Origin of the sequence: Rhizobium fabae (genome assembly GCF_003985135.1) — a bacterium.
GTDB classification, from domain to species: domain Bacteria; phylum Pseudomonadota; class Alphaproteobacteria; order Rhizobiales; family Rhizobiaceae; genus Rhizobium; species Rhizobium pisi.
This window is the reverse complement of sequence record NZ_ML133645.1, coordinates 1-88,534: the sequence shown is the minus strand read 5'-3', so window position 1 is coordinate 88,534 and position 88,534 is coordinate 1. Positions and strand designations below refer to the sequence as shown.

General features: G+C 61.6%; 85 protein-coding genes, 3 pseudogenes and 1 riboswitch. Of the genes and pseudogenes, 46 read left to right on the top strand and 42 right to left on the bottom strand.

Going from position 1 to position 88,534, the window contains the following annotated elements; genetic code table 11:
• Positions 1 to 532, bottom strand: a pseudogene (locus EFB14_RS33300) (hypothetical protein); the annotation flags it as partial.
• A gap of 323 nt (positions 533 to 855) precedes the next feature.
• Between EFB14_RS33300 and EFB14_RS00470 the strand changes: the two are divergent.
• From EFB14_RS00470 to EFB14_RS00455, 4 genes are all read left to right on the top strand, one after another.
• Positions 856 to 1,431, top strand: coding sequence for a transglutaminase-like cysteine peptidase (locus EFB14_RS00470; RefSeq protein ID WP_126821803.1), 576 nt, complete (start codon positions 856 to 858; stop codon positions 1,429 to 1,431).
• Positions 1,432 to 1,519: 88 nt separating this feature from the next.
• A complete protein-coding gene (locus tag EFB14_RS00465; RefSeq protein WP_126821801.1) occupies positions 1,520 to 1,918 on the top strand; it encodes an ester cyclase in 399 nt (132 codons plus the stop codon).
• A 218-nt stretch (positions 1,919 to 2,136) separates the two neighbouring features.
• Positions 2,137 to 2,538 (top strand): hypothetical protein, encoded by a 402-nt coding sequence (locus tag EFB14_RS00460; RefSeq protein ID WP_126821799.1) that lies wholly within the window; start codon positions 2,137 to 2,139, stop codon positions 2,536 to 2,538.
• A gap of 192 nt (positions 2,539 to 2,730) precedes the next feature.
• Positions 2,731 to 3,438, top strand: coding sequence for a methyltransferase family protein (locus EFB14_RS00455; RefSeq protein WP_126821797.1), 708 nt, complete (start codon positions 2,731 to 2,733; stop codon positions 3,436 to 3,438).
• A 325-nt stretch (positions 3,439 to 3,763) separates the two neighbouring features.
• Here EFB14_RS00455 and EFB14_RS00445 read toward each other — a convergent pair whose 3' ends face one another.
• Complete coding sequence (locus EFB14_RS00445) at positions 3,764 to 4,294, bottom strand: gamma carbonic anhydrase family protein (protein WP_126821795.1); 531 nt, start codon at positions 4,292 to 4,294, stop codon at positions 3,764 to 3,766.
• A 10-nt stretch (positions 4,295 to 4,304) separates the two neighbouring features.
• Positions 4,305 to 5,000, bottom strand: coding sequence for a fumarylacetoacetate hydrolase family protein (locus EFB14_RS00440; protein WP_126821793.1), 696 nt, complete (start codon positions 4,998 to 5,000; stop codon positions 4,305 to 4,307).
• Positions 5,001 to 5,276: 276 nt separating this feature from the next.
• Between EFB14_RS00440 and EFB14_RS00435 the strand changes: the two genes are divergently transcribed.
• Complete coding sequence (locus tag EFB14_RS00435; RefSeq protein ID WP_126821791.1) at positions 5,277 to 6,029, top strand: nucleotidyltransferase domain-containing protein; 753 nt, start codon at positions 5,277 to 5,279, stop codon at positions 6,027 to 6,029.
• 211 nt (positions 6,030 to 6,240) lie between these two features.
• Here EFB14_RS00435 and EFB14_RS00430 read toward each other — a convergent pair whose 3' ends face one another.
• From EFB14_RS00430 to EFB14_RS00415, 4 genes are all read right to left on the bottom strand, one after another.
• Positions 6,241 to 7,149 (bottom strand): RNA polymerase sigma factor, encoded by a 909-nt coding sequence (locus EFB14_RS00430; protein ID WP_126821789.1) that lies wholly within the window; start codon positions 7,147 to 7,149, stop codon positions 6,241 to 6,243.
• A complete protein-coding gene (locus tag EFB14_RS00425; RefSeq protein ID WP_126821787.1) occupies positions 7,146 to 7,889 on the bottom strand; it encodes an SDR family NAD(P)-dependent oxidoreductase in 744 nt (247 codons plus the stop codon). Before EFB14_RS00425 ends, EFB14_RS00430 begins: the two co-directional genes overlap by 4 nt.
• A gap of 229 nt (positions 7,890 to 8,118) precedes the next feature.
• Positions 8,119 to 9,090 carry a DMT family transporter gene (locus EFB14_RS00420; protein ID WP_126821785.1) on the bottom strand — a complete coding sequence of 324 codons (972 nt, stop codon included), beginning with the start codon at positions 9,088 to 9,090 and terminating at the stop codon, positions 8,119 to 8,121.
• A gap of 373 nt (positions 9,091 to 9,463) precedes the next feature.
• Positions 9,464 to 10,123: a TetR/AcrR family transcriptional regulator gene (locus tag EFB14_RS00415; RefSeq protein ID WP_126821784.1), complete on the bottom strand. Its 660-nt coding sequence runs from the start codon at positions 10,121 to 10,123 to the stop codon at positions 9,464 to 9,466.
• Between the two features lie 149 nt (positions 10,124 to 10,272).
• Here EFB14_RS00415 and EFB14_RS00410 point away from each other — a divergent pair, with 149 nt between their 5' ends.
• Both EFB14_RS00410 and EFB14_RS00405 read left to right on the top strand, forming a co-directional pair.
• A complete protein-coding gene (locus EFB14_RS00410; RefSeq protein ID WP_125843750.1) occupies positions 10,273 to 11,211 on the top strand; it encodes an alpha/beta fold hydrolase in 939 nt (312 codons plus the stop codon).
• Between the two features lie 201 nt (positions 11,212 to 11,412).
• Positions 11,413 to 12,024, top strand: coding sequence for a hydrolase (locus EFB14_RS00405; RefSeq protein WP_125843751.1), 612 nt, complete (start codon positions 11,413 to 11,415; stop codon positions 12,022 to 12,024).
• 692 nt (positions 12,025 to 12,716) lie between these two features.
• On the opposite strand, the gene EFB14_RS00395 is transcribed toward EFB14_RS00405, so the two are convergent.
• Together EFB14_RS00395 and EFB14_RS00390 are read right to left on the bottom strand one after the other, a co-directional pair.
• Positions 12,717 to 13,697 (bottom strand): SDR family oxidoreductase, encoded by a 981-nt coding sequence (locus tag EFB14_RS00395; RefSeq protein WP_126821781.1) that lies wholly within the window; start codon positions 13,695 to 13,697, stop codon positions 12,717 to 12,719.
• Between the two features lie 161 nt (positions 13,698 to 13,858).
• Entirely contained in the window at positions 13,859 to 14,413 is a 555-nt protein-coding gene (locus tag EFB14_RS00390; RefSeq protein WP_126821779.1) for a DUF308 domain-containing protein, read from the bottom strand.
• Positions 14,414 to 14,553: 140 nt separating this feature from the next.
• On the opposite strand from EFB14_RS00390, the gene EFB14_RS00385 reads away from it, so the two are divergent.
• Together EFB14_RS00385 and EFB14_RS00380 are read left to right on the top strand one after the other, a co-directional pair.
• Positions 14,554 to 15,141, top strand: coding sequence for a TetR/AcrR family transcriptional regulator (locus tag EFB14_RS00385; RefSeq protein WP_126821777.1), 588 nt, complete (start codon positions 14,554 to 14,556; stop codon positions 15,139 to 15,141).
• Positions 15,142 to 15,228: 87 nt separating this feature from the next.
• Complete coding sequence (locus tag EFB14_RS00380; RefSeq protein WP_126821775.1) at positions 15,229 to 16,041, top strand: class I SAM-dependent methyltransferase; 813 nt, start codon at positions 15,229 to 15,231, stop codon at positions 16,039 to 16,041.
• Between the two features lie 566 nt (positions 16,042 to 16,607).
• Here the strand turns inward: EFB14_RS00380 and EFB14_RS00375 are convergent.
• The 3 genes from EFB14_RS00375 to EFB14_RS00365 form a co-directional block, all read right to left on the bottom strand.
• Positions 16,608 to 17,138 carry a dihydrofolate reductase family protein gene (locus EFB14_RS00375; RefSeq protein ID WP_126821773.1) on the bottom strand — a complete coding sequence of 177 codons (531 nt, stop codon included), beginning with the start codon at positions 17,136 to 17,138 and terminating at the stop codon, positions 16,608 to 16,610.
• Between the two features lie 144 nt (positions 17,139 to 17,282).
• Positions 17,283 to 19,265: a CHASE2 domain-containing protein gene (locus EFB14_RS00370; protein ID WP_126821771.1), complete on the bottom strand. Its 1,983-nt coding sequence runs from the start codon at positions 19,263 to 19,265 to the stop codon at positions 17,283 to 17,285.
• Positions 19,265 to 23,032 (bottom strand): FecR domain-containing protein, encoded by a 3,768-nt coding sequence (locus EFB14_RS00365; RefSeq protein ID WP_126821769.1) that lies wholly within the window; start codon positions 23,030 to 23,032, stop codon positions 19,265 to 19,267. The genes EFB14_RS00370 and EFB14_RS00365 overlap by 1 nt, the downstream gene beginning before the upstream one ends.
• Before the next feature lie 128 nt (positions 23,033 to 23,160).
• On the opposite strand from EFB14_RS00365, the gene EFB14_RS00360 reads away from it, so the two are divergent.
• The gene (locus tag EFB14_RS00360; RefSeq protein WP_125843759.1) at positions 23,161 to 23,700 is read left to right on the top strand and encodes a Pycsar system effector family protein; all 540 of its coding nucleotides are present in this window, start codon (positions 23,161 to 23,163) and stop codon (positions 23,698 to 23,700) included.
• 153 nt (positions 23,701 to 23,853) lie between these two features.
• Positions 23,854 to 23,949, top strand: a pseudogene (locus EFB14_RS33850) (endonuclease domain-containing protein); the annotation flags it as partial.
• Here the strand turns inward: EFB14_RS33850 and EFB14_RS00355 are convergent.
• Positions 23,915 to 24,403: a RidA family protein gene (locus EFB14_RS00355; protein ID WP_126821767.1), complete on the bottom strand. Its 489-nt coding sequence runs from the start codon at positions 24,401 to 24,403 to the stop codon at positions 23,915 to 23,917. The pseudogene EFB14_RS33850 and the gene EFB14_RS00355 sit on opposite strands and share 35 nt — an antisense overlap.
• The gene (locus EFB14_RS00350; protein WP_126821765.1) at positions 24,397 to 25,122 is read right to left on the bottom strand and encodes an SDR family NAD(P)-dependent oxidoreductase; all 726 of its coding nucleotides are present in this window, start codon (positions 25,120 to 25,122) and stop codon (positions 24,397 to 24,399) included. The genes EFB14_RS00355 and EFB14_RS00350 overlap by 7 nt, the downstream gene beginning before the upstream one ends.
• A gap of 186 nt (positions 25,123 to 25,308) precedes the next feature.
• On the opposite strand from EFB14_RS00350, the gene EFB14_RS00345 reads away from it, so the two are divergent.
• Together EFB14_RS00345 and EFB14_RS00340 are read left to right on the top strand one after the other, a co-directional pair.
• Positions 25,309 to 26,211, top strand: a complete 903-nt coding sequence (locus EFB14_RS00345) for a LysR family transcriptional regulator (protein WP_126821763.1) — start codon at positions 25,309 to 25,311, stop codon at positions 26,209 to 26,211.
• 142 nt (positions 26,212 to 26,353) lie between these two features.
• Positions 26,354 to 27,130: a DUF1194 domain-containing protein gene (locus EFB14_RS00340; protein ID WP_126821761.1), complete on the top strand. Its 777-nt coding sequence runs from the start codon at positions 26,354 to 26,356 to the stop codon at positions 27,128 to 27,130.
• A gap of 298 nt (positions 27,131 to 27,428) precedes the next feature.
• Here the strand turns inward: EFB14_RS00340 and EFB14_RS00330 are convergent, their stop codons facing one another.
• Both EFB14_RS00330 and EFB14_RS00325 read right to left on the bottom strand, forming a co-directional pair.
• Complete coding sequence (locus EFB14_RS00330; RefSeq protein ID WP_126821759.1) at positions 27,429 to 28,118, bottom strand: VOC family protein; 690 nt, start codon at positions 28,116 to 28,118, stop codon at positions 27,429 to 27,431.
• 169 nt (positions 28,119 to 28,287) lie between these two features.
• Positions 28,288 to 28,722: a 6,7-dimethyl-8-ribityllumazine synthase gene (locus EFB14_RS00325; protein ID WP_126821757.1), complete on the bottom strand. Its 435-nt coding sequence runs from the start codon at positions 28,720 to 28,722 to the stop codon at positions 28,288 to 28,290.
• An 80-nt stretch (positions 28,723 to 28,802) separates the two neighbouring features.
• A riboswitch (FMN riboswitch) is annotated at positions 28,803 to 28,945 on the bottom strand.
• A 374-nt stretch (positions 28,946 to 29,319) separates the two neighbouring features.
• Between EFB14_RS00325 and EFB14_RS00320 the strand changes: the two genes are divergently transcribed.
• Together EFB14_RS00320 and EFB14_RS00315 are read left to right on the top strand one after the other, a co-directional pair.
• Complete coding sequence (locus EFB14_RS00320) at positions 29,320 to 29,766, top strand: SRPBCC family protein (protein ID WP_126821755.1); 447 nt, start codon at positions 29,320 to 29,322, stop codon at positions 29,764 to 29,766.
• Positions 29,767 to 29,951: 185 nt separating this feature from the next.
• Positions 29,952 to 30,275, top strand: coding sequence for a GCG_CRPN prefix-to-repeats domain-containing protein (locus EFB14_RS00315; protein ID WP_126821753.1), 324 nt, complete (start codon positions 29,952 to 29,954; stop codon positions 30,273 to 30,275).
• 74 nt (positions 30,276 to 30,349) lie between these two features.
• Here EFB14_RS00315 and EFB14_RS00310 read toward each other — a convergent pair whose 3' ends face one another.
• On the bottom strand, positions 30,350 to 30,574 hold the full coding sequence (locus EFB14_RS00310; RefSeq protein ID WP_125850460.1) for a hypothetical protein: 225 nt from the start codon (positions 30,572 to 30,574) through the stop codon (positions 30,350 to 30,352).
• Positions 30,575 to 30,989: 415 nt separating this feature from the next.
• Here EFB14_RS00310 and EFB14_RS00305 point away from each other — a divergent pair, with 415 nt between their 5' ends.
• The 6 genes from EFB14_RS00305 to EFB14_RS00280 all read left to right on the top strand — a co-directional run bounded on the left by EFB14_RS00305 (position 30,990) and on the right by EFB14_RS00280 (position 36,962).
• Positions 30,990 to 31,547: a dihydrofolate reductase family protein gene (locus EFB14_RS00305; RefSeq protein ID WP_183605226.1), complete on the top strand. Its 558-nt coding sequence runs from the start codon at positions 30,990 to 30,992 to the stop codon at positions 31,545 to 31,547.
• Between the two features lie 337 nt (positions 31,548 to 31,884).
• Positions 31,885 to 33,009, top strand: a complete 1,125-nt coding sequence (locus tag EFB14_RS00300) for an adenylate/guanylate cyclase domain-containing protein (RefSeq protein ID WP_126821749.1) — start codon at positions 31,885 to 31,887, stop codon at positions 33,007 to 33,009.
• Between the two features lie 102 nt (positions 33,010 to 33,111).
• Positions 33,112 to 34,077: an ABC transporter substrate-binding protein gene (locus EFB14_RS00295; protein WP_126821747.1), complete on the top strand. Its 966-nt coding sequence runs from the start codon at positions 33,112 to 33,114 to the stop codon at positions 34,075 to 34,077.
• A gap of 20 nt (positions 34,078 to 34,097) precedes the next feature.
• Positions 34,098 to 35,102: a FecCD family ABC transporter permease gene (locus EFB14_RS00290; RefSeq protein WP_126821745.1), complete on the top strand. Its 1,005-nt coding sequence runs from the start codon at positions 34,098 to 34,100 to the stop codon at positions 35,100 to 35,102.
• Complete coding sequence (locus EFB14_RS00285; protein ID WP_126821742.1) at positions 35,099 to 36,136, top strand: FecCD family ABC transporter permease; 1,038 nt, start codon at positions 35,099 to 35,101, stop codon at positions 36,134 to 36,136. Before EFB14_RS00290 ends, EFB14_RS00285 begins: the two co-directional genes overlap by 4 nt.
• A gap of 7 nt (positions 36,137 to 36,143) precedes the next feature.
• Positions 36,144 to 36,962, top strand: coding sequence for an ABC transporter ATP-binding protein (locus tag EFB14_RS00280; protein WP_126821740.1), 819 nt, complete (start codon positions 36,144 to 36,146; stop codon positions 36,960 to 36,962).
• Here EFB14_RS00280 and EFB14_RS00275 read toward each other — a convergent pair.
• Complete coding sequence (locus EFB14_RS00275; RefSeq protein WP_126821738.1) at positions 36,943 to 37,626, bottom strand: class I SAM-dependent methyltransferase; 684 nt, start codon at positions 37,624 to 37,626, stop codon at positions 36,943 to 36,945. The genes EFB14_RS00280 and EFB14_RS00275 overlap by 20 nt on opposite strands.
• 149 nt (positions 37,627 to 37,775) lie before the next feature.
• Here EFB14_RS00275 and EFB14_RS00270 point away from each other — a divergent pair, with 149 nt between their 5' ends.
• Both EFB14_RS00270 and EFB14_RS00265 read left to right on the top strand, forming a co-directional pair.
• Positions 37,776 to 38,426 (top strand): winged helix-turn-helix domain-containing protein, encoded by a 651-nt coding sequence (locus tag EFB14_RS00270; protein ID WP_126821736.1) that lies wholly within the window; start codon positions 37,776 to 37,778, stop codon positions 38,424 to 38,426.
• Positions 38,423 to 39,652 carry an MFS transporter gene (locus EFB14_RS00265; RefSeq protein ID WP_126821734.1) on the top strand — a complete coding sequence of 410 codons (1,230 nt, stop codon included), beginning with the start codon at positions 38,423 to 38,425 and terminating at the stop codon, positions 39,650 to 39,652. The genes EFB14_RS00270 and EFB14_RS00265 overlap by 4 nt, the downstream gene beginning before the upstream one ends.
• Before the next feature lie 8 nt (positions 39,653 to 39,660).
• On the opposite strand, the gene EFB14_RS00260 is transcribed toward EFB14_RS00265, so the two are convergent.
• The 3 genes from EFB14_RS00260 to EFB14_RS00245 all read right to left on the bottom strand — a co-directional run bounded on the left by EFB14_RS00260 (position 39,661) and on the right by EFB14_RS00245 (position 43,782).
• The gene (locus tag EFB14_RS00260) at positions 39,661 to 40,569 is read right to left on the bottom strand and encodes a LysR family transcriptional regulator (RefSeq protein WP_126821732.1); all 909 of its coding nucleotides are present in this window, start codon (positions 40,567 to 40,569) and stop codon (positions 39,661 to 39,663) included.
• A gap of 401 nt (positions 40,570 to 40,970) precedes the next feature.
• Positions 40,971 to 41,993: an LLM class flavin-dependent oxidoreductase gene (locus tag EFB14_RS00250; RefSeq protein WP_126821730.1), complete on the bottom strand. Its 1,023-nt coding sequence runs from the start codon at positions 41,991 to 41,993 to the stop codon at positions 40,971 to 40,973.
• A 223-nt stretch (positions 41,994 to 42,216) separates the two neighbouring features.
• On the bottom strand, positions 42,217 to 43,782 hold the full coding sequence (locus EFB14_RS00245) for an alginate lyase family protein (RefSeq protein WP_245438188.1): 1,566 nt from the start codon (positions 43,780 to 43,782) through the stop codon (positions 42,217 to 42,219).
• Between the two features lie 502 nt (positions 43,783 to 44,284).
• Between EFB14_RS00245 and EFB14_RS00240 the strand changes: the two genes are divergently transcribed.
• The gene (locus tag EFB14_RS00240) at positions 44,285 to 45,283 is read left to right on the top strand and encodes a hypothetical protein (protein WP_126821728.1); all 999 of its coding nucleotides are present in this window, start codon (positions 44,285 to 44,287) and stop codon (positions 45,281 to 45,283) included.
• A 172-nt stretch (positions 45,284 to 45,455) separates the two neighbouring features.
• Here EFB14_RS00240 and EFB14_RS00235 read toward each other — a convergent pair whose 3' ends face one another.
• Positions 45,456 to 45,791 carry a hypothetical protein gene (locus EFB14_RS00235; protein WP_126822583.1) on the bottom strand — a complete coding sequence of 112 codons (336 nt, stop codon included), beginning with the start codon at positions 45,789 to 45,791 and terminating at the stop codon, positions 45,456 to 45,458.
• Between the two features lie 134 nt (positions 45,792 to 45,925).
• On the bottom strand, positions 45,926 to 46,723 hold the full coding sequence (locus EFB14_RS00230; RefSeq protein ID WP_126821726.1) for a DUF899 domain-containing protein: 798 nt from the start codon (positions 46,721 to 46,723) through the stop codon (positions 45,926 to 45,928).
• A gap of 115 nt (positions 46,724 to 46,838) precedes the next feature.
• On the opposite strand from EFB14_RS00230, the gene EFB14_RS00225 reads away from it, so the two are divergent.
• From EFB14_RS00225 to EFB14_RS00205, 5 genes and pseudogenes are all read left to right on the top strand, one after another.
• Positions 46,839 to 48,056, top strand: coding sequence for a helix-turn-helix domain-containing protein (locus EFB14_RS00225; RefSeq protein WP_126821724.1), 1,218 nt, complete (start codon positions 46,839 to 46,841; stop codon positions 48,054 to 48,056).
• Between the two features lie 27 nt (positions 48,057 to 48,083).
• On the top strand, positions 48,084 to 48,713 hold the full coding sequence (locus tag EFB14_RS00220) for a Vgb family protein (protein WP_126821722.1): 630 nt from the start codon (positions 48,084 to 48,086) through the stop codon (positions 48,711 to 48,713).
• Positions 48,714 to 49,084: 371 nt separating this feature from the next.
• A complete protein-coding gene (locus EFB14_RS00215) occupies positions 49,085 to 49,999 on the top strand; it encodes a phosphotriesterase family protein (protein WP_126821720.1) in 915 nt (304 codons plus the stop codon).
• A gap of 144 nt (positions 50,000 to 50,143) precedes the next feature.
• On the top strand, positions 50,144 to 50,758 hold the full coding sequence (locus EFB14_RS00210; protein WP_126821718.1) for a hypothetical protein: 615 nt from the start codon (positions 50,144 to 50,146) through the stop codon (positions 50,756 to 50,758).
• Between the two features lie 30 nt (positions 50,759 to 50,788).
• Positions 50,789 to 50,911 (top strand): annotated as a pseudogene (locus EFB14_RS00205) (response regulator); the annotation flags it as partial.
• 259 nt (positions 50,912 to 51,170) lie between these two features.
• Here EFB14_RS00205 and EFB14_RS00195 read toward each other — a convergent pair.
• Positions 51,171 to 52,592, bottom strand: coding sequence for an aminotransferase-like domain-containing protein (locus tag EFB14_RS00195; RefSeq protein ID WP_126821716.1), 1,422 nt, complete (start codon positions 52,590 to 52,592; stop codon positions 51,171 to 51,173).
• 203 nt (positions 52,593 to 52,795) lie between these two features.
• Between EFB14_RS00195 and EFB14_RS00190 the strand changes: the two genes are divergently transcribed.
• A complete protein-coding gene (locus EFB14_RS00190; RefSeq protein WP_126821715.1) occupies positions 52,796 to 53,659 on the top strand; it encodes a DMT family transporter in 864 nt (287 codons plus the stop codon).
• A 178-nt stretch (positions 53,660 to 53,837) separates the two neighbouring features.
• Entirely contained in the window at positions 53,838 to 54,275 is a 438-nt protein-coding gene (locus EFB14_RS00185; RefSeq protein WP_126822581.1) for a DUF4168 domain-containing protein, read from the top strand.
• A gap of 217 nt (positions 54,276 to 54,492) precedes the next feature.
• Here EFB14_RS00185 and EFB14_RS00180 read toward each other — a convergent pair whose 3' ends face one another.
• The 3 genes from EFB14_RS00180 to EFB14_RS00170 all read right to left on the bottom strand — a co-directional run bounded on the left by EFB14_RS00180 (position 54,493) and on the right by EFB14_RS00170 (position 56,789).
• Positions 54,493 to 54,834 carry an antibiotic biosynthesis monooxygenase family protein gene (locus EFB14_RS00180; RefSeq protein ID WP_126821713.1) on the bottom strand — a complete coding sequence of 114 codons (342 nt, stop codon included), beginning with the start codon at positions 54,832 to 54,834 and terminating at the stop codon, positions 54,493 to 54,495.
• 68 nt (positions 54,835 to 54,902) lie between these two features.
• On the bottom strand, positions 54,903 to 55,280 hold the full coding sequence (locus EFB14_RS00175; RefSeq protein ID WP_126821711.1) for a VOC family protein: 378 nt from the start codon (positions 55,278 to 55,280) through the stop codon (positions 54,903 to 54,905).
• 75 nt (positions 55,281 to 55,355) lie between these two features.
• Positions 55,356 to 56,789, bottom strand: a complete 1,434-nt coding sequence (locus EFB14_RS00170) for a hypothetical protein (protein ID WP_126821709.1) — start codon at positions 56,787 to 56,789, stop codon at positions 55,356 to 55,358.
• A gap of 100 nt (positions 56,790 to 56,889) precedes the next feature.
• On the opposite strand from EFB14_RS00170, the gene EFB14_RS00165 reads away from it, so the two are divergent.
• The 3 genes from EFB14_RS00165 (at position 56,890) to EFB14_RS00155 (ending at position 60,722) form a co-directional block, all read left to right on the top strand.
• A complete protein-coding gene (locus tag EFB14_RS00165) occupies positions 56,890 to 57,711 on the top strand; it encodes a hypothetical protein (RefSeq protein WP_126821707.1) in 822 nt (273 codons plus the stop codon).
• A 67-nt stretch (positions 57,712 to 57,778) separates the two neighbouring features.
• Complete coding sequence (locus EFB14_RS00160) at positions 57,779 to 58,498, top strand: phosphotransferase family protein (RefSeq protein WP_126821705.1); 720 nt, start codon at positions 57,779 to 57,781, stop codon at positions 58,496 to 58,498.
• 553 nt (positions 58,499 to 59,051) lie between these two features.
• Positions 59,052 to 60,722: a globin-coupled sensor protein gene (locus EFB14_RS00155; RefSeq protein ID WP_126821703.1), complete on the top strand. Its 1,671-nt coding sequence runs from the start codon at positions 59,052 to 59,054 to the stop codon at positions 60,720 to 60,722.
• Between the two features lie 319 nt (positions 60,723 to 61,041).
• On the opposite strand, the gene EFB14_RS00145 is transcribed toward EFB14_RS00155, so the two are convergent.
• The 3 genes from EFB14_RS00145 to EFB14_RS00135 all read right to left on the bottom strand — a co-directional run bounded on the left by EFB14_RS00145 (position 61,042) and on the right by EFB14_RS00135 (position 63,353).
• Positions 61,042 to 61,428: a cupin domain-containing protein gene (locus tag EFB14_RS00145; RefSeq protein ID WP_126821701.1), complete on the bottom strand. Its 387-nt coding sequence runs from the start codon at positions 61,426 to 61,428 to the stop codon at positions 61,042 to 61,044.
• Positions 61,429 to 61,574: 146 nt separating this feature from the next.
• A complete protein-coding gene (locus EFB14_RS00140; protein WP_126821699.1) occupies positions 61,575 to 61,841 on the bottom strand; it encodes a DUF2277 domain-containing protein in 267 nt (88 codons plus the stop codon).
• 300 nt (positions 61,842 to 62,141) lie between these two features.
• Positions 62,142 to 63,353 (bottom strand): ROK family protein, encoded by a 1,212-nt coding sequence (locus EFB14_RS00135; protein WP_126821697.1) that lies wholly within the window; start codon positions 63,351 to 63,353, stop codon positions 62,142 to 62,144.
• Positions 63,354 to 63,550: 197 nt separating this feature from the next.
• Between EFB14_RS00135 and EFB14_RS00130 the strand changes: the two genes are divergently transcribed.
• From EFB14_RS00130 to EFB14_RS00110, 5 genes are all read left to right on the top strand, one after another.
• Positions 63,551 to 64,834: an ABC transporter substrate-binding protein gene (locus EFB14_RS00130; RefSeq protein WP_126821695.1), complete on the top strand. Its 1,284-nt coding sequence runs from the start codon at positions 63,551 to 63,553 to the stop codon at positions 64,832 to 64,834.
• Between the two features lie 131 nt (positions 64,835 to 64,965).
• Positions 64,966 to 65,850 (top strand): carbohydrate ABC transporter permease, encoded by an 885-nt coding sequence (locus tag EFB14_RS00125; RefSeq protein ID WP_126821693.1) that lies wholly within the window; start codon positions 64,966 to 64,968, stop codon positions 65,848 to 65,850.
• Positions 65,850 to 66,701, top strand: a complete 852-nt coding sequence (locus EFB14_RS00120; protein ID WP_126821691.1) for a carbohydrate ABC transporter permease — start codon at positions 65,850 to 65,852, stop codon at positions 66,699 to 66,701. Before EFB14_RS00125 ends, EFB14_RS00120 begins: the two co-directional genes overlap by 1 nt.
• A gap of 37 nt (positions 66,702 to 66,738) precedes the next feature.
• Positions 66,739 to 67,884, top strand: a complete 1,146-nt coding sequence (locus tag EFB14_RS00115; protein WP_126821688.1) for an ABC transporter ATP-binding protein — start codon at positions 66,739 to 66,741, stop codon at positions 67,882 to 67,884.
• A 13-nt stretch (positions 67,885 to 67,897) separates the two neighbouring features.
• Positions 67,898 to 70,030 (top strand): beta-galactosidase, encoded by a 2,133-nt coding sequence (locus EFB14_RS00110; protein WP_126821686.1) that lies wholly within the window; start codon positions 67,898 to 67,900, stop codon positions 70,028 to 70,030.
• A 124-nt stretch (positions 70,031 to 70,154) separates the two neighbouring features.
• Here the strand turns inward: EFB14_RS00110 and EFB14_RS00105 are convergent, their stop codons facing one another.
• Positions 70,155 to 71,306: a YaaC family protein gene (locus EFB14_RS00105; protein ID WP_126821684.1), complete on the bottom strand. Its 1,152-nt coding sequence runs from the start codon at positions 71,304 to 71,306 to the stop codon at positions 70,155 to 70,157.
• A gap of 10 nt (positions 71,307 to 71,316) precedes the next feature.
• Positions 71,317 to 72,099 (bottom strand): hypothetical protein, encoded by a 783-nt coding sequence (locus tag EFB14_RS00100; RefSeq protein ID WP_126821682.1) that lies wholly within the window; start codon positions 72,097 to 72,099, stop codon positions 71,317 to 71,319.
• A 205-nt stretch (positions 72,100 to 72,304) separates the two neighbouring features.
• Here EFB14_RS00100 and EFB14_RS00095 point away from each other — a divergent pair, with 205 nt between their 5' ends.
• Positions 72,305 to 72,925: a hypothetical protein gene (locus EFB14_RS00095; protein WP_126821680.1), complete on the top strand. Its 621-nt coding sequence runs from the start codon at positions 72,305 to 72,307 to the stop codon at positions 72,923 to 72,925.
• Here the strand turns inward: EFB14_RS00095 and EFB14_RS00090 are convergent.
• The 3 genes from EFB14_RS00090 to EFB14_RS00080 form a co-directional block, all read right to left on the bottom strand.
• Entirely contained in the window at positions 72,918 to 73,742 is an 825-nt protein-coding gene (locus EFB14_RS00090) for a reverse transcriptase domain-containing protein (protein WP_126821678.1), read from the bottom strand. The genes EFB14_RS00095 and EFB14_RS00090 overlap by 8 nt on opposite strands.
• Before the next feature lie 348 nt (positions 73,743 to 74,090).
• Complete coding sequence (locus EFB14_RS00085) at positions 74,091 to 74,387, bottom strand: hypothetical protein (protein ID WP_126821676.1); 297 nt, start codon at positions 74,385 to 74,387, stop codon at positions 74,091 to 74,093.
• A gap of 1,170 nt (positions 74,388 to 75,557) precedes the next feature.
• Positions 75,558 to 76,160, bottom strand: coding sequence for a hypothetical protein (locus EFB14_RS00080; protein ID WP_126821674.1), 603 nt, complete (start codon positions 76,158 to 76,160; stop codon positions 75,558 to 75,560).
• A 37-nt stretch (positions 76,161 to 76,197) separates the two neighbouring features.
• On the opposite strand from EFB14_RS00080, the gene EFB14_RS33930 reads away from it, so the two are divergent.
• The gene (locus EFB14_RS33930; protein ID WP_126821672.1) at positions 76,198 to 76,437 is read left to right on the top strand and encodes a hypothetical protein; all 240 of its coding nucleotides are present in this window, start codon (positions 76,198 to 76,200) and stop codon (positions 76,435 to 76,437) included.
• 642 nt (positions 76,438 to 77,079) lie between these two features.
• On the top strand, positions 77,080 to 77,610 hold the full coding sequence (locus EFB14_RS00065; protein ID WP_126821668.1) for a dihydrofolate reductase family protein: 531 nt from the start codon (positions 77,080 to 77,082) through the stop codon (positions 77,608 to 77,610).
• Positions 77,611 to 77,969: 359 nt separating this feature from the next.
• On the opposite strand, the gene EFB14_RS00055 is transcribed toward EFB14_RS00065, so the two are convergent.
• Positions 77,970 to 79,760, bottom strand: a complete 1,791-nt coding sequence (locus tag EFB14_RS00055) for an ABC transporter ATP-binding protein (RefSeq protein ID WP_126821666.1) — start codon at positions 79,758 to 79,760, stop codon at positions 77,970 to 77,972.
• A gap of 534 nt (positions 79,761 to 80,294) precedes the next feature.
• On the opposite strand from EFB14_RS00055, the gene EFB14_RS00050 reads away from it, so the two are divergent.
• Entirely contained in the window at positions 80,295 to 80,780 is a 486-nt protein-coding gene (locus tag EFB14_RS00050) for a P-loop NTPase family protein (RefSeq protein ID WP_126821664.1), read from the top strand.
• Positions 80,781 to 80,934: 154 nt separating this feature from the next.
• Here EFB14_RS00050 and EFB14_RS00045 read toward each other — a convergent pair whose 3' ends face one another.
• From EFB14_RS00045 to EFB14_RS00035, 3 genes are all read right to left on the bottom strand, one after another.
• Entirely contained in the window at positions 80,935 to 81,378 is a 444-nt protein-coding gene (locus EFB14_RS00045; RefSeq protein ID WP_126821662.1) for a carboxymuconolactone decarboxylase family protein, read from the bottom strand.
• On the bottom strand, positions 81,314 to 81,742 hold the full coding sequence (locus tag EFB14_RS00040) for a MerR family transcriptional regulator (protein ID WP_126821660.1): 429 nt from the start codon (positions 81,740 to 81,742) through the stop codon (positions 81,314 to 81,316). Before EFB14_RS00040 ends, EFB14_RS00045 begins: the two co-directional genes overlap by 65 nt.
• Positions 81,743 to 81,897: 155 nt before the next feature.
• The gene (locus tag EFB14_RS00035; RefSeq protein ID WP_208661835.1) at positions 81,898 to 82,293 is read right to left on the bottom strand and encodes a nuclear transport factor 2 family protein; all 396 of its coding nucleotides are present in this window, start codon (positions 82,291 to 82,293) and stop codon (positions 81,898 to 81,900) included.
• A 112-nt stretch (positions 82,294 to 82,405) separates the two neighbouring features.
• On the opposite strand from EFB14_RS00035, the gene EFB14_RS00030 reads away from it, so the two are divergent.
• Positions 82,406 to 83,344 carry a LysR family transcriptional regulator gene (locus tag EFB14_RS00030; RefSeq protein WP_126821658.1) on the top strand — a complete coding sequence of 313 codons (939 nt, stop codon included), beginning with the start codon at positions 82,406 to 82,408 and terminating at the stop codon, positions 83,342 to 83,344.
• Between the two features lie 25 nt (positions 83,345 to 83,369).
• On the opposite strand, the gene EFB14_RS00025 is transcribed toward EFB14_RS00030, so the two are convergent.
• From EFB14_RS00025 to EFB14_RS00015, 3 genes are all read right to left on the bottom strand, one after another.
• Positions 83,370 to 84,050, bottom strand: coding sequence for a redoxin domain-containing protein (locus EFB14_RS00025; protein WP_126821656.1), 681 nt, complete (start codon positions 84,048 to 84,050; stop codon positions 83,370 to 83,372).
• A gap of 202 nt (positions 84,051 to 84,252) precedes the next feature.
• Positions 84,253 to 85,314 (bottom strand): DMT family transporter, encoded by a 1,062-nt coding sequence (locus EFB14_RS00020; protein ID WP_126821654.1) that lies wholly within the window; start codon positions 85,312 to 85,314, stop codon positions 84,253 to 84,255.
• Positions 85,315 to 85,376: 62 nt separating this feature from the next.
• Positions 85,377 to 86,009, bottom strand: a complete 633-nt coding sequence (locus tag EFB14_RS00015) for a TetR/AcrR family transcriptional regulator (RefSeq protein ID WP_126821652.1) — start codon at positions 86,007 to 86,009, stop codon at positions 85,377 to 85,379.
• A gap of 123 nt (positions 86,010 to 86,132) precedes the next feature.
• On the opposite strand from EFB14_RS00015, the gene EFB14_RS00010 reads away from it, so the two are divergent.
• Positions 86,133 to 87,125, top strand: a complete 993-nt coding sequence (locus EFB14_RS00010) for an NADPH:quinone oxidoreductase family protein (protein ID WP_126821650.1) — start codon at positions 86,133 to 86,135, stop codon at positions 87,123 to 87,125.
• Between the two features lie 230 nt (positions 87,126 to 87,355).
• The gene (locus EFB14_RS00005) at positions 87,356 to 88,351 is read left to right on the top strand and encodes a hypothetical protein (RefSeq protein WP_126821648.1); all 996 of its coding nucleotides are present in this window, start codon (positions 87,356 to 87,358) and stop codon (positions 88,349 to 88,351) included.
• Positions 88,352 to 88,534 lie beyond the last annotated feature (183 nt).

Below are 88,534 nucleotides of genomic sequence, written 5' to 3'. Positions count from 1 at the left end.
CGTTGTCGCCCTTGCCGTGGCCGTCGTTGTCGCCCTTGCCGTGGCCGTCGTTGTCGCCCTTGCCGTGGCCGTCGTTGTCGCCCTTGCCGTGGCCGTCGTTGTCGCCCTTGCCGTGGCCGTCGTTGTCGCCCTTGCCGTGACCGTCGTTGTCGCCCTTGCCGTGACCGTCGTTGTCGCCCTTGCCGTGACCGTCGTTGTCGCCCTTGCCGTGACCGTCGTTGTCGCCCTTGCCGTGACCGTCGTTGTCGCCCTTGCCGTGGCCATCGTTGTCGCCCTTACCGGGGTCGTCATTGTCGCCCTTACCGGGGCCGTCGTTGCCCCCTTTGCCGGGGCCGTCATTGCCACCCTTGCCGGGGCCGTCATTGCCGCCGTTGTCTCCAGCACCGCTGCCATTACCGTTGCCGCCACTGGTCCCGTTGCTGGCGACCGAGCCGGTGCTGGAGGTCTTCTTGCCGCTGCCAACGTCGTCGCTGCTGCGATCCTTATCGTTCGGGCTGAACTTGCTGTCGGCCTGAATTGATCTGGTCGGCATGCACAGTCTGTATTCGAGTGTGCCGCGAACTGCGGCCTTGCAATTAACGACTGCCGGGGCCGCCGTTGCCAAGCTGCTGCTTGCCAGAAGGGAAGCAACTGCGAGGCTGAATTTCGCTGCTCTGCTGATCATTTCAATCATCTCCCAAGGTTAACTAACCCTTAATGAGGAGATCTTTTATACTAATGATCTATTAACACGAAGGATAGACTATGGTTAATCTGTCTCATTTATATATTACAGTTAAATTCGCAAGTATAAAATTTTAATAAATTTTTATTCTGTCTGTGCTATCGTCCCATACCAAATAAAGGGAATCGGCTATGAAGCGTCTGGTTTCGCTCGCTGCCTTTTTATTCATTCTCCTGCATTTTCAAGCTGTTGCGGGATCGTCGCTGCCGGTGACGCGCAGCATCGGCGCGCCCGTGGGATTCGCCGCGGCCTGCGCCAAGTACAAGTGGCTGTGCGGCAGGATGGCGGCGCAACAGTTGAGCGATCAGGCAGGAATAGCGCTTCTTCAAAAGGTCAATCGCGCCGTAAATGGACGTATCATCCCTGCGGAAGATGGCCCATCTTCCGGGAATAGGGATGTCTGGTCTCTGCCGGTTGCCGGTCATGGCGACTGTGAGGACTATGCTCTCCAGAAAATGAAGGACCTGATCGAAGCCGGTTTTCCGTCAAACAGGCTGGCGCTTTCCGTCGTGATCGGACCGCACGATCAGAACCATGTCGTTCTGATTGCCCGCACGGACGGCGGCGATTATGTGCTCGACAATCTGACCAATGCCGTGCGGCTTTGGCGCATGACGGGTTATACGTTTCTGGCCACTCAAGATTTCCAATCGCGAACGGGCTGGCGCGTCACGCTTGCCGGTCCCCGTGCAGGCGAGTTCTCCTGAACCGAACGCCCCAAGGCGGCCACTCGCCGCTGGCAAGTGCAGATCCAAGCGCTATCTTTCCCCGGGAGTCCGAACCAGGGGCGATCGCGTGACGAAAACCGACCTCTCCCATCTCTACCGGGATTACATTGCCTGCCTGAACGGGCAGGACTGGTCCAGTCTTGGGCAGTTCGTCGATGACGGTGTGATCCACAATGGCCGGCGGGTCGGGCTGTCTGGTTATGTCGAGATGCTGGAGCGGGATTTCGATGAGATTCCGGACCTTTATTTCGATGTTATGATGTTGATTTCCGATCCGCCTTACGTTGCGTCCCGTCTCGGCTTCGATTGCAGGCCGAGGGGAAAATTCCTTGGCCTCGAGGTCAACGGCAGAGGCGTCTTCTTCACCGAGAACGTGATCTACGAATTTCGCGACGGCAAGATCGTCGAGGTCTGGTCGGTCATCGACAAGGCGGCGATCGAAGCCCAGCTTGCAAGCCCGAACTGATCGTGCGGCCGATGCCGAGACATATCGAGCCCGAGCTGAAAACGGGTGCAGGCCGCGGTAAATTCGACGAAGAATTGTGTATCCGAGGAGCAGCCTGATGCGTGCACCTTGTAAGAATCGGAAATACTTTGTGACTAAGTGTCTATAAAATATGCATTTTTCGACTTGCCGCGCAAGAAGAGATGACGGATATTCCTCAAACGTTGAGGGAAGCCGTCATGATCAGAATGATAGAAGACCCTGCCGAACTCGCCGGCGAGGACATCACTGGCAAATATATTCTCCGGAAGCTGAACTATCATTGGTTCGCCTACGGCAAGGCAGCCATCGTGACGGCCTGCAAGGGGACGATCCTCCACCTCGATCGGGAAGAGACTGTTCATTCCGAGCGTTGGGGCCGTCGCGCCTATACCGGAGCCGGCAAGCGTTATCCCGGCGGCATCTGTCCCATTTCGGCGGTCGCCTGCGTTTGCGATACGCCCGACGAGGTCAATGCCGTCATTCAGCTGGATGTCGAAGCGCAGGACGAGTTCTATCAGCTGATCGCCAAGACGGAAGCCAGGGTGCAGGCTCTTGCTTCCTCCTCACGGAACAGCCAGTTTCTGGAAGCGGCAGAGTAAAGCGGTTTTCAACGAGATCCGTCCGCGGCAACAGCTGTCTCCGGCAATATATGCGGAACGCTGTCGCGACGATTGAGAGGCGGTTTTCATTTGCTGCGTCGCTATCGGGACGTTGCGCGTTTCACCTCCTAAATTCCGCGCAGGGCTACTAGACTTGGGTGGCCGCTGCGGGCAGCAGAGCGGAGAACGGTCATGACGCCAGAGGATAGCCGGCACGGTCGCTCATTGGCGGCGGCGCCATCGCTCGTATCACTTGCCATCACCCTCATCATCATGTTTGCCGCGCTGTTCTGGCCGGCGGGCACGCTCGACTGGCCGCGCGGCTGGCGCTTTCTCGTTTTCTTCCTGGCGCTGACGGTAGTCGCGATCATCTGGATCCGGCGGACGAATCCGGAGCTGTTTGCGGCGCGCAGCAAGTATCAGAAAGGCACCAAGCCGTGGGACGTCGTGGTGGCCACGCTGACGATCATCCTCTTTGCCGCCATTCTTCCCATCGCTGCCTTCGACGACGGGCGTTTCCACTGGGCGCCGCAGCCCGGCTGGGTCGTCTTCATCGGCTATATCCTGTTGACCGCGGGCTATCTCGGCCTCACCTGGGCGCAATCGGTCAACCGGCATTTCGAGCCGACGGTGCGCATCCAGACCGACCGCGACCACAAGGTGATCGACACCGGCCCCTACGCCACCATCCGCCATCCCGGATACGCCACCGCCATCCTGCTCGGCTTCGGCATGGCGCTGTCGCTCGGCTCACTCTACGCGCTGATCCCCGCCGGCTTGCTAGTGGTCGTGCTCTTTGGCCGGACGCTGGGAGAGGAGGCGGAATTGCGCAAGGGGCTGGAGGGCTATGCGGAGTATATGGCTCGGGTGCGGTGGCGCTGGATTCCGGGGATTTGGTAAGGGGGCGAGGTGCGCCTGATCATTTGCCCTTCGCTAACGCTCTGTGCATTCGCTCCTGTCGTCGCTCACCCCCTCATCTGCCTGCCGGCATCTTCTCCCCGCTGGGGAGAAGCGGAATCGTAGCGGCGTCTCGCCCTTTTCAAAGGCATCGTTTCGGAAATAAGGACGCGTGGCTTGCTCCACCCTCTTCTCCCCAGCGGGGAGAAGGTGGCCCGAAGGGTCGGATGAGGGGGCTGAGCGGCAAAGCCGCGAATGCACGGAGCGCAGACGAAGGGCAAATAACGGCCTATGCCAGCTTCAGCCCTTGGTTCCCCCGAAGGGCAAGCTAGCCAATCACCCTCAGATCCCGCGCAAACCGCTGCCAATTGCGCACGTAGTTCTCCGCCGAGCGGCGAATGCCCTCGATGGCCTTCTCATCCAACGTCCGCACGACACGGGCCGGCGCGCCGACGATCAGGGAATTGTCGGGGAATTCCTTGCCCTCCGTCACCAGCGCATTGGCGCCGACCAGGCAGTTGTTGCCGATCTTGGCACCGTTGAGGATGGTGGCGCCCATGCCGATCAGCGCGTTGTCGCCGATGGTGCAGCCGTGGAGGATGGCGTGGTGGCCGATGGTGCAGCCTTTTCCCGTCGTCAGCGGAAAGCCCATATCGGTATGGGCCATGACGCCTTCCTGGATATTCGTGCCTTCGCCGATGGTGATCCTCTCATTGTCGCCGCGCAGCACCGAGCCGAACCAGATGCCGACATTCTCGCCGAGTTCGACATCGCCGATTACATGGGCATCCGGCGCGATCCAGTGCAGGCCGGCGGTGGGCAGTTTCGGCGTCAGTCCGCCAAGCGCGTAGATGGGCATGGGTCTCTCCTCAGACGACGTCGAGCGACAGCGTGGCGATGCCGTCGATGCCGCAGGTGATGCGATCGCGCCTGGCGACCGCGCCGACGCCGGCCGGCGTGCCGGTCATGATGATATCGCCCGGCGCCAGCGTGAAGAGCTTTGACAGCTCGGCGATGATCTCCGGCACCTTCCAGATCATCTGGTTGAGATCGCCGTCCTGGACGCGCTTACCGTTCTGCTCCAGCCAGATCCGGCCTTCGGCTGGATGGCCGAGGCGGCTTGCCGGGACGATCGCCGAGACGGGGGCGGAATGTTCGAAGGCCTTGGCGAGTTCCCAGGGGCGGCCGAGCTTCTTGGCCTCGCTTTGCAGGTCGCGGCGGGTGAAATCGATGCCGACGGCATAGCCATAGACGCAGTCGAGCGCATCTGCAGCCTGAATGTTCGTGCCGCCCGATTTCAGCGCCAGCACGCATTCGACCTCGTAATGCACGTCTGATGACAGCGGCGGATAGGGAAAAGCGTTGCCTGCCGGCAGCAGGTTGTCGGCGTTTTTCTGAAAGAAGAAGGGCGGCTCGCGGCTGGGGTCATGGCCCATCTCGATCGCGTGGTCGGCATAATTGCGCCCGACGCAATAGACGCGGCGCACCGGAAAGCGCCCGTCGCTGTCTTCGACCGGCAGCAGAACCGGTGCGGGACGCGGAATGACGGTGGCGGGATGGGGCATGGCGGGCCTTCCTGTGCTTATCGAGTCTTGGCACTCATCTTAGACGGAAAACGCCACGCCGGGGAAGCATGCTTGGCACGTTGACGTTGTCGCCGCCGAGCGATAACGTCATCGTCGTGAGCCGGATTTTCGCAGTTTCCACGACGTCTACGACCACCGCCTGGCGGTGGGTGGCAGACGCGTGAACTGAATTCCGTTCATTGCAGAAAACACCAACCCGCCGGAAACGAGCGGGTTTTTTGTTGCCGCTCGCCTCCCGCATTCGAGGACGAGATCGTGGACGATATCCAGAAGCATCATCTTGCCGAGCGGGCGCTCGCCGCTGCCCGCCGCTGCATCGCCAGCCGCTATGACGGAGCGGCTTTCGCTTATGTCGCCGGCTCCTTCATGCGCGGCGAGGGCACCGAATTTTCGGATATCGATCTGGTCGTCGTGTTCCCGTCGCTTGAAAGGGCCTGGCGGGAGTCGTTCACGCTGGAGGGTTTTCCCGTCGAGGCCTTCGTTCACGATGAACAGACCCTGGCGCATTACCTGCATGCGGATGCAGACAGCGGCTATCCGATCATGGCCAATATGGTCGCGACAGGCAGCATAGTAGGGCCGGACATCGAGCGCGCCCGCGCCGTCCAGGCAAAGGCAGCAGGAATGCTGGCGGCAGGGCCGAAACCTCTTGCAGGTCCTGCCTATGATGCGTTGCGCTATCAGGTGACCGATCTGGCCGACGACCTGCGCGGCGTCCGCCCGCCCGAAGAGATCGCTGCCATCGCCGCACTTCTCTACCAGAAGCTCGCCGACCTGATCCTGCTCGGACGCGGCGCATGGAGCGGTCGGGGCAAATGGGCGCCGCGCCTGATGAAGACCCTCGATGCGCAATTGGCGACCGAATTCGACGCGGCGTTCGGACTGGCGGCAGCGGGCGACGGTGCGCGGTTCCTGGCTTTGGCCGATCGGGAACTTGCCCTGCATGGCGGCCGCTATTTCGACGAATTCCGGCAGGAGGCTCCGCTGGAGGCGCGACGGCTGGGGTAAAGGCGGGAGTAAAAAGAGAGCCTCACCCTGAGGTGCCCCGCAAGGGCCTCGAAGGGCGGGGCGGGTGTGTTGACGGTTGAGGAATGCAGGGAGCAGTGCTGCGGCATGTCCTTCGAGGCTTCGGCCTTTGGCCTACGCACCTCAGGATGAGGGGCATTAGAGGATGCCGCGCCCCAACGACCTCGAGAAAGCGCGTCTTAATCAATATCGGTCACCGCGATGCGGCCAGCGTTACATCAGCACCGTCCATGACATAGGTCGCATAGCGATGGTCGCGGATCAGGCTTATCTTTTGCCCCAGCCATTCGAGCAGCATGAAATAGGAAGGACCGCCCGACGGTTCGGCTGATACCAGCAATATTTCCCGGCCTTCCAGCCAAGCCGGTTCGATCCTGACTGGCGGATACTCGGCATAATAGGTGAAAAATCGACCGACGTCGGCGGCACCGGAGATTTCCGGCCGTCGCGCCTGACGAAGCCGAACATCCTGCGCCAGCATGCGACGCAAAGCGTCCCAGTCTCGGGCGTTGAAGAGCGCTGCAAAGTTCAGGACCTCGGGACTCGGCGGTGGTGGAACCTCGGAGCGCACGTCGGAGATGGCGCGCAATCTTGCCCGACCGCGCGACAGATGGGCCTTGACGGCATCGACACTCAGTTCCAGCAGTGCTGCGATGTCCCCAAGTGACTCTCCCAACACATCCTTGAGGATCACCGCGCTGCGTTGCGGTACCGGCAATTCTGCAAAGTGGCCGAGGGCGATCCGCACCGCGTCCTGCCGGATCAGCGCGTCCTCCGGACCGACGGCGCTGATATCGGCCAGATCGAAAGCCATCTCAAGTGGCTCCGATCGGCGCGTACTGCGCTGGCGCAGGGCATCTATGGCTCTGTTATGGACAATGCGAAATAGCCAGGGTCGCAGCGGCGTGCCCGGCGGGATCGAGCCAGCCGTCGCAAATACCCTGGCAAACGCATCCTGAATCACATCCTCGCCGTCGATCACCGAACCCACCAGACGAGCAGCATAGCGGTGCAGTTCGGGGCGAAGCGCGTCCGCTTCGCTCGCGAGCGCTGCGAGCAGAGTTTTCCTCTCTTCGTCTTCGAGAGCAGCGTCTTCTGTCATTCGATGACCGTCACACCCGTATCCCCGCGTACTGCGTAGACCATGGCCTCGGCGAGGCCCGTTCTGCCGATCAGGTCGGCGACCATATCGCCAAAAGCCCGCGGCGTCATCTCCGGCCAGGTGGCGGCCTGTTCGGCAAATGTCCGACCCGCCGCCGCGGCATAGGCCGCGATGCCGGTATCGCCCACACCGGTTCCGGTAAACATCTGCCGGGGAACGATGACCCGGAAGCGCAGACCCAGGCCGAGCTCCGCCGACAGGCCCTCGGCATATTTTGCAATGAACCACTGCGCGCGCTTGGCTCCCGCATAACCGCCCGATAGCGGCGACCCCTGCACGGCGGCCCCGCTGGAGACCAGGACGACAAGCCCGCCCGGCGTCATCGGCAACGTCAGAGCCGCCTGTACCCAGTGCAGCGCGGCCTTGACGTCCACATTCCAGTTGGTGGTGAATGCCTCCCAGCCAATCCGGTCGATCCGTTCCGTGGGCGGTTCTGCGCCGGCATTCATGATGACGAGATCGGGTCGCGTCTGGTCCATGATCCGCCATGCCGCGTCGACATCGGTTGCATCAGCCGATATCGCGGTGACGGCCGGTTGCTCGCCTGGCCCCTGCACGGCCGTCGCGTTTCGGGCGACCACGGTGACTTCCGCCGCGCGAACCACAAATGCCTCGGCGAGCCCCCTGCCCAAGCCGCGACTCCCGCCAACGACCACGATTCGCTTTCCTTCCAGATCCATTTCTCAGTCCTCATTTGGGTCGGGTCCGACCGCTCGACGACGGTCACAACAACGACGTTCCAACAAGGTGAAAAGAGTCATCGCCATCTGCGATTTGTGGGGACCAGCGTCTAAAAGTATGACTCGACCGAAATTCGGCGGTGAAGCCTCGCGAACCAGCCCGATAAGCAACGAGGCCGATGTCTGCTTGGCGCCTGAAGCGGTCACTGGGAAAGCATTGCGCTCGTCCTCAGGCTTTGGTCGCCTCCGCTCTGGCCGCTGGCTTCAGCAGGATGATGAGAAGCAAGCCGGCGACTATGAGCGCCGCGCCTTCGAGATGATAGCGTTGCAACTGTTCGCCGAGGAAAAGGTAGGCGAGCACGGCGATAAAGATCGTCTGGATGTAAAGCAGCACGCCCGCCCGCGCCGCCCCCAGGGCCTCGATGCTGCGATTGAAGAGATAATACATAACCGCGCCGCCCGGGATCGCGACGTAGCCGAGCGCGATAAGGCCGCTGGCATTCAGCGTCGAGCGCTCGTCGGAGACAAGCTCAAACAGGTAGAAGGGCAGCGCCGTCAGCACCGCCGCACCGAGGAGGAGTACCAGGAGCGCAAGGCGATTCACGTCGAATTTCGCCCGGCGGAGCAGGACGGTATAGAGGCTGAAACAGAACGCGCCAGCGACGATCCACAGCTCTCCGGGATTGAGGTCGAGACGCAAGAGCGCAGCCGGGCTGCCCTTGACGATGATGACCACGATCCCAAGAAAGGCGAGGATCGATCCGATCACCTGCCAGCGTCCCATCGGCTCAGCCAGAATGAAACGGGCAAGAATCATGGTGATGATCGGGATCAGGGCGATGATGATGCCGGCAGTCGTGGCATCGGCATGTTCGAGGCCGACAAAAATCAGGCCCTGGCAGATCGCGAGCCCCATACCGCCGATGGCGAGCAGCTCGAGGCCGCGAGCCCGCACGAGCGCGACCATGGCGCCGAAATGCCGGTACACGATCGGCATCAGGATCGCCCAGGCGATCAGCACGCGCCAGAAGCAAAGCGCCCAGGGCGGCATCTCCGAAGAAACCCATTTCGCGGCGATATAGACGCCGGCCGACAGCAGCCAGCAGAAAACCCCCACGGAATAGGCGGCTGCAAGCGAACCGCCCGCCGCCTGTTCCGTCCCGACCGTGTCACGATGGACCGCCAAGACATGTATCGCCATGGCCCGGTTATGCCACAATTCCCGAGCGCTGCACAGATGAAGGCGGCGGCACTTCGCCTATTGCGCAAGGCCGACCTCCGGCGTCGGCGGGCCGGGCGGAAGAACGCCTTGGCCGGGTAGCGCCAACACCGGGAATTGGGCTGCGCGTTGACCGATGAATGGTGGCTTTCGACCGGGGTCGTATGAAAAGGGACATTGCGAGCGGGGCCGCGGGATCGGCGGAAACTAGCCGTGAGCCGGCCGGCATCCGAATACACCAGCCTCGGGAAGCGTGCGCTCGGTGCAGCGATGCGCTCCCGCGGTGATGCGTGCCGTGACAGGCGGGTGAGGCGAGTTCGGCAGCAATGCGGTCGCGGGAAGTTTCAGCCGATGATCAGAACTCGGGGCCGCGCATCCCGTGCAGGAGCAGGGGCAGGATCAGCCGCATCGTCCCTTCGACATCCTCCGGATCGCAGACGCCACCGCTCAGATGCTTCGCGCGGCCGCCATCGGCCATGATGTAGAGCATAGTGCCGATCATCATCTGGAAGGCCCAGACGATTTCGGCCTCGCTGCGGCCGGGCAGTGCGCCCTTGAGCGCCTTGATCGTTGCAGTGGCGGCGGGGTCGAACATCTCCTTGATGATCCCGCGCTCCGCGGAGCGCGGATCGGTGGCCTCCCGCGCAAGCAGCACGCCGAAATTCGCACTGCCTTCGATCTTGCGCAGCGACAACATCGGCATCAGCGCCGCCTTGATGATCATCTCGAGCCGGCGCTCGCGATTGTCCTCCATTTCGGCGAGAGCAAGGCCCGCCAGGCGCTGCGCGTTTGTGTTGGGATCACGCGCCCTGAACACTTCGCGATAGAGCCCGAGCTTGTTCTTGAAGTGGTAGCTGACGAGCGCGACCGGGACGTCCGAATTGACGGCGACCTGCCGCAGCGAGGTTCCCTCGAACCCCATTTCGGCGAAGATCTGCTCGGCGGTCTTGAGGATGCGCTCTCGGGCGCTGCTGTCGCCGGTCGCTTCGGCATGGCGTTGGGTCTTGGGCTTCATCGAATGCTTGCTGCCTTTCCTGAGTCGTCTGGAGCATATTACACGACAAAAAAAACTGATCAAGTTTTCAAAAAAGATGTTTACATGAACAAATTTCCTGTCATGCTAATCGTCACCGGCCGAGTTACCGGCTGCTGAGGAGTGCCACCATGAGAAAGTTCGCTTCACGTGCCCTGACCTCAATCGGCGCATTGATGCTTGCTGCGGCGACGCCCGCGTCGGCCCAGGTACTGCCCTATCCGACGTCGTTCAAGACCGAGACCGTCGCCACAGACGGCACCTCGAGACTCTTCGTCCGCATCGGCGGACATGGCCCCGCAGTGGTGCTGCTCCACGGCTTCGGCGAGACCGGCGACATGTGGTCGCCACTCGCGAGGGCGTTGATGGTCGATCACACCGTCATCGTGCCCGATCTGCGCGGCATGGGCCTCTCGGACCATCCCGCCGGTGGCTATGACAAGGCGACGCAAGCGCGTGACGTCGCCGCCATTCTCGACAAGCTGCATATCGATCACTTCGCGCTGGTGACGCACGATATCGGCAACATGGTGGGTTTCGCGCTCGCGACGCAGCAGCCGGATCGCGTGATCCGGTTCGTGCTGATGGATGCGCCCATTCCTGGCATCGGGCCGTGGGACGACATCCTCAAGAGCCCGCTGCTCTGGCATTTCCGCTTCGGCGGGCCGGACATGGAGCGGCTGGTCGCGGGCCGCGAGCGCATCTATCTCGATCGCTTCTGGAACGAATTCTCCGCCGATCCCGCGCGGTTCGACGAGGCTTCGCGCGAGCACTATGCGGCGCTCTATGCGCGCCCCGGGGGCATGCATTCGGGCTTCGCCCAATTCGCTGCCTTCGATCAGGACGTGATCGACAACCGCGCCTGGCGGGCGAAGGGCACGAAGCTGCCGATGCCAGTCCTCGCGATCGGCGGCGACAAGTCGTTTGGTCCGATGATGGCGGTCGTCATGCGCGACGCCGCTTCGAACGTGACCGAAGCCGTGGTGCCGGGATCGGGCCATTGGCTGATGGAAGAGCAGCCCGAGGCAACCATCACGCTCATCACAGCCTTTTTGGAGCCGGGCACGTAAGCGTCCGAACCACGATCCTGATCCCGCCGGTGGCGTTGCTGCCAGTGGCCACTAATACGGACTATGCGAACGCGGGCGCCGCCCCGTATCGCTGACCGCTTGCTGCTCAAACATTGCTTTCGATTTCAAGCCGGCGGGCGCCCGGCAATGCCTCCCTGCGTCCAAAGCACTTCAACCTCGAACTCTAGGAAAGGAACTACCATGACGTCTCCTGCCACCATCCGCGATCCACTCGCCGACCATATGCTGACGCCACAGAATGCGGCGCTTGTCATCATCGACTTCCAGCCCGTCCAGGTCGGCTCGATCGCCACCATGAACAAGCGCCTGCTGATCGAAAACGTCACGGCGCTCGCCCGCACCGCCAGGCTTTACGATCTTCCGGTCGTGCTCTCGACCGTCAATGTCGCGACAGGGCGCAACGCACCGACGATCCATCAGATCACCGATGCGCTACCCGGGGTGGTCCCGATCGACAGGACCTCGATCAATGCCTGGGAGGACGAGGATTTCGCCAACGCGGTCAAGGCCACCGGCCGCAAGAAGTTGATCATGGTCGCTCTGTGGACTGAGGTCTGCCTGGTCTTCCCCGCGCTCGATGCGCTGCGCGAAGGCTTCGAAGTCTATGCCGTGGTCGATGCCGTCGGCGGCACCTCGGAGGCGGCGCATCGCGCCGGGCTCGACCGGATCGTTCAGGCGGGCGGAGTGCCGGTCAGCTGGATCCAGCTTGCCTGCGAGCTGCAGCGGGACTGGAACCGCGACGCCACCGTCCCGGGCTTTGCCGAAATCGTCTTCGCCGAAGTCGGCCATTGAGCCGGCGCGGCACAGATGAAGGCGGCGGTACTTCGCCTATTGGGAAAGGACGACCTCCAGCGTCGGCGGGCCGGCTACGATTAAAAAGCAGCATTTCCCGATGACCAGGCGCTGGTTGCTTGGGACCGATCGCCGACGAACCTTGGCCGCTTTGCGCCAGAAGCGGCCATTAATAAATCGTTGAGCAAATCGATTGGAACGACTGTTTACACCGTGATGCGATGGTGGACTACCATACATTGAGGATGTCTGACCTTGGCAATTGAGCCGCGAGTGCAAATCAGAGAAAACGGCCGCCTTTCGGCATTGCTCCCTGCGGTCCTGCTGTCATCTCTGCTCACATCATCGTGCTCTGATGAGCTGGGCGGCTAGAACACTGTCGAGAAAATTTCGAAAGGTTTCTATTGGCGGGCGGACAGGGAAAATTCATTGCTGCGTCCGCAGGCCATGCCTTGCTATTCAAGCCAGCTTTGTGGACGAACCATGTCGACCAATACATTGCTGCCTTGCCAAAGGGGTAAGTCCACCAGGTTTGCGACGTGGCGATCGCAAGGGTCTTTCCTCCGACTTTGCCATGTCGCTCAGGTGAGCGAATTTTAGGACACATATTTGTCCGCTAGGGCCAATAGTGGTCGAAGCGTCACGGCAATTTTGTACCAACCGCGGACACCAAGCCCCCGCAACGAACCAACCTAGCCAAGAGCACTTTGCTCCGCGCAAATCCTGTCGATCAGGGCATCAAGCTCACCTCTCAGCGGCCGGCTCTTCGCCAGTCGTTGCTTGAGGTGCATGATCGGCTCGGTCAGGATGTCTTCGAGGCTCTCGGCGCAGGTGAAGTCGCCCGCCACGCGCTTGACCTTCGAGTTGTCGAAAATAGCCGTCCAGGCCTTGTCGCCGAGGAGCGGGCCTATCCAATCCGGATTGTACTTGATCAGGGTGTCGGTCGGGACGTGGACGATTTTTGCTTCCACGCCCAGCAATCGTGCGATCGTCTTCTGGATATCGTCCCAGATGTGGGCGCGATCGGAGGTGATGTGGAAAATCTCGCGGAGTGCTGCCGCCTTGCCGAAAAGGCCGACGAAAGGCACGGCGAAATCGACCGAGCGGGTCAGCGTCCAGGGCGTGTGGCCGTCGCCTGCGACGATGGTGGGCTCGCCGTCCAGCATGCGTCTTGCCATGACGTCGCTGTCGCCCATCATGATCGGCAGGCCGGTGCGGACGGTGTGGCTGGGGCGGACGATCGTCCAGGCGAGATTGCCGGACGATTTGAGCCGTTCCTCGCAGGCGATCTTGGCCTGGCTGTAGGGCCAGTAGGGGTTGATCGCCGGCGTCTCCTCGGTGATCACGTAATGACGCGGCGGCTTTTCATAGACAGAGGCCGAGGAGATGAAAACATACTGGCCGCAATTGCCCGAGAAGATCTCGATGTCGCGCGCCATCTGATCGGGCGTGAAGGCGATGAATTGGCATACGACATCATAATTGGCCCTGGCGAGATCCGCGTAGGCGGCCGATCCCAGCTCGCCGATGATCGAGGTCACCCCCGCAGGCAAGGGGGCGCTTCTCAGGCCTCGGTTATAGACGCTGACGTGATGGCCCTCGGCAACAGCGCGCTCGACGCATGGATAGGAAATCTGGCCTGTGCCGCCGATGAAAAGGACTTTCAAAGCCATGGAGTGACCTCAGTGTCTGATGGGCGGGATCTGTGGTCACTCTTCATAGCGCGAAAGAACTGGACCGTCTCCCGCAAATCTCGTGCGCCGCAAGCGGAGAATGAGCGATGCCCGGCCTTTCGGCGGCGGTTCAAGCCCGCCGCCGCAGGACTGGGCAGCGCCTATGCTTGTGCTTTGCGATAGGCTGCGACGACGAGCCAGATTGCCGACAGCAGGAAGTAGAATGCGCCGAAGCCTGCATAAGGGACGATATCAAGGATCGTCGGTACCGCGGTGCCAAGCGATTGGCTGATCATGAAGCCGCCGGCAAGGGCCGATTGCGCGCCGCTCAGGATCATCACCCATTGGGCGCCGTAGGTGCGCCAGCGCCTGACGCCCGTATAGAGCTGCAACACGCCGGAGAGGATCGCCCAGACCCCAAACACGGCCAGGACGGCGTAGGTGCTGTTGCTGACGGCAATGACGACGGCGAGCGCCGTGATCAGGCTCACCACCACGTTCAATGCCTGGGACGGATTGGCTTTGAGGCCGCCGTTTACCCGTGCGTCGACGAGATTCGCGAGTGCATCCCACACAGGGTAGATGACCAGCAGAAAGGCGGCGGGGCCGGGCTGCCCGCCGAGGAGAACGGCGGCGGAAATCCAGATCGACGAGAACGCGGCGCGCGTGAAATAATAGGATCGCAGCCAGTTGGACTGAGAGGAATGGCTTTGCATAGGTAGGTCCTTGTTGATTAGCCTACCTACTAGTAGGAAGTTAAAAGGAGCAAGTCAACACGGCGCCCGAACACCTCATTGTGAGTGCAGGGAATGTGGAGCAGGCTTGACAATCTGCCTACCAAAAGGTAGGCGACGCTATGAAATCAACGGCTTCGACTTCCGACAAAATCCTCGACATTGCCCAGTCTCTCATCGTGGCGGGAGGCTATAACGGCTTCAGCTATGCCGATATCTCGGCGGCGATCGGCATCCGGAAGGCAAGCATCCACCATCATTTTCCGACCAAGGCCGAGCTGGTCTCAGTGCTGGTGGATCGCTACAGGAAGCAGGCGGAGGCGGGTTTGCAGTCCCTGCGCGAGCAGGCCGCAAGCCCCGCCGATCAGTTGCAGTTCTACGTCAACTATTGGCAATCATGCATTGAGAACGCCTCGCAACCCTTCTGCGTCTGCGCGATGCTCGCGAGCGAAATGCAGATGCTGCCGGAAGAAGTCGCATCCCGCGTCCGTGCGCATTTCCAGAGTCTCTCCGGGTGGCTTACCTCGGTACTGCAGGCCGGAGTGGAGCAGGGGCTGTTCCGCCTGAACAAGCTGCCGGAAGAGCAGGCCCAGATGCTGATGGCCTCGGTTCACGGGGCTATGCTCTCTGCAAGGGCCTTCGGCGAGCCCGGACTGTTCATCGCAATCGTTGCCCCTGAGATCGCGAGGCTGGGGGTAGCGGATCGCTAGCGGAACTGTCGGCCCGCTCGAAAACGATCCCTGACACGCAATTCCATGCTAGTCTCGCGTGCCGCCGGCAGATGGAGAGCGATGGCAATGTTGGAGACGGACAAAGTGTTTTCCGGCTCGGTTCCGGAAAATTACGACCGCTATATGGTGCCGTTGATTTTCGAGCCCTACGCCGCGGATCTCGCAGGGCGGGCCGCGTCCTTTTCGCCGGGCGCCGTTCTGGAAACCGCGGCGGGCACCGGGGTCGTCACCCGTGCTTTGGCGCCAAGGCTGCCCTCCGGCGCAAGCTATGTCGTCACAGATCTCAACCAGCCGATGCTCGACCACGCCGCTTTGAGACAGGCGCCCGACAGCCGCATCCAATGGCGCCAGGCGGATGCTCTGGCGCTGCCGTTTGAAAACGCGGCCTTCGATCTCGTTTGCTGCCAGTTCGGCGCGATGTTCTTTCCAGACCGCCCGGCTGCCTATCGCGAAGCAAGGCGGGTCCTGAAATCGGGAGGATGTTTCTTGCTGAGCGTATGGGATCGCATCGAGGAGAACGTCTTTGCCGATGACGTGACGAATGCTCTCGCCAAGATTTTCCCCGACGATCCGCCGCGCTTTCTGGCTCGCACGCCGCATGGCTACCACGACAAGGACCTGATCCGCTCGGAGCTTATGGGAGCTGGCTTCTCCCATGTGTTGATCGAAACGAGGGCCGAACAAAGCCGCGCATCTTCACCCCGCATTCCGGCCGTTGCCTATTGTCAGGGAACGCTTCTTCGCAACGAAATCGAGGCGCGGGACGCGACGAAACTCGATGCTGCGACCGACTATGTCGCGTCCTGGATTGCGGAAAGACACGGCAGTGGCGAGGTTGCCGCCAAAATTCAGGCGCATGTCATCGTGGCCGTGGTCTAGCTATTGGAGCCAAAGAAAATTGACAGCGATGGCGCGTTCGCTTCGGGCCGACCGGAGCCGTTCATCGGAGACGAGCAGCAATGTTCCTTTCTGCAGGAGAAACCACCGCGATTATTTATTGCGGGTTGACGAGATCATCGGGATCAAACCTGTAGATCGGACTGAGACTTGCTTTCGCACATCCAGAATGAGCCCAAAACGTCTGAGTCGGCTGATTTTCTCCGACAAACCAGAGGTTTGATACTTCGATATGCACGGCTTTGACGTCTTCTTCTTCTATGGATTTAGCGCAAAACCAACAGCTGAATTCGGGCAAACGTAGCTTCCTATGATTAAGTCGGCTTGAGACCTGATAGCGGACAATGCGGCGCCAGAAGCGGCCACTACACACACCGGCCGCACTGACCGATCTGGGCCATCCGTCGACCGACAGCTTCCGGAGGGGAGCAGTTGGCCCTATGCACACGCCACGTCGCCGGGGCTTCCGCTACAGCGGGTCGTTTTCGTCGCGTTGCCCCCCACCAATATCAAACTTCAATGTGGTTTCCATCCCGCGGATCGCGAGATCAGGCAGGAACGTAGGTCAGCCTGATCACGTGCTCGTCGATCCGTTCGCTGCCTGTCAGGCGCAGCGGCGGGCGGGGGCCGGCGAAGAATGGCTTGCCGCGACCACGCACGACGGGGCAGAGGTAGAGCCGATACTCATCGACGAGACCAAGTTCGGTCAGGCTTCGCGCCAGGTCGGGGCCGGCAACTTCGATCTCGCCGTCGCGCTTGGCCTTCAACGCGCGGATCGCGCGCTCAAGGTCGCCCTGCACGAGCGTGGCGTTGGGGCCGACGGATTCCAACGTGCGCGAGACGACCCATTTCGGCTGGCGTTGCCACGCCGCCGCGAAGGCCCGCTCATCCGCATCCCATTCGGGATGATCGTCGTCCCAGTAACGCATAACCTCATACATGCGGCGGCCATAGACGCTACCGGCTAGGCCGCGCACTTCCTCGATGAAGTGGCGGAAGAGCGTGGGGCCTGGCGCAAAATCCATATGGTCGACGTAGCCGTCCAGGGACTGCATCATTCCGAAGACGAGCTTTGCCATGCCCTCTTTCCCCCAGGCGCCGAGCCACGCCAGTTCTGACTGGGTTAAAGGATAGCCGCACTGGTTTTATATTACAACTCGCTTTGGGAATGTGTGCGAAAGCGCTTGGCCTGTCCGATCAATCGGACGCTCGAGGGATGATCGTCATTCCTTGCCGTCGGCGGCCAGTGAATCCCGGACGATGGCGTAATAGGCGGCGAGTTCGGGAATGTCAGCGGCGAGCGTCTCGAAGGCGGGGTCGGATGGCGCAAGCGAGCCGGCATATTTCGTCTCGATGAAGGCCTGATGGGCGGTCAGCGCTTCCGCGTCGGCCTTGTGCACGACGGTAAAGACGGGCGAGGGCACGGTGCGGCCCTTGACGATAATGCGGTCGAGTTCGACGACGATGTAGGTCTCAGAGACCAGCCTTGCGGTCTCCTCGCCGAGCAGCAGGGCCACGCCGTAATTCTTCGAGGCGCCTTCGAGGCGGGAGGCGAGGTTGACGCTGTCGCCGAGGCAGGAATAGTCGAAGCGGCGGGTCGAGCCCATGTTGCCGACGATGCATTCGCCGGTGTTGATGCCGACGCCCATCTTCAGCACGTGCGGCTTGCCGCCGCGTGCCGCCGCTTCCCGCTCCAGCCGGCTGTTCAACCTTGATATCGCCGCCTGCATGGCGAGCGAGGCGCGCACCGCGTGGAGCGCGTGGTCGGGATCGTCGAGCGGCGCATTCCAGAAGGCCATGATGCAATCGCCCATATATTTGTCGATCGTGCCGCCGTGATCCATCACCACGTCGGATAGCGGCGTCAGCAGCTGGTTGATCAGGCCGGTCAGCTGCTCCGGATCGTCCTTCATGGTTTCGGCGATGGTGGTGAAGCCGCGAACATCGGAAAACAGTACCGAGAGCGTGCGCCGCTCGCCGCCGAGTTTCAGCTGCGACGGGTCGTTCGCCAGGCGGCGGACGAGGTCGGGCGAGATGTACTGGGCGAAGGCGCGGATGATCTGCCGCTTGTTGCGGCGCTCCTCGGCATAATCAAAGGCGGCCTGGCCGAAGGCGACCGAGATATAGGCGACGACAGGCCCGAGCGGCGAGACGAAGACATGGGCAAGCCGGATGCCGGCGAAGCTGACTGCCGCGAAGGCGAGGAGGGCGGCCGCGCTGGTGACAATCGTCAGCCATCCCGTCGAGCGCCAGACGGTGGCGGCGGCAAGCAGCACCGATATCAGGATGCAGGCGGCAACCGTGGGCAGGCGGGCTTCGGCGATCGACAGGCCACGGCGGATATTGTCGTAGATCGTCGCCTGGACCTCGACGCCGGAGACGAGCTTGCCGGTGTGAACCGTATAGGGTGTCGCGAAGGCGTCGACGCCGCCCTTGTCGATTTCAGGCGCGTTCTGCAGGCTGAGGCCGACGAGCACGACGCGGTCCTTGAAATAGCCAGGCGGCAGCAAATTCTCGGGGTCGAGGGCCTGGTAATAGGAAACTGTGGGATAGCTGCGGGCCGGGCCGAAGGATTGGATCAGCCGGCCGGCGGGCAGGGATGCCTGTGCCGCACCCGACGCGTTTGCCAGCATGGCGGCGAAGCCGTCTTCATAGCCCGGAATGCGGCGGAAAATGCCGTCGCCGCTGAGATCGATCGAGGCGATGCCGGTCACGGCGCCTGCTTGCGTCAGCTGCGGCAGCGGTGTCGCGCGGATCAGCTGCGAGGCCTGCGGCGTCTCGATCAGCGTTTCGTCGCCGGCGAGCACGATATCGGGGCCGACGGCCTTGGTGATCGCCGCGTCGTTACCGGGGTTCGAGGGCTCGGCCATGATGATGTCGAGGCCGATGACGCGGGCGCCGGCCGCGCGAAGCTGGGTGACGAGTTCGGCATGAAGGCTGCGCGGCCAGGGCCATTGCGCGTTGATATCGGCAAGCGAGGGCTCGTCGATCGCAACGATGACGGGCCCGCCCGGCGGCGGGCGCGGGTCGTCGACGGTCGAGAGATAGTCGAAGCTTCTGAGCTCCAGCAGCGACCAGGCGGGCAGCCGCGACAGGAGCGAGATGGCGATCAACACCGCGAGCGACAGCACCAGCAGCCTCAGGCGGCGGCCCCCCGTCTGCCCGCCGCTCAGCCCGGCCTGCTGAGGGTTGCCCTCTGTGCGCATCAGAAGCGGACTTTGAGCGTGCCCTTGAAAGCGCGGCCCCAGCCGGGCACGCCGGGCGTGATCTCGAACTCCTCGTCGAGCAGGTTATAGGCAGCGGCTTCGAGCGCGATGCGCTTGTCGAAGGGTTCCCAGATCAGGTGTGCGTCGAGGCTCCAGTAATCGTCGAGCTTGGTGCCGAGATCGTCGCCGTCGCGCTCGCCGATATAATTTGCCGCCACCGTCGCCTTGACCTTGGCCTCGTTGACCCAGGTCAGCGCGATCTGGCCCGAGTTTTTCGGGATATAGGGCAGGGAACCGCCGTAATTCGGCTCCAGCGGATCCTTGTTCTCCGATTCCATATACGCATAGGTGGCGGAAAGGCCGAAACCATAGCCGAGCGCCACGTTGCCGGTCACGGCGGCGCGGTCGATGCTGCCGCGCGACAGCGGCAGGCTGTCGGCCGCCGGCAGCGCGATCAGTGGCAGATCGATCGAGAAATCATGCAGTTCCTGGTGCTGGTACTCGACCGAGGTGAAGAGGCGGTCGGTCCATTCGGCATCCCATTGCAGCGCCACGGTGTCGGTATAACCTTCGGTGCCGACCGAGAACTGGTTCGGCTGCAGGCCGAGGATACCGATAGGGGCCAGTGTCGGCACACCTGTGTCGACGCTCTGGCGCATGAAGGCGGCGCGCAGCCAATGGTTCTGGACGGGCGACCAGGCAAGGCCGAAGCGCGGCTCGAACCGGCTGACATCGACGCCGTCGCCCGACATGCGCGTGCCGAACAGCGCATATTCGCCCTTCAGATCGGGCGTGATCTCGTGCAGCACGTCGATGTAGGCGCGGGCGATGTTGACGCGGCTGCTTGCTTCGAATGGGCCGAAGGTTGCTTCATCGACAAAGCCCGGTATGAGCGTATCGAGATGCCGGAAAGAGTTGCTGTTCGCGTCGGTCCAGCCGCCCTCGACGCCATATCGCCATGTCAGCGTGTCATCGCCGATGCTGTGACTGATCGCAGCGATATAAGTCTTCGATGCGGTTTTCTGTCGTGTTTCAGCATAGGGAACCAAATCCGGCGCGGGAGCCCCGGTAAGAGCCGAAGCATCGAAGGTGAAATCGTAGTTCGTCTTCACCTTGGTGTCGGAATAGAGAAGCGCGGTATTGAGCACATTCCTGTATGCGAAAGTATGGCTCCAGCCTAATCCCGCATTGGTTCTTTCCGCCTCGTCATATCTGTTGCGATAGAGCGGCAGGTCCATTGTCGGCAGAAGAAGGCCCAATGGTATGAAGAGCTCGTCATTGAGGCGATCGGTCAAAGCGGTGTTGGTCGTCAGCGCGTTCAGCGGCCCGTAAGTCTTGCCATAATTGACGAAACTTACGATGCGATCGTCAGGTGTCAGCGTTGCGGTCAAATAGCCGTTGCCGCCGAGGATCTTGTTGTTGTTGGAGAAGCCGCCGAAGTCGCGGTAGTCGCCGTCAAGGGCAATTTCTTCCCAGTTCAAATTGCCAAAGAAGCTGATCGGGATGGTCGAATTCGAATAGCCCTGGATTTCCGCTTCACCGATGCGGCGCGTGTGGCCGTCGACGCTGTTGATGCCGCCGCCGAGCGAGCCTTCGATGAAGGGCACATCGAACAGCGTTGCGGAGCGTGAACGGCCGGACAGCATGTGCGGAGAGAGCAGCAGGCCCTGGATGAAGGACGAGTAGCTCGACGCGTTGCCACGGTTCTGGATGACGTTGTCTTCGCTGAAGCTCGTCGCATTCACGAAAGGAAAGATGCTGCCCTTGATCGATTGGTCGATGTAACCGCTGCCTTCGAAAGGATCGAAAACCGCGTCGCCGTAATAGCGGCCCCAGGCATCCAGACCCTGCAGGCGGAAGGCGTCGTTCAGGGTCGAGCCGGCGCTTGCATTGGCACCGAGCCCACTGTAATCGCCGCCGCGGGCGCGCGAACGGCGCAGGAAGTCCTGCGCGTTGCGGATCGCGCCATCGGCATCGTAATCGTCGATATCGACAGCCGTGCGGAAGGCGGAGATGACCGGATCGTCATCATCGATGCGGTTGGCGTTGTCGAGCGCCTGCTCTGACGGAATCCGGTCGCCCTTTTCGTAGTGGGCCGCGGCAAGCATCAGCTGCGATTGCGAATGGGCGGGATTGGCGGTGCTGGCGGCGAGCAGATCTTCCAGCGCCTTGTCCTTCTCGCCGCTTTGCAGGTAGTAGCGGCCGCGGGCAAGCAGAGCGATATCGAAGGAGGGGTCGAGCGCGATAGCCGTGTCGATCTCGCGCTTGGCCTCTTTCATACGCGCCTGGTCGAGATAGAGGATCGCGAGGTTCGCGTGCGGCACCGGGTCCTGCGGATCGAGTTCGATCGCCTTCTTGAAGGCTTTTTCCGCTTCGTCATTGGCATCGCGCGAACCCTGCAGCAGGCCGAGCGAATTCAGCGTGCCTGACGCGCCGGGGGCAAGCTCGATGGCGCGGTTCAGATCCGCAAGCGCGCCGTTGATGTCGCTCTCATAGACTGCCCTGTAACTGGCGCGGGCGGAGAGCGCCATCGGATGATCGGGGTCGAGCGCCAGCGAGCGTTCTATCGCTTCCTTCATCTGCTCACGGTCATCGATGAGCTGCGCCAGCTGGGCGCGGATCGCCGGCAGCGTCGGGTCATCGGGATAGCGCTGTTCCGCCTTCCTGATGATTTCGAGTGCTGCGCGCGGGTTTTCCAGGAAGCCCGCTGTATAGGCCTGCATGATCGCGCCATAGGGGCCGGCGGTATTTGCCGGCGGATGTTCGGCATGGGCGGGATCGGCCAGCGACCGGGCGAAATAGCCGCCATACTGCGCCATGTTGCGGCGTGTCGGGTCGAGATGCGGCAGCGCCTTCTGGAAGAGCTTCGCGGCATCTCCATAGCGCTTTTCCGAACCGGCGATGGTGGCGTCGAGCAGGTCGACGCGGGCCTGCTGGGCCACCGTCAGCTTGCGGCCGCGGATATTCTGCAATGTTGCGGCGGCAGTCTGGCGGCCATCGAAGGCGCTCTGCACTTCGGCAAGTTCCAGCCAGTCTTCGGTCGTGCGGCGTTCGGGCGGCAGGGCCAGCAGACGGCGGCGTTCGGTCGCCATGCGGTCGGCCCGCAGCGGCGAAGTCGGCATCAGGCCGAAGCCGTCGCGCAGGTCCAGATAGAAGAGCATCTGCTCGCGATCGTCGGGATTGACGTCGATGAGCTTGTGCGGCGCCTGGCCGATGGTGGCAACGGCCCCTTCGCCCTGGTTCACCTCGACGCTGCCCTGCGGGTTGCTGAGCGCGACGCGGCCTTCCAGCACGATCATCGAGGTCTGGTCGCCCTTGACGGTCATCGTCCAGTCCGTGCCGCGGATAGCCGCCGCCGCCGCGGGGGTCTCGACCGTCAAGCCCTGGCCGCCGCGCTCGGCGCGCGCCCAGATGGTGCCGGATTGGAGATTGAGGATCGTGTCGCCGCTCACCGCCATCTTCTTGACCTGCAGCGAGGAGTTGCGGCCGAGGCGGACCTGCGTGTGGTCGGAAAAGACGATGGCGAGCTGGCCGTTGGCATTGGTGCGCAGCACGTCGCCGGTCAAAAGATCCTGGTGCAGATCGACGACGCGCCAGTTGGACACGTCGATGAAGCGGACCTCCTCGCCGGTCTTGCGGGCGATGACGGAGCCGGCGACCGGCGTTGCACGCTGCACGGGATCGGCCATCGCCGACGATGCGAAACAAGGCAAAGCAAACGCCAACGCCAAGCCGGCGCGGCCGATGTTATTGGAATAACCCCGCATGATCTCACCCCTAACCCCACCTCCCCTTTGTCCATGTAGAGTGAAAAAGTCAAGCGCTGTGCACACGTGTTCTTGATTTCGTTTCAAAGTGTACTATCAGGGAAACACTTCTGGGGTGGAGTATTCATGTGAGCGATTTCGAAAATGCAACTGATGTTATGCTGAGCGAGCCGTCGAGCGGCGATATCGGCGTCGAGTATTTCGACCACATCAAGAAAATCAACGACATATTCTACGATCAGATCAAGATATCCGATCAGAAGGCCGCCTATATCTTTACTTTTATGCTCGCCTTTTTGGTAAGCTCCAGCGAGGTGAGGGCGGTCTTCAGCCCGGCGCGCTACATCGCAGGCTCTCCGGGGGGCGTGCTGTTCTCCGGCCTGCTTGCCGCGGCCTCGGTCTTTTCCATCCTGTCGGCGATCCTCGTCGTGCTGCCGCGGCGTTTGGGCGCCTCGACCTCGCTCTTCTGGGGCGCCTGGCCCGATCATCGCGACCTGTTCTTCGACGCGGCGCTGAGGCGCGACGAGCGCTACCTTTTCGACCAGTATCTCGAAAACGCCAACATCCTCTCGACCATCGCCCGCAACAAATACCGCTGCGTCACCTTTGCGTTTCGCGGGTTGATGGTGAGCGTGATTGCTTATGTGCTCTTGCTGGCGGCGGTGTGAGGGGTGGGTTGCTCAACGACAACGACGGAGCATGGCGTTGCCACGAGTCTCTTCTACCCAGCGGGGAGAAGATGCCGGCAGGCAGATGAGGGGGTTAGCGGCAAAGTCGCGAATGCGCTGAGTGTAAAGTGAAGGGCAGTGAGGGTGTGCCCTATGGCCCCCTCATCCGACCCTTCGGGCCACCTTCTCCCCGCTGGGGAGAAGGGAGTCGCGATCAATCCTCGACCTCGAGCACAAGCTCAACCTCGACCGGCATGCCGAGCGGCAGGCTGGCGACGCCGAGGACGACGCGGCCGGAGAGTTTTTCCTCGCCGAAGACCTGGAGCAGCATTTCCGATGCTCCGTCGGCGACTTTCGGGTGGTCGCGGAAATCGCCTTCGGTGGCGATGTAGACGCCGAGCTTGACGACCTTCACCACCTTATCAAGCGAGCCGAGATAGTCCTTGGCGGCGGCAAGGCCGCTCAAGGTTGCCGTTTCGGCGGCCTTCCTGCCGTCCTCTGATGTCAGCGTGCCGCCGACGCGGCCGATATAGCGAGGCTCGTGGCCGACGACCGGCAGCATGCCGCTGAAGAAGACGAGCTTCCCTGATCTGACCGCCTCGACATAGGCCCCGAAGGGTGTCGGCGGCGGGGGAAGGGTGATGCCGAGTTCCTGCAGCCGCTGTTCCGCACCGGCTGCCTGCGCGTTTCCATGGTTTACCATCTGCCCAGATGTGCGCCGCCGTCGACGTGCAGCACCTCCCCGGTGACACGCGGAGCTTCCGTCAGGAAGAGGACCGCATCAACGATTTCGCCGACATTCGATATACCTGCCATCGGCGACAGCGTGCTCAGGAAATCCTTCGGATTGTCCTTGTGCAGCGGTGTGTCCACCACACCGGGAGCGACGATATTGAAGCGAATTTTCTCGTTCGCATATTCCATCGCCAGGTTCTTGGAGATGGCGTTGATGCCGCCCTTTGTCATCATCGACACCGAAGCGGAGAAGCCGGCGATCGGATGATCGGTCAATGGCGTGGTGATGCTGACGACGCTGCCGCCTGACTTCTGCGCGACCATCTGCCGGACGACCAGCTGGGTCAGATGGATGAAGCCTTCGAGATTAGTCGAGGACAACGTCGCAAAGTCGGTCATCGTGAAATCGACAAACGGCTTGGCCAGGAAAATGCCGGCATTGTTGACGAGGCCGTCGATCGAGCCGAAGCGGTCGATCGCGGTCTTGGCGACCCGTGCCGCGGTTTCGGCGTCGCCGATGTCGCCGTCGACGAGGGCCAGCCGGTCGGAGGCCTGAAAGGCGTCCGAGGCGCTGACTTGGCGTGACGTGGCGACGACATTGTAGCCGCGTGCGATGAAGGCGTTGACGAGGCCTGCGCCGATACCCTGGGAGGCGCCCGTAACGATGACAGTCTTTCCGGTAGTCATGTTGAACTCCATGATCTGGTTCGGGCAACGTCGAGCCTGATCGGCCGAGTCGCTCGAGATGGGGCGCCGCGATCGCGCCCCATCGGGTTGTGATTTGTTTTCGCAAGGTGAATATGGCGAAAACTCCATTCCCCGATTAGATGGAAATATCTGGATTCTCTTTTGCATCAGTGCAAAAGTGATGGCATGCCCGATTTGAACGACATCGCCGTTTTCGTGAAGGTGGCGCAGTATGGCAGCTTCAGCCGGGCGGCCCATTCCCTCGGCATGCCGGTCTCCACAGTCAGCCGGAAGGTGACCTCGCTCGAAGAGCAGCTCGGCGTGACGCTGCTGCAGAGGACGACGCGCAAGCTCAGCCTCACCGCGCAGGGGCGGGCCTATTATGACAGGTGCAGCGAGCCGCTCGCCCATCTCATCGACGCCGAGCAGGCGCTGACGGAAACCCAGAGAAAGCCGGAAGGCCTGTTGAAGATCTCCGTGCCCGTCATTTTCGGACAGGAGGTGTTTTACGAATTCGTCTCGTCCTTTCTAAAGGCCTATCCCGAGATTCAGGTCGATCTCTTTGTCACCAACCTGTTTCTCGATCTGATCGCCGAGAATATCGATCTCGGCATCCGTTTCGGCGAACTCAAGGATTCCTCCATCGTCGCGCAGCGGCTCGGCAAGAGCGTGCGCTATCTGGTTGCCGCGCCCGACTATCTCAGGGGCAGGATGCTTCCCGCAAAGCCCGAGGACCTGAAGGACCACCAATGCGTCCTCCTGAACGGCCGCAACGGCGAGGCCGAATGGCATCTCGTCAGCGGCCGCAAATCGATCGACATGCGTGTCTCGGGGCCGGTGTCGAGCCGGGATTTCGAGGCGGTCAGCGCCTTCACCTATCGCGGCCACGGCATCGGGCTGCTGCCTTCCACCTATTGCGAAGAAGAGATCAAAAGAGGCGAGCTCATCCGCCTGCTGCCCGACTGGTCGTCACCGGAGATTTTCGTGCACGCCGTCTATCCCACCCGCCGATTCCTGCCGTTGCGCCTGCAGGTTTTTCTGGACGCGCTGAAGGCGTGGAAGAACCCTTTGTGGCTGCCTTTGCATTGAGGGCGTCCGGATTGGCGCTAAGGGGCGCAGGCACTCCCGACTTCACCGAAAATTGAAGCCCGGCAGGCGGCCCAGCGTCCCGTGCCGGTCAAGCTGTGTTACAGTTTCCTCGCCTGGGAATGGCGTAAGGATTGGATAGCCAATGCTGACGACACTTGCGGTGCTGATGGGTCTTTCCGGCGTCGTCCCGGTCGCTGAGATCGGGAGAAGCGAGGTCGATGTGGCGTTGGTGCTTGCCGTCGATACCTCGCGGTCGATGGATTTCGAGGAGATCGGCATCCAGCGCCAGGGTTATGTCGAGGCGCTCAAGCACAAGGAATTCATCGATGCGGTCAAAGGCGGGCTCACCGGCCGCATCGCCATCAGCTATTTCGAATGGGCGGGCTACGTCGTCCAGGATTCGGTGATCGACTGGCAGGTGATCGAGACGGAAGCGGATGCGCTCGCCTTTGCCGACAAGCTGGAGGCCCGGCCGGTCGCCACGCAGCGACGCACCTCGATCTCCACCGCCATCGCTCAGGGCGCCAGCATGATCATCGCCGGTCCCTTTCAGGGAAGGCGGGAGGTGATCGACGTTTCCGGCGACGGCCCGAACAATTCAGGCAATCCCGTGACGCCTGCCCGCGACAGGGCGGTGGAAGCCGGCATGGTCATCAACGGCCTCGCCATCATGCTGCGGCCTTCCGATGCGCCCGATGGTCTCGACAAATATTACGCCGATTGCGTCATCGGCGGCCCCGGCGCCTTCGTGCTGCCGGTCCACAAGATCGAGGATTTCGCGATCGCCGTGCGCCGCAAGCTGGTGCTTGAAATCAGCGGCCTTTCGCCGCCGGCGACGGTGCAGGAGACGGCGGGGGCCGCGCCCGCGGCCGATTGTCTGGTTGGCGAGAAGCAATGGCGGGATTTTTTCGAACGGTGAGCTGGTGGTTTGCAGGTGGGCCTGCGCGTCTTGGGACGAGAGGAGAGGGTATGCCGTGGGACACCCCCCTCTGCCCTGCCGGGCATCTCCCCCACAGGTGGGGAGATCGGCAGGAGGCAATGCCTCGCCCTGAATTTACGGTTCATGTGACGGCCAGTTGTTTGGGGAAGCCAGCGCGCCCAGCCAATCTCCCCACCTGTGGGGGAGATGCCCGGCAGGGCAGAGGGGGGTGGCCACGGCACACGACGGCCTCACCCTGAGGAAGGGTGAGGCGAGTGCTCTCTACGTCTGCCGTCACCTACAATGGCAACTCCCGGCCCGCGCGTTCGCTGACCATGTATTCGGCGTACCAGTCCGGCCAGTTGTCGTCGTGTTTGCCGCCGTTTCGTTTCTCGTGTTCGCCGTGGGCGGTGGCGGCGCGGCGCAGGGCGGCGGCCAGGTCGCTTGAGGTCGAGAAGGCCGTCTCGTCGGCGTCGATGCGGCCGGGCAGGCGGGTGGTGACTTCCTGGAACAGCCAGCCATTGCCGTCAGGGTCCTTGAACGAGGCGAAGGAACGGTAGCTGCGGTGGTCGGGATCGCGGCCGACGATGCGCAGCCGTCCGAAGAGATAGGGCTCGTCCTTGCCGGCATAGACGCCTGCGGCGTCGTGGAAGACGTCGCTTACCTCGACACCGCGGGCGATGAGATCGCGGCGGGCGGCCTCGATGTCGGAGACGACGAGGTAAAGGCCCTGGGCGGAGCCGGGGGCGGCGGCGGTGATGTTTTTCCCGAAGATGATCGCACAGCCGGAGCCGGGCGGCGTAAACTGGATCACCCGGAAATCGGCATCATTGGCGAAATCGGCGTCGAGCCGCCAGCCCAGGCCGTCGTAAAAACGTTTGGCACGGTCGACGTCGGAAACGGGGATGACGACCACTTCGAGCTTGGTGTCGACCGGTCGCGTTCTCGGGGTTTCAATGGGGGTTTCACTGCGCATAGCATTGCTCATCTTCAGCTCCCTTGAGGGTTGGACGCATTAAGAATGGCGATACATGTCGAGGGTGAGTGGACCACAGCGCGGCGGGGGCGTCGAATCAATTATTCTGTCCGATGCGGCCGGCAGGGCGAGGGATCGAGACGGCGGGAACTGTTCCCGCCGCCTTCCCGTCGCGTCGCCATCAAGCGGCAAGAGCGGCGCGCGTCTTTCCGATCATCAGGGCCGCGCGGGCGGCCTCGCGGCCCTTCTCGACGAAGTGGGCGCGGTAGATCTGCTGATGGTGCTCGGTTTCCTGATAGTGATGCGGCGTCAGCGAGACCGACAGCACCGGCACGCCCGTATCCATGCCGGCGCGCATCAGCCCGTCGACGACGGCCTGGGCGACGAAGTCGTGGCGATAGATTCCGCCGTCGACGACCAAGGCGGCGGCGATGACGGCGCCGTAGCGGCCGCTCGCCGCAAGATCGCGCGACAGCAGCGGCATTTCGAAAGCGCCGGGAACGTCGAACACATCGATCTGTTCAGCGGGAACAAGCTGTTGGAAACCTTCGAGCGCACGGTCGACGATATCGGCGTGCCAGCCGGCTTTGACGAAGGCATAGCGGGTGGGTGTCATGGTCATCTCCTTTGGCGTACAGACACGTCACCCAAGGCGATCACGAGCGTTCACCGGCTGCCGGTAAGGGCAGCAGGAACGCGCGTTCTCTTTCATCCGGACTATGACCGTCGGCTCAGGCATCTCACCTGATCTGCTGACCCTTCCAAGGAAGGCGCTCGCGGGCTCGCAATCGAAATCGCATACCGCCGGTAGGGACTTTCACCCCGCCCTGAGAACGGCGCGAACATAGGGGCAGGGCGGCGGGCTGGCAAGAGGTGGGAAATGCCTTGTGGGCGGCGAGAGGAGATGGTGTTGAGGGATGCAAGAAGTGATGTTGGCGCGCGTCCTTCGAGGCTCCGGCCTTCGGCCTACGCACCTCAGGATGAGGAGCGTTGGAGGGTGCCGCGCCCAGGTGAGGTCGGTTGGAGGATGCTGCGCCGACGCTCACGAGAGCCTCATCCTGAGGTGCCCCGCAGGGGCCTCGAAGGGCGAGGCGGGTGCACGCCCTTGCTGAGCGTCTCCTTGCGCCTAAATGCTTCCCGTGGGGAGATCCATGTCGAAAAAGCATGTCGTGCCGCGTCATAGTAGGCAGAGCAGCAACCACGGGAGAATGTGATGCAAGACCCCTTTGTCGTGCGCCGCGAGGCGCATATCGCGGCGCCGCCTGCTGCGGTGTTTGCGCTGATGACCGATCCGGAGAAAATCCTGCGCTGGATGGGAACGGAGGCGCAGATCGAGCCTGAGCCGGGCGGGCTCTATCTTGTCAACGTCACCGGCGCCCGCTTCGCGCGCGGCTCGTTTCGCGAGGTGGTGCCGGTTCATCGCCTGGCCTACAGCTTCGGCTGGGACGGCAGCGAGGTGGTGCCGCCGGGCTCGAGCCTGGTCGAAATCGACCTGATCGAGCAGCCGGACGGAACGCTGCTGCGGCTCACCCATAGCGGCCTGCCGAGTGCTGAGCAATGCGCCGGCCATACAGAAGGCTGGGTGCATTATCTCGGGCGGCTTTCCGAGGTCGCCGCCGGGCGCGATCCCGGTCCGGATGTCTTTGGCGGCAGGAAATGAACGGTTTTCCGAGGGTGTCACCGCGTCCGCAACCGACTGTTATTGCGCAAAAAAGCAGCCGGGCGGCGTGCCGCCCGGCGGTCCGGACAGGCGCTTTTTCGCCCGCAAACATGAACATGCAATTCATCCCCGGTTCAATTTGGCAGCCCTAAGGTGCGCCTGGCTGGATTGAATTGGAGTTCGTTATGAAGGCACTTTCTATCGCGGCTGCCTTGCTCGCTGGCAGCCTCTCGATTGGCACAGCTGAAGCGATGCCGGTCGGGTCAATCAACGTTCAGAGCAATATCGTCAAGGCCGACTATGAGTGCGGCCGCGGCTGGCACATGACGGGCTGGGGTGAGTGCAGGCCGAACTGGCGCCGCCCGCCGGCGGTGGTCTTCTACGGCGGTCCGCCGCGCTGGGGCTGGGGCGGGGGCTGGGAACGGCATCATCGCCGCGACTGGGATGGTCCAGGCTGGCGCGAGGGGCGGCGTTGGGATCGCGAACGCCGTTGGCGGGATGACGACTAAAGGTCTCGTTCAGAGACAGATCGATGAAGCCGGCGCCATGGTTCGCCGGCTTTTTCATGAGCGCCTGCGGGCGTTCAGATCTGGCTGACCAGCCAGTACTTGCCGTCGATCAGCTCTTCGAGCTCGACCGGATCCTTGACGCCGAACTCGAACCATTCGACGAGTTCCCTGGCTTTCCGCTTGCTCTCTTCGGCAGTGAATTCGATCCCGTAACGCGTGCACCATCGCCGAAGGATCGACGTCAGCAGCGTCATGTCATTTCCATCAAGCGGATCTTTCGGCCAGTATGTCGTGCCCATCGCAACCCCTCAATCACACGAGACAACAGGCGCATAATGGAATCAAATCCGCGCAAGTTTAAAGTGTTTTTTTCTTTGTTTTCCACCGTGATGAACGGTTTTCCACAGGGTTGTTTGGCGGTGGGGTTGACAGGAGCTGCGGGGGATGGCGGCGGGCGCAAGAGCCGAAAGGAAGCAGGGATCGCCACGAACTAAACGAGCTCGCGCCTCGTCGGCTCGAGCATGGTTCGGCCCCTTGTGAGATAGGGCAGTACCCAAAATCCGTATTCGGGATGTCGGCGTCAGCGTCGCTCGAGCGTCCTTGGGAACATCAAGACCGTATGAACGAGCTTTTGCATCAATAGCCCAGCCGCAGAGCGAATTCCCACCGCCCCAGTTTGGAAAAAGACCACAGGAGATAAAAGTGTCTAAATCAGTGCTCTTCATGTCCATGTCACTGGACGGGTATATCGCCGGGCCCAACGATGAAGTGGGCAATCCCGGCGGCGACGACTTTATGCGGCTGCACGAGTGGTACGGGGATTTTTCCCGACCGACCGGACCGGTCGGACAATTGTGGGACGAATGGAACGCGCCAGGTGCGATTCTGGCGGGTCGGCGAACCGTGGAGCAGGTCGATCACTGGGGCGGTGACAATCACGGTGTCCCGATCTTCGTACCCAGTCACAGGCCGCCCGGGCCATCCGTCGCGAATTATCCGTTGGTCAAATACGTGAGCGACGGGATCGCGAGCGCAATGGCGCAGGCGAAGGCCGCCGCCGGGGACCGGGACGTGTTGATGCTTGGCGCGTATACGGCGCAACGGGCGCTGGAAGCTGGCGTGCTCGACGAACTGCAAATACACCAGGTTCCAGTCTTGTTCGGAAGTGGCCGCCGAATGTTCGAAGTCTTGCCATCGCGCGTCGAGTTGGAGATTGTTCGGGTGATCGATACACCCGAGGCCACGCACATCCGCTACCGCGTCCGCCGCTGAGCCAGCCGTCACTCGCTTGTGGTCGCCAGCATCAAGGCACGGAGGGACCTATGGACTATCGGCTCCTAATCAAGCGGCTCGACATGCCCGCCCTCTTCGACAACCGAAGTCCGCCGACACGCTGGCCGATTTCCAAGCCGCTTCACTCGCGCCTAACATTCGCGGTTGGTGCCGGCGACGCTGATTGCCCGTAACGGTGTATTCCCGTCATTTCAGGGCGAGGATGACGACGCGGGTTTTGCAATGGGCTGCCAACAGCCTCCGGACGACGGCGGCGTCCTGAAGGGCTACGGGAACGTTCGCTTGCGAACGTCCCGAGGCGGTGCGATGCTGGGGCATGGATCTGCCTTCCTCCCTTGCTTGGCTGGTTGACGAGGCGGCCGCGTCGCCCGGTCCAGAACGATTTCTGGCCGAGCTCGGGCGCCGGCTGCTTTCCGATGGCCTGCCGCTTGCGGGCGGCGCGCTGACGCTTTCGGTGCCGCATCCGATCATTGCGCGGCGCACCTGGCTGTGGCGGGCCGAGACCGGGGCGGTCATCGAGGCGCTAGGCTTTGCCGCGGCTCCCGAAAGCGAGGCCGGGCGTGATTGGCTGGCCGGGCTCGGGCCGGTGTGGGAAGAGAGGATCGGGCCTTCCGAGGATGGCCTGCTGCTTGGCTGGGCGGGCATTGCCAATGGGGCAGGGGTTTTCGCTGCCGATGATGCGGCCCGGCTGCGCGACGTCGCGCGCTTTGCCGGCGCACCGCTTGCAGCCCTTGCTGCGCGCGAGGCGCGGGCGGCACTGCTCGAAGCCTATCTCGGCCGGCGCAGCGCGGCCCGGGTGCAGGCCGGCGCGCTTGCCCGCGGCACCGGCGAGACCATCCGCGCCGCCCTTCTCTGCGCCGATCTGCGCGATTTCACAGCACTTTCCGAGGTGACGGAGCCGCATGCGATGATAGCTGCGCTCGATGCCTGGTTCGACCGCGTCGCCGGCGCCGTGCACGCCTTCGGCGGCGAGGTGTTGAAATTCATCGGCGACGGCGTGCTGGCGATCTTTCCCGTTGCGGGCGCCTCCGCCGAGCCGGGAGCGGAGGGCGCGAGCCAAGGGAACAATATTGCCCGAGGGGATCGCGATGCCTGCGAGGCGGCGTTGAGGGCCGTTGCCGCCAGCCGCGCCGGCATGGCCCATTTCGACCAGCTGCGCCAGGCCCAGGGGCTGGCGCCGCTGCCCTTCGGCGCGGCACTCCATTTCGGCGAGATCCTCTGGGGCAATATAGGTGCAGCCGACCGGCTTGATTTCACCGCCATCGGTCCGGCGGTCAATCTGGTCAGTCGGCTGGAAGGGCTCTGCAAGCCGCTCGGCCGCAGCGTGCTGATCTCCGGCGCGGTGGCGGCGAACACGCAGACCGCCCTGACGCCGCTCGGCGAGCACGCCCTGCGCGGAATCGCCGAACCTTGCGCCGTCTTCGCCCTGCCGGAGGGTTGAGCCAGCCCAAGGATATTTTCCCGAAGTGCGCAAAAGAAACATGATTGTTAAACTCCGCTTTTTTGGCTAAAGCCTCTGCGCATCAGAGGGGAGTTTTCAGATATGACTCAATACGCACGCAGATTTTTCTCGGCTCTGGGCTTGTCCGCAATGCTGGCGGCGGCCGCTCAGGCGGATGACGGCAAGAAGGTCTCGATCGTCGATGATCGCGGCGTCAGCGTCGAAGTCCCGGCGCAGCCGAAGCGCATTGCCTCGATTTCCTATTTCGCCGATGACGTCGCGCTGGCGCTCGGCATCAAGCCGGTTGCCAGCACCTACATGACGGCTGGCCGCGAGCCCGCTTTCCTGCTCGGCCTGACTGCCGGGATGAAGCAGATCGGTCAGCGCGCCAAGCCCAATCTCGAACTTCTCTCCGAAGCCATGCCGGATCTGATCATCGCGATCCGCCGCTATACGGTCGGCAATGCGGCGCAGCTGCAGAACATCGCGCCCTATGTCGCCTACAACATGGAACTGCTCGAAGAGAGCTATAAGGAGGTTGCCTCCCTTTCCAAGCTGCTCGGCAAGCCCGAGCGGGGCGAGCAGCTGAACGCCGATTTCCGCAAGCATCTTGCGGAATTCACCGCCAAGGCGCCTAAGGATGTTCATCCGCGCTTCCTGATCATGTGGGGCGGCGCAACGCCTTTCGCCTTCCACACGGAAAACACTTCAGCCTCGATCGTCGCCGCGATCGGCGGCGACAACGTTCCCGGGCCGAAGAGCCCGGGCGGCGAGTTCGGCATCGATCTCAGCCTCGAAACCATGCTGGAAAAGGACCCCGAGGTCATCTTCGTCTACGATTCCGGGCCGGATCGCCCGCATGAGAGCAATCCGATCTGGTCGCAGCTGTCGGCAGTCAAGAATAACCGTGTCTTCTATGTCGGCGACCAGTGGGTCGAGACCAACGGCCCGATCGCCCGCGAAATCGTTCTGCGCGAGGCTGCGTACTACCTCTATCCCGAGACGTTCCCGGCCGTCGACGTCAAGGCCGAAGCCGCCAAGCTGATCCCGGCCGCGTTGCAGAACTAAGCCCAAGGAAAAGACCTGCGATGAGCCCCCGGCAATCGTTCCTGGCCATCGGGCTCATCGTCGTTGCCGTGATGCTGGCGGTGATGCTCGGGCTGCTGGTCGGCGCCAAGACGCTGTCGGTCGAGACGGCGCTTCGCGTGCTGCTCGCGCGCGACGGCACGATTGAATCCGTTCTCGTCTGGACGTTGCGCCTGCCCCGTAGCCTGACGGCGGCGGCCGGCGGGGCGGGGCTTGCCGTTTCCGGTTACATCTTGCAGACGCTGACGCGCAATCCGCTGGCCGATCCCGGCATCACCGGCGTCACATCGGGGGCGGTTGCGCCGATCGTCTGCTGTTTCGTCTTCGTGCCTTGGCTTTCGCCTGGTCTTTATCCCTTCATCGGCTTGGCCGGCGGGCTTGCAGCGGCCTCGGTGACGTTCTGGGTTTCGCATGGCGGGCAGGGACGGCCGCTGCAGCTTGCGCTCGGCGGCGTCAGCGTCTCGCTCTTCCTCGGCGCGATCACCACCTACGTGCTGCTGTTGACCGGTCCGCAATCGGCATCGCTGCTCTTCTGGCTCGCCGGCGGCTTCCAGGGGCGCACCTGGTCGCATTTCTTCTATATGCTACCCTGGACGATTTTCGGCGTCGTCGGGGCGCTCGCTCTGCGGCGCGTCATCGGCATGTTCATGCTGAGCGATCATGCGGCGGCCGGAATGGGCCTGCAGCTCGGCCTGTGGAAGCCGCTCATTCTCATCCTTGCCGTCATCCCGGTCGCGGGCGTCGCGCCGGTCGCCGGACCGGTTGCTTTCGTCGGCCTTGCCGCTCCCCACATCGCCCGGCTGCTCAGGCCGCGCGGCACAGGCTTTGAGATCGGATTGAGCGCTGCTCTCGGCGCGCTGATTGTGACCGTCGCCGACATTGTCGCGCGCAGCATCGCTATCCCGCGCGAATTGCCGGTCGGGATCATCACCGCGCTCATCGGCGGCCCCGTCTTCATCTATCTCGTCCAGCGCGGGCAGCTGAATCTCGCAGGTGAGACGCGATGAGCGGTCCTGCGTCGATACCGGCCGATGCCGCGCCGCCATGGTTGTTTCCCGCGCTCGTCGTACTGGGCATCCTGTCGCTTGCGGCGGCGATATTCCTCGGCGTCGCCGATATTCCCATGGGCGACGTCGCGGCGGTGCTGACCGGTGGCGGCTCGGCGGAAGCGCGGCTGATCATTCTCGATATCCGGCTGCCGCGCATCGTCACCGGCATTCTGGCCGGCATCCATTTTTCGCTGGCGGGCTACCTGCTGCAGACCATCACCCGCAACCCGCTGGCCGACCCGTCGCTGATGGGCGTGTCGCAAGGGGCAACGCTGTCGGTGACGATCTTCCTGCTGTTTACCGTCTATATCTTCGAGCCCGGCTCGAACACGCTGGCGGAACTGCCGGTCGCATGGCTGCCGGCGGCAGGCCTTGCCGGCGGGTTGCTCGCCGGCGGCGTCATCTATCTGCTTGCCTTTCGTCTCGGCCTCAGCGCGCTACGCATCACGCTTTGCGGCGTGGCGGTCGGGGCAGTGCTGCATGCGGTGGCGATCGGCCTCATCGCGGGATGGGGATCTGCCCGCATCGAGATCATTCTGGAATGGCTGTCTGGCAGCCTCTACGCCCGCAGCTGGGATCACGCGCTCTTCCTGCTGCCGTTCACGATCGCTGGCCTCGCCATGCTGCCGGTCATCTACCGGCCGCTGATGCTGCTGCAGTTCGATGCGCCCGTCGCCCGGTCCTTCGGGCTATCCTATCGCAGGCAGTTCTCGGTCGTTCTGATCGTCTCCTGCGTGCTTACGGCGAGCGCCGTCGGCGCGGTGGGTCCGGTCGTCTTCGTCGGTCTCATCGTGCCGCATCTCGCGCGGTTTCTGGCGGGCCGGAATTTCCTGCTGGCGCTGGCGCTGGCGATCGTGCTCGGCGCCGTCGCCGTTACGCTCGGCGATCTCGCCGGCCGGCTGCTGGGGCAGGCCGAGGAAATCCCGATCGGCGTGGTCACGGCCGTCTTCGGCGCACCGCTTCTGCTCGCGCTGCTGCGCAAAACCATGTGAGGCCGAAATGCCATTGTCCTGTTCTGACCTTTCGGTGATGTATGGCCAGCGAAAAGCCCTTAGCCGCTTCAGCCTTTCACTCGAAAAGGGCGAGATACGCGCACTGATCGGCCCGAACGGCTCAGGCAAGAGCACGGCGCTGCATGCGCTGGCGGGCCTGATCAGGCCGGCGGAGGGCAGGGTGTCGCTGGACGGTGTCACCGTTGCCTCCATGTCGCGCCGGATGCTGGCAAGGCGGCTTGCCTTCCTGCCGCAGCAGCCGACCGCGCCCGACGAAATGACCGTCGCCCAGCTCGTGCGCCAGGGCCGCTATCCGCATGTCGGCCTGTTCCGCTCCTATGACAGCCGCGACGAGAAGGCGATCGAATGGGCGCTTGAAAGCACCGGACTGTCAGAGCTTGCCGATCGCAGCCTTCGGGAACTGTCCGGCGGGGAACGGCAAAGAGCCTGGATATCGGCCGCCCTTGCCCAGGAAGCGGAAATCCTGCTGCTCGACGAGCCGAGCTCCTTCCTCGATATCGGTTATCAGGTCGAAGTGCTCGATCTGGTACATCGCCTGAGCCGGGAGAAGGGAGTGACCGTCGTCATGGCGATCCACGACATCAACCAGGCGATCGCCGTCAGCGACCGCATCTCGCTGCTTGAAAAGGGGCAGCTCAGATTCGACGGTGCGCCGCGGGAGCTCGCCGAACGCGACCTCGTTCAGGAAATATTCCGCGTCAGGGGCCGTTTCGTCCAGGTTTCCCCCTATAGCCCACCGCATTTCGATGTCGAGCTGATGAAGCTTCAGCGGGCCGACGCCAGCTCTAACGCTTTACCAGCCTGAAGACGATTTTCGTGTGGGTGTGGTAGTTCAGCGCATCGGCGAAATCCGGCGTCCAGCCGTCCGCCACGAAGGGAATGAAGCCGTCATATTCGAGCTTGCGGGCGGAGACGTCGAAGCCCGCTTTTTCGAAGGCGCGGCCGTAATCGGTGATCGACCGGTCCTGAACGACGGTATTGGTGCGGTCGGCGACGAGTTCGCGCCATTTCGGCCAGAGCGGGTTGTCCGTATGGCAGCCCGTCACCGCATAATAGACGCCGCCCGGCTTCAGCGCCCGCCGGATATCGGCGGCGTGGACGTCTATATCCGGAACGAGGTAGATGACCTCGTGGCTGACGGCGAGATCGAATTCTTCGCTCCAGCCTTCCAGTCTGCCGCCGACCTGATGCTGGATTGGCAGATTGCCTTTCAGCGTCTCGGCCTTGGCGATCGAGGTTTCGGCGATGTCGATGCCGAGGGCCTTGCGGAAGGGGCGTATCGCATAAAGATGCCGCAGCAGGCCGCCCTGATTGCAGCCGAAATCGAGCACGCTCTTGTCGGTCAGGTCCCGCTCGACGATCAGATCGATCAGGTGGCGCCAGATGGGCGCATGTCCATCGGCCATCCTGTCTTCGGCGTCGGGGTCGATGTACCACGTGCCGATGTTTTTCTGCGTTTCCTCAGCCATCCCTTACCCCCAGATCATGCGGATCACGGCGATGGTCTTAGGGCGCGTGGTCATGCTTGGCTAGGGCCTTCAAGAGGCTTTTGAAGACTACTCGATATTATTGCAAAGAAATATTTGCAAATGTATGTTTGCAAATATATGCTTGGGGCATGAAAGATCCGCACCGCAAACCTTCCGCAGCAGCCGCCGCTTCCCGCACAGTCAGCCGGGTCGTGCCCGAACCCACGGCGCTGAAGGCGCTGGCGCATCCGGTTCGGCTGCGCATGCTCGGCATGCTGAGGGTCGATGGTCCCGCCACGGCGACGCAGCTCGCGGTGCGGCTTGGCCTGAACAGCGGCGCGACCAGCTACCATCTGCGCCAGCTCGCGCAATACGGCTTCATCGAGGAGGCGCCGCATACCTCCAAGCGCGACCGCTGGTGGCGCGCCAGCCATGAACTGACCACGGTGCCGGCGAGCGCGGCCGAGGGGGAGGCGCTCGATCTCGATCTCGCCTTCAACCAGGCCGTACTCTCGCTGCAGGTCGGCCAGATGCAGCAGGCGCTGGAGGAATATGCCGAGCTGCCGGCCGAATGGCGCAAGGCGAGCACGGCCAGCGACATCATCATCCCGATGACAGCAGAGCAGGCCGAGGCGCTGACGAAGCGGCTAACCGACATCATTCTGGAAGCGATGCGGGCGGCCCCGCGGCTGGGGGAGGCGGCGTCCCGCAGCCCCGACATGGTTCCCTTCTCGGTCATGCTGCACGCCTTTCCCTATCCGGGCCGCCTGCCGCATCGCGAGGGGGAGGACGAGTCGTGAGAAGGGGCAGGCCCTTTCTGGCGCTTGCCGCCGCCGAGACGCTTTCGCTTTCCGGCACCCGGCTTTCGACCATCGCCATTCCCTGGCTGGTGCTGAGCGCCACCGGCAGTCCAGTGTTGACGGGGCTGACGGCGATGATGGAAATGCTGCCTTATGTCGCCGCCAAGGCGCTCGGCGGGCCGCTGATCGACCGGGTCGGCGCCAAGCGCATCGCGATCATCTGCGACGCCGCCTCGGTCATCGTGGTGGCGCTGGTGCCGCTTCTCGATCTTCTCGGCCTGTTGACGGTGCCGTTGCTGCTGCCCGTCGTCTTCGTCATGGGCGTGCTGCGCGGTCCATCCGATGCCGCCAAGCAGGCGATGGTTCCCGATATCGCCACGCTGGCCGACGTGCCGCTCGAAAGGGTGACAGGCGTCGCCAGCGCGATCGAGCGGCTGGCATCGACGGCGGGTGCGGCCGGCGCCGGCGCGTTGATCGGGCTGATCGGCCCGGGCCAGGCGCTCGTCGTCAATGCGGCCACCTTCGCTATCGCCGCGCTGATCGTTGCGGCTGGTATACCCAGGATGCGACGTGCACCTGCTACCTCAGACGTCCGGCCGGGAAAGGTGTCTTCCTATCTCGATGATCTCCGCGAGGGCTGGCGCTTTCTGCGCGCCGATGCGGTGCTGGTCAGCATCGTCGCCATGGTGGCTGTCACCAACCTGCTCGACCAGGCCTATGGGGCGGTGCTGCTGCCTGTCTGGACGCGGGAATCCGGCCATGGCCCGGAACTGCTCGGCGCGATGCTGGCCGCCTTTACCGGCGCCTCGATCGCCGGGGCTGTGATTGCCGCTGCGATCGGCGAGCGGATGCCGCGCCTGATGGTCTATACGGTGGCCTTCCTGCTGACCGGATTTCCGCGCTTCTTCGTGCTTTCGGTGGATGCGCCGCTTGGCCCCGTCTTCATCACCCTCGCAATCGCGGGATTTGCCTCGGGCTTCCTCAATCCCATCCTGTCGGCGGTGATCTTCGAGCGCATTCCGAAGGCGCTGACCGGCCGCGTCACGGCGATGAGCACCGCCCTCTGCTTTGCCCTCATCCCCTTCGGCGGCCTTGTCGGCGGCGCGCTGATCAGCACGATCGGCCTTGCGGCGGCGCTGCTCGTCACCGGTCTCGCCTATCTCGCCGCAACGCTTGCTCCGCTGGCGCTGAAGAGTTTTCGCGGCTTCGACAAGGCGCTCGCTTAACCTTGCTTCTAGCCGTGGTGTCCAAGCTCCTCGACCATCAGCTCGATAAAGCGGCGCACACGCGGTTCCAGCAGGCGCTTGTCGGAATAGAGGATCACGATCTTTGCCTCGTCGGCCTCGACGTCGGGCAGGAGCTGGCGGAGGTGGCCGGCGGCAAGGTCCGCGGCGGCGAGAAAATCCGGAAGGAGGGCGATGCCGAGGCCCGCCAGCGCCGCGTTGCGCAGCGCCTCGCCGCTGTCGAGCCGCAGGCGGCTGTGCCCCGGCGCCTTGACCCAGCCGCCGCCTTCGCCGCGAAAGCGCCAGCCCTGCCGTTGATTGCGGCTGGTGAAGAACAGGCAGTCATGGGCAGCGAGATCCTCTATATAGCGCGGCTCGCCACGCTCGGCGAGGTAGGCGGGTGAGGCGCAGAGCCGCGCCTTGCAGGCGGCGATCACGCGCGAGGCGAGCCGCGTGTCCGACGTCGATGCGCTCGCCTCGATCCGGATCGCGAGGTCGAAGCCTTCCTCGACGATGTCGGCGAGGTGATCCGTGAAGCTCATCTCGACCTGGATACCGGGCCAGGCGCGAAGATATTTTTCAATCAGCGGCAGCACCACGAGCCGCCCGAAAGCGCCGGGAACGGCGAGCCGGAGAACGCCGCGCGGCGTGCCGCTATGCCCGGCCACACTCGCTTCCGCCTCGTCGACCGAGGCGAGAATCTCAAGCCCGCGCTCGTAGAACAGGCGTCCTTCGTCGGTCAGGCTCAGCGTCCTCGTCGTGCGGTTGAGCAGGCGCGCGCCGAGCCGCTCTTCCAGGCGGATCACCGCCTTTCCTGCGGCCGATCGCGACAGGCCCATGGCCTCACCGCCGGCGACAAAGCTTCCGGCATCGACGACGGCCATGAAGATCAGGATATCGTTCAGGTTGGTGCGCGGCATGAGGCAACTCGAGCGGTTCTACGGCCATAACTCGGTCGGTCATGCGATGGGTCAAGGTTTGGACCGTCGATGCTCGTGGGGGAGGTAAGCGAGGGGAGGCTAAATGGTTGCCGCATCCTCTGCCCTGTGCCTGTGACGGACAAGGGGATGAGAGAGGAGAGGGCATGCCGAGCAGCACCCCCCTCTGCTCTGCCGGGCATCTCCCCCACAGGTGGGGAGATCGGCTGGGCGAGATGGCTTCCCCAAACAACTAAAGTATTGTGATTGTCGATGCCGTTCGAGAGGGAGCGATGGTCAAGCCTCTTGCCAATCTCCACCCTTGTGGGGGAGATGCCCGGCAGGGCAGAGGGGGGTATCACACGGCACCCCCGCTCCTCAAACCATCAAAGCAGCCCTCGGCCTCAGCGCCACCCGAGCGCCGGTGCGATGTGGGTCAGGATCGCTTCGATGACATGGGCGTTATACTCGACGCCGAGCTGGTTGGGCACGGTGAGCAGCAGCGTGTCGGCCTCGGCGATCGCCTGATCTTCGGCGAGCTGCCTGATGAGCTCGTCGGGCTCGGCGGCGTAGCTGCGGCCGAAGATCGCCCGGGTCTTCTCGTCGATGAAGCCGATCTTGTCGCCCTCGTCGCCGCCATAGCCGAAATAGGCGCGGTCGCGGTCGTCGACGAGCGCGAAGATGCTGCGGCTGACGGAGACGCGCGGCTCGCGCTTATGGCCGGCCGCCTTCCAGGCTTCGCGGTAGGCGCGGATCTGGTCGGCCTGCTGGACGTGGAAGGGCTCGCCGGTTTCATCGTCCTTCAGCGTCGAACTCTGCAGGTTCATGCCGAGCTTGGCCGCCCAGACAGCGGTGGCGTTGGAGCTTGCGCCCCACCAGATCCGCTCGCGCAGGCCTTGCGAATGCGGCTCGAGGCGCAGCAGGCCCGGCGGGTTCGGAAACATCGGCCGCGGGTTCGGCTTGGCGAAGCCTTCGCCGCCCAGCACTTCGAGGAAGACTTCTGCGTGATGGCGGGCCATGTCGGCATCGCTCTGGCCCTCCGGCGGCGCATAACCGAAATGGCGCCAGCCGTCGATCACCTGCTCGGGCGAGCCGCGGCTGATGCCGAGCTGCAGGCGGCCGCCGGCGATGAGGTCGGCAGCGCCGGCATCCTCCGCCATATAGAGCGGGTTCTCATAGCGCATGTCGATGACGGCGGTGCCGATCTCTATCCGGCTGGTCCTGGCGCCGACAGCTGCCAAGAGCGGGAAGGGCGCAGCGAGCTGACGGGCAAAATGATGCACGCGAAAATACGCCCCGTCGGCGCCGAGCTCCTCGGCCGCAACCGCAAGGTCGATCGACTGCAGCAGCGCATCGCCCGCCGAGCGCGTCTGCGACTGGGGCGAGGGTGTCCAGTGCCCGAACGAGAGAAAACCGATCTTCTTCATGCCGCGCCTCTATCCGTTGCGTCTCAAGGTGGATGGGTCATTGCATGGTTTTGGGGAGGAAGACAATCGGAGCGGAGGGGTGTGGTGCATCAGATGCTTGGGCTTTGACGCGCTGTCCTCCGCTACACCTAGGAGAATGTTGCGCGAACTCTCCCCATTTTCATTCCGTGACAGGCACAGGAATGAAGGTGGGGAGACGTTCGTGCATTAAAATTTCGAAGGCTCAATGAAGCGTATAGAGAAGCGTGCCATAGCCAAGCTGGTCGTAGCCGCCGCTATTGGGTCCATAATCGCCTCCGCCGCCTTCCGGGCGCGCCAAGGTGGTGAAGGTGGAAACATAAGGGGCGTCGAGTCCCTTTAAAACGACGTAGTGATTGTAGAGCATCTCCCACATAGGCCTGACGTTCGGACCCCTGCTTCCCTCCGAAATTGAGGTTTGAGTGGTGTCGCTGTTTTTGTAAGTGGTATACGGCACGTCATAACCGAGGTTGTATTTGGCCACGTATTCCGCGCCGGCAAGCACGAGATTATTGTCGTAGCCGTAGAGATCATCACCTTGGGACCAGGCCATTTGACATATCGCGCCGACAAGGGCGATATCGAGCATCGCATGCCCCTGGTCGCGCCCGGCTTCCTGGCCCTGGGCCGATCCACCGTCGTACACCTTCCAAAACATCTTGTGGAATGCGCCGTTTCCGGCGCCGTTATATAGGTAGCTGATCGCTTCCTTATAGATGTCTTCTCGATCTGTCAGGACGCCGATGGCCAGCATGGAGGCAATATTGCACAGGTCCCAGTTGGCCCAGTAATGGTCTATCTTGGCGCCGTTGTGCCTGACCAGAAAATCATGATTCATGGCGTAGAATATCGTAAGCATCATGTTCTGGAATTTTGAGAAATCATCGGCGGACCATCCCCTGTAGGTTCGCATGATCTCCGCCGCATTGGCCAGCTCATAGCCGTAGATGCCAGATGCCAGAAACTTGTCCGAGCTGCCGTCCACCGCCGTCAATGTCGACGACCAGGCATTCAAAACCTTGATGGCTCTGTCGGCGTAGGCGTCGTCCCCACTGATTTTCCAGCGCAAAGCCAAAGCGTATGCCGCAGCCGCATCATTGAAAAGGAGCGCATAGTTTTCAGGGTGGTCAGGATTTTTCCCGCGGACAACAAGCGAAACCGGCCGAGGCGAATATTTTAGCGACGAATGGCTATTGTTGATCAACCTTTGCCAACCACTGACTGTCGGCTCAGATTTCGCCTTTAGCATCGCGATAATGCGGTCGAAATCAGCTTGGGTCTGCAGCAAGCCGGGATGGATAAACTTCCTGCCGCCACTGCTTGTGGTCACTGTATTTGCGTTGGAATTGGTACCCGAGGGAGCGTTTGCAGATGTCGCGTTGCCATTCGTCGCCGATGTCGGTGTCTTGGAGCCTTGCTCGGCAGTTTTTTGGCCGGTGGCTGACTCCGGCTGCGGCTCTGTCGTCTGGGAACTGTTTTTACTTTCGCTGTTTGTCGCTGAAGCGGTCTTTTCGGTACCGGTGTCCGGGAAGGCTGTGGCGAGTGCCGCAACGATCACATTCACAAGCGGGGTAACGGGGTTCCGGTCCTCGCAGCTTTGGAGACCAAGGCAGAAGCTCACGAGAACGACCAGGCCAATCTTCGTTCTTCCGGGCCTGTTCCCGCCAGCGATCTTCGTCGACATCTGTCCAGGTGATGAAGGGCGCGAAGCGATCGCCAACGTCCGTCTATTCATCATATCGGCATCAATTCCTAACTCTGTGCGCAGCATGTGATCCCCTGCCAAGCAGTGAGGCTGCGATACATCGGCGGTGATTAGACCTGCATGAGGGAGCAAATGAGACGTGCTCGCCGGCTGCGGCGCGAGCCTCCATGACATGGGTTATCGATTTATGAATAGACTGCTCTGCTCGAAATCCTTCGGCGCATTGGGGATAGGCCGCACATGATCTGGATACTGACTGCCGCGTGCGGCGACGGTCCAATTCCTCAAGCGGAAATGGAGGGAATTGGCTTAAGCGGCTGAGCGGGAGTCTGTTTTTGGGCTCGAAGCGCTCGATCGCTGCTTCTTGCATCGATCGAGCGTGGGGCCCCCCTTACGGGGCACCTCAGGATGAGGCTCTCTTGAGCGTCGGCGTGTCATGGCTGCCGCAACATGCGCATCAGCGTGATGCTTGCTTTTCTTCCGCCACGTCGGGCAGATTCGGCTCACGGTCGAATGGGATTCCTCCCGATCCCATTCGGCCGTCCAGGAACTCCGAGAGCAATCAACCATGACTCCAATCCGCAGCCTGATGGTTTTCGACACGGCGATCGACGCCGGTGATTTTGCCCGGTCCTGCCTGGAGTGGGGGATCGACACGCCGTGTCTGCACCCAGGTTTCCTCGAAGACGGGCGAATGGTGCGCGCTCTCGAAGGCGAGGGGCTGCGTTCGTGGCTGAACGTCCCGGTTTTCTGCGATCCGAAGTATCTCGCCCGTCATCCCGAGGACTACGCCGTTACCAGCCTCGGCAGACGGGCCGGTGAAGAAGACTGGCTCCACTTCGTCTGCCCGAGCAGGGAGGATTACCTCGAGAGCGTCATCAAGGCGCTGCGCCGGGATCTGGGCAAGCTCACGCCGGCGGTCGTGAGCCTCGATTTCATCCGGCACTTCCTGTTCTGGGAACGAGTCGCCCTTGACGGTCGGGCGGCCGGCATCGAGGACGGCTGCTATTGCCCACTCTGCCTGTCGCGCTTCGAGAAGGCTTGCGGGGAGGTTGTCGATCGGGGGAATGCGCCGGCCTATATCCACTGCCACCTGCTGCAGCCTTGGACCGAGTGGAAATGCCGGTGCATCAGCGACGTGGCCGAGCGGCTCTTTGGCGAGATCCGCGCGCTGGCGCCCGGCGCGGCACTCGCCGTCCACACCCTTCCATGGCGGGAAACGGACCTCGACGGCGCCATCAGAATCCGCGCCGGCCAGGACGCTGCGAGCCTCGCCCGCCACGCCGACATGATCGCCCCCATGGCCTTCACCCAGATGCTTGGCCAGACGGCTTTATGGAAAGAGCAGTTGCTCGCAGATATCAGGATGAGCACAGGCAAACCGGTATGCTTCTACGTTCAGGCCGAGGCGCTCTATCGGCCCGGCAACATCACGGCCGAGCAGTTCGACGCCGAATTGACCGAGGCCGGCAATGCCGATCCCGCGGCGATCATGGTGTTCCAGTACGAGCAGCTCGCCGCCCGGCCCGAGAAGGCTGCAATTCTCAGGAAACATTTCAGGGCGTAGTGCGCCCGGCTCCGGGTGCGGGAATGGCCGGGGGCGGCATCCTCCAACGCTCCTCATCCTGAGATGCGTAGGCCAAAGGCCGAAGCCTGAAGGACATCCCGCAGCGCTTCTTCTTGCATCGATCCGGCGTCGGAGCGCCCGCCTCGTCCTTCGAGGCCCCTAGCGGGGCACCTCAGGATGAGGCTCTCTTGAGCGTCGGCGCTCTCCGACCGGCAAGCCGCAGCCATGGCGAGAGGTGGAAGCCGCTCATCAGCAGGTACATCGATGTCATCCCCGTGAGCGGAAAGGCATCGGGCGTGGTCATGCAGATCATGTCGGAGCTGCCGGTTGCTGCCGTGAGCAGCCCCATGAGGGCGAATGTCGGCGCGGCGGCAAACGACAGAAAATCGGCGGTGAGCACGGTGTGGCCACCCGGAGCGGTCCTTTTGGCAGTCGGGACGGGAGGCTTGGCCGCCGATCCGTCTGCGGCGGCGGCCAGCGACAGCCATTCGGCGGCGTTGAGAGCCATGGCGCTGTCCGGGGCAGCTATCGCGCCCGAGGTAGCTGTCGTGCTCGAGGCGGTTGCCGCGCTCGGGGCGGTCATTGCATCCGAGGCGGCCAGATCGCCGCCTCCTTTCGCGTGGTGGGAAAAGGCCATCACCGTCACTCCGTGCCGTAGCGGTCATGGTGGCGCCACCAGATGCCGGTTTCGTTGCGGCCTTTGGGGGCGCGGTCGAGCCACTGGTACATGCCCCACATGCCGTCCAGCCCGCGCGCATAGGTGGAATAGCTGTGGTAGACGGCGCCGTCGATGAGTTCGAAGGCGCTGACGCCGGGCCGGTCGCGGGTATAGGTGGGAACGTCGGTGCCGGTCATCGCGGCGATCTGGCCGACCGGTCCTTCGTCGTCGCGGCTCTGCCATTCCCCGACCGTCTTGCCCGCAAGCGGCTCGGGGGCGGGCGGTTCGCGGCGGTAATTATACTCTATGCCGCCGGCACGCTGCTGCTCGGGCGTGAACAGGACGCTGAAATCGGCGTTGAAATCGCTGCCGGCGGAAGAGGCCCAGGGGAAGCTCCAATCCATGCGCCGCTTGAAGGCCTGAAGCTTTTCGAGGGGCGCGCGCGAGACCACGGTGAAGGCGACGTCGTGGTTTTGGAGATGGACGAAGAAGCCGTTGAAGCCGTCGGCGATCGTGGAGCAGGAGGGGCATCCGACACTGTAATCCGGCCCGAACATGAAGTGATAGACGAGAAGCTGCGAGCGCCCGCCGAAGAGATCCTTCAGCGAGGCATCGCCGCCTTCGGTGTCGAAGCGATATTGCTTGTCGATCCTCACGCGGGGCAATTGCTGGCGTTTGGCCGCCAGCGCATCGCTTCGCCGGGTCAGTTCCTTCTCTTCCTCGAGCAGATCGAGTCTTGCCGCCAGCCATTCCTGGCGTGTTGCATTCAGTGCTATCGTCATGGGACTTCTCCTTTGCCTGTCAATCGTCGTAGCATCCGGCACGATTGCTGCCGGTCGAGAGGAGATTACGGCCGGGCGGACGGATGGCGGGAGTGACAAGTGTGACGGGATTTGAATGGACTCGCTGATTACGGCCGCAGCACGCGCACTGGCATCGGGCGATGCGCTGGGTGCCTTGAAACGGGTGGCGTTGCGTGACGACGCGCCGGCCTTAGCGTTGCGCGGCATCGCCATGGCGCAGCTCGGCGATCTCGTCCGCGCCAAGGCGCTGCTGAAAAGTGCCGCGCGCGCCTTCGGGCCGCGGGAGGCGGTGGCGCGTGCTCGCTGCGTCGTCGCCGAGGCCGAGATCGCGCTCGTTTCGCGCGATCTCACCTGGCCGCCGAAGGCGCTGGATGCGGCAGCCAAGGTTCTGGAGGCGCATGGCGACCGGGTCAATGCCGCCCATGCCGGCAATATCGCCATTCGCCGGCTGGTGCTGATCGGAAGGCTTGATGAAGCCGAGCGGGCGCTTGGCCGTCTCGACCCGACGCCGCTGCCGCCGCCTTTGCGGGCCGCCCATGAGCTTGTCGCCGCCGGCATCGCTGTTCGCCGCCTGCGGACGGAGGCGGCGCGGGCCGCACTCGACCGGGCGGGGTTTGCGGCGCGCCAAGCCGGTATGCCCGTGCTGACGGCCGAGGTCGAAACCGCCGCCCGCGTGCTCGACCTCCCGGCGGCGCGGCTGGTTTCGCGCGGGGACGAGCGCCCGTTGCGGCTTGCCGAGGTGGAGGAACTGTTTTCCAGCACGCTCGTCGTCGATGCCTGCCGCCATGTGGTGCGCGCGGACGGTGCGGTCGTGCCGCTTGCGAGCCGGCCGGTGCTTTTTGCGCTCGCCCGCGCGCTTGCCGAAGCCTGGCCGGGGGATGTGGCGCGGGGGGTGCTGATTGCCCGCGCCTTTCGCGGCAAACACGCCGACGAATCGCATCGCGCCCGGCTGCGCGTCGAGATCGGCCGGCTGCGGGCGGAGCTTGCCGGGCTGGCCGAGGTCTTGGCGACGAAGCGCGGCTTTGCGCTTTTGCCGCGCGGCGCGGGCGAGATCGCGGTGCTCGCGCCGCTCGTCGAAGGGCCGCATGCGGCGGTGCTTGCCTTTCTGGCCGATGGCGAGGCGTGGTCGAGTTCGGCGCTGTCGATCGCGCTTGGCGCCAGCCCCCGCACCGTGCAGCGTGCGCTGGAATCGCTCGCCGGCGAGGACAAGGTGCAGGCGATCGGGCGCGGGCGGGCGCGGCGCTGGATGAGCCCGCCGCTCTCCGGTTTCCCGACGATCTTGTTACTCCCCGGACCGCTGCCGAGCGACTAGTATGAGACAACCCACAAGGAGCAAGAAATGAAGAAATCGGCTGCGACGATCCTGCGTGAATATGGACCCTTTCCGGAGGCCGACCGCGTCAACGGCGTCACCTTCGACGGCCGGCACGTCTGGTTCGCCTCTGGCGACAGGCTGAACGCGCTCGATCCCGACAGCGGCGAGGTGGTGCGCTTCATCGAGGTCGCCTCCCATGCCGGCACGGCCTTCGACGGCGAATTCCTCTACCAGATCGCCGAGGCCGTTATTCACAAGGTCGACCCGAAGACCGGCCGGATCCTGACCACCATTCCCGCGCCCGGCAATGGCGGCGATTCCGGCCTCGCCTGGGCCGAGGGCACGCTCTGGGTCGGCCAGCATCGCGGCCGCAAGATCCATCAGATCGATCCCGAGACCGGCAAGATCCTGCGCACCATCGAATCCAACCGCGTCGTCACAGGCGTCACTTGGGTCGACGGCCAGCTCTGGCACGGCACCTGGGAAGGCGACGAAAGCGACGTCAGGCGCATCGACCCCCAGACGGGCGAGGTGCTGGAACGGCTCGACATGCCCGAAGGCTTCGGCGTCTCCGGCCTCGAATCCGACGGCGCCGACCGCTTCTTCTGCGGCGGTGGCGGCAGCGGCAAGATCCGCGCCGTGCGCCGGCCGTGAGTGCGGTGCGTGCGGGTGAATCTTTGCATCCGCTATTTTGGGTGGCATGCCATGCAGCCCCCTCATCCGACCCTTCGGGCCACCTTCTCCCCGAGGGGAGAAGGGAATGACGCGCTGTCGCGCATATTTTCAGCGGCAGCGTTAGAGTAAGACGAGGCGCTGCGACAAAATCCCTTCTCCCCTCGGGGAGAAGGTGGCGGCAGCCGGATGAGGGGGCTGCACGGCAGGCCCCATCCAAACAGCGCTTGCGCAGCCGCTCTCTGCCAGTGAACGATTGATTTCATCATTTGGCGATCTAGTTTCGCGGCAGTGTCGAGGCTTCGCGCCAGCGGGGGGCTGGACGCAGAGCTGACGTGACCGGGGGGAAGAGTTTGAAACATCTGCGCACGACGCTCGGGCCCAAGAGCAAATCCGAACTTGGGATGATCCTGCCGCACGAGCATGTCTTCGTCGATCTCAGAACGCCCGACCAGCCCGGCTATGCCGAAGCCAACACCGAAGACGTCGTTCGGCTGATGGCGCCCGAAATCGAGCGGATCAAGAAGCTCGGGGTGACGGCGCTGGTGGAGTGCTCGACGGGCGGCGTCGGACGCCGTGCGGATATCGATCTTGCCGTGTCGCTTGCAACCGATTTTCCGATCGTCGTTCCCACCGGCAACTACCGTGAACCCTGGATTCCCGAATGGGTCCGCCATGCTTCCGAGCAGGAGCTGGAGGCGTGGATGCTGCGCGAGCTGACGGAGCAGATCGACGAGACCGGGTTCCAGGCAGGCTGGATCAAGCTCAGTGCCGGCGATGACGGCATGACGGCGCTCGAGACGAAAATCCTGCGGGCGGCCGCGCGCGCCGCAGCACAGACGGACGCCGTCATCGGCAGCCATACGATCAAGGGACGGGTCGTCATGGATCAGCTCGACGTCATCGAGGCGGAAGGCTATCGGGCCGACAGGTTCATCTCGATCCACACGCAGGAAGAAAAGGACTTCGCCCATAACGTTGCCGTTGCCGAGCGAGGCGCCTGGATCGAATATGACCATGTCGGCCGCGGCGAGGACAAGGAGGTGGCCGAGCTGGTGATCAAGGCGCTGGAGGCGGGCTGCGGCGACCGCCTGTTGCTCAGCCATGACCGGGGCTGGTTCGATCCGGCGCTGCCGATGGGCGGGACACCCAAGCCGTACACCCATCTTTCCACGGTCCTGCTACCCGAGCTGAAACGGCGGGGCATAGACGACGGGACCCTGATACGCCTGACCCACGACAATCCGTTCGAGGCTTTCGCCCGATAAGGGGAGCAGTTAGGCGAAAGAAGACTGCACTATATCTTATACCGAAATCCGCGTGCTGGCAGCTCCGTCCGATATAGGAAATTGAATTGGTTGTGCCTCACGAAAGCTAAATACGATGAGAGGGGCGGGTAAGTGAGATTTAGGTTGTTTTATGAAGGTGAGTTGCATTCCTCGGGTAATAATTCGAAACGCCCAGGCCACAAACACGACATTCGCCGCGAGTTTCACAAACAATTCCGAGAGCTCTGGCGAGTCGACGGAAATTTAAATGAATGGATGGACTACGCGAACGATGAAACCGCTCCTGCGTTTCAGCGGATTGCTGACCGCAATGGCAAATGGGGTTACCGTTGGGTTCCGCTTGTAAGTGATGAGAACTTTACCCACTGCTCTCTAGACGTCTTAATGTTGCGGCCCGGCAAAGCAGGTGGCCTCATAGTCGATACGGACATAGACAACAGGCTCAAGACCCTTTTTGATGCTCTCCAAATCCCAACGAGCCAATCGCAATTGCCTGAAACACCAGCATCGGACGAAGATCCCTTTTTTGTTCTGCTTGAGAAAGATAGCTTGATCTCATCAGTGAGTGTGACGACAGATCGGCTCCTGGCGAGAGCAAGATTCACTCGGAATGACTTTCCGGACAGCTTGACGCTGTCCGCAGATCAATCGGCAAACCGTGATTATGTGGTTCTGATCATCTCAGTGGCGATACACGCCACAAAGACGACAATGGGTAATCTTCACTTGATCGGATGAGCGTAACACCGACAGCGGTGAATTTCCGGCGGCGATCGCGCCGGGGCTGCGGACTATCTGACCAAGCCGCTCGACTTCGACCTGCTGCTCGCCAAGCTGGAAGGCTGCGTGACGCGGCTGGAGAACGACAAGGCGGTCAATCGGTCGTTTTGATGGGGTGGGGCGTGCCGTGTGGCACCCCCCTCTGCCCTGCCGGGCATCTCCCCCACAGGTGGGGAGATTGGCTGGGCGCGATGGCTTCCCCAAACAACTGGCCGTCACATGGGCCGTAATTCAGGGCGAGGCATGGCCTCTTTCCGATCTCTCCCCTTGTGGGGGAGATGCCCGGCAGGGCAGAGGGGGGTGCCACTCGGCATGACCTTTCGGTCGTTCTGATGTCTTCGCGTCTTTGTAGAGATCCAGCGCGTAAGCTTTATCGTGCGGTCTTTCCCAACACATCCCCCAACACCTCGAACGCCCTGGCATCCAGCGTCTGCGACACGTTGAACCGCATGAAGTTCGTCGCCGACTGCGAGAGGCTGAAGGCGTTTCCGGGGGCAAGCACGATCCGCTTTTTGAGTGCCGCCCGTGCCACGTCAGCGGCATCGATGCCGTCGGGCAGGCGGCACCAGAGGAACATTCCGGCCTGGGGCTCCAGCCAGGGGGTGATGCCGAGGCCCTTCAGTCTCACTGAGACCTCGCCCATCGTCCGGGCCAGCCGGTGTCTCAGCGTCTCCATATGCTTGCGGTAGCCGCCGTCGCTCAAGGCATTCAGCACCAGCTCGGCCGTCATCCGGCCGCCGCCAAAGGAGGTGGCGATCTTGAGGTCGGTGAGGCCGTCGATCCATTCGGGTTTGGCGGCGACGAAGCCGCAGCGGGCGGAGGCCGAGAGCGTCTTGGAGAAGCTGCCGATATGGATGACGCGCTCGAGCCCGTCGAAGGCGGCAAGGCGCGGGGCCGGCGTATATTCGAAATCGGCGAAGATATCGTCCTCGACGATGGTGAGATCGAACTGGTCGGCGAGTTTCAGGACGCGATGGGCCGTGACCGGGGAAAGCGTTGCGCCTGTCGGATTGTGGATGGCTGAGTTGGTGATGTAGAGCCGCGGCCGATGCTCGGCCACGACCTCAGCGAAACGCTCGAGATCGGGGCCTGACGGCGTATAGGGCACGCCGACGATCTTTGCCCGGTGGGCGCGCAGCAGCGCATGGAAGTTGAAGTAGCAGGGGTCGTCGACCAGCACGGTATCGCCGGGTTCGAGCAGGAAACGGCAGATGAGGTCGATCGCCTGCGTGCCGGAATCGGCCAGCATGATCTGATCCGGCGAGGCTTCGATGCCGCGTTCGCCCATGCGGCGGGAAATCAGCTGGCGCAGCGGCGGCAGGCCGAGCGGCGAGCTGTAATCGGCAAGGGCCGCCCCATCGGCGCGGGCAAGCGTTCTCAGCGCCCGGCGCATGCTATCGCCCGGCAGCCAGGAGGGCGGCAGCCAGCCGCATCCGGGTTTGAGATCGGTTTCATCAGCCTCCAGCGATTGCCGCGAGATCCAGAACGGGTCAACCGCCCGGTCGAGCTTCGGCCCGACCTCGGCCAGCGCGAAGGGCGCCGCCTGGTTGGCGACATAGAAGCCGGAGCCCGGCCTTGAAAGGATGGCGCCCTCGGCGACCAGGCGCTCATAGGCGTCGACGACGGTCGAGGTCGACAGCTTCATGCTTGCCGCGAGACCCCGCACGGAGGGCAGCCTTGCCCCCAGCGTCAGGCTGCGCCCGGCGATGCGCTGGCGGATCGTCGCCATCACAGTCTCAACGCGCGTGCGCCCTGCCATCTCTTCGTTCATCCGTACTGCTTTCCGAACCATAACAGTTTTGCCAAACCGTATCAGGCCGTCACTGTCATGACCATCCGTGCTGGCGGATAAGGATTGTCGCGCGTTGCTGCGAAACCGATTCAGGTAACGCGTCTTAGATCATTGTTTTCGCGCATGTTCGTTCTCGCAAGGGTCGCTGCAGGTTTTGGGCGTCATGCCTTGGAGGGACGTGCAGGCGCACCATGGAGCGTAAGATGGAACGCATTGCGGCAGGATGGGTCAACGGTTTGATCGGGGTGGTGATCTTCAGCGGCTCGTTGCCGGCGACGCGGGTGGCGGTGGCGCAGTTCGATCCCGTTTTTCTCACGGTCGCGCGCGCTGCGATCGCCGGGCTGCTGGCGCTCTGCCTGCTGATCGTCTTCCGGCAGAAGCGGCCGGCCGGGCGCGAGATCCTCTCTCTTGCCGTCGTCGCGCTCGGCGTCGTGGTCGGCTTTCCCTTGCTCACGGCGCTGGCGTTGCAGCATGTCACATCAGCCCATTCGATCGTCTTCATCGGCCTTCTGCCGCTTGCGACGGCGACCTTCGGGGTGATCCGCGGTGGCGAACGGCCGAAGCCGGCCTTCTGGATTTTCTCCATTCTCGGCAGCGCGATCGTGGCGGGTTTCGCCCTGGCGCAAGGGCTGACGGCTTCGCCGGCCGGCGATCTCCTGATGCTGGCGGCCGTCCTCGTCTGCGGCCTCGGATATGCCGAGGGCGGCAGGCTGTCGCGCACGCTCGGCGGCTGGCAGGTAATTTCCTGGGCGCTGGTGCTGTCGCTGCCGGTGATGATGGCGGTCGCCTTTCTCTACCGGCCGGCGAGCTTCGCCGGGATCGAGACGCCGGCGCTCGTCGGCCTTGGCTACGTCTCGCTGTTCTCCATGCTGATCGGCTTCATCTTCTGGTATCGCGGCCTGTCGCAAGGCGGCATCGCCGCCGTCGGCCAGCTCCAGTTGCTCCAGCCCTTCTTCGGCCTGGCACTCGCCGCCACCCTGCTGCACGAGCCGGTGACGTGGGCGATGCTCGGCGTGACGGTCGCCGTCATCTTTTGCGTGGCCGGGGCAAGGAGATTTGCGCGGTAGTCGCTGAGTTCCGGGCGCCGGTCACAAAGCCGCCGCTCAATCGTCAGCAAATAACCCCGTTATCGCCGCATCGAGCCCATTTCAGGCTTCATCGTCGCGACCTCGCCAGCCTGTGAGAGGCTGAGCGATCGACCGAGGCGGTGTTGCCGCCGTTCAATTTACGGGAAAAGGAATGAAAATGATCACTCGTTATACATCCCTCGCAACGATGACCGCCGCGGTGCTCAGCCTTCTTGCATTCAGCCCGGCATCGGCCATTGAAATGGCGCAGGCGCAGCAGCCCGCCCAAGGCCAGGCGCCAGTGCAGGGACAGGGCGGCGGCGCGGCCGCGCCGGTCAGCGATCAGAAACTCCAAGCCTTTGCCGTTGCCTATGTGCAGGTCGACAAGGTCAGGCAGGAATATTCGGCCAAGATCGACGCGACGAAGGATGAGGCTGCCAAGCAAAAGCTGCAGGATGAGGCCAAGAAGCAGATGGTCGACACGGTCCAAGCCTCTCACGACATCTCCGTCGAGGAATATTCGTCGATCCTGACGGCCGTGCAGAGCGATCCGGCTCTGGCCAAAAAGGTCCTGGAAAAGATCGGCACCCCGCCGCCGGCGCAGCCGCAGAAGTAAGACGTTACGATCGACGCACCGCCTTTCGCGAGGGAGGCAGCGCCTGCCATTTGGCCCGGCGCTGCTTTCCATTTGGGAACGTCGGCTCCGTTGCCAGGCGTGGGAGCCCGCCGTCATCCGGTGATGCGGAAATCCACTGGTATCGTCGGGCCGGTAATCCAGACTTGAAGAACCTCATAGTGATCGGACATCACGACCTCCCATCCGGTGCGAAAGACTACTCCTCGGCGTACATTCCATCGAATCCATAGGCTCTCTGAACGAGCGCCACCCGGATTTCGTAACGCGAGTACCAATCCGCGCGGCCCCGGCGTTGGGCTTCAACGTGATCGACGACGGCTTTCCAGGCCCGGATACTCTCCTCATCCTGCCAATAGGAGTTGATGATGCCGAAACCATCCGGCCGGCGGGCGCTTTCGAAACCGAGAAAGCCGGACTGCTGTTTCGCCAGGTCCACCATGACGGCGCCGATCTCACCGTAGCCGTCTTCGACCTCCGTTCGTTGCGAGGAGAAGCAGACCACATAATAAGGCGGCGCAGGCAAGGTAGCGATAGACATGACAACCTCTCATTGCTGTGGGATCGGTCTAAGGTCGCGCTTTCACGAAAGGCGCGGCGGTCTCCGTGTTATCGCGCATCCACCCGCCAGGGCGGCTCGATGCGGTTCTGTCCGGCATAATAGAGGATGATACGGTTGCCGCCGGGATCTGATAATTCCGCCTCGCGCCAGAGCCAGCTTTTATCCTCAGGTCCACTCGCGAAGCGAAGGCCGGCACTGCTCAGTCGGCTGACCGTCTCGTCCAGGTTCTCGCACTCGAAATACACCGTGGTTCCGCCGCCGCCACTTTCGCCCTGATGGAGGGAGAAGGTGCTGTCGCCATCAGGACAGACGAAACGCGCATAGCGGGGGCGGGCGTCCACGACGGGTTTCAGACCGAGCGTGCAGTAGAAGTTCCAACCCGCATCCAGGTCAGCCATCGTAACAGTCACTTGGTTAAGGCGCATGATCTATCCCCTTAACTGAGCATTGCCGCCCGGCAGCGTATTTCCTGCTTCGGCTGTTTGGCACAGCCCATTCCTTCATGGCGTATCGAATTTGAAGATCGGACGCCGGTTGAGCGTGAAGGCTTCGCCAGGGTGGTAGAGATAGGCGGCGCAGGCGCGGTCGAGGCGCATGGCGAAATCGTTGGCGACGGAGAGGCGAGCTTCTCCGCTCGGCGCCTGCTGGACGAAGGCCCGCAAGGCCTCCTGATCGCCCTTGGCGAGGAGAAGTTCCGTCACGATGCCGAAGGTTTCGAGATCAGCGGCGAGAGTCGGCGAGACAGCGCCATCGCGAACCTTGGTGGCCATCTCTGTCCAGCGTGGCCAATTGATCTTGTCGGACATGCCTTCGGGTTTGGGCGGCATGGCATCCGTTTTGCCTGTGAGATAAGGCTGCAGCGCCTCGACAGCGAGCAGGCGATCTATGACGTCGCGGATGGTGAAGGCAGCTGATGTCCTGACGTAACGATTGCCGTCATAGGGTCTGGCGTCGAAAGCAGTCTCGACCGCCGACGGACCGGCGAGCGCCACGGCAGCTCGATACTCGAACAGCCAGGCGGCATCCATCGTGCCGCTCCTCCTGATCACGCCGTGAAGCAGGATCGGCTCCACCAGACGCCCGGCAATGAGAGCAGCGATCTCATCCCCGCCATCAATTGCCCTCGCATGCATAAGAAAGCTCTCCTCGGGCTCGAATCCCGCGCCCGCCATGATCCGCTGGAATCGTTCCTCCTGCAGTGATTTAGCCGGTTTGACCCAGGGGTGGCCAACCATGGCCCGTGTAAAATTGGCGTAGTAGGCGAGCTTGTCTGGATCGTCCTTTGCGCTGCCGCGCGCCATGAAGCGGTCCCATGCCGAGGGATCGGTTTCGCTGGCGGAGACGGAGTTTGCGATATCATTCAAGCCGTGGGCTTCCGCGGCCTGGACGACCCTCTCCTTGAATTCGTCCGGCTGATCGGCGATGGCAGCGGCAACGATGCCGCCCTCAACAGTGAACGCTTGGCCCGAATCGTCGAGCGGCATGAAGGGAGTAGCGGCGAAATGCTTCATCAGCACCTCTTCGCCGCCTTCCTGCAGCAGCAATGCTCGGATGCCGGATATGCCAATACCCGAAAAGGTTTGGTCGAATTTCGCGCCAGCCGAGACTTGAATGGCCTTGTAGCCGAAATGGTGCAAGTACCAAGCCCCGGCGAGATCGTCGACGGACGCGTATTTGTTTTGCTGAAGCAGGTTTGCCAGCAGGATGGGGATTTGCTCGTCGGGAAGCGGCGTATAGCGGATCTTCAGATAGGCGGCCTCGGCACCATACCTGTAAGGAGCCGTTGGCGCGAAGGTGGCCCAATCGGCAAGCACGATATCGCTGAAGGCGAGGATCGTTTCTCTTTGCGGGCAGATCTTGTCCGCAGCAAGAGCCGGCGAGGCGAGGCAGGACAATAGAAGAAGGCTGAAAAATCCGGTCAATATACGAAGCATCGTCAATCCCTTGCGGTTCCCCAAATGCAGCTCCTGAATCGGAGCGCGACCGCCGGCCGGAGGATAGGCGGCAGACGGGTGTGCGGCAAGGGGATGACGCGTGGAGGTGGTGGGTTTTGCCTCGGCTTGGCAAGAGTTTTGGGGCGGTGAGGAATCTATTTGGGACCGGCGAATTTCGCCGCAGCAAAAACATAAAGACTTCTATGACTTCAGGTGCGCGACGGGAAATTTTATTGGGGGAGTAGAAATTATCATGCAGGGTTTCATTCGACGTTTTCTGATGGGGCCATTCATTTCAATCTTGTTACTTGCCGGCTTTTTCCCATCGCATCCCGCAATCGCCGCTGCGAACGAGGAAAATCTGGAGGTTTGGAAAAAAGAGGCGGGAAGATTGATTCGCAAAGGCGATTGCGGGCAAGCTTGGCAAGTGATTTGGAAAGAGGCGCGCAAGGGAAATTCTGAAGCCGTTGCGGGACTTTTGGAAGCTATTTATGTCGCATCGCTTATTCCGCCATCATACTTCCCGTTCAGCAGAGGCGCACCGCAAGACCTGGTAGATAATATGGTGACGCTGAGGATGTATGCCCGAAAAAACAAGGCCGCCGCCGAGGATTTGCGCAGATTCGGAATGATGACGGATGATCTCATGGGCGAATATGTAGAGCCCGACGTTCGTGACAAAATCCAATCCGTCAACCGATGCCTGAAGGGCAAGCATAATGTCGATGTCTGCTTCGAAAAGGCCGTCAAGCTCAGGCTCATTCCATCCTTTGAGCAATATGTGGTCTTGATGGACAATGCCCCGAGACCAGCTTTTTGTTTGCCCGATCGCCGACCTCCCCGGAATTCAGCGGAGGAGTTAGGATTGAGTCCTATCGCATCGGAACCGAAGTCTGTTCCGCTGACGCATAAGGAGAAATGACAGTCGCCGGTGCTACTCGTGGCGTCCCCCGCGAGTTGCCCTGAACTCAGAAACCGGAGGCACCGCAATGACCGAAATCGGCCGGCTGCTTGGCTCGGGCAAGGAGGCTGAGGTCTTCGAATATGGCGCGCTGGCGCTCAAGCTCTACAAGCACGCCGCCGCCAAGGCGTCGGCGTTCAGGGAGGGGGCAAACCTTGCGATCGTCGAAAGGCTTTCGCTGCCGGCACCAAAGGTTCATGCGGTTGGAGAGTTCGACGGGCGTTGGGGCGTGGTGATGGACCGCGCGCCCGGTTCCTGTTTTGCCGAACAGTTCATGACGGCAAGTGCGCCGTTTGAGGAGATGGCGCAGCTGCACCGGAGACTTCACCAACAGTCCGGCGATGGTTTGCCGTCTTTGACGGCGAGGCTTTCGGCCGGGATCCGGCGGGCCGAGGGCCTGGATGCTTCGTTGAAACACCGGCTTCTGTCGGAACTGGAATCTCTTCCCGACGGCGACAGGGTCTGCCACGGCGATTTTCACCCCTTCAACATTCATGGCGTGGCCATGATCGTCGACTGGCTCGACGCCTGCTGCGGCAATCCGCTGGCCGATGTCTGCCGGACCTACCTCCTGCTGCGCCATGCGCTGCCGGAGCGGGCGATGGATTATGTCGAGACCTATGCGGCGATGTCAGGCGCCGAGGTCGGCGCCATCCTGGCCTGGCTTGCCCCGATCGCCGCCGCCCGGCTGACGGAGGGTGTTGCAGACGAGAATGACGAGTTGCTGCGGTTGGCCGGCGTCGCTTGATCTGGCGCCAAGGCGCCGCTCGGGCCGGGGATGCCTTGGTTTCCATCGCCCCGGCCTTTTGCCGTCGCGTCACCTCGAGAACCATGTCGAGCGGAGTCTGGGCCGCGCGCTTGATATGGGTGGAGCCGCCGGCGCGGATGACGTCGCCGGATCTCAACGGGACGCCATTGCCAAGTTGGCGCCGATCTCGAGCAAAACTCGATTTCGATGGAGGCGTGGCGAACGAAAAGGGTGAGTTGCTGCAACTTGCGGGTGCGGATCTAAGTTGTTGAAATGCAACTCATTTTGCAGTCTGTATAGCATCCGATCGGACGATCATCTCTTGTAGCGGAAGCATTGCGCCGAGACGATATCCGAAACCGGCACTTCTATCCAATGCGCGCACGAAGAGTGCCGGCCTGTCGAGGCCATTTACCTCTTGGAAACCATAGGGCCATCAATTCGATCTTAGCTGACGGGCGTGGGACTGCATGACAGGCTGCAGGAACAAGGGTTTCGGGGATGGATTCCCGCTCCGCATCGTTTACCGAATTCCGTTTCCAAGGGGGCATCAATGCAGAACAATTCCCATGCGCATACCGGTCTCCACTCTCATCAGCGCGCCGCTTCCGGGCAGGCTGATGCCGCCGCGCAAGGCCAGAACATCGAACGCCGCCTCGAATTCATGGGGCTCGACGAAGAGGGGCGCGCCGGCATCCGTTCACTGAAAGCTCTGATCGCGCGGGAACTGCCGCATGGTCTCGACAAATTCTATGCGCAGTTGCGCAACAGCCCCGAAGTCAAACGCTTCTTTTCCTCCGACGATCACATCGCCCGGGCCAAGGGCGCCCAGCTGGGCCATTGGGCCCATATTTCCGACGGCAATTTCAGCGAGGATTACGTCGGCAAGGTCCGCACCATCGGCACCGTGCACGCCCGCATCGGCCTGGAGCCGAGATGGTATATCGGCGGCTACGCCATCATCGTCGATCATCTGATCCGGAGCGCCGTCGAGGAGATGTTCCCGCAGGGGATGTTTTCCCGGAAGAGCATGAAGCCGGCGGAGTTCGGCAAGGCGCTGGCAAGCCTGGTCAAGGCGGCGATGCTCGACATGGATCTCGCCATATCCGTCTATATCGACGAGGCCGAAATCGCCAAGCAGAAGGCGCAGGCGGAAGCGATCGCGAGCGAACAGAAGCTGGTGAGCGATTGTTTCGGCAAGGCGATGGCCGCGATCGTCGCCAAGGATATCAGCTACCGCATCACCGATGAGCTGCCCGCCGCCTATCACCGGCTACGCGATGATTTCAACAACGCGCTCGAGCAGTTGACGGGCACGATCCGCGAGATCGATTCCGCTGCCGCGCAGATCAACGCGGGAGCGCAGGAGATCCGCTCGGCCGCCGACGACCTCGCCAGGCGCACCGAGCAGCAGGCCGCCTCGATCGAGCAGACGGCGGCCGCACTCGAAGAGATCACCACGACGGTCAAGGATTCCAGCCGGCGCGCGGAAGAGGCGGGCGATCTGGTCGCCAAGGCGCGCACCGGTGCGGAACGGTCCGGCCGGATCGTCGAGCGGGCGGTCACGGCGATGGATGCGATCGACAGCTCCTCGCGCGAAATATCAAGCATCATCGGCGTCATCGACGAGATCGCTTTCCAGACCAACCTGCTGGCGCTGAACGCTGGCGTCGAGGCCGCGCGCGCCGGCGAGGCCGGCAAGGGATTTGCCGTCGTTGCCCAGGAGGTGCGCGAGCTTGCCCAGCGTTCGGCCAAGGCCGCCAAGGAGATCAAGGCACTGATCAATACCTCGGGCGAGCATGTGAAGACGGGCGTTTCGCTGGTCGGGGAGACGGGAGAGGCGCTGACCGTCATCGCCGACGAGGTCAAGGAGATCGACCGCCACATCGGCTCGATCGTCGAAGCCGCGCGCGAGCAGGCAACCGCGCTTGCCGAGATCAACATGGCCGTCAACGCCATGGACCAGGGCACGCAGAAGAACGCCGCCATGGTGGAGGAATCCACGGCCGCAAGCCACGCGCTGGTGCGCGAGATCGGCCGCATCGCCGAGATGCTCAGCCAATTCAACATCGAAAAGACATCCGCCCTTCAGGCGCGCCGGCCGGCGCCGGCAAAGCCCGCGGATGCGGGCTCTCCGGCGCGCGAACTCAGGGCCAAGGTCGGCAGGGCGTACCAGACGCAGGGCAATGCCGCGCTGGCGAGCGGGCAGTGGGATGAGTTCTGAGCGTGTTGTTTGGGGATAGGTGAATGACGGGAAGGCGAAGGTCGTGCCGTGATCACCCCCTCTGGCCTGCCGGCCATCTCCCCCACAGGTGGGGAGATCGGCTGGGGGCGCCGGCTTCCCCAAACAACTGGTGTCGCAACACGGCAAAACGATAGATGGGCAGGAAGCGCCCGCCACTTGTGATCTCCCCACCTGTGGGGGAGATGGCCGGCAGGCCAGAGGGGGTACCACGCGGCACAGCGGATCTAAGGGCAATGTCCTCCACCTTCCTATCCAGTGAGCCCTTTCTCACGCCCAGCGACGCCAACCCAAGCCAACCTTACTTGGCAGGCACCACCAGCGGCTCGCCCTTGAGCACGATATAGGTCGCCAGTTCCGAAGCCTTGCCGTTGCCGACGTTCTTTGCGGAGTGGACGGTGCCGGAGGGAATGAACAGGGATTGGCCGGCCTTGAGCGTCACCGGCTCCCGGCCTTCGAGCTGATATTCCAGCGTGCCCTCGATGACGAAGGCGATCTCTTCGCCAGGATGCGAATGCTTCGGCGCGAGAACGCCGGGCGCGAAATCGACGCGCACCTGAACGGCTTCGTGGCCGGCCACATCGATATCGTTCTTCACGAGATCGGTGCGCTGCAGCGGCTGTTCGGCATGCGCTGCCGCGGCGGTGCCGAGAGCGAGGGCGAGCGCTATAACCTGGATCGTTTTCATCGTGTCATCCTTTCTGAATCGACCATTCTCGGCTCATCGGCCGCAATGGGATTTCACTCGATGATTGAACCAGGGATGTGTCGGGAAACCCGCATTTTTGTAAGCCAGTGTATCTGCACTGACTTTCCCGTGAGGGCGGGACCTTCTTACGCGAACCGCATCGCGGTCCTCGCGCGCGCCTTCGCCGCGACTTCCTCGCGGTCGCGGGGCGGTTGAGACGTCTCCATTGAGTCGAGCAGTTCGCGGGCGCAGGCAGCGATCGAACTGACTGCGTGTTCGAACGCGGCCTCATTGCGCTTCGACGGCTTGGCCGCTCCGCTCAGCTTCCGCACGAACTGGAGCGCGGCATCATGGATCTCTTCGTCCGTCGCTGGCGGATCGAAATTGAACAGAGGTTTTATGTTTCGGCACATGGCTTGCTCGCGGTCGGTTCTCTGGGGTTCGGTATAAAAACTAGTCCCGTCAGCTCGAAATGCAACCGGCCACCAACATTCGACGGCAATCGTAGCCCCCTCATCCGGCTGCCGCCACCTTCTCCCCGAGGGGAGAAGAGACTTGTGGCGCTGTCGAATACACATTCAAGCGACGGCGGTAGACCAAAGGCGAGGCGTCACTCCGAATCTCTTCTCCCAGCGGGGAGAAGGTGCTGGCAGGCGGATGAGGGGGCGGCACGGCATGCCCTGCCTGATAGAGCCAGCCCGCTGTTGCAACCCTCAAGCCGCCGACGTCGAACCTCTCACGTCAAGCGTCCCAACATCCGTCACCCCGCCCGATGACTCGAAGTCGAAGATCTTCTGGGTTACCAGCGCGGCCGCTCCCCTTGCCCAGGAGTTGTCTTCCCAGTCGGGCAAAAGCGGCGGGGCGGTGCGGAAGGTGCGGGCGGCCAGCGCCTCGCGCAGGGGCGTGAGGAAGGGGTCGCCGAGGGAGACGGCTTCGCCGCCGGCGACGATGACTTCGGGGTCGGTGATGTTGACGAGATTGGCCAGCGCGGTGCCGATGCCGCGGCCGGAATCGGCGACGAGGGCGGTGGCGATGGCGTCACCAGCGGCGAGGGCTTCGCAGAGTTCGGGCAGGCCGAGTTCCTCACTGCCGCCGGTTTCCTCGCGCCAGCGGCGCAGCATCGAGAGTTCGGAGTGATAGGCCATCAGGCAGCCGCGTTTGCCGCATTCGCAGAGCCGGCCGTTCTCCTCGTAGAGCGTGTGGCCGAACTTGCCGGCGGCACCGTTTGCGCCGCGATAGAGCTTGCCGTCGATGACGAGCGCGCAGCTGATGCCGACGCCGACGGCGAGCACCGCCATGTTGCGGTGCTGGCGGCCGAGGCCGAAGAGTTGCTGGGCAATGGCATAGGCGTTGGTATCGTCCTCCAGCCAGACCGGCACGTGGACGCGGCTTGCGACCAGCGAGGCGAGGGGGACATTGTCCCATTGGAAGCGGTGGCTGCGCACGCAGGCGGTCTGCTCGTGGTTGATGACGCCGGGCATGGAGATGCCGATGCCGGCGAGCCTGGCTTTCGGCCGGCCGGCGAGCTTCACCAGTTCAGGCACGGTGGCCGCCAGAAGGTCGGCGACGGCATCCGGATCGTGGTCGGCAAGGCTTACCCGCATGGCGGCGACGGGATTGGTGGCAAGATCGGTCGCCACGCATTCCACCGAATCCACCATCAGCTTGAAGCCGACGGCGAGCGAATGCTCGTAATTGATCTCGACGGGGATCGGCCGGCGGCCGGTGAGGCCGGGCACGGTCTTGCCCTCGATGACGATGCCTTCCTCCAACAGGTCTGAAACGACGAAGGTGACGGCGGCGGGGCTGAGGCCGATCACCGTCGCGATATCGGCACGGCTGCGCGGCCCCTCGCGCCGGAGAAGGTTGAGGATGAGGCGTCGGTTCATGGCTCTCGCCGTGGTCTGGTCGCCTTTGAGCTTCACGATGCATTCCTTAATTTTGTAAATTAATTATTGCGGGCGGTTTCGATTTATGCATAAGTTCGGCCGTCGATCAACTGAGCCAAGCGGATTATACGCCTGAGATCATGAACGGATCGGCACGTTGAATGCCTGCGAGCGCGTTCCAAGGAGGAGGCCGCTCGCCAGGCAGTGTTGATCGATCAACTGGGAGGAATTCAATGGCATTTTCGAAGCAATTTCCGGCCACCACGCGCAGAAGCTTCCTGAAGGGGGCGGGCATGGTTTCCGCAGCCGCGGTCACGGGTGCGGTGGGCAGCTTTCCGATCCCCGCGATCGCGCAGGCGCAGGACGTCACGATCATTTCGTCTGAAAACAACGCCGCCGCACTCGATGCGCTGAAGACGATCGCCGCCAATTTCGGCAAGGAAGCCGGCGTCAACGTCGTCATCAACAATATGGACCACGAGGCCCACAAGACGGCCATTCGCAACTATCTCGTCGCCGGCGCGCCTGATATTTGCTTCTGGTTTTCGGGAAACCGCATGCGCGCCTTCGTCAAGCGCGGCCTGTTCGACGATATTTCCGATCTCTTCGAGAAGGAAAAATACAAGGACGTGTTCGGGGCGACGGTCGGCGCCGTCACCGATAACGGCAAGCAATACGGCCTTCCCACGGGCGGCACGCTCTGGGGCATGTTCTACCGCAAGGACGTGTTCGAGCAGTATGGGCTGACGATGCCGAAGACGGCCGAGGAATTCATGGCCTATGGTGACAAGTGCAAGGCGGCGGGCATCACGCCGGTGGCGATGGGCACCAAGGAATTGTGGCCGGCGGCCGGTTGGTTCGATCAGATGAACCTGCGCATCAACGGGCTGGACAGGCACATGGCGCTGATGAACGGCGAGATGAGCTATCTCGATCCGGCGCTGACCCCGGTCTTCGACCAGTGGGAGGCGATGATATCAAAGGGCTTCTTCACGCCGAACCACACTTCCTTCGGCTGGCAGGAGGCGGCAGCGCTGCTCGCGCAAAAGAAGGCCGGCATGATGAACCTCGGGGCCTTCCTGCGCTCGGCCTTCACCGAAGAGGACCTGCCGCAGCTGACCTATGCGACCTTCCCGGTGCTCGACCCCAAGATCGGCCATTTCGAGGAGTTCTCGGTCAATTCGGTCCATATTCCGGCCAAGGCCAAGAACAAGCAGGGCGCGCGCGATTTCCTCGCCTATTTCTACAAGCCGGAAAACCTGGCCATCTATATGGAGCCGGGCGGCAACGTGCCGCCGCGCCACGACCTGCCTGCGAGCAAGGATCCGCTCGTCAACGTCGCCGTGGAGACGATGAAGACGGTGCAGGGCGCCTCGCAATATTACGACCGCGACAGCGATCCCGACATGGCCCAGGCCGGCCTCGTCGGCTTCCAGGAGTTCATGGCCAAGCCCGAACGGCGCACGGCGATCCTCACGCGCCTCGAGGGGACGCGCAAGCGGATTTATAAGATCTGAGGGCTCTCCCAGAGGGGCAGGCCGAACTGCTCCTGCCTGGGGAGTGGGGATCTCTCCACTCCCCAGGGAAGGCTTGATGCTCGGGCAGCCGGAGCAGGCATGCCTGCCCCTGTCACAACGAGGTTCTCAAAATGCAGACATTATGGCGCCGCCAGCGGTGGTGGCTCACCCCGGTTTTGCTCATCGCGCCGGCGATCCTGCTGTTCTTCACCGTCATCCTGCTGTCGGCGGTCAGGAGCGTCTGGATCAGCTTTCACGAATGGGATGGCTTCGGGCCGATGGTCTGGATCGGGCTTGGCAATTACATCGAGCTCTACAGCGATCCGCAATTCTACGTGTCGCTGAAGAACAACCTGATCTGGCTTGTCATGTTCATGGCGGCACCGCCGATCGGGCTCGCCATCGCGCTGCTGGTCAACCAGAAAATCCAAGGCATGCGCTTCCTGAAGTCGCTGTTCTTCATTCCGCTGGTGCTTGCCTCGGTCACGGTCGGCGTCGTGTTCACCTGGGTCTATACGCCGGAGTTCGGGCTGCTGGCGCTGATCTTCAGGGCTTTCGGGGCGGTGGCGCCGGCGGTGCTTTCCGACGAGCATTTCGTCACCTTCGCGATCGTCATCGCAGCACTCTGGCCGCAGATCACCTTCTGCATGGTGCTTTATCTCGCCGGCCTCAACAACTTGAGCGAAGAGCTGATCGGGGCGGGCCGCGTCGACGGGGCGAGGGGCTGGAACATGCTGCGCCACATCGTGCTGCCGCAGCTGACGCAGGTGACCTTCATCGCCATTGCCGTCACCGTCGTCGGGGCGCTCCGCTCCTTCGACATGATCTCGGTCATGACCGCAGGCGGGCCGTTCGGCTCCTCCTCGGTGCTCGCCTACCAGATGTACGAGCAATCGATCTTTTCCTACCGCTTCGGCTATGGCGCGGCGATCGCCACGGTGCTGTTCGTGATCATGGCCGTCTTCATCGCCTGGTATCTCACCCACATCATCCGCAGCGAAGAGAGGGGAGGCTGATGTACCCTCGTCCCATTCCCGAAACCGCGATCTGGCAGCGCCGCCTCTATGTGCTTGCCGTCGTCATCGTGCTCCTGCTCTGGCTCTGCCCGCTGTTTGCGATCGTGCTGACCTCCTTCCGCTCGACGGCGGATGTGATGGGCGGCAATCTCTGGGGCTGGCCGAGCGAGATCGGCGTCATCGACAATTACCGGGCTGTCTTCACCGACACGCCGATGGCGCGCTATTTCTTGAACAGCCTGACGATCACCATTCCCTCTGTCATCGGCGTGCTTGTCATGTCGACGCTCGCGGGCTTCGTGCTGTCGCGCTATCGCTTTCGCGGCAACATGCTGATCTTCGCGCTCTTCGTCGGCGGCAATTTCCTGCCGCACCAGATCATGATGATCCCGGTGCGCGACCTGATGGTGCGGCTCGACCTGATCGACACGACGGCGGCGCTGATCATCTTCCACGTCGCCTTCCAGACGGGCTTTGCGACACTCTTCATGCGCAATTTCATCGCAGCCCTTCCGGACGAGCTGTTCCAGGCGGCGCGCGCCGAAGGGGCTTCGCCGTTCCAGACGCTGGTACATGTGGTGATCCCGCTGGTCAAGCCGGCGCTGGCAGCCCTTGCCATCCTGATCTTCACCTTCGTCTGGAACGATTATTTCTGGGCCGTGGTGCTGACCGTCAGCGACAGCGTCAAGCCGGTTACGGCAGGCCTTGCCAATCTGCGCGGCGAGTGGGTCTCGGCCTGGAACCTGATTTCCGCGGGCACCATCGTCGTCGCCGTGCCGCCCGTCGTGATGTTCTTCCTGATGCAGCGGCATTTCATCGCCGGCCTGACCATGGGCGCGGTGAAGGGATGAGCGCGCGTCTTCCGTTTCAACAAGAGAGGGCCAGGATATGACCAGTCTCGAACTCCGCGAGATCAACAAGAATTACGGCGCCTATCATGCGCTGCGCGGTATCGATCTTTCCGTGGCACAGGGCGAGTTCATCGTCATGGTCGGGCCATCCGGCTGCGGCAAGTCCACGCTTTTGAAGTCGATCGCCGGGCTGGAGGCGATCTCTTCAGGCCAGATCCTGATCAACGGTCGCGATGTCAGCCGGCAGGAGCCGGGCGAGCGCGGCATCGCCATGGTGTTTCAATCCTATGCGCTCTATCCGCATATGACGGTGGCGGAGAATATGGGCTTCGGCCTGCGCATGGCCAAACGCCCCAAGGCGGAGATCGACGCAGCGGTCGCCCGCGCCGCCAAGATCCTGAGGATCACCGACCAGCTGGAGAAAAGGCCGAAGCAGCTATCCGGCGGGCAGCGGCAGCGCGTGGCGATCGGCCGGGCGATCACCCGCTCGCCGGAGGTCTTCCTGTTCGACGAGCCGCTTTCCAATCTCGATGCGGCACTGCGCACCCAGATGCGCGTCGAACTCAGCAGCCTGCATGCCGAGCTTGGCGCCACCATGGTCTACGTCACCCACGACCAGGTGGAGGCGATGACCATGGCAAGCCGCATCGTCGTGTTGAACCAGGGGATCATCGAGCAGGTCGGCTCGCCGCTGGAGCTTTACCGCAACCCCGACAATCTCTTCGTCGCCGGCTTTCTCGGCGCGCCGCGCATGAATTTCCTCGGCGTCACCGTCGATGCCGTCTCCGGCCGCAGCGTCACCGTTTCCGCGCCCGGCCTTTCCCCGCTCACCGTGGAGCTCGCCCAGCCGACGACGCTTGCGAAAGGCGCGGGTCTCACGCTCGGCGTGCGGCCGGAGGCGATCTCCATGGTCGCCGAGGGCAGTGGGGAGGGGGCCATCCACGGCGAAGTCCGCCTCGTCGAGCATCTCGGCCGCGAGACCATTCTCTATGTCGATGCCGGCAGTCTGCGGACCATCGCTTCGGAAAGCGGCACCGGCAACATCACCGCGCAGCTCTCCTATGTCGCGCCCTTTGCCGCCGGGCAGAAGGTGGCGCTGAAGCTCGATGCGAACGAGCTCTATCTCTTTTCTCCCAATGGCGGCCGCACGATCAGCGCCCGCAAGACCATTCTCGACAAATAAGGAACGACCGCCCGTGTCCGACAAGACCCTCTCCGTATGGAACACCGTCCAGACCGACCGCTTCCTCGTCGGTGTGCCGCACTATCCCGAGCATGTCGATGAAAGCTATTGGGAGCGCGATGCCGAGCGCATGGCGAAGGCCGGCTTCAATATCGTGCGCATGGCCGAATTCGCCTGGCATATCCTGGAACCGAAGCTCGGCACCTACAATTTCGATCTGTTTGACCGCGCCATATCAATGCTCGGCCGCTACGGCATCGACACGATCATGTGCACGCCGACCGCCACGCCGCCGCGCTGGCTGACCGCCGCACACCCTGAAATTCTAAGGGTCGACGGCAAGGGCCGGCCGATGAGCCACGGCTCGCGCCAGCACTGCGACACGGCAAGCCCTGTTTTCCGCGAGCACAGCAAGCGCATCACCAGGGCGATGGCCGAGCATTATCGCGGCAACCCCCATGTCGTCGGCTGGCAGACCGACAACGAGCTGAACACCAGCATGCCGGAGAGCTTTTCCCAAGCGACGCTCATCGAATTCCAGGCGTACCTTGCCGATAAATACCGCGAGATATCAAAGCTCAACGCTGCCTGGGGCGGCGATTTCTGGGCGACGGCCTATGACAGTTTCGACCAGGTGGTGCTGCCGATCGAATTCGGCCCGACCTTTCCGAGCCCCGGCCATGTGCAGGATTACCACCGCTTCCTCGCCTTCTCCACGGCGCGCTTCCAGCACGACCAGGTGGAGATCCTGCGGGATGTGAAGCCCTCCTGGTTCGTCTTCCACAATCTCGGGGGCTTGAGGGATATCGATTTCCGCGGCCAGTTCAGCAAGGATCTCGATTTCGTCGGCTACGACATCTATCCCATGCTCTATGACGAGTTCCAGCGGCTCGGCAACCACGCCAAGGTGCAGGCGCTGCACCTCGATATCTGCCGCGGCTTTTCCGGCAATTATATCGTGCCCGAGCAGCAGTCCGGCTTCGGCAGCCAGCCGGGCTTCTGCACGCTGACGCCGGAGCCGGGCGAGCTGCGCCGCATGGCGCTCTCCTCGGTTGCCCATGGCGCCGATGGCCTGATGTTCTTCCGCTGGCGGCCCGCCCATTTCGGCGCGGAGATCTATTGGATGGGCATCATCGACCATGACGATATCGGCCGCCATCGCTATGAGGAGGCCAAGCGCTTCGCGACCGAGATGACGGCGCTCAAGGACAAGATCCTCGGCACCTATGTGCGCATGGATGTCGGCATCGCCGGCTCCGATTTCGACAATCAGGAAGCCCACAAGACCTATCCGATCGGCCTGCCGAGCCCGCAGGACGACGCGATCCTGCTGCACCAGCACTGCTATGACAGGGGCATCGCCTGCGGCTTCATCCACCCGGAGGACGATCTTTCCAGGCTGAAGCTCTTCTATGTCCCGCACTGGGTGATGTGGAAGGACGAATGGACGGCAAAGCTAGAAGCCTTCGCTGAAACAGGCGGCACCGTCGTCATCGGCGCGCGCACCGGCACCCGCAATGAGGATAACCACGTCATCCGCGAAACCGCGCCGGGCACTGCGCTTTCGAAGCTGACCGGCGTGCGCGTCGAAGATTTCGGCCGTCTCGCAGCACCCGGCGCCAACGGCCTCTTCGACGTGATGGAGCGCTCCGGCGGCCTTGTCATACCGCCGAGCAAGCCTGCCGAAAGCAACCGCCGCCACCGCCGCTTCAAGATCGGCAACCGCGAAATGGCGGCCGGCCATTTCTACGAAAACCTCGTGATCGACCCCGACGTCGAGGTGATCGCCGCCTGGTCCAACCGCTACGCCGAAGGCCAGCCGATGGCGACCTCCCGCAAGCTCGGCAAGGGGCAGGTCGTCTATCTCGGCACCTATCTCGCGCCTGATCTGACCGAGGCGCTGACCGAACGGCTGTTTGCGCCAGCCGGCATCGAACCACTGGTCGGCGGGCTGCCCGAGGGCGTGGAGGTGACGATGCGAATGAACGATGAGCGGCGGTTGTTGTTTGTGCAGAATTATACGGATCAGGCGGTGACGGTGGGTGGCGTGCCGGCCGGGCGGGATCTGCTGGATGGGGAGAAGATGGTGGCGGGGAGGCTGGAGCTGGAGGGGTATGGGTGTGCGATTGTTGAGGTGGAGGGGTGAGGGGGCGTTGGCCTGCTGAAGGGGCGAGAAAGGAGGGCGTTCGCGCGTCCTCTCGGAGGGGCGGGCGATGATTGCGACCTCGCGATCGGGAAATATTCCTAATCGCCCTTCATAGGGTGGGTAATCAATCGTAGAGAAAGATTAGCTTGTCCAGAGCTGAGGCAGTCAGGAGCGGAACTCTGGACAGCGCATTATCCACTAGTTCATCAATTAATGTCGACGCCTTCGAGTTGGAACGAAATTCTTTAATCCAAACGTGAGGAAAATACCTCGTGATCATGCCGGCTATGTAAAGTGCATAGTAGTAATAGCCAAACTCGTTGAGATGATCTCCATCACCGATGAAATACAGCTCATCGCGACTGTTGCCGAAAATCTCAGGCAAAGAGAACTCTGAGGGAACGGGAAAAGCGGCCTTCCAGGTGACCGCCAAACCACTGCCTACTCTCTTGAACGAAAATTCCGGAACGCTTCGCGGAGAAATCCGAAACTTTGATCCAACGTCATCGAGGGCCATCTCTGTGACGTGATGCATGATGTAGATACGGGTAACAGCTGTTGCCGACTCCTTTTCATCAAGAGTGATTTCCTCTTCGATTGAACCCCTGCAGAGCTTTGTATCTTCTCCATAAGCGTCCAACGCCGGGATCATCGCAGGGATGTGCCTTAAGCAATCTAAAAGAGTGACGGGCGTTTGTTGGTAAGGTATCCGCTTAAGGGCAACTACTTCCGATGTGGCATTATAGGTATTCCTGGCGCCGCCCTCGGGATATCGGAAAGTTTGCTTTGAGTAATTCGGTATGTGAGTTGCAAACTGTCTCCAAAGCCCGAAAAGCCCGGTCATCCCTGTGGCGTTAGCATCAGGTCGAACTCCAAAGTTACAGACATCTGCATCGCGCATAAGTTCCAATCCGTGACAGTTATAACGTGCGTCTCTTCGGTCAAAACTGCACGTACCATCACCGCTCCACAGTACCTCAGCGTTAGCGAGCGCAATCAAGCCGTAGTAGGCCATCAATGCTCTGGTGGCGGGACCGCCACTTTCGGCTGATTGAAAATATTCGCGGGCTTGAGCCAGCGAAAATGCAAGCTGCCCCATTTGCTTTCGCACGTTTTCCTTGTGGCTTCTGCTTATTTCTCGTTCAGCCATCACTCTCGCTGTCATCCGCTCAGTTTCTTGAAATCGTGCCAGACGTCTCCAAATACCGTCCGCGCCTCGACCGTCCTTGACAAAGCGAATTTCGAAACCGGCCAGCAAATTTTTGTCGGCGCTCATTGTCCCCTCCTCAAACTTCAACGTGAACGTGGCCTTTGTCTTTGCCGATGAGCTGTCGAATGATGGTGGCGATGTCATAGCGCCCCTCAAATTCCAACATCGTGGCCACCTGTTCCAGAACGTAGGTGCTACCGAGCATTATGTGCGCCTGCACGAGAGCCCGAATGACGGTTTCGACATCACCGGTGGCAGGCGGAAGCCCTCGCATAGCCTGTGTCAGGTGCTTAACGTCGTGCCCTCTGGATTCGAGCTGCGGAAGATTTTCGTGCCGCGCGGGCTTAGGCTTGTTCCTCACCCGCTTTTTGGCTTCCTTCGCCTGAGCGGGCGTGATTTCGATTTCCAGTGTTTCGGTGCCAAGGTTAGTCTTGATCGTTTTCTTCATGCGGATGGTGCTTTTGGTTTCCTCAGAAACCTTCGCCATTGCCACGATGGATTTATCTACTGAAGTATCGAACGTCGTAATTTCGTTGACTGCTATCGTCTTCGGTTTTGGCTTCAGGCCATTCTTCAGCTTTTTCGCGAAGGAGCCGAGGTCTTCCGTGGCTTTTGCAACCTCAGCTCCACCTTTGATCCACGTCGCAGCAGTCACCACGATGTCGGTTAGAATGAGCCAGGTGGAGCCCAGCTCCATCCGGGCAAGGACCAGTTCCCTGCCGGTCATATCCCAATAATCGCTGCTCAAGGCCCTGAGGACGGTCCCGATCCTTCCCGCGCTCATTGGGAGCTCGTTATGGAACGAGATAATGAGAACCCGTTCGTCGTCGGAATTTTTACTGAAATCAAAGTCTGTCATGCTGTCCCCCTAGATATGCGGTGAGGCTATATCTTCAGCGACAGAAGGCAACGCCCTAGAGTTGTCTTCAAAAGAGTTTTCTTATTTCAAGTTAGGGCATCGCCCACCCTCGTGACCATTCATCTTTCGATGACGATAACGAGGGCGCACCCTTCTGGTTGTGGCAAAAACTTCTGCTATAGATCGAGAAGCAAAGGGGTGGGAAATGGCCAAGAACGATTCTGAAAACTCGTATCGTAATTCCGTGCGTGAAAAATTCGCGAAGCTCATACAACTAGTTGGGTCGTCGGCAACGGCGGCAGTCCTCATGGGACTAATTGCAGGCGCCGGTGGCGACATAGCCACTAGGTTCTGGAAGCCCGAGCAGGTCACGGTATGGCAACTGTCGGGTACCGACCAAAAAGCCCTTCTGGCTCGCCTCGAAAAGTCTCAGGGAGATGCAGCGGTACTTCGCCAGATCGTCTCGGACAATCCCAAAGCCACCCAGCTGGTGGAAACTCTAACGGCAGACATCTCCGCCACGAAGGAATTGCTTCAGTCCCTACCTTATATAGAGCGCCGCGCTTCTCTCAATTTGATACCTGATGTCTTCAGCGCCGCTCATGCGCAGCAGGCAGCAACCACCCCGCCGGCCGAAGACCATTCTCCCAATATGTTTCTTTACCTAATTTTGGCGCTGGTCGCCTTCGTGCTAGTTGTGTTCTGCCTGATGTACGTTTTCACGAAGGACAAAACGAAAACCGCGTTTGCCGAGAAAATGATCAGCACCATCATCGGCTTTGCGCTCGGTATGCTGACAGGTTCGAACGCTGGGAAGCTCAAGTAGCCTCGGGCGCGGGAGCGACCACGGCCGCAGGCTTGGGTTTTCTACGGAAAAATGCGCGGCGGCGGCGCTTCTTTGCGCCAATGCGCCATGTGTGCGATGCCACGATATCGCGATAGGTCTCGAATCCCTCCTCACTTTGAGGAGATCGGTCCACAGCGTAAAATTCATCCACACGGTCTTGCAAAACCTTGGTGTCACCCTGTTCAAGGCTACAATTAAAGATATCGATGGCCTCAGCGGGTGGGCGGGTCTTCTCATCATTAAGAGAGAACCCCGCCTCCGCTATGGCAGCGAGAAGGCCGTCAAATGCGACTTGTAGTCCTTCGAGATCGTTTCCTGAAAGGCAGATGTCATCCATGTACACGGACACGGTTATGTCAGGATCAAGCCCCCGCAGATAGGTTCCAATAGTCGACTTGGAAAGTACCAGCGTCGCGAGGATTGGCGACTGAACAAACCCATACGGGATAACGTAGCCACCCCCTTCGTAAGGGTTCTTCACCGTTGACCACTTCGCATAATATTCAGCGCGGAAGATGCCTAGATCCTTCAGTACGCGCTTCAACCGATTACGCTGAATGCTGTAGAAGAAGCGGGTGATGTCGATGCGGCAGAAATATTTGTTCGCGCGATGACGGTGGAGCGCAAGGACGTGAGACCCGTCCTTAAAATGATAGATGAAGCTATCGAATGTATGCGCCTTGTTTACTTGGCGCTTGATGTCAAAGCCAAGCTTTTCCGAAAATGGATTAGGCGCGTAGATCGGCTTCCCGTTGCGCATAAATGAATAAAGGAAGTTTTCGAACTGTACGGCCATAGTTGACAACCTTGCTGAGCAGATCCAGAGCGACATTGATAATCTCAAGAGAGACGTACAATCCGGTTAGAACCGCTACAGCAAGGTCGAGACGCTTTTGAATTTTTTTCATGGGCGAATCCTCCATTGCGAGACTTCAGCAAACTGCAACCCATGTTTAACCATGGAGTCGTCAACTGAGAGAACAGGTAGTCTCGAAGCTCGTACATCAGGACAACCCGAGGGTCGACAATCAGTAGAGAGCCGTGAGCCGCAGCCTATTGCTAAAGTCACCTCGTATATATTTGCGGCAAGTTGCGTTTTCAACTCTCTACAAGCAGCAATCGCGTGTATTTTTTCAGCCACTCCCTAGACCTTCCAAAACATTCCAGCAATCAGCAGCGCCGTGAGGATCACCAGAAGAAACAACACCAAACGGTGTCGCGCTTTCGCGTTCTCTCTCTGGATTTCCAGCATTTTATCGGCGGTGAGGTGGCGATGCTCCCTCGGGATATCTCTAATCGTCAGGACAGGCTTCTGCTTGAGAAGCGCGATCAATATCGCGACGAAGCACGCCATAGCAAATGCAGCGAGCGTCCACGGCGAATTCACATATTCCACAGCCGACCACATGGCACAGCATCTCCGTTCCTGCACCTCGTCCATGAAGTGCTCAGCTAATTCTCTCGATTTTTCGCTATCTGACTCAGCATCCCAAAAACGCGGAATTGGACCGAGTCGTTTCATTTGCATAAGCGTGGCATTTGCCACTTAAGCGCTGATTACCAAACTTAATCGCACGAACGTTGCTCCAACCTTCCGCATTTCCAAAACATCGCAAACGCCTACAGAGTCCTATATGAACTCGGGATCTTTTTTGTTCTCGTTTTTGGAATGTAGAAATGGTGATCGAAACCCCTAGAATAGTCAAGTCTGGCGAATTTTGGGCCGTTATTCCGCTCAACATGTTGTTTTTATTTGATTTTATTCCTAGCAATGCGAGGTGATATTTGAGGGGCGATCGACTGCGCCAAAGCAAATAAAACAGAAATTTCCCTTGAAAATGTTTGCAATCCCGCAATATTTGAGTCAAAAATAGAGTTTTTATTTGAATCCCTAAATTTTTTCCTTTTGAGTCAAGAGCAAAATAAGATATTTCACTCAAAAATCTCATTATCGTATGAAGATTCGTGTCGATATACTTTGTATATGTTCCACACTTATTTTTACCAGATACCACCGGCTCCCTAAAAGAGGTCGATGAAAATTCACGCACAGAAATACCCCGAGGGTCGCGAACGACACCTCGTGGCGGGAATAAGATTGTGTTGAGGAGACGCATGCTCGGTCCTTTCACCAAAAAGAAAAGTGAAGAACATCGGGCTGCTTGCTGCGCAAAATATCATGTCTCGGACGGCCCGCAAGGGGTCATACTGCGTCGGCGCCGATGCTGGTACCGGACTGATCCCACCTGCACGCTTGAAACTGTTGTCAAATTAATTTTCGCGTCCGCCCAGAGTTTAGACTCTGAGTCTCAGAGGCATCTTCAGCGGTCTTTGTCCAGTCGGGCTACCCGTGTACCGGAGATATGGTGCAGGCCTCTGGCGACGGCGTGTAGTTGATTGCGCGGCCCACAGGAGTCGGGATGGAATTTTTCGTGCAGACAAGCGCGCATCTTTCAGTGCGGAGAGCGCTTTCCTCGGGAAAAGCCGGTGAGGGGAGGCTGGAGCTGGAGGGGTATGGGTGTGCGATTGTGGAGTTGGAGGGGTGAACTGGGCGTGCCTAAGGGCGATATGTGACAGCGCGTCGAGTGTGCTGGCGGGATCTCACGATCAATCAGTTGCCCCAGCCAATTTGCAACCGATCAAATCGAACCTCGCTCAACGGCCGGTCGGAGGGGCCCAGCCTTACCGAACGAAGAACGAGATGAAGCTCGGGGGAATAGTATTGTTCGAAAATAATCGGAGGCAATCCCGTCAGTTCCAGACGGCTGTTGATGGCCCAAACTTTGTAGGAACAAGAGGAAATCGTTTCCTCTCCCAAGCCGTCGAACCTGATAAAAGTAGTGCCCGAAACGGATTTTTTGCCATTGAGGAAAAGCGTCGTGTCGGATTGCCAGTTCTTCTTCTGTGGCAGATCGTCTAACGCAATCGCATTCGCGTATTTCAGCTCATGCGTCCCGTTGGGACCAACTCTCTTTTCGACGAGCAAGGGGTGCAGATATACAGCCGACACCGGCTGCAGTGAACGGCCACGCTCCACCAGCTTTTGTTCGGTGAGACCCGGACCGTCCGGTTTGTAGAAGACGGAAAGGAAAGGCACTTCTCTGGTCAGCAGCACGCCCTGTTTGGTCTCATTGGCGGTTAAGCAATTGCCAAAGGCTGGCACCGCTAAAGTTATTCCGACCAGTAGCGATAAGCTTCTCAGCAAGATCGACATACCAGATACCCCTCATCCAAATCCGCTACGTCAGTGCTTGGCTGAAATTGCTCCATCTTGGTCAATCCGTCCCATCCGCTCCGCTGTCTTCATCCAGATCATGAACCGGCAGATACGTATTCTTCTCCAACAATCCGCCGACTCCATGACGGGTTATCTGTACGCAACTACAAAAAAGGCCCGCTGGGCTTGGACGGATGACGAAAAGCTGCGGCATGCGTCTTACAAGGGGCTGCGCGAGAAGCAGGATAACGCGGCGGTTTATGAACTGGAATAATGCTCAAGCGCTGCGGTCTGCAACCGACGTAAGGCTAAATAATTCCTATCAAACCTAAAACTATGAAGATCAACATGGCAGAGGTCACCACCACGAAAGAAGGCAAGGCGAACATGAGCTTCGCTTTCGGTTTCATCAATACGCAATCATCATCACCTCCTCGATCGGCCCAGTAGAATTCAGGCCCGAAATCTTCGCTGAAGTCGAAGCCGTTTCTAACGTAAAAAATGATCGACCTGACGTACCAATACCAGCTGTGAGCGCAAAAGCCGCCCACCAAGCACAAGATGAGCCACGCTACAAATCGATCTCCCGCAACCAATTCGATATCTCCCTAACAATCCTGACCGAGCTGGCCCGGCCCTACGAATGAGTTAAGCCGTTCCATCCACTTTGCCCGTCCCCACTTTGTACGTCCTCAAAGACCTATCAGTCCATCGTGACGCCGTCGGCGTCAATGTGGCTGTCTGCTGGGTTGATCGGCTATCCGCAGGTCCAGCCATTGGCGTTGCAGATGCGCGAGAAGCCAACCATGCGCATTCCAAAAACCAATTGACATAAAACTAGTTGATCTCACCCATAACTGATTGCATTATGCAATCAGACTCACGCGGATATGCCATCTAACGGAGGAAAGCTGATATGGCTAAGCTCGTGTTCGGAATGAACCAGTCTCTGGACGGCTATGTCGATCATATGGCGTTTGCGCCTGGCCCCAAGCTCTTCCGCCACTTCATCGAGGCGGTTCAGAGCTCGACGGGCAGTGTGTACGGCCGCAAGATGTATGAGATCATGCGCTACTGGGACGAAGAGCATCCTGAATGGGATGCGGACCGACGTGCCTTCGCGGCGGCGTGGCGGAAGCTGCCGAAATGGGTCGTGTCACGCACGCTGAAATCCGTCGGCCCCAACGCCAGACTTGTCGAAGGTGATCTCGCGGGCGCGATCCGCGCCTTGAAGGCCGAGCACGACGGGGGGATCGGCGTTGCCGGTCCGGACCTAGCGCGCAGCCTGACCGAACTTGGCCTGATCGATGAGTATCAGATCTATCTGCATCCTGTCGTGCTGGGGCAGGGCACGCCATTCTTCGCCGGCGCCCGGACGCCGCTGCGCCTTACGGCCACCGATCGGATGGACGAGAACGTGATCAGGTTGACTTACGTTCCGGCTTGATTTTGTGGCCGCGCTGGCGGAGCGGATCTGCAAAGGGAGGGCGCCAGGAACGGACAAGTTGGCTTCTTGGCTTCCTCAGCGGGTCAGCTTATGCGGAGAGGAACACCCCCCTCTGTCCTGCCGGACATCTCCCCCACAAGGGGGGAGATCGGCAAGGGGTTGGACCATCGCTCCCTCTCTGACGATATCGATAATCACATTACTGGAGTTGTTTGGGGAAGCCATTGCGCCCATCCGATCTCCCTCCTTGTGGGGGAGATGCCCGGCAGGGCAGAGGGGGGTGCTCCTCTCCGCATAAACTGACTTGGTGAGGGAGCTTGGGGAAACAAACGCCAGGGCATCAGCCCTGGCGTTTCTGTCTACGCCACCAACCCCTTGGTCAGTTCCAGCGCCTGACGTTCGAACAGACGGCGATAGATGCCGTCGTGCAGGCGGATCAGCGACTGGTGGTCGCCTTCTTCGACGATGTTGCCCTTGTCGAAGACCAGCAGCCGGTCCAGCGCCCGCACCGTCGACAGCCGGTGGGCGATGACGAGCGTGGTGCGGCCGACCATCAGGCGTTCCATCGCCTGCTGGATCTGCACTTCGCTCTCGCTGTCTAGGCTCGATGTCGCCTCGTCGAGGATCAGCACCGGCGTATCGGCGAGAAACGCGCGGGCGATGGCGACACGCTGGCGCTCGCCGCCCGACAGCTTGACGCCGCGTTCCCCCACCATGGTTTCATAGCCCTTGGGGAGCTCCATGATGAAGTCGTGGGCGCTTGCCTGTTTCGCCGCCTGCTCGATCTCGCGCCGCGAGGCGTTCGGCCGGCCATAGGCGATGTTTTCCGCCAGCGTCCGGTGAAACAGGATCGGCTCCTGCTGGACGATGGCGATCTGGCTGCGCAGGTTTGCCTGCTTGACGCGCGCGATATCCTGCCCGTCGATGCGGATCGTGCCCGCATTCACGTCATAGAGGCGCTGGATGAGCTTGACGAAGGTTGTCTTGCCCGAGCCCGAATGCCCCACCAGCCCGACGCGCTGGCCCGGTTTGATGGTGACCGAGAAGTCCTCATAAAGCGGGTTGGGATGCGCGCCATACTGGAAGGTGACACGATCGAAGACGATCTCGCCGCTCTCGATCCTGATCGGCGTGGCGTTCGGCCTGTCCTCGATGCCGAGCGGCGTCTTGTCGAGCAGCACCAGCTCTTCCATGTCGTTGACGGCCCGCTGCAGGTTGCGGATATCCTGGCCGACATCGCGCAGATGGCCCTGCAGGACGAAGAACATCGCCAGCACGAAGGTGATATCGCCAGGCGTCGCCAGCCCCTGCCGCCACATGATCAGGCCCGTTCCCAGGATGCCTGCCTGCATTGACACCATCAGGAAGCCCTGGAGCGTGCCGCTCAGGTTGCCGCGCTTCCATGTCCGCCGCGTGCGGCTGTCCCATCGGGTGAGCACCTGGCCCAGCCGCGCTTCCTCGCGGTTCTCGGCGCCGAAGGCCTTGACCACGGAATTGCAGCTGATGGCATCGGCGAGCGCGCCGCCGAGCTTGGTGTCCCAGGCATTGGCAAGCTGTGCGGCCGGCGACACGAAGCCCATGGAAAGCGCCACCGTCACGCCGATATAGACGAGCGACCCCACGCTGACGATCAGGCCCATGATCGGCCAGTAGCTACCGAGCACGATGCTGGCGCCGATGAGCATGACGATGGATGGCAGCAGGGCGACCAGCAGCAGGTCGTTCAGCGAATCCAGCGCCCACATGCCGCGGGTGATCTTGCGCACCGTCGAGCCGGCAAAGCTGTTGGCATGCCAGTCTGTGGAGAAACGCTGCACCTTGTGGAAGCCGTTATTGACCACATCCGCCATGGTGCGCAGCGTCAGCCTGATGATGCCGTTGAAGATGAACCAGCGCAGGGCCACGCTCGTCAGGCCGAGCGCCACGACGATGACGAAGGCGCGCAGCGCGCCGTCGGCTGCATTGCTGCCGGCAATGGCATCGACGATCTGGCCTGAGAACACCGGCACCATGACTTCGGCCAGGGTGCTCAGGATCACCAGCACGATGATGCTGCCGACCAGGAGAGGCCGATGGGTCCAATGATGGAAAACAAAGCCGAGCACGTGGCGATAGGCATCGGCGCGGAAATCGAGCTTCTTGCGAGTCATTTTAAACGCCCGGCGCCATGGCGGCGACCGGTCCTCAAAATAGAGCGTTAAAAGGCACAGCCCGGGCGGGAGACGCAGTGATCCCGTCAGATCAATCGGGCTATGAAGGAAGAAAAAACCGCATGTCGCGCGCCTAAGGCGGGCCGCGAATGGGAATGACCTAGTGTCGGGACATTCCACATGGGAAGGCTTCGATGATTTCTGCTGTCATGCAACGCCCCCCTGATGTTCGATCTGATGCGGTGAGTTTTATGTAGCGAAGGAATTTGCAATTGCCAAGCGGGAAATTACAACCTGACGGAAAGTGATGCGAAAACGACACAATTGGGGGCTGGGGAAAGGGGTGGCCGAGACGCCCGGCCTTGGATCGTCGCTTCACGAAAGACATGATCCGCTTTGGAGGCTCGCTGCAACCGACGTCTCATCGGCTTTCGGCCCGAAGCGGACTTTATTGAATAGCCGACCGGCAAGGAATTTGAGATAAACGGCGACCGAGCTCATGAACTAGCCATCCTTCAGCGGACGGAACGTGTGGTGGATCGAATTTTCATTGTCGGTAATGGCGGAAGTGGCAAAACCTGGCTGGCCGAGCAGTTAGGAAAGAGGCTCGATGCTCCCGTTGTTCATCTCGACGACCTTCATTGGCTGCCGGATTTTGCCGGAGAGCGCCCGCGCCATGAGCGTGATCGGCTCGTGGCTGAGGCTGCGGATGGCCACTCCTGGATCATCGAGGGCATCTACGGGTCCATCCTCAAGCAGGTTTTCCCGCGTGTAACCACCCTGGTCTGGCTCGATGTCTCCGACGAAGAGTGCATTTCAAATCTCACGCAACGAGGCCAAACCGGTGGCGGAACACAGGAACAATTCGAGGAACTGTTGGAATACACGCGGGGTTACCGCCTCAGAAGAAACAACCTGAATTCCTTTGAAGGCCATCAATGGTTCTTCGAACAGCATCCACATCATAAGTATAGGCTGTCGAGCCGGTCTGATATCGCTACTTTCCTGGCCACAGTCTGAAATCGCCGAACCGCTGTCTGCTGCACTCGGGTAGCTCACGGTATGGCTGGCCCGAAGCGGTCATTCGACGGCCGCAAAGGTCGGCCACTTGGGCCGACCTTTACGAGCAGGTTTGTTCCAAGGTTTCCGCGGCAGTGGTGCCCGATACGAACGTTTACCTTGAAAACGGGTGTTCGATAGATTGCTCCTGCTCACCAGGCGTGGGGAACCGGGCAGCAAAGACCTCCTTGGCGGCGAACAAGCCATTCAGCGCCGCAGGAAAACCGGCGTAAACGGCCATCTGCATCATAATCTCGGTAATTTCGTCCTTGGTCAGACCGACATTCAGCCCCGCTTCTATGTGAACCTTCAGTTGCGGAGTCGCGGTTCCCATCGCAGTCAGCGCCGCGATCGTGGCGATCTCGCGGGCGCGCAGATCGAGGCCAGGGCGGCTGTAGATGTCGCCAAATGAAAACTCGAACACGTAGTTTGCAAAGTCGGGGGCGATGTCTGCCAGAGCGGCGATGACATTGTGGCCGGCTACGCCGTCGATTTCAGCGAGCGCCCGCTTGCCGCGTTCCAGCCGGCTTTCGCCTGTCTTCGGGGATTGGTGCGTCATGGTCATTTTTCCTCTGTTCCTGGCCGGCATATCCGGCAATCTTGGTATCGAGGACGAGAAGGCAGGCTTGCAGTTCGGCCACATGGGCACGGACACGCTCACGGTGCTGTTCAAGCAACGCGCCGCGCTCCGATTCCGTGCCGACGCCGCGCTCCCTTAGAGCTGCGTAGTGCAGCATTTCCCGAATAGGCATCCCGGTCGATTTGAGACGGTCGAGAAATTCTATCCAGGTCAGGATTGACGCGTCGTAATCACGTTGGCCCGATCGGTCTCTGTCGGCATGAGGAAGCAACCCGATCCGCTCATAATAACGGATGGTGTAGGCTGACAGTCCCGAACGCTTTGCCAGTTCGCCAATCTTCATAAACGCCCTTCTTTCGTCACGACGCATGGGAAGCTACCGGTTAGAGCGCACTCTAAGTCAACCCACTAAAAACGGATTTGCAAAAATTCGCGAAACCGGGGCTCCCCGCAACCGACGTCCCGGGCCTGGCGGGACGCGGATCGATGGCAGATCGTTCAGGCCAGGATTTCGGCGGCGAACACCTTCTGGACGATCTGCCAGCGTCCGTTGAGGTAAAAGCACGACAGCAGGTCGGTCACTTCGCGGGGCGGGATCCGCAGGCGGAGCTTGAGCAACGCCATGTCGCGGGTCATGGCGATCGCGAGGATCTGGTCGGCGCGCACGCTGCCGGCGTCCCGCGGTGAGGCGAGGGCCCGGACCGCATCGAGCCAGGTGGCAACGGCGGTCACCACCACGCTGTCGCCATCGCCGCGCCTGGTGACCAGGGCCGCGGGGTCGAAGATCGTCGCGAATGTGTCGGCGTCCATCGTGTAGGCGGCATCGAAGTAGGTTTTCGCCAAGGCGACCAATTCATCTATGTTTCCCGTCGTGGGCGTGTGCTGCAACGTCATGGTGGTTCCCTTCAACTCTCATGTCCGGCTGAGTATAAGGATGGGGGCGGCATTGATTAGCCCGCGCGCACTAATCAGCCTTGTAAGCTGAGCTAAGAAATTGAGGACGATCATGAAACCTTCCCTTCCGTCCGCCGGAGACTTCAACCAGCTGCGCGCCTTCGTGGCCGTCGCCGGTTCGCTGAATTTCAGCCGGGCGGCCGAGAATCTCGGCGTGTCATCCTCGGCGCTCAGCCAGATGGTCCGGGGGCTCGAGGAGCAGCTCGGGGTCAGCCTGTTCAACCGCACCACCCGCAGCGTCTCCCTGACCGAGGCGGGGGCCAGGCTGCTCGAACGGGTGCAGCCCGCCGTCGAGGCGCTGGGGGAGGCGATCGGCGAGACCCGCGAGCGCCGCGCCGATCCCGCCGGAACCGTGCGGGTGCACTGTTTCCGGGCGGCCGCGGACCTCTATCTCACACCGATCCTGCGTGACTTCAGCGACGCCTATCCGCAGGTCGTGCTCGACGTCACGCTCGACGATGCCGTCGTGGACATCGTGGCCGAAGGTTATGACGTCGCCATCCGCCTGGGGGAGGTGATCGACAAGGACCTCATTGCGGTGAAACTCGGCCCGGAGCTGCGCCAGATCGCGGTCGCCTCGCCCGATTATCTCGCCCGGCACGGGACGCCGGCCCACCCGCGCGACCTTCTCGCCCATCGCTGCATCGCCTGGCGATGGCCGGGGCAGAAGACGCCTTATAAATGGGAGTTCATGGAAAACGGCAAGTGGTTCGAGGTCGCAATCGACGGGCCGCTGATCTCCAACATGAAGGACTTCGGGGTGCAGGCGGCGGTCGATGGAGTGGGTGTTGCATTCGCCAGCCAGCAGTTGATCGAGCCCCACATCGCCCAGGGCCGCCTTGTCGCGCTGCTTGAGACCTGGTCCGCTCCTTTCCCCGGCTACTACCTCTGCTATCCCGCCCAACGGCAGATGGCGCCGCCTCTTCGCGCCGTAATCGACGCCATCCGCGGCGGCCCGCGCTGGAGCAACGGCGTCGAGGCGGCGGCCTAGTTGGGTCGCTTCGCCCGACTGCAGGTTAGCGTCCAAGGCCGCCCGCGGCGGCGATGATCTCCGCTGCGGTCGGGAACGTGGAGAGGCTGTTCGGTCCGTCCAGCGCCTCGATTTGCGCCCAGCCGATAGTGCCGTTCGCATCGACCAGGAAGTGGCCGACGAGCTGGGTCGCGTGGTTCGCGAAGATCGCATGATCGGCTTCATCAAGCTCGAAGCGGTCCTTGGCGTTGAGGATCGTGTTGCCTTCCATCGGGTGTAGCGGTTCCGGCAACTCGCCCGTGGGGTTGATGCGTGCCGACTGGAACTGCGCCATCGTCGCGGTATAAGGCCATTCGGGCTGCTCGCTGCTCCCATCGGGCAGAAACTCGGCATGCGGTACACCGTAGGCCCGATGCGTGTTGCAGTCCGGATCGCATAGCAGCGTTACCGGCGTCGGACGGTGGCGGAAATACAGGCGGGCGCGTTCCACCGGCGTGTTGATAACGGCCACGGTCTCCACCCCGGCGGCGCGCAGGGTGGGCTCTATGCCGGCAAGTTGTTCCACCTGACGCCGGCAGAACGGGCAGTGCAGCCCGCGAAAGAAGCCGATCAAGAACGGGCGACCGCTGAAGTCGGCGAAAGAGATCGTTCCGTCGAAATTGGCCGAGGCTAGTGCGAAGGCGGGCGCGGTTTCTCCAGGTTGCAGCGGACGCTTTTGGTCTCCCATGGAATAATTCCTCTCCCGTATCGTCTCAGGTGAAACGACCGAAATTGAACTATATCACGTGTCACAAGAAGGCTCACCGCTCGATGTTGAGATCGCCGAGGGTGGCCAGGGCCGGGTTAGCTGGACGGCTGCTGCAGGCTTACCCCACCATGATTGCAAGTGAGGCCGGCCGCTCGCGCCAGAAGCAGCAACGGTTTGTCATCTATTCATGGGAGTGGCGATGGTGCAGATCGGGGTAGTGAGGATGTTTATGCCTTAGAGGCTCATGGCGATGCCAATGCGAGTGCGGTTCGCTGAATGGGCCGTCATGGGAATGTTGGTGATGCTCGTCATGTACATGCGAGTGCTCGTGTTCCAACGCCCCATGCTCATGCTCGTGGTCGTGACGTTCGGCCAGATGAAGCCAAAGACCAATGGCCATGAGAACGCCTGCCGCAATGACCTGAAATGTCACGGCCTCGCCGAAAATTACGACTGCAAGCACCGCCCCGATGAACGGCGCTAGGGAAAAGTAGGCTCCCGTGCGCGCTGTCCCGAGATGACGAAGCCCAAGCATGAACATAACCAGGCTAACGCCGACGCCTAAGAAGCCGACCAATGCGCCCGCTCCAACAAGACCAACGTTGGGCAGCGAGGCACCGAAGATGAGTGCCAATAGAAGATTGCTACTTCCTGCCACGACACCCTTGATCATGGCGATTTGAACTGGGTCCGCCGACGACAATTTGCGGGTCAGGTTGTTGTCTATGCCCCATGAAAGGCACGCGGCCGCAATGAACAGGCTGCCCTCATCAAGCCGCAGGGCTTCACCGTTCCACGACAACAGCACCGCGCCCGCGAGGATCGCACCAGCGCCGAGCAGCAGTCGCTTGTCGACATTTTCCCGAAACACAAGCCAGGCAATGCCCATGGTCGCTAGTCCCTCCAGGTTGAGGAGCAGCGATCCCGAGGATGCAGACGTATGAGAAAGCCCCAGCATCAAGAACAGAGGGCCGAGCATCCCCCCGAACAGCACGACAAAGGCGAGCCAAGGGAGGTCTGCCTTTTGCAGCGGGGCCTCGACATCCGCAAGTCCGATCAGGCGACGGCCCCAATGAACGACGGCGAGACCAAGTCCGGCTCCCAAGTACAAGATACCCGCCAGCAACCACGGATCAATCGATCCCACCAGCAGTTTGGATAGCGGCGCAGACGCACCGAACAGAACGGCAGAGCCCAAAGCAAGGGGGACACCGGGCCAAAGATGTGCGTGTTTGCTGATCATCGCTGCGGTGTATCATAGCAGATCAAGCAACTGCCACCGTCTTTTCAGCCGCTGCCAGCAGCCTAATTCGGTTGTTGGCGTTCGCGAGCATCCGGCGCCAGCGTCTTCCAGGCGGCCATGGCCAGAGTGATGACTGTCTCAAGTTCGGCACGGCTTGCGCCGTCGCGCGCCTGCACCGATAGGCCGTGCATCACGGTGGTATAGTAGCGCGCGATGGCCGTCAGGCTGTCGGTCGAGGCAGCGAGGTCGCCATCATGGACGCCTCCGACCAGCCGCTGCCTGATCTCCTCGAATTGCGCCCTGCGAATGTCGGCCAGAAACTCTCGTACCGGGTGGTTCTCGATCGCGCCGGTCGGCGCTGCCAGGACCAGCATGCATCCGCGCGGCGAGCCGGGAATGGTGATGGTGTCGGCCACGGCGCGCAGCATGGCGTGTATCGCCTCGTAGGCCGTGGGCTGCTCGCGAAGTGCCGCCCTCGGGGGCTGCCCCTGGGTCGCGGCATTGAGGGCGATGGCCTCGCGGAACAGGGCCTCCTTGCTTCCGAAGGACACATAGATGCTGGCCGAGGCAATTCCCATCGCCTCGCTCAGGTCCTTCATCGAGGTCCCTTCGTAGCCGCGCTCCCAGAACAGATCCATGGCGCTGCGCAAAGCGACGTCCCGGTCAAATGTCAGTGGCCTGCCACGCGTCGCCATCTCATCTCCGATTTTTTTGTCGATCGACAAACTATAGCTTGACGGATGCCGGAGCGCCATGCATTTATTTATTTGTCGATCGACAAACAAATCTCGCCATCACCTTGAACAAGGACCAGTCCCATGAGCGTCCCCACCTTCATGCGTGCATTACAGCAGACATCCTTCAATGGCCCTCGGGATTTGCGAATGATCACCGATGCGCCGGTGCCGGTTCCCGGTCGAGGCGAAATCCTCATCCGCGTCATCGCCGGCGGTATCAACATGGCCGACATCTCCCAGGCCTACGGCAAGTTTCGTGGAGGCCCGCAGCCGCCGTATGTTGCCGGCTTCGAGGGGGTGGGTGAAGTCGTGGCTCTGGGCGAGGGGGTCACAGTGGTGGCGCCTGGCGCTCATGTGATCGGGGTCGGATATGGCGCCTTTGCCGAATACATGGTGCTTGCCGCGATGGCCGCAGTACCGGTGCCCAAGGGATGGTCGGACGAGCAGGCGCTTGGCCTGGTCGTGAACGTGCCGACGGCAGTGGCAGCGCTGAAGCTGCTGGGGCAGATCGAGAAGGGTGAGATCGTGCTGATCCATGCGGCGGCAGGCGCGACCGGCCAGGCCGTGGTCAAGATCGCCAAGCACTACGGCGCAACGGTGATTGCGACGGCCTCATCGGACAAGCACGAGATCGTGCGGTCCCTGGGTGCCGATCACGTCCTCGACTCCCGCATCGCCGATATCGCCGCCGAAGTGCTTCGTCTGACCGGCAATGCCGGCGCCGATCTGGTCATCGAGTCGGTCGGGGGTGAGACCTTCGAGGCCAGCCTGGCGTCCGCGCGACGCGTCACCGGCCGCGTCGTCGTGACAGGGCTGCCCGCCGGAGAAGCGTCGCTCACAAATTGGGACCTCGTCTATAAACATCAGCTCCACATTATCGGCTTCAACATGGGGGTGCTGATCCAGGCCGCGCCGCAGATCTTCGGTGCCGTCATGGGCGAACTCTTCGCGCTCATCAGCGCAGGTGTCTTGTCCCCCGTCCAGCCAACCGTCTACGAACTTGCCGACGGGCCAAAGGCGCTTGCGGCATTGGAGGGTCGCTCCACCATCGGCAAGCTGGCGCTGCGGGTCTGAGCCGGAATTCGGTAGCAGATGCCCCACCCGAAGGGAGGTCGTGGCTGCTTCGCGTCATTTGCGGTCGTTGCTTCCAAGGCTTACGCTGGACCGGCGGAGGTTGACCACATGCGCTTACACTGCCGCAATTCTCTGTTCATACGTTGTATAGACACTGGCGCAAGCATCTTGTGCTGCCCTAAGCCTCGCTGTGACAAACTCATCAACGTAAACCGAGAGCAGAGGGATCAATGGCACTCGACCCGGAGATCAAGGCGAAAGCCGAGAGACTTGCTGTAAAGAAAAACGAACTCAGCGCCTGGTTTCTGAAGCATCCCCCACAAGTTGCAGCTGTCATTGCCATGCGGGTGGGTTTGAGAGTGCTTCCGTTTGTCGTGCCAGAGACCGTCGGAGGCGCGCTCACGATGAAGGAGCGGCATCGAATAGTCACAGCATTTCGTTATCTTGCGCTTACCAGGCTCTCGCTCACAAGCCCGGACTACGCGCTCTACGAAACCTGCACCGTTATCAATACGGTTGCGCCCAGAACAGGGAATGCGGCCGAAGCCGTGATACACGAGGCGAGCGCTCCTGCGATGGCATTCGTCAATACCAGACATGGTGACGTCAGAGTGGACATCGTTTTTCTTGACGCCATCAATGCGGCTTCATCGGCCACAGTCATTGACGGCGCTGGATTGCCTTGGGACGAGATCGCCAGGGACAGGGATTACATAGATGCAGGCAACAACTGGTTCACACTCCTGAACCAAAACCTTTGGTCGGGCACGGATGGTGTCGACAATGCGCCAGAGCCACACCGTGCTTGCTGGCACTCGATGCGTAGCGCACTCGATAGTGATGATCCAAGCTGGAAGATCTGGACAGATTGGTATCAGGATCGTTTGGCCGGCGTCCCGCCACAATCGGATAAGATAGAGTATTTCCGACTGACCCTCATTCCAAATGGGCATGTGAAGGCTCGTGACACCTCGAAAGAAGGGCGGCTTCTCTGGAAGAAGGAAATAGAAGAAAAGCTCAAGCTGTTCAGGAATGATGCGCGAAAGGCAAACCGCCTCATGCAAACATTCCTGCGGGAAATAGCCTCTGATCAGAACAGTTTCGACACTGATCCGCGCATTCCCGCCCCTTCAGCACCCGAGCCTCCTTCCCATACTCCAGGGGAAACACGTGCGGGGTGGGCCGGCGGCTTTCTTCGCAAGTATTTTGGTAAAGACGATCATTAGGTAAAAATTATGAACCCCGCCGCCGGATGCCAACTGATCGGACGAATGTCCGCTTCGGGCCGATACCGTTGATAAAGTCGCGTCGAGATCGTGCGGCAGCTCTGGATTGCGGCTGGCGCGCCAAGGTGTAGCTCCCTTTATGCTGGTTTCGGCATCGGCGTCGGGATTAGCTTTGCGAGTTTC

Excerpts from the sequence above, each read along its gene's own strand:
- EFB14_RS00470 (WP_126821803.1), top strand. The coding sequence starts at position 856 with ATGAAGCGTCTGGTTTCGCTCGCTGCCTTTTTATTCATTCTCCTGCAT.
- EFB14_RS00460 (WP_126821799.1), top strand. The coding sequence starts at position 2,137 with ATGATCAGAATGATAGAAGACCCTGCCGAACTCGCCGGCGAGGACATC.
- EFB14_RS00455 (WP_126821797.1), top strand. The coding sequence starts at position 2,731 with ATGACGCCAGAGGATAGCCGGCACGGTCGCTCATTGGCGGCGGCGCCA.
- EFB14_RS00445 (WP_126821795.1), bottom strand. The coding sequence starts at position 4,294 with ATGCCCATCTACGCGCTTGGCGGACTGACGCCGAAACTGCCCACCGCC.
- EFB14_RS00440 (WP_126821793.1), bottom strand. The coding sequence starts at position 5,000 with ATGCCCCATCCCGCCACCGTCATTCCGCGTCCCGCACCGGTTCTGCTG.
- EFB14_RS00430 (WP_126821789.1), bottom strand. The coding sequence starts at position 7,149 with ATGACAGAAGACGCTGCTCTCGAAGACGAAGAGAGGAAAACTCTGCTC.
- EFB14_RS00425 (WP_126821787.1), bottom strand. The coding sequence starts at position 7,889 with ATGGATCTGGAAGGAAAGCGAATCGTGGTCGTTGGCGGGAGTCGCGGC.
- EFB14_RS00420 (WP_126821785.1), bottom strand. The coding sequence starts at position 9,090 with ATGGCGATACATGTCTTGGCGGTCCATCGTGACACGGTCGGGACGGAA.
- EFB14_RS00415 (WP_126821784.1), bottom strand. The coding sequence starts at position 10,123 with ATGAAGCCCAAGACCCAACGCCATGCCGAAGCGACCGGCGACAGCAGC.
- EFB14_RS00410 (WP_125843750.1), top strand. The coding sequence starts at position 10,273 with ATGAGAAAGTTCGCTTCACGTGCCCTGACCTCAATCGGCGCATTGATG.
- EFB14_RS00405 (WP_125843751.1), top strand. The coding sequence starts at position 11,413 with ATGACGTCTCCTGCCACCATCCGCGATCCACTCGCCGACCATATGCTG.
- EFB14_RS00395 (WP_126821781.1), bottom strand. The coding sequence starts at position 13,697 with ATGGCTTTGAAAGTCCTTTTCATCGGCGGCACAGGCCAGATTTCCTAT.
- EFB14_RS00390 (WP_126821779.1), bottom strand. The coding sequence starts at position 14,413 with ATGCAAAGCCATTCCTCTCAGTCCAACTGGCTGCGATCCTATTATTTC.
- EFB14_RS00385 (WP_126821777.1), top strand. The coding sequence starts at position 14,554 with ATGAAATCAACGGCTTCGACTTCCGACAAAATCCTCGACATTGCCCAG.
- EFB14_RS00380 (WP_126821775.1), top strand. The coding sequence starts at position 15,229 with ATGTTGGAGACGGACAAAGTGTTTTCCGGCTCGGTTCCGGAAAATTAC.
- EFB14_RS00375 (WP_126821773.1), bottom strand. The coding sequence starts at position 17,138 with ATGGCAAAGCTCGTCTTCGGAATGATGCAGTCCCTGGACGGCTACGTC.
- EFB14_RS00370 (WP_126821771.1), bottom strand. The coding sequence starts at position 19,265 with ATGCGCACAGAGGGCAACCCTCAGCAGGCCGGGCTGAGCGGCGGGCAG.
- EFB14_RS00365 (WP_126821769.1), bottom strand. The coding sequence starts at position 23,032 with ATGCGGGGTTATTCCAATAACATCGGCCGCGCCGGCTTGGCGTTGGCG.
- EFB14_RS00355 (WP_126821767.1), bottom strand. The coding sequence starts at position 24,403 with ATGGTAAACCATGGAAACGCGCAGGCAGCCGGTGCGGAACAGCGGCTG.
- EFB14_RS00350 (WP_126821765.1), bottom strand. The coding sequence starts at position 25,122 with ATGACTACCGGAAAGACTGTCATCGTTACGGGCGCCTCCCAGGGTATC.
- EFB14_RS00345 (WP_126821763.1), top strand. The coding sequence starts at position 25,309 with ATGCCCGATTTGAACGACATCGCCGTTTTCGTGAAGGTGGCGCAGTAT.
- EFB14_RS00340 (WP_126821761.1), top strand. The coding sequence starts at position 26,354 with ATGCTGACGACACTTGCGGTGCTGATGGGTCTTTCCGGCGTCGTCCCG.
- EFB14_RS00330 (WP_126821759.1), bottom strand. The coding sequence starts at position 28,118 with ATGAGCAATGCTATGCGCAGTGAAACCCCCATTGAAACCCCGAGAACG.
- EFB14_RS00325 (WP_126821757.1), bottom strand. The coding sequence starts at position 28,722 with ATGACACCCACCCGCTATGCCTTCGTCAAAGCCGGCTGGCACGCCGAT.
- EFB14_RS00320 (WP_126821755.1), top strand. The coding sequence starts at position 29,320 with ATGCAAGACCCCTTTGTCGTGCGCCGCGAGGCGCATATCGCGGCGCCG.
- EFB14_RS00315 (WP_126821753.1), top strand. The coding sequence starts at position 29,952 with ATGAAGGCACTTTCTATCGCGGCTGCCTTGCTCGCTGGCAGCCTCTCG.
- EFB14_RS00310 (WP_125850460.1), bottom strand. The coding sequence starts at position 30,574 with ATGGGCACGACATACTGGCCGAAAGATCCGCTTGATGGAAATGACATG.
- EFB14_RS00300 (WP_126821749.1), top strand. The coding sequence starts at position 31,885 with ATGGATCTGCCTTCCTCCCTTGCTTGGCTGGTTGACGAGGCGGCCGCG.
- EFB14_RS00295 (WP_126821747.1), top strand. The coding sequence starts at position 33,112 with ATGACTCAATACGCACGCAGATTTTTCTCGGCTCTGGGCTTGTCCGCA.
- EFB14_RS00290 (WP_126821745.1), top strand. The coding sequence starts at position 34,098 with ATGAGCCCCCGGCAATCGTTCCTGGCCATCGGGCTCATCGTCGTTGCC.
- EFB14_RS00285 (WP_126821742.1), top strand. The coding sequence starts at position 35,099 with ATGAGCGGTCCTGCGTCGATACCGGCCGATGCCGCGCCGCCATGGTTG.
- EFB14_RS00280 (WP_126821740.1), top strand. The coding sequence starts at position 36,144 with ATGCCATTGTCCTGTTCTGACCTTTCGGTGATGTATGGCCAGCGAAAA.
- EFB14_RS00275 (WP_126821738.1), bottom strand. The coding sequence starts at position 37,626 with ATGGCTGAGGAAACGCAGAAAAACATCGGCACGTGGTACATCGACCCC.
- EFB14_RS00270 (WP_126821736.1), top strand. The coding sequence starts at position 37,776 with ATGAAAGATCCGCACCGCAAACCTTCCGCAGCAGCCGCCGCTTCCCGC.
- EFB14_RS00260 (WP_126821732.1), bottom strand. The coding sequence starts at position 40,569 with ATGCCGCGCACCAACCTGAACGATATCCTGATCTTCATGGCCGTCGTC.
- EFB14_RS00250 (WP_126821730.1), bottom strand. The coding sequence starts at position 41,993 with ATGAAGAAGATCGGTTTTCTCTCGTTCGGGCACTGGACACCCTCGCCC.
- EFB14_RS00245 (WP_245438188.1), bottom strand. The coding sequence starts at position 43,782 with ATGCTGCGCACAGAGTTAGGAATTGATGCCGATATGATGAATAGACGG.
- EFB14_RS00240 (WP_126821728.1), top strand. The coding sequence starts at position 44,285 with ATGACTCCAATCCGCAGCCTGATGGTTTTCGACACGGCGATCGACGCC.
- EFB14_RS00235 (WP_126822583.1), bottom strand. The coding sequence starts at position 45,791 with ATGGCTCTCAACGCCGCCGAATGGCTGTCGCTGGCCGCCGCCGCAGAC.
- EFB14_RS00230 (WP_126821726.1), bottom strand. The coding sequence starts at position 46,723 with ATGACGATAGCACTGAATGCAACACGCCAGGAATGGCTGGCGGCAAGA.
- EFB14_RS00225 (WP_126821724.1), top strand. The coding sequence starts at position 46,839 with ATGGACTCGCTGATTACGGCCGCAGCACGCGCACTGGCATCGGGCGAT.
- EFB14_RS00220 (WP_126821722.1), top strand. The coding sequence starts at position 48,084 with ATGAAGAAATCGGCTGCGACGATCCTGCGTGAATATGGACCCTTTCCG.
- EFB14_RS00195 (WP_126821716.1), bottom strand. The coding sequence starts at position 52,592 with ATGGTTCGGAAAGCAGTACGGATGAACGAAGAGATGGCAGGGCGCACG.
- EFB14_RS00190 (WP_126821715.1), top strand. The coding sequence starts at position 52,796 with ATGGAACGCATTGCGGCAGGATGGGTCAACGGTTTGATCGGGGTGGTG.
- EFB14_RS00185 (WP_126822581.1), top strand. The coding sequence starts at position 53,838 with ATGATCACTCGTTATACATCCCTCGCAACGATGACCGCCGCGGTGCTC.
- EFB14_RS00180 (WP_126821713.1), bottom strand. The coding sequence starts at position 54,834 with ATGTCTATCGCTACCTTGCCTGCGCCGCCTTATTATGTGGTCTGCTTC.
- EFB14_RS00175 (WP_126821711.1), bottom strand. The coding sequence starts at position 55,280 with ATGCGCCTTAACCAAGTGACTGTTACGATGGCTGACCTGGATGCGGGT.
- EFB14_RS00170 (WP_126821709.1), bottom strand. The coding sequence starts at position 56,789 with ATGCTTCGTATATTGACCGGATTTTTCAGCCTTCTTCTATTGTCCTGC.
- EFB14_RS00160 (WP_126821705.1), top strand. The coding sequence starts at position 57,779 with ATGACCGAAATCGGCCGGCTGCTTGGCTCGGGCAAGGAGGCTGAGGTC.
- EFB14_RS00155 (WP_126821703.1), top strand. The coding sequence starts at position 59,052 with ATGCAGAACAATTCCCATGCGCATACCGGTCTCCACTCTCATCAGCGC.
- EFB14_RS00145 (WP_126821701.1), bottom strand. The coding sequence starts at position 61,428 with ATGAAAACGATCCAGGTTATAGCGCTCGCCCTCGCTCTCGGCACCGCC.
- EFB14_RS00140 (WP_126821699.1), bottom strand. The coding sequence starts at position 61,841 with ATGTGCCGAAACATAAAACCTCTGTTCAATTTCGATCCGCCAGCGACG.
- EFB14_RS00130 (WP_126821695.1), top strand. The coding sequence starts at position 63,551 with ATGGCATTTTCGAAGCAATTTCCGGCCACCACGCGCAGAAGCTTCCTG.
- EFB14_RS00125 (WP_126821693.1), top strand. The coding sequence starts at position 64,966 with ATGCAGACATTATGGCGCCGCCAGCGGTGGTGGCTCACCCCGGTTTTG.
- EFB14_RS00120 (WP_126821691.1), top strand. The coding sequence starts at position 65,850 with ATGTACCCTCGTCCCATTCCCGAAACCGCGATCTGGCAGCGCCGCCTC.
- EFB14_RS00115 (WP_126821688.1), top strand. The coding sequence starts at position 66,739 with ATGACCAGTCTCGAACTCCGCGAGATCAACAAGAATTACGGCGCCTAT.
- EFB14_RS00105 (WP_126821684.1), bottom strand. The coding sequence starts at position 71,306 with ATGAGCGCCGACAAAAATTTGCTGGCCGGTTTCGAAATTCGCTTTGTC.
- EFB14_RS00100 (WP_126821682.1), bottom strand. The coding sequence starts at position 72,099 with ATGACAGACTTTGATTTCAGTAAAAATTCCGACGACGAACGGGTTCTC.
- EFB14_RS00095 (WP_126821680.1), top strand. The coding sequence starts at position 72,305 with ATGGCCAAGAACGATTCTGAAAACTCGTATCGTAATTCCGTGCGTGAA.
- EFB14_RS00090 (WP_126821678.1), bottom strand. The coding sequence starts at position 73,742 with ATGGCCGTACAGTTCGAAAACTTCCTTTATTCATTTATGCGCAACGGG.
- EFB14_RS00085 (WP_126821676.1), bottom strand. The coding sequence starts at position 74,387 with ATGGACGAGGTGCAGGAACGGAGATGCTGTGCCATGTGGTCGGCTGTG.
- EFB14_RS00080 (WP_126821674.1), bottom strand. The coding sequence starts at position 76,160 with ATGTCGATCTTGCTGAGAAGCTTATCGCTACTGGTCGGAATAACTTTA.
- EFB14_RS00065 (WP_126821668.1), top strand. The coding sequence starts at position 77,080 with ATGGCTAAGCTCGTGTTCGGAATGAACCAGTCTCTGGACGGCTATGTC.
- EFB14_RS00055 (WP_126821666.1), bottom strand. The coding sequence starts at position 79,760 with ATGACTCGCAAGAAGCTCGATTTCCGCGCCGATGCCTATCGCCACGTG.
- EFB14_RS00045 (WP_126821662.1), bottom strand. The coding sequence starts at position 81,378 with ATGACGCACCAATCCCCGAAGACAGGCGAAAGCCGGCTGGAACGCGGC.
- EFB14_RS00040 (WP_126821660.1), bottom strand. The coding sequence starts at position 81,742 with ATGAAGATTGGCGAACTGGCAAAGCGTTCGGGACTGTCAGCCTACACC.
- EFB14_RS00035 (WP_208661835.1), bottom strand. The coding sequence starts at position 82,293 with ATGACGTTGCAGCACACGCCCACGACGGGAAACATAGATGAATTGGTC.
- EFB14_RS00030 (WP_126821658.1), top strand. The coding sequence starts at position 82,406 with ATGAAACCTTCCCTTCCGTCCGCCGGAGACTTCAACCAGCTGCGCGCC.
- EFB14_RS00025 (WP_126821656.1), bottom strand. The coding sequence starts at position 84,050 with ATGGGAGACCAAAAGCGTCCGCTGCAACCTGGAGAAACCGCGCCCGCC.
- EFB14_RS00020 (WP_126821654.1), bottom strand. The coding sequence starts at position 85,314 with ATGATCAGCAAACACGCACATCTTTGGCCCGGTGTCCCCCTTGCTTTG.
- EFB14_RS00015 (WP_126821652.1), bottom strand. The coding sequence starts at position 86,009 with ATGGCGACGCGTGGCAGGCCACTGACATTTGACCGGGACGTCGCTTTG.
- EFB14_RS00010 (WP_126821650.1), top strand. The coding sequence starts at position 86,133 with ATGAGCGTCCCCACCTTCATGCGTGCATTACAGCAGACATCCTTCAAT.
- EFB14_RS00005 (WP_126821648.1), top strand. The coding sequence starts at position 87,356 with ATGGCACTCGACCCGGAGATCAAGGCGAAAGCCGAGAGACTTGCTGTA.